Below are 115,343 nucleotides of genomic sequence, written 5' to 3'. Positions count from 1 at the left end.
CAATATTATCTTCAGATATTTCTGGTTCTGTCATTTTGTCACAAAATAGGAGATGGTACAGATATTGAGAAATTGAGAATGTAAATTAAAATATAAAAATTAGAAAAAATATAAATATTATGAGTAAAATAATTGGAATTGACTTAGGAACAACCAACTCTTGTGTTGCTGTAATGGAGGGAAAAGACCCTGTTGTTATCCCTAACGCTGAAGGTAAAAGAACGACTCCGTCTATCGTAGCATTTACTGAAGATGGTGAGAGAAAAGTAGGGGATCCTGCAAAAAGACAGGCTGTAACGAATCCAAAGAAAACTGTATACTCTATCAAGAGATTTATCGGTACTCATTTTAAGGAAGATGCTAAAGAAATTTCAAGAGTACCTTATGAAGTAGTAGCAGGACCTAATGATACTGTAAAAGTAAAAATCGACGACAGAGAATATACACCACAAGAAATTTCTGCAATGACACTTCAGAAAATGAAGAAAACTGCTGAAGATTATCTTGGTCAGGAAGTAACAAGAGCAGTAATCACTGTTCCGGCTTATTTCAACGATGCACAGAGACAGGCTACTAAAGAAGCTGGAGAAATTGCAGGTCTTAAAGTAGAAAGAATTATCAACGAGCCTACCGCTGCTGCATTAGCTTACGGTTTGGATAAGAGCCACAAAGATCAGAAGATCGCTGTATATGACCTTGGAGGGGGTACTTTCGATATCTCTATCCTTGATTTAGGAGACGGTGTATTCGAAGTATTGTCTACAAACGGTGATACCCACTTAGGAGGTGATGACTTTGATGATGTGATCATCAACTGGATGGCAGACGAATTCAAAGCTGAAGAAGGGGTAGAATTAAAAACTGACGCTATCGCTCTTCAAAGACTAAAAGAAGCTGCTGAAAAAGCAAAAATCGAGTTGTCTTCTTCTGCACAGACTGAGATCAACTTACCATATATCACGGCTACAGCTACAGGTCCTAAACACTTAGTGAAGACTTTAACTAAAGCTAAATTCGAGCAATTAGCTTCTGATCTTGTAAGAAGATCTATGGAGCCGGTAGCAAAAGCGTTGAAAGATGCAGGTTTATCAACTTCTGATATCGATGAAGTACTATTGGTAGGAGGTTCTACAAGAATCCCGATCATTCAGGAAGAAGTAGAAAAATTCTTCGGTAAAAAACCTTCAAAAGGAGTTAATCCGGATGAGGTAGTTGCTGTTGGAGCTGCTATTCAGGGAGGAGTATTGACAGGAGACGTTACAGATGTATTGCTTCTTGACGTTACACCGCTTTCTCTAGGTATCGAAACAATGGGTTCTGTATTCACTAAATTAATTGATGCGAACACAACGATCCCAACTAAGAAATCGGAAGTATTCTCTACAGCTTCTGACAACCAGCCGGCTGTAAGCATCAGAGTAGGACAGGGAGAAAGAGCCATGTTCAACGATAACAAAGAGATCGGAAGATTTGATCTTTCTGATATTCCACCTGCACCAAGAGGAGTTCCTCAAATTGAAGTAACTTTCGATATTGATGCGAATGGTATCCTGAACGTTTCTGCTAAAGATAAAGGAACAGGAAAAGAGCAAACGATCAAAATCCAGGCTTCTTCAGGCCTTTCTGACGAAGAAATCGAAAGAATGAAGAAAGAAGCTCAGGAAAACTCTGCAGCAGATGCTAAGAAAAAAGAAGAAGTTGAAATCTTCAACAAAGCTGACGGATTGATCTTCCAGACTGAAAAGCAGCTGAAAGAATTCGGTGACAAGCTTTCTGCTGACAAAAAAGCAGCAGTAGAAGCAGCTCACACAGAATTGAAAGCAGCTTTCGAAACTAAAAATGTTGACGATGTAAAAGCTAAAACAGAAGCTTTAGATGCAGCATGGATGGCCGCTTCAGAAGAAATGTATGCAGCTGGACAGCAAGCTCAGGGTGGAGACGCCGGAGCAGGTGCTCAAAACGCCGGAGCTAATGCAGGAGGTGCAGATGATGTACAAGATGCAGACTTCGAAGAAGTAAAATAAATAAGTGTAAGTAACTCTTACCTTTAATATACAACCGCAGTAGACCTAGTTTATTGCGGTTTTTTCTTGTAAATTATATGAGTCATTTAAGATGGATATATATGATGGAATGGAGTGATACTTTGATTATTGTTAAGAAATAGTCATGATAATTTAAGAATGAATAAATTATAATTTAGTTTTAATATGTATCTTTGTTTTTATTTAGAATAATTAAATATTAATATATAAAAATGAATTGATCTCCTGCAAATTGTTATCGTATAATCTCAATCAATTAATCCACGATACGTTTTGCAGCCTTATTAAAACTAAAAAAACTATGGAAAAGCTAAGCAAAAGAATTGCAGCACTGGATTTAATCAAAGGGATGAGTGTCATCGGCATGATCATCATCCACACCTTACTTATTTACGCGAATGTGAAGTCGCAGTCGGAGACGGTTATCGGGAGTTTTATTGTGTTTCTCGGCAGGGGAACTTCTATTTTTCTGATCTGTATGGGGATCACCTTTATGACGTCCAGTCATCAGAGTCTTAAAAGCTCTATAAAACGGGGCGGTTTACTTTTATTTGCTGCTTTTTTCATGAACTTTATGAAGTTTATTGTTCCGGCAGTTTTAGGTTTTGCTCCTGATAATTTTATTCAGAAATACGGATGGCACGGCCCGATAGAGCAACAGTATATGTATCTGGTCATGTTGGGAGATATCTTACAATTGGCAGGGATTTCTTTACTGTTTGTCGGCTTTATCCGCGAATATGTAAAAAATAAATATGGTATTCTGGCAATAGGATTGCTGATCGCGCTGGTATCCAGAGAGGTTAGCGGAACTATTATTGATTATCCGGTGATCAATTATATCACAGATCTTTTTTTCAGCAACGATTATCCTGCTTATATCTATTTTCCGGTATTTCCGTGGATGTCTTTTATTATCATCGGAATGTTTTTTGGAAAATGGTTTCTGGAGCTGAACCATGACAGCAAGAAGTTATTCAGGAATATGCTGTATGTAGGATTGGTGTTCGTTGCTATTGGAGCTCCTTTGGTTTTCGGATTTGATACCTATAACTATAATGGTTTTTATCACATGGGACCCGGAGGTGTTATTTATTTTGCCGGATGGACTTTGATTTTCCTATGGATTATTTTCAGGATCACCGCAAAAATGAAAGATAACAAGTTCACCAGTCTTTTAAAATACTGCAGCAGGAACCTGACCTCAATGTATATGATCCAGTGGATTTTAATTTCCTGGGGTAAAGGAATTTTTGGATACAGACAACACAGCATTGGATCCGTATTACTGTTAATTATACTTTATATGATTCTGACATTTTCAGTTCAGAAATTACTGGATCTCCTAAAAAAGAAAAAACCGGTGATTGTTCTTGAGCAGCCTATTTCAGTGGATGAAACCGTTCTGAAGTAATCATTTAAAGAAAGCAGGGACGGAAAAAAACGGTGATTGTCGTTCTTCAATTGAATTAAATTATTTTCATATCATACAGGTTTGGCTTGTTTTATGTTATATTGATCAAACTAACTTAAAAAAAAGACAATATGAAAAAGAATGTATTGACCTTATTAGCGTTCGGTTTATTTGCAACAGCTGTTCATGCCCAGGAAACGGTAAAACAGGAAGCGAAAAATGTAGGCACTGCCATTGAAAAAGGGGCAAAAGCCACAGAAAAAGGAGTTAAAGATGGCGCTGACTGGGTTGGAGACAAAGCTAAGAAAGGAGCTACAGCTACAAAAAAGGGGGTTAAAAAAAGCACGAAATGGGTAGGTAAAACAGCCACCAAAGGTGCGAAAAGCGTTAAAAAGACCGCTGTAAAAGGTGCAGATGCAGTAGCAGATGGTTATAAAGATGTAAAAGCAGATTTGAAAAAATAATTTTTCAGAAAAATATAATAAACGACTTCAATAATAGAGGTCGTTTTTTTTATGTAAAGTCTCAAAGTATTGATATTAAAAACTTTGTATTGTGGTAGTAGGTATACATTAATTAATCAGATGCTCCCAAACGTATCCTGTTTTCTTTTGGTACTGAACTTTTACCCAACTGCCTTTTTTATTATCTATCGTATCAATTTGTGCTTTACGCTGAATGATTTCTATTTCCGAATGTAGAGGTGCAATGATTAGGACCTTTCCATTTTTGGAAGGGCTCTCTCTAATTGAAGCTCCACTTTTAGCTATTATTTTTGCCCGTACAGATAGGTTGTCCTTCGGCAGATTACTGCCAAAAAAACGAAATGCTACTATCAATAGAACAAACGTAAGACCTGTAATCACCCAGTTCAATATTTTTAAATGAGTTCTGAGTGGTTTTAAACTTTCCCAATCTGCCATTTTACTTTAAGAAAAAATAAATTAAACCAACTAGAAACAGGATGATCATATATTTTTTTGAAATCCTGTTTTTAAGCGCTGTCTTTTCCATCTCCAATGCACAGTCATTGCAAAGGAATCTTGGACCTGTATAGGTAACATCTGTATACCTGGATGACGAGTGGCCGGTGACGACATTTCTACGGTGATAAGCTCCTGAACAACCACAATGATAACAATATGCCATTGAATTTATTTTTATTCAACAAATGATGAGTTAATTTCAAATATACATTTTTCTTCATCAATTAAGGATAAAATGACATGAGATTTATATCTTTTGGAAGTAAGACATTGCAGCATAGGTAAAAGATATCACAGGAAAAATTTCTAACTTCGCACAAGTAAACCTAAAACAAAATTTAAATGAAATTTTTTAAAGTAATCCTTGTTGCCTCTTTATTCCTGTTTCAGCTGAATGCTGCACAGGAAAAGGCTGATATAGAATTGAATAAAGCACTTACAGAAGCTCAAGCTCAGAAGAAAAACGTTCTGTTAGTATTCCATGCTTCATGGTGTGGATGGTGTAAGCTCATGGAGAAAAATATGAACCTTCCTGAAACCAAACCCATTTTTGATAAGAAATTTGTAACCACCTACATCGATGTTCAGGAAAGAGGAGAAAAGAAAAAACTTGAAAATCCCGGCGGACAGGAGCTGATGAACAAGTACAAAGGAGAAAATGCCGGACTTCCTTTCTGGCTGATCCTGAATCCAAAAGGAGAGGTGCTTGCCGATTCTTTCGACAGTAAAGGAGACAATTTAGGATCTCCCGCAACCCCTGATGAAGTGGCCACATTTATGGCTAAGCTGGAAAAAAGCTCAAAAATGAATAAAGAAGAACTTCTGACCATTCAGAAAGTATTTGTGAAAAAAGATAAGTAAAAAGAAACTCCCCGGATGTATTGTGCGGGGAGTTTTTTGTTTAGATGAAAAGATCTGTAATCTGATCATACATCTGTAAAGTATCTTACTAATCGATTACAAGATAATTGTACTTGTCACTTGGTGCGATGCTGTATTCCACATCTTCTGTGTAGATGGGTACCACTTCACACCCGAATCTTCCCCTTGGTACACAAGGTCCGTTCTCACGGGACAGCACCTGATTGGGAATACTCATATTAATATTCATTCCGGCATTTTGAAGAATGATAGGCTCATTGGTGGTGGTGTAGGTCCATGGTCCATTCATTCCGCCATTTTTCCTCCCTACTTTTGATATTTTGTTGATCACAAAGCGGATGCTCGGATGGGCAATCGTGTTGGTCTGGCTCTTACTGGAATAGAAATACAGTTTTAAGTCCACATTTCTGTTACGGCCGCTGGTAACATTTTCTTTCACCAATTTTACATAAACCGGGGGATTTTTAATGTCAAATTTAAAGGTGGTTTTCACTGGGGAATTATCCTTTAAATAAGAATAGGTACAGAAAATTGGAACACCCGGCTGGCTTTTTGAAAATGTTCCCTTAGAAATATGGTTCACAAAAGCTTCATATCCTTTGAAAGACTGTGCCGCGGTAACACCGCTTCCGCCTATCAGATAAAGATTGAAATCTGCTCCGTTCAGGAAGTTTTTTTCCTCCTGAGTCAGATAACTTTCGCCTTTTACAAACAGCTTGCTGAATGATTCATTGATCGTCGTTCTTGCCGTTTCCGCCAGTTCATTGGTTTCAATCGTTAAAACACCCATTCTTCCGTAAGAAATAGAATTCACATACACCGGTTCTACACCGCCGCTGTCAAAATTGTTATCATTAACAAGCGATCCTGCAGGAATATCCATATCCAGTGTGAAAGATGTCTGGTAGAATTTCACATAGAATCCCGTTCTTTTAGCGATCATCCCTTCTTCAATATTCGTAGATGAAGAGTTTTTACCGAATAAAGACCTTGTATTCACATTTGATCCGAAGGCAACTTTCAGTTCATCATAAGAAGTAAACTGCTCCACACTGTAGCTCAGCGTTCCGTTCTGTGTAAAATCAGCAGACTGGATATAATCCTGTACCAACTGTCTTGTTTTGGATAAAGAAGGCTGATCTATAGTGAATGCTGTCTTTTTATTCAAAGCCGGAATAGACATAGAAACGGTAACAGGCTTTACCGAAGCCGTAATGGGCTTAAAATTCATATCCTGTATGGAATTGCCTTTCAGAAGAGATCCCGGGAAAATATACATCTGAAGATGTGGCAGCACGATAGATTCTGAAGATTCAAATTCTTTTGTCTCTGTGAATTCTTCCGCATTGCCCCCTTTAGCAAGCATACTTGTGTTCTTACCGGATAATGCAGATGGATACGTCCCGAATGAAGTCACATTCACCACCTGTTGTGGTGCGCGAACCATTTCCTGAGCTTCTGCAGATCTTTCAAGCTCGTTCGTACAACTTTCTAAGGCAGCTATAGAAATAGCTGCCATTAGGAATATTAATTTTTTCATGTTTATTTATCTACAGTAAACGTAGTGTAGTATACTGAATTGTCACCAGCATGAGCTGCCGTAAAGTTGATTGGAACTCCCGGAGCATTAGCCGTAAACTGGCCTCCGTTCACAATAAAGTTGATAAATCCTGTGTAACCCTGTACCACCTGTACTGCATCAGATCCGATACCTCCCAAAATGTATACTTTCAGGTCAGACTCTTCAAGAATTTTTTTACTCTGAACATCAATGCTGATAGATCCGTTCACCATTTTAGCATTTAAAGCTGCTTTCAAAGCAAATGCGGTTTCGTTATAAGAATAATCAGATTCCAGAGAGATGATTCCCAGTCTTCCGTAAGTAATGGAGTTGATGTAAACCGGATTTTTAGAAGCTGCCAGGTTCAGGTCAGATTCATTTTTGAAGATATTTCCGTTATCAGGAAGATCCATATCGATGGTGAAGTTCTTCTGGGTAAACTTAGCAAAGATTCCTGTATTTCTTTTCACCTTATTGTTGCTTCCGCTGATGTCGATGCTGAAAATACTTCCGATATTAACGTTAGCTCCGAATGCAATCTTAAGTTCACTGTAATAAGAGAACTGCTTGATGTTGTAATCAAAAGCAAGAGACTGCTGACCGCTAAAGTTGGCACTCTGCATCGCTTTGAAGATAGAAGATCTCATGCTTGAAAGGGTTGGTTTTTCAATCGTGTCTACAATAAAATCAGACGGGAATGAATAAGAAACCGTGATCGGCTTTACAGGATAAGAGATCGGGGTATACGAAAGATTGTCCAGCGTAGTAGAATTGTAAACACCTCCGATAAACGTTTTGTTAGGAGAGGTTACTACCATCTGATCACTGTTTAGTGTTACTGTAGTGGTTTTAGAAGCTACTTCTTTTCCGCCTACAGAAACCTCGTCATAATTTAAATACTTGGAAGGTAAGCTTACCACAGGATTAATTCCTTTGGAAGCCCTGGCTCCTTCTACAACAGTTTGCGCTTCCTCATTCATATCCTGACGACAAGAAATTGAAGAAATACCGGTTAAAACCAGTAATGTAATGGGTAAAATGATTCTTTTCATAAATTTAATTTGAGATTCCAAAAGTATTCTTTTTACACGTAGTAGTGAAATATATATTGATTAAATCTTTGTTAACCATTATTAATAAAAGATTAATTATAGTTAACTGATTGGTTTTAATTTACATAGTTCTCTTGTTAGTGATAAAAATCATGTGGTTTTGAATGGAAAATAATAAAAACTCCCCCAACAATTCGTCAGGGGAGGCTGTTTTCAGATCAAATAAATGTATGAAAGGATATTTCTAGGATCTGATTACACATCGTGAAAATTTGTTATAAGTTTTTGTAGTAATAATCCATATTCGCCCAGAGAATATCATCTCCGGTGGCATCCATTGATGATGGGTTGTCGAAAGCACTTTTCCCGAAAATATCCTGATAAGCTGTCATTCCAAAAACAGTTTTCTGGGAAATGGTTAGAGCACTCACATTTTCCCTTGGCATCTTTTTCACGTATCTGAACGATCTCTTAAGCGTAAATGAAGCTTCATTTTTATTAAAAATACCTACCAGGCTCTTTCCGCTGTTTTCATTAATGAATACCGAATCCTTCTCAATATTCACAGCATATTTAATATCCGCCGAATTTCCTGAAATCAGCTGCAGGGAATTATTTTTCAGATCAAGGCTGATTTTTTTCCAGGCCGGTTCCTGATACGTACTCCAGTAGCTGTTCAGATAAGATTCCGAAACATCCGTTTTTTGGCCGGAAGGACCTTTGTACACTGTAATATTCTGTACTGTGTAATTTTTGTACTGAAATTGATACACGTCCTTTTCTACAGGCTTAGGATTTTCAATAATTTGATCATCATTACCGCTGCATGACATTGCAAGCAGGGAAGTAAGAATGATGTAGAATGATTTTTTCATAATTTAATTGATTACGATATAACTGTTGCCTGGATCAGGCAGAATGGTATAGGTGTATTTTGCACTCTGACTCATATTCCGGCCGTTCACGAAATTTCTCAGTTCGTTATCCAGAACAATGTTCAGCGGGTTTACACAGTAAGTGGGATTATTGGGATTGGCTATGTCAAAAATGCATGATGTAGAGTAAAACCCTGAAACATTGGTGAAAGTATCACCGCCGGCATTTTGGAGGGTAATTTCCCTTGGATAGCTATATTGATCAATGAAAGGACTCTTCATGCCCAGAATATTATCTCCTGTTGCCGTTCGGTCTGCTTTAATCTTAAACTTTACATAAGGAGGAGCAATCATTTTGGTTCTGGAACGGCTGTCATAATAATGAAGTGTCAGTTTTCCCATCTTACCAAACTGTGTAGGTCCAAATGTAGTTCTGAAATTTTCTATATTTTCTATTTTCAGCTCTACGTAAACGGGTTTCTTTTTAATATCGAATTTGAAAGTTGTCTTCACCGGAGAATTATCATTCAGGTAAGAATAAGAACAGAAGATAGGAACTCCCGGCTGGCTTTTTGAGAACGTTCCCTTAGAAATATGGTTCACGAAAGCTGCATATCCCTGAAAAGACTGTGCTGCTGTAACGCCGCTTCCGCCAATCAGGTATAAATTGAAATCAGCACCATTCAGGAAGTTTTTTTCCTCCTGCGTCAGAGAACTTTCTCCCTTTACAAACAGCTTGCTGAAGGTTTCATTAATCGTCTTTTTTGCTGTTTCTGCCTGCTCATTCGTTTCAATAGAGAGAACACCCATTCTTCCGTAAGAAATAGAACTTACATAAACAGGTTCCACACCGCCACTGTCAAAATTATTGTCATTAACAAGCGATCCTGCCGGAATATCCATATCCAGCGTGAAAGAAGTCTGGTAAAACTTCACATAAAATCCGCTTCTTTTTGAGATCATTCCCTCTTCAATATTGGTAGAGGAAGAATTTTTCCCGAATAATGATCTGGTGTTCACATTTGATCCGAAGGCTACCTTCAGCTCATCATAAGACGTAAACTGTTCAACACTGTAACTTAAAGTACCATTCTGCGTAAAATCTGCAGTTTGGATATAATCCTGTACCATTTGTCTGGTCTTGGACAATGAAGGCTGATCTATCGTAAATGCTGTTTTTTTGTTCAAAGCCGGAATAGACATAGAAACGGTAACAGGTTTTACCGAAGCCGAAATAGGTTTAAAATCCATATTCTGGATAGAATTCCCTTTCAGAAGAGATCCCGGGAAAATATATGCCTGTAAATGAGGCAATACGATCGATTCTGAAGACTGAAATTCACGGGTTTCCGTAAAATCATCAGGATCTGTTGCTCCCTTCGCTGAAGTTTTAAACTTTGAAAGTGATGAAGGATAACTTCCATATGAAGTAATGTTAATAACCTGTTCAGGCGTACGTGCCATCTGATTATCATCCAATTTTGCCGCCTCATTAGTACAGCTCCCCAAGACTGCTAAAGAAAAAGCAGCCATAACATATATAAATTTTCTCATAGTCTGTTTTTACTCCGGATATTGTCTTCTGAAATAGAAAAGAACAAAATCCGGTGCGGTTGAAATTTCAGTACACCAGTAATTCCTTGTATAGTGAAATTTATGGGTGTAAAGATAATATTTTGCACCATACCGTGAAATATAATTCATGAAATTTATTGAAAACGTAATGAAACAGGCTGTTTTGGGTAATAATCCGTTGATATTAAGTTAAATATTTTAGGGTGAAAAGTATAATTTTTGGAAAACAAAAAACTCCCCAGACAAAAATGCCTGAGGAGCCCTATTTACAAATTAAATTATTTCTTACTTACCGAAAAAGATCTCGTCCTGTTTCTGCTGCTCATTATAAATCAGTTGAAAATTATCAGGCATATTCTGATAAAGAAGCTTCCACTGCTGGATTTTTGAATGTTTTTTAAAGCTTTCCAGCGATCTTACAAACAGGTTTTCGATCACGGTTCTCACATAAGAATCACCGTTTCTGTAGATCCAGTCCATCAGTTTGATATGATGGGCTACGATGTAGATTTTCGATTCCTGCAGCATATCCTTCAAATAGTTAATGGTGGCCTGAATCACACCGGCAAAGTTTTCCTGCACAGATAACTGAGTGATTTCACTTCGAAGTGGTGGATAGAAAAATTTTAAGTATTCAACGGCTATTTTTTTATTAATAGCCTGCATTTGTACTTTCATCATAATTAATATTCTTCAGTATTTATCTTGCAGCGAAATGTGTACCAAAATTTACAGCATGGCAGCAAAAATAAAAACTCCTATAATCACAGCGATGTGAGTAACCAATAGCTCTGTATTGTGCCTGTTGGTCGTGGTTTTCCAGGTTTTCCAGTCGGATATCCTTCTGATTTTTGTTTTCATAATCTATTGAATTTGAGTGGTTTTGATTTTAAAGCAAAATCTGCTTTTGTAATGAAACAGACGAAAAATGTAACGAAAATTTTAAATTCCGTGATTATAAATCTGTCTCGAATACGTTTGTTGCAGCTCTTTTGACATATGACTGAAGATCACTTTACGGTATTCTCCGCTACAGAACGCTGTAAAATTGTCCAGAGAATAAATAAAAACGCCCTCGACTGCATTTTTTAAAGCAAGATCTCCGTTTGTGTAAATTTTGTCCATTTTCTGAATGCTCTTGAATAAAACATTTCTGTCATTCTGGCGGACCATATTTTTGATACGTTCCGTGAACGTGCGGATGACGCTGTACGAGTTCTGAGGCATCGTTTTCGTAAGTTCGTTTTCAAAGTCAGGAATAACTTCTGTAATTTCCCGGACGGCTTCTGAATAGTTCATATGATTAATGATTTTGTTCTAAAAGTTTGATGATGGCTCCAAGGACGAAAACGGTCATAAAAGCCATGAGAAGCAGATGGTAAGGTTTCAGCCACTTCGGGGTTTCCGGTCCTCTGCTTTTTAATCTTCTTAACTTGTCAATGCGGTTTAAAGTCTTTAAGTCCATATTGTATGTTTTGAAGATGATGAAGCGAATGGCGTTCCTTTGAATGTTAGTTTTATTTAATGTATTTAAAATCAATCTTTTATGTATTTTTATTGATGTGCCATGATCAAAAAAATCCTGTCAAAATGATAAGGTTTTTATCAGAATGAAATGAAGAGGACCAATTTTTTAATTTTAAATCAATACGTTTCTAAGAATATAAAGAAACGCTGCTTTGCAATCTGGTCTCCTTAAAAAAATCATCTGATTTTATCTTAACGTTCCTTATCTCCTTCATTAATCTTAATGGTTTAAATCTACATTTGAAAGAAAATCTGCATGATCTGCCAAATACGCGAGAGATAAAAAACACCAGCCATTTATTTTCTCCCAAACATCAGCCGACTTATTTTATTTGTATGATAGAAAGAATAGAATGAATATCTTTGCACTCCAAATTATTCAGGACATGTTTTCAAAAATTATAGTACACAGAGTAGGAAATAAAATCAACGGAGAATCTTTAACGCTGTCTCAGGAAGAGCTGAAGCTGGAAGAAGGAATGGCAGAGTTGCTTGAAGATTACTTTTTAGGTTCTTTTAAGTCGGAAGAGACCTTCAATTTTTACAGTGACACGTATTTGGTCAATAATCCGGTATACAGTTCCGTATCCGAAATCTTTGAAGACAAAGCGAAATTCCTTTGGGAGTCTGAGAATATTGCAAAACACCTTTTTGAAGCGGCTGAAAACCCTAGAGTTCAGGGTGGAGAACTGTTTATCGTACTTTTTGAAGAAGAAAGTGACCGTCCGGATAAAGTAGATAAAATCGGGATCTTTAAAACGGAAAAGAGAGAATCTTTCCTTAAAATTTCTCCTCAGGAAGAAACTTTTGACATTGAAAAAGACCAGGGAATCGGTTTGTCTAAAATCGATAAGGCTGCTTTAATTTACAACAATAATAAAGAAACGGGTTACGTACTTTCTGTGGTTGACAACAACAAAAACGGAGATATGTACTACTGGTTCGAAGATTTCCTGAAAGTAAAACAGCGTGACGACGAATATTTCCACACACAGGAAGCTTTAATGGTGTACAAAGATTATATCACCAAACAGCTTCCACAGGAATTTGAAGTTTCAAAAGCAGACCAGGCCGATTTCTTAAATAAATCCATCAATTTCTTCAAAGAAAAAGAAGAATTTAAGCTGGACGAATTTGCAACCGAAGTATTGGGAGATGAACATGTCATCGAAAGTTTTGTAAACTTCAAAACCGATTACGAGCAGGATATGCAGGTGAATATTGCCGAAGAATTCCCAATAAGTGAAGCGGCTGTAAAGAAAACACAGCGTCACTTCAAAAGTATCATTAAACTTGATAAAAACTTCCACATCTACATCCACGGCGACAGACAGAAGCTGGAAATGGGCGAGGACGACAAAGGAAAATACTACAGACTTTACTTCGAAAAAGAAGTATAACCAAACGAAAATAACCTGAGTTAGGGTTTGAGCGTGAGAGAGTGAGAGAGTGAGAGAGTCGGAGAGTTATAGAGTGATAGGGTTTGAGAGTTTTGGACTGGTGGTCAGCTGCTGGTTGCTGGTTCGTGGTGGTTAAGTTAATAGGATTATTGTCTGATATCTGGAGTCTGATATCTGAAATCTTGATTCCAGCATTCACCATCCACTTGCGAAGCAAAATTCATCATTGACATTCTAAATATAAAGAATCAAAGAGGGCTAATTTTTAAATTGGTCCTCTTTTCTTATTGGGTATTTCGCCCCTTTTTCCTTCCTTTGTGAGATGAAAACAACCATTATCGATCTGTCCAAACCGATTCAGTACAATGCCGGAGACCCTTGGTTTATGAGGGTTAAGATCAAGCATAAGGCTCACCAAAAATCACACTGGCTGATCCGTCTGGCATTGAATCTTCCGTTCAGACTTTTTCCAAAAAACTGGACAGGATGGGCAGATGATTCTATTAAAAATATGGGACTTCATGCGACAACGCATATTGATGCACCATGGCATTACGGTCCGGTGGTTGAAGGAAAACCTGCCAAGACGATTGACCAGATTCCTTTGGAGTGGTGTTATGGAGACGGTATTGTCATCGACTGTACCCATAAAGAAGATTTTGTAGCCATTACCATTGATGACCTGAAAAAAGATCTCAATAAAAACGGAATCACGATTCAGGAAGGAAATATAGTCCTGATCCGAACCGACCGTGATAAAATGATGGGAACCTCGGATTTTGTAGAAAAAGGAACGGGAATGAGCAAGGAAGCCACCGAATGGCTGATCGACCAGGGCGTAAAAGTAATGGGAATCGATCAGTGGGGCTGGGATCTTCCGTTAAAATTTATGGCTAAAAAAGCAAAAGAACTCAATGATCCGGAATATTTTTGGGAAGGTCATCGTGTCGGCATTGAAAAAGAATATTTACACATTGAGCAGCTTACCAATCTCGCAGCACTGCCTCCTTCAGGATTTAAAATCAGTGTATTTCCATTGAAAATTGTAGGTGGATCTGCGGCACCGGCCAGGGTAGTGGCGATTATCAATCCTTAGGCTGGAAGTTACCCTTGTCAAGGTTCTGAACCTTGACAAGGGTACTCTTCACAACTATTTTTTCCTGAAGAACAGCGCTCTTCCGTATTCATAGTTCATTCTCGCAATATTCAGCACAGAAATTCCCTGAGGACATTCCACTTCACAGGCTTCCGTATTGGAGCAATGCCCGAAAAGCTCATGATCCATCTGGCTGACCATATTCAGGACACGCCCGCTTCTTTCCTCTTTACCCTGGGGAAGAAGAACCATATGAGTGATTTTTGCAGAAGTGAATAAGGCGGCACTTCCGTTTTTACAGGTAGCCACACACGCCCCACATCCGATACAGGCGGCAGAGTCAAAAGCTTCCTCAGCAGTTTGGTGAGTCACTGCAATTGCTGTAGCATCAGGAGCCTGACCCGTATTCACCGATACAAACCCACCTGAAGAAATAATTCTGTCAAAAGCAGACCGGTCTACTTTAAGGTCTTTCTTTACCGGAAAAGCTTCTGCCCGGAAAGGCTCGATTAAAATCGTTTCACCATTTTTAAAAGACCGTAAGTGAAGCTGGCAGGTAGTTGTATTTTTTAAAGGTCCGTGGGCAATTCCGTTGATCATCATACCGCACTGTCCGCAAATTCCTTCACGGCAATCGTGATCGAATTCTACAGGTTCGTCGCCTTCCGTAATGAGTTTTTCATTTAAAGTATCCAGCATTTCCAGGAAAGACATGTGCGGATTCAGTTCTTTCAGATCATAACTGACCAGTTTCCCTTCGCTCTTTCTGTCTTTCTGTCTCCATATCTTAAGGTGTAAATCCATAATGTTTGTTTTTTATTTGTAGCTTCTTACCGTTGGCTGTATCTCTTCAAATATCAGCGGTTCCCTAATCAGCTCAGGTTCACTGTTTTCACCAGCCCATGCCCATGCGGAGATAAACTGATATTCGGTATCATTCCTTAAAGCTTCTCCGTCCGGGGTTTGATATTCTTCCCGGAAATGAGCTCCGCAGGATTCATTTCGGGTTAAAGCATCGTAGCACATCAGTTCACCGATCTCGAAATAATCGGCGACGCGGCCGGCTTTTTCAAGTTCCGTATTCATGGTGTCACCCTGTCCTGAAACCCGTACATCTCTATAAAATTCCTGTTTTAATTTCCTGATTTCTCCGATGGCATATTTCAAACCTTCTTCATTTCTGGCCAACCCACAGTAATCGTATAAAAGTTTTCCTAAGGTTTTGTGGAAATAATCAACGGTTTTTGTTCCTTTGATATTGATGAAACCCTGTATTTGTTTTTTTACAGCATTTTCGGCGGCTTCAAACTCAGGGCTATCAGGTGAAATTTTTCCGGTATGAATTTCATCAGCCAGATAATTGGCAATGGTATAAGGCGCGATAAAATAACCGTCTACGGAAGCCTGAAGCAGAGAATTGGCTCCCAATCTATTCGCTCCGTGATCTGCAAAATTAGCTTCACCCAAAGCAAAAAGTCCCGGAATGGTAGTCATCAGTTCATAATCTACCCAAAGTCCGCCCATTGAGAAGTGAGCAGAAGGAGATATCATCATCGGTTCATCATAAGCATTGTATCCTGTGATTTTAAGATACATGTCAAATAAATTTCCATATTTCTCCTGAATCTTTTCCTTTCCCTGTTCTCTTATCGCTTTGGAAAAATCAAGATAAACAGCATTTTTCAAAGGCCCGATTCCAAAACCGGCATCAATTCTTTCTTTAGCAGCACGGGAAGAAATATCTCTTGGAGCCAGGTTTCCAAAAGCAGGATATCTACGTTCCAGATAATAGTCTCTTTCATTTTCCGGAATATCATTAGGCAATCTGGTCTCATCGGCCATTGAGGGAACCCAGATTCTTCCGTCATTACGCAAAGATTCAGACATCAGCGTTAATTTAGACTGATAATCTCCCGATTGCGGAAGAGAAGTCGGATGTACCTGAATCCAGCTCGGGGAAGCCATCAAAGCTCCTTTTTTGTGAGCCCGCCAGATCGCAGAACCATTACAGCCCATAGCTAAGGTTGAGAGATAATAAATTTTGCCATAGCCTCCAGTTGCCAGAACGACTGCATGGGCAGCATGTCTTTCAATTTCTCCGGTATCTAAATTTCTGACGATAATGCCTCGTGCTTTACCATCAATCATGACCAAATCGAGCATTTCATGTCGGGAATACAGCTGTACGGTTCCTTTTCCAACCTGTCTCATCAGGGCCTGATAGGCTCCAAGAAGGAGTTGTTGTCCGGTTTGTCCCCTTGCATAAAAGGTCCGGCTCACCTGAACACCACCGAAGGAACGGTTGTTGAGGTAGCCACCATATTCACGTCCGAACGGAACGCCCTGCGCTACGGCCTGATCGATGAGGTTTAAAGAACATTCAGCCATCCGGTAGACATTAGCTTCACGGGCTCTGAAATCTCCGCCTTTCAATGTGTCTACGAACATTCTGTAAACACTGTCTCCGTCATTTTTATAATTTTTAGCGGCATTCACACCACCTTGCGCGGCTACGGAGTGGGCTCTCCTCGGGCTGTCCTGGAAACAGAATGATTTGACATTGTAACCCATTTCACCCAGTGAAGCAGCAACAGAGCTTCCTGCCAATCCGGTTCCGACGACAATAACGTCCAGCTTTTTACGGTTGGCAGGATTAACGAGCTTGGCCTTCTTTTTATAGTTGTCCCATTTTTGTTCCAATGGGCCTTGAGGTATTTTTGAATTTAAAATCATAACTTTTCTGTTTAATGGGCAGTAAAGAATACGTAAACGGGCATCAGCGCAAAACCTATACTGATAATGACTGAATAGACAATTCCGGCGGTTTTGAACCATTTTACAAACTTGGGGTGAAATAATCCCAGCGTTCTGGCCGCACTGTGAATTCCATGGATCAGATGATAGCATAAAGCGGCCATTGATAGTACGTAAATAATGACATACCACCATTCCTTGAAAACCGTTACGACAAGGATGTACAGATCCTTATTCCCGTTGGCGTCCAGCGGTGGATTTCCGAATTTGTAGACATACCAGAAATTCTGAAAGTGAATCACTAGGAAGATCAGGATCAGCGTACCGAGAATTCCCATATTGCGGGAATACCATTTACTGGCTCTTCCGCGGTTTTCCGACTGATAATGACCTCCCGATTTTTTATTTTTCAGGGTAATAAGCAGTCCATCCACAGCATGCAGAATAATACTTGCATACAGAACGTAGGAAACCATTTTGATCAGAATATTTCCGGACAGAAAATGCGAATAGGCATTAAACTGCAGGTGCGCCTGCTCCGGCGGAAGAAACAGCTGGAGATTTCCCAAGAAATGGATCAACAGAAAGAAGCTCAGGAATAATCCTGTAAGGCACATCAGCATTTTTCTTGACAAGGTTGACAGCATATTTTTGATTTAATGATTAATAATATCCTAAAACTTTCATCCATAGTCCTCCTACGACCATATAGATGATGAGTAAAACAATTCCGATTTCAAGACCTCTCAGCCACCAGGCTTTCAGCTCGACATAGCCACTTCCGTAGAATACCGGAGCAGGGCCATGACCGTAATGGGTAAGTACTCCATAAATTGAACCTAAGAAACCAAGCATCATAGCCAATAGCATCGGAGGAATTCCTAAAGAAACACCAACACCCAATAATGCTGCATACATCGCAGCCACGTGAGCCGTTGCACTCGCGAAAATATAGTGGCTGAAAAAGTACACGACAATAATCACCGGAAAGGCAACCTGCCAGCTTAATCCACCTATTTTTACTTTGATCAGATCACTGAACCAGCCTATGAAGCCGAGCTCGTTTAAAGAACTGGCCATCATCACCAGAACCGCAAACCACACGATGGTATCCCAGGCACCTTTTTCCCCTTTGATATCTTCCCACGTCAGAACTGAAGTAAGAAGTAACATGGTAAGTCCTATGAAAGCTGTTGTGGTAGCATCAATAGACAGTGCTCCTCCAAATATCCAAAGGGCTAAAAGGATAAAGAAAGCCAGTAACATCAACCATTCGTTTCTGGAAATAGGTCCCATTTCTTTTAATTTCTGAGCGGCCATTTTCGGGGCATCGCCAGTTTTTTTCAACTCAGGCGGATATAATTTGTACAAAACCAACGGGACCACGAAGAATGCGACTAAGCCCGGAACGAAACCGGCTGCAGCCCATGACATCCAAGTAATATTGATTCCTAAATTCGCCGCAAATTTCTGACACATCGGGTTACTCGCAGTCCCGGTAAGGAACATGGATGAAGCGATAAGGTTCATATAATAACTGTTCAGAGTAAGGAAAGATCCTAGTTTTCTGTGGGTTTCCGGTTTTTCAGGAACAGAATCGAAACTGATGGCCATAGATTTCATGATCGGGTAAATGATTCCACCACCTCTTGCCGTATTACTCGGAATCGCTGGAGCCAGACATACATCGGCAAGTCCAAGTCCGTAAGCCAGCCCCAATGAGCTTTTACCGAAAATTCGGATGAATAAAAAGGCAATCCTGTTTCCCAATCCTGTTTTGATAAATCCTCTGGCGATAAAGAATGAGATCCCGATCAGCCAGATCACTTTATCCCCAAATCCGGACAGTGCTTTTGTAATTGATTTTCCGGCATCTCCCGGTGCAACTACCTGAGTAAGCGCTGTAAATGCAATGGCCATCATACACATGGTGCCCATAGGGGCTGCTTTAAGGATGATTCCTAAGATGGTGGCCGCAAAAATAGCGAACAGATGCCAGGCGTTTTCAGCGACACCTTCCGGAGCAGGAATAAACCATATGATCAGCGCAACGGCAAACGTTATCGCGATATTTCTGATATTAATTTCTTTCATGATCTATAAATATTTAAGCGGTTAAAATCTACTTTGCACCTGAACAATGAATAGATTGTTGTTGTATTGTGATGTGTTTTCTACCTGATGTTTGTACCGGTCAAACTGCATACCCAGCTGGATTCTTGCTCCATAGTTTTTGAGGAATTCCAGTCCGAACATCGGCGTTATGGTCTGTCTTGGATTGGAGTTCAGCCTGAAATTGGTATCCAGATATTCGTATCGACAAGAGAGTTCGAAGGCGCTGAGGTTTTTATGATTGATCTCGTACCGTACATTCGGAAGGAAATAAGCGCCACGGATCAGGTATTGATCAGGATTGGAAGGTCTCAACTCCGGATCCATCGTGTTGTAGAGAACATGATTGGTCGCCTGTTTCGCTTCCAGTTGCATATCCAGACTCCATTTCGGGTCAAACTGGATCAGTGAGCTAAGATCAATTCCTACGGCGTAAACTTTTTTGCTTAACACTTCACCGACACCGCCATTCAGGCCGACGTTGAAGTTATATTTTTTTGAAAGACCGAAAACCAATCTCGTGGAATACTGCTTCCCGTCGTCATTGTCATTGATCTGATTTTTCCCGTTTCCATTGACGACTGACACCGCATACTGGAAAGGAATTTGGCCCAACTGAAGCTGCCCCGTTGCAGAAAGCCCGATCTGGAAGCTTGTCCAGCCCAGTTTTCCAAATTCCGTATACTGATTGGACCAATCCAGAGATTTGATGATGTCAATAGGATAGGTTTCTTCAATTCCGAACCAGGGTCTGAATTGTCCGACTGTAAAGGCGAGCTTAGGATTGAAGGTGTATTTCAGGTAAGCATTTTCAAGGACCCTGCTTTTGGGATCGTTTTTAAAGTCAGCGAGGTTGGCAAGTGCTACGACTTCCGTTCTTTTGCTGATCTGTGCGCGTACCTGAACCCTCATGTACTTGAGCATGAAATTGTTGCTGGTTCCAGACCCGTCCGCATGATGCAAACCGTTTACATCTACATCTTTAGTCATGCCTACGAGATAACGTGCCTGGAAAAGGCCTTTGATCTGAAGCACCGGATATTTCACATTGTCTTCCTCCTGCTTGTTCTGCTGCAGAGAATCCTGGATCTGTGCGCTGGCGGAAAAACTTGCCAACAGGGCACAAAAGATCAGACTTCTCTTTTTTGGTGAAAAAAGGGTCATAGTATTTGTGTTTAAAAAATTATTATTTAGTCGCCTGGAAATTGGAAATGGACTTGCTCCAATTCATGGAACTTATTGTAGTCATCAGCTTTTCCGAATATTTGTAGGCTTTTCCACTACAGTCTTCGCAATGAATTCCGATTCCTGATATGGGGATAGGGGTGAGGATAATTAAAGGGAACTTTTTCATAGTCTGATTATTTGAATTTAAATGAGAGTTTAATTGAAAATAATGCAAAAAAATTCAATAATTTCTAAACGTATTCATTATTTGGTGATATAAATTTAATAAATTTTGTTTAATTAACACAATTATTTTAGGAGTTAATGTAAAATTCATGTGATGAATCATGATGGGAAAATTAAACTTGACCGGCTCTTAAATTTTTAGTATATTATAAATGAAATGCCATTATCAGTATTGAAAAAGCAAGCGTATCAGGGCTGAAAATCAGACGGATTCATGTCACGGATTGCAGGGATGACGGTGTTTTAAGGACTTCCGTGATTTCGTACCACAAAGTAATATGTCGTTAAAAAAATCGTTATATTTGGTAGATCAAAGAAAGATATGAATTTTGTAGAGTGTCATGAGGAGCCCATCCATATTCCTGGGTATATACAAAGTTTTGGATACCTGATTGGCATTGATGCAGAATCGCACTCCATCACTTTTTTCAGCAGGAATATTTCGGATATATTCAGAATCGAAAATGCGGAAGAGCTTTTTGGGAGAAGTCTTATGGATTTTCCTGAAATTTTCCGTTCTGTGATGGATTCTGATTTGTACGCTTCTCTGAAAGACTTTACAAAAAGAGAAAACGAAACGCATTTTGATAAGGTGTTTATCAGTGGAAAGGAATATCATTTTTCCATTTTCAGAAGCGGAAAACATATTTTCCTTGAATTCGAGGCGGTATTGGAAAACCCGAATAAGCGTATTTCCAATAAATATGACAATTTCTATGTCATCGACAATGAAAAGGAGCTTTGGGAACAGTTGCTGAGTACCCTTTCCAAGATTGTAAATTATGACCGGATGATGGTGTATAAATTTATGATGGACGGTTCCGGAAAAGTGATTGCAGAAAGGAGGGATGAAGATATGGAAAGCTATCTGGGTCTTCATTATCCGGAATCCGATATCCCGAGACAAGCCCGAGAACTTTATTTAAAGAAAAGAAAAAGAATTTTCAGTAATGTTCATGCGGATACGGTTCCACTGATCAGCAGAACGGATGAGGCTATTGATCTTACTTTTGCAGCTTCGCGGGGAATGTCGCCTGTTCATGGGCAATACATTAAAAATTCCGGGGCTTCTTCCAGCTTCAGTGTGTCCATTATCATTGAGGATCATCTTTGGGGCCTGGTAACGTGTCAGAATTCGGAGGCTAAGCATATTGACCTTGAAGACAGGGTGCAGGCCGGTATTTTTACGGCTTTGGCTTCTAATGCCTATTCTTCATTTAAATCTAAAAACGAATTAAATTACCGTCTGGAACTGAACGAAAAATCGTCACAGCTGAAAGCGGAGTTTTTAAAACATAATAACCTGTTCGACTCTTTGGCGGACAATAAAGCCAAAATAAGAAAACTACCTGAGGCAGATGGCTTAGTGATCATTGCTGAAGGTGATATAGTGACTGTAGGAACGGTTCCTGAACGAGGAATCATTGAAGTTATTGCCCATTGGGCCCTTGAAAATACAACGGAGAGTATTTTTGTCAGCAGAAGTTTCCTTAAAGATTACGGCGAGGAACTTGGGCTGGATGAAAGTGCAGCCGGAATTATTATCTATTTTATCGAAAGAAGTAAAAAAGAAATGCTGATCTGGTTCCGTAAAGAATTTGATGAGCATATCAGCTGGGCGGGAAATCCGGAGAAGAAAATCGGGGTGGTGGTTCAGGATGGACAGGAAAAACATATTGTTTCGCCAAGAACATCTTTTAACATATTTACAGAAAATATTAAAGGAAACTCCAGAAGATGGAATTCCAGAGATATCAGTTCTGTGCAGACTGTCCGGGATGTGATCCTTGAAACGTCGCATAAACAGTACAACGCCATCAAAGCCCTGAACAATGAGCTGAGAAAGGTCAATGAGGAGCTTGACAGTTTTTCTTATACCATTTCGCATGATCTGGGAACGCCTCTGACCGTGATGAAGCTGAATGCGCAAATGCTGCTTGCCAATTTTGAAAAGACAGAAAAAAATAAAAATAAACTGACGTCTATTGTTGAGGAAATCGACAATATGGCGGAAATGATGCATGATGTTCTCCAGCTCAGCCGTGCAAAACACAGTGAGATAGAATTGGAGCGTTTACAGCCGGCTAATACCATTCTTAAGATCTCAGAAAACGCAAAAATCACTTTCGAAAGTCCGAAAAGTGAGGTCATTATCAAGGAATGTCCGGATGTCTTAGCAGATAAAACGATGCTTCATCAGGTGTTTTTAAATATTATCAATAATGCCGTGAAATATTCCTCTCATAAAGATGAACCTAAAGTGGAAATCTGGGGAGCGGAAGAGGACGGACATATTGTGTACAGGATCTCAGACAATGGAATCGGGATTCCACAGGAGGAAAAGCATAAGATGTTTAAAATCTTCAACCGGATGGATAATGCGAAAAAATTTAAGGGGAATGGAGTAGGGCTGTCCATTGTGCACAGAATCATGAAAAGGATTGGTGGAAATGTGGATTATGATAACAATAAAGAGGGTACTTGTTTCATTTTAACGTTCAAAAAACCGTAAATTTGGGAAACTTTAAAAACCTTATTTATGGTATCAGAGTATCTTAAGCAAAATACAGCGGAATATCACGATGCTGCAGAGAAACTTTTCAATTCTGAAAAAATTTTTAATAAGACTTTCACCCTGGAAGATTACAAAAAGATCATTCATACGAATTATCTGATGCTTCTTCACAGTGAAGATAAAATATTCGGAAGCCTTTCTGATAAATATTCAGAGAAGCTTCAACTTAACAACAGAAAGAAACTTTCCCTTATCGAAAAGGATCTTGAAAGCCTTTCTCTGGAAAACCAAACTGTTTCCCATGATCTTGAATTTGAGAATGAGCATGAAGCTTTAGGAGCTATGTACGTGATCGAAGGTTCTACTTTGGGTGGAAACGTGATCGCCAAACAGCTTTCTAAAACAGAAGGTTTTGACCATGTGACTTTCAATTTCTTCGGATGCTACCAGGAAAACACTGGCCCGATGTGGAAAAACTTCAAAGAAGTCCTGGATACTGAAGTGGCTGAAGACAACTACAATGAAGTCCTTTCAGGAGCAAAAAAACTATATACGTTTTTACTGAACGTCAATTAATTTCATTGAACCCTAATTTAATTCCTGAAAAATTGCCCACATTTTCAGGAATTGTTAAATTTGGGCGTTTCAATTTTTAGACTAAACTAAAAAATAATTTAAAAAAAGTATACAATATGAAAGTAACTGTAGTAGGTGCAGGCGCTGTAGGAGCAAGCTGTGCAGAATACATCGCAATGAAAAACTTCTGTTCAGAAGTAGTTTTAGTAGACATTAAAGAAGGATTTGCGGAAGGTAAAGCAATGGATTTGATGCAGACTGCATCGTTGAACGGATTCGATACAAAAATTACCGGAACAACAGGAGATTACAGCAAAACTGCAGGTTCTCATGTAGCAGTAATTACTTCAGGTATTCCAAGAAAACCTGGAATGACAAGAGAAGAGCTTATCGGTATCAATGCTGGTATCGTGAAAGAAGTTACTCAAAACCTGGTAAAGAATTCTCCGGAAGTGATCATCATTGTGGTTTCCAACCCAATGGATACTATGGCTTATTTAGTACACAAAACTTCAGGTCTTCCTAAGCACAAAATCATCGGAATGGGTGGTGCATTAGACTCTGCAAGATTCAAATACAGATTGGCTGAAGCTTTGGAAAGCCCAATCTCTGATGTAGACGGTATGGTAATCGCTGCACACAGTGATACAGGAATGCTTCCATTATTGAGCAAAGCGACAAGAAACGGTGTTCCTGTAACTGAATTCTTAGATGACGAGCAACAAAAATACGTTATCGAAGAAACTAAAGTAGGAGGAGCTACATTAACTAAATTATTAGGAACTTCAGCTTGGTATGCACCAGGTGCAGCAGTTTCTGTAATGGTTCAGGCGATTGCTTGCGACCAGAAAAAAATGATCCCTTGTTCTCTAATGCTTGAAGGTGAATACGGACAAAATGATATCTGCTTAGGTGTTCCGGCTATTATCGGAGCAAACGGAGTAGAGAAGATTGTTAACGTAACGCTTACTGCAGATGAGCAGTTGAAGTTTGCTGAAGCAGCTAATGCTGTGAGAGAAGTGAACGGAGATCTTAAGTTTTAATTGATTTAAGCTTTATATAATAGCTCAGCGCGGCCGGAGGCCGCGCTGAGTTTTTTTATCTGAATTCTTTAGAGGATTTTGTGGGTTTTGGCGCGGCCGCAGGCCGCGCCAAAACCCACAAAATAAACCTCACAGCTTATAAAAAAAGAAAACGCACTCATGGTGCGTTTTTATATTGATTATTTTCAGGGGATTATTTTTTGAGTACTTCTTTCCATTGATAAATAGGTTTAACGACGTTGTAAGAATAATATTTTCTTGCTATGCCAATATCGAATCCTGAACCGATCACTATGTTTAGTATGCTTTGATCTGTTTTATAAACATTGCTAGTGATAAATGTTTCAACGGTTTCTTTGACAACCGGGTCGTTCTCCATCTTGCCGTTGAACTCCTGTTTTTGATCTGTTCTTATGGATATAGTATAGACAGGCTTTTGATTTTCAGGCGGAAAGTAATTCATTGAAACGGTAGTTCTTAAAACATGGTCCTGCTGTGAAATTTTTTCATAAACAGGAATCAATTCTTTTATTTCGCTGTTGCTGTTAAAATTATAAACGGATGTGATGATGATAAGGGAAAGAAGTCCACCTGTGATATAAAACGGTAATTTCTTCAGTGGAGGCATCATTGTAACGGAAGTATTTCTGTGGTCCCGAACAACATAGGTTTTCATTAAGATATCATGCAGAGACTGTCTTGTTTCTTTGTTGAAGACGTAAAAAATGATGATTCCTATACCTGATGTAAAAATAATGATCGACTGGATAATGTTAATCACAGAGAATGCATCTGATCCCGGAATTTTAAATCCGTTCAGAAAAAATGGAGTAGTGAGGATTAAAGTTCTGATGAATGAAGTTTTTAAATCAATCGTTTTTCCTTCAATATCAGTCACCTGAATCTTCATGAATTTTTTACCAAGGGTCTGACCATTGTTGATCTTAGAATTTAAAATTGAAAAATAAGTCAGAGAAATAATCCAGCCAATGAATTTGGCGCTTTCTCCCATCGAAATAAAGATGTTTTCAAAGGTGAAACCTAATATAAACCCTAATATTCCAAGGATCAACGAATCAATGAGTAAGGCCCATATTCTGGTCCAGAAACCGGATAAAAACAAATTATTTTTCATTTTGGTATTATTTTTTAGAGCCCCGAAATTAATGAAATTTCTACTGTTGGCCTAAAATAAAAGAGTCATATCAACCTGTTTATCGGTATTCCAGCTGTATTTGATGGATTAAAATGAGTTACTTTTTATGTTTTCGCACAAAACTCAGGACTGCATTTGTAAACTCCTTGTTTTTCTCATAGTACAAAAGGTGCCCGCCATCAATAGATGCCACTTTTTGATCAGGGAACTGAAATGTTTTGTAATGCTGTGTTCCTACAGCTTTATCGTTTTTCCCGGTGATAATTAAAACAGGAACATGAATATCTTTGGTGAATGGTGCATGATCCATGTAATATTCAGGATAATCTTTTGGTTTCGAAATTACGGCCATCCCGAAATCTATGATTCTTGGGTGAAGGGAATCTATTTTATCGGTCTGCTTAATGGTTTCAATATCTTCGGTAAGAAATTTATACCCGATTCTTTTCTTCCTTAGTGCTGCACTTATTTTTGATAGCTCAGCAGAAAGACTGTCTTCAGGAACGGTTTTATTGGGTTGTTGCAACAGGCTGTTTCCATATTCAATCTGTTCTTTTAAAGATTCATTGTTGAGAAAATGAAGTGTAATATTAGCCAGAATCAATCCTTTCGTATGTTGAGGATATTTTTTAGCGTAATGAGTTGCGATAATTCCTCCAAAAGAATGAGCAAGCAGAAAAACCTGATCAAGCTTCAGGTGCTGTCTGAGCTCTTCTATATCCTGAACCATGGCCTCCAGATGATAATTGTCTGATGTCCCCGATTGTCCTGAACCCCGCTGGTCCATATAAATCATTTTCATATTTTTTTCAAGACTGCTTCCGCCCAAAAGTTCAAATGACGGATATCCCTGCCCCGGACCTCCCGGAACATAGATGCATGCTTCTCCTTTTCCGGAAACTTTATAATTGATCCTGACATGGTCGGAGGTTTCAAAAGACCTTTCCATATTGCCTTTCTGCGCTGAAACAACAGTAACGGCAAAAAATAAAAACAGAAGTAAGCAGATATTTTTCATAATGTAATAACAGTTGAAAGACTTGGTTTATTACTTTAAGATAGCGTATTTTTTTGTAAAAAGGTTAATAAAAAAACAGGCTCAATCATTGAGCCTGCTGTAATCTTTATTGGATAAAATTATATTAGTTGATAAATACAACCACGTTGTTTCCTAAATAGTTCCACGTTGCAGTGATTCCGCTGGCTGTTGAACCATTGAAGGCTCCATGATGACTGTTTACGTATCCGCAGTCTCTACCAAGTTGTATATGTTCTCCATTAGCAAAATTAAGGTCTATAGACTGCCAGGATGTAATGGATGTAATCGCTGTTCCGATAGCTATGCCTCCGGAAACATTGTAAGTCTGGCCGGGAATTCCTATAGCTTCCGAAATTACGGCCCATTGATTGATAGGCGGTGTTGACAGATAGCTAGTATTGTATTGAGGATAAGCTACCATTGCTGCTGGAGCTAATGAAAAGGCAGGAGAGCCTTCAACGATTGGCTGGCAGTCTATTGGCTGGCTATTGTCATTGGTTCCTACAAGTCTGTAAGTAACGCTCTGGGTTGAGAAATTATAAATAGTCATGCTTCCCATCTGGGCATATGCGAAAGTTCCGATTAGTAATAAAAGGAATGCTGAAATATTTTTCATATGGATTTAATAATTAAAGCTTTAAGGTTACAAAGAAGAATTGGTGTAGTTGTCCTGGAAGATTTCCATTGCCCACAAGATAATTTTAGTTTTATCACCGTGAGTATTTTTTTCAATCTGTTCGTCTTTTACTCCGGTTGATTTGATAAGAGACTTGGCTGCTGGAAGAAGGATATCTTTCCTTTTTTCGCTTAACTGAGGAAACTGATACTCGGGATTTTGTTTTTCTTCGCTCTGAGGAAGATCTTTAGAAGTGTTCACGGCAGTAATAGCACGTTTGAAATTCTGAACAGCTTCTGTTTTCTGGTTTTCTTGAGCTGTAGTAGCCATACTTTCGTTGTTGCATGAAGCCAGGAAGCAGAAACCTGCAATAGCAAACAGGAATGTTTTTTTCATAGTAATTAATATTGTTTTTAGCGCGTGATAAATGTATAAAAAATAAACAGTATTTCAATTATTGGTGATAAAAATATTGTGATTTTTATTTATTGATTGAATTAAGCAATCAATATTGTTTATTTTGTGTTTAAAATTTAATTGAATGTATATAGGAATAAGGACAATAAAAAAGCCTTATAAAAATATAAGACTTATTACGACTATTTTTTTACCGTAATTTCAACGGAGACAATTCAGTTTAAATTTCTTCTCTCCTTTTCTTTTTTAAACCCTCTCCAGTTAATAATATTGATGATGAGCAGCGGGAGAATACAGATCGGGACGATCATGATTGCTGTGAAACCTTTGATGACCGTCAGTACGATGGTGGCAGAAAATAGCAGTATTATGGAGGCTCCCAGTATAACGGTTAGAATTTTGAGCTTCTTTTCATTATTTATCAGTTCTTCATCAGTGTATTCGGTTATTAGTTTGTTTCTCATATTAGTTTTTATTGATAACTTCCAGGTGGCCAATACTCCCGACAGGAGCTATTTTAATCTGTTTTTCGCCCTTTTTGACATAAAAGTAATAAATACTGTTGATGTCAATAAGGTAGATCTGGGCTGTTTCTCCCGAACTGTTGGTAAGGGTGTAATTTTGTTTTAAAGTCTGGGTATCCAGCCTCTTTTTAATTTTCACCCCTTGTCCAATTCCCAATCCTACAAACAGAGCCAAAAGCTCAAATCCTACCAGTATCACAAATACAGGAATCAAAGCTTTTCGAAGTTGACGCTTATCCAGATCCTGATTCATTCTGTAGCTTTTCAGTATTTTCTGAACCAGATTCGTATGGCTGTATTTAATAAATAAAACCTGAATTAAAAAGAAAAGGAGCACTACCGAAAGCACCATTAGGATCAGTATAGGATTGGAGATCATATCTGAAACAGGGCTGATCAGAATATCTGTAAGAGAAGAATACTTCAAAATATTGATTCCTAAAGGATAAAAAAGGATAGTTTCCTTTAATAGTCCAAGTATAATTAAATATATATATCCTAATGGAAGAAATGCTTGAATTTTTTCTAAATATCTCATTCTGCTAATATATTATTTTTCCACTATCAAAAATAGAAGCAAAATAAAAAAGAGCAGTACAAAGACCGCCCTCAAGATTTATCTAACAAAATTTTTTTTAAAAATAAACACATCCGCATCCGGTTTCCCAGGGCTGGCATAAGTGCTTAGGCTCGGTACAGCTTCCTCCGGGATCGCCTCCTCCCTCTGAAGATCTGTAGCACATACCACCACTGCAATAATATGATCCGATAGTGGGCGGACAATTACCATCAGCATCACACATAGCATAAGCAGTATCTCCTCCGCTAATAAATTCTAGCTGCTTTCTCGTTAATTTCTTTAGATTTTTCATAGCAGTTAATTCTTTTAATTTGATGATTACTAATATAAGAAATTTTAATACACAATAATGTGATTTAAGCAATATTATTTAAAATTTAAAGATTTAATCATGGATATAATTTAAAAAAATTGATGACAAAGGAGATTATTAGGAAGGTTTACTCATAAAACTGCGGAAAAGAATCATTTCTCCTCCGCAGTTAAGACCGGATATATGGAACCAGCTATTTGTTCATTACACTGAAAGCACCTTCAGAGCCTGTAAAAAAGTTGCTGTACAGGACTTCTGTATTCCCGACACGGATCTCGTAAGTGTCTTCAAGCAGGCCTTTTACAAAACTGTCAGCCACTTCTGAAGGGGGAATACCATTCTCTTTGCCTCCGATTTCTGCTGAAAAATCTGTATTGACAAGTGGTGGCATCAGTTCAAAAACTTTCACAGAAGTGTCTTTAGCCAGCTCGTGTCTGAGCAATTGTGTATAAGAATGCAGAGCGGCTTTAGAATCAGAATAGGTAGGAACGTGTGAACCCGGAGCGAACGCAACAATGGAAGAAACATTAACTACTGCTGAATTTTCTTCCTGTTTCAATAAGGGAAGCAGTTTTTCAGTCAGACGTATTGGGGCAAAATAATTGGTTTCAAATTCTGCTGAAGCTTTGGTATAGGTATCTGAAGCATCAGAAAGTGTGTATGCATAAGCATGTCCGGCATTATTGATCAGGATATTCAAACCTCCGAAATTGAGTTTAATTTCTTCCACCAATCGGTTTACATCCTTTTCATTGGTGATGTCAGCCTGTAGGGTAAAGACATTTTCAAGACCTTCTGCCGCAGCGTCCAGCTTTTCTTTGTTTCTTCCAGCAATAATAATTTTGTTGGATGCATTCAGTGATTTTGCAATTTCCAGTCCGATTCCTGAGCCTCCGCCAGTGATTAGAATAGTGTTGTTGGTAATGTTCATGACATTTTGGGTATTAAATTAATAAGTATTCTTAAATTGTACTAATTGGTACAAAATTGATTAAATTTTTTTAATCCAGTATTTTAAGATTCATTTTAAGAATGCTTCTCAAAATTTCCGGTGAGCTTTCCATTCTTCTTGTGACATGAATTCCGTTCCATAAATTACTCAGATGCCAGCCGATCACTTCCGGATCTTCGGTACTGGCGATCTGTCCGTTTTTCTGTGCATTTCTGATGGTTTCTGCAAACAGGGTTTGTAGCTTTTTCAGCAATTGAGCGGTGATCTTTTTTATGTCATGATCCTTTTCAGAAAGCTGTACCAGGGCATTTCCCAGATAACATCCGCGTTCTTTATCGCAATCCGAAGCATCGGCCAAACTCAGAAAAAACTCTTTAATGAATTGAACTTGATCATCTGACGCAGTCAAACTTCCAGAGAACTTTTGATAGAAACTGTCTGAAAACTGTCTGATCGATCGGATATAAAGTTCCTGTTTTCCGCCTTTAAAAGCAAGATAAAAACTACCTTTCCCGATTCCCATAGCGCAAAGCAGTTCATCGGCAGAAGCTGTGTCATAGCCTTTGTCTTTGAAAACTTCAGTTGCTTTTGCAACGGCTTCTTGTTCATCGAATATTTTAGGTCTTCCTGCCATCGGGATTATTTCTGGGACAAAGGTATGTAATTGTACTATTCGGTACAAAATAAAAAACTCAATATGTTTTATAGTTTCTGTCGATCAAAAAAAATTAAGAGATAGAGTAAAAATGCTTCATTCTATAAATCTAAAGTCATAAAAACAGCAGTTTCCTCCGGATTTTCATACAGTCTTGTATTGATTCCTGTAATGCTGAACCCCATTCTCCTGTAGAACTGTATCGCCTGATAATTGGTATTCTGCGTTTCAAGTTCAATAATTCTGCAGTTTAAATGTCTGGCTTCACGAACAGCATTTTTGATCAGCTGGGCTCCGGCTCCGTTTCTTCTGAATTTTTCACTGATCAGAATATTCTCAATGTAAAAGCTGTTATTCCATGTTCGGGGCTCACAAATGATCCAACCCATTAGCTCTCCATCTTCAAAAACACCAAAAGAATGTCCTTTTTCAATGATTTCATTAAGCTCTTCAAGGTCATTGGAATCAGTGTCCCAAACCTTAGAGTAGGGTATGTTTTTTTCTTTTAAAACAAATTCAAAAGAACCGCCGTATTCAACAAAAGAAACGGAGAGGATTTTGTCTGTATTGTATCCGTTAAGTCCCCAATTAAGTGTGGGATTTTCAGTCAGTTTTTCTAATTTTTTTATTTCCATGGAAATGCGGAATATGATTGATTGTTATTGAATTTCAGTACAAATTTCTACTAAATAATGATCCGGATCTTTGACATACGCAACCTTTTGTCCCCAAGGCTTTACAGCAATATCCTCATAGAGAACAGCTCCGTTTTGAACCGCTTTTTCTACCAGTTTCTCAACATTGTCTGTGGTAAATCCCAATTCGATTCCGAAAGGTTTTTCTTCAGATTTGGAAGATAGAAATCCCTTCTTTACATTGGAACTGGCTAAACTTATGGAGGCAAAAGAAAGACTGGTTTCTCCGGTAAGCAGTTCTCCGTAATCTTTTTCAGGCGTGATGAATTTAATGGGTAAGTCAAAAGTATGATGGTAAAAGTTCATTGACTTCTCCACATCTTCAACGTATAAAATAACATACTTGAATTTAATCATAACAATAGTTTTATTGGGTGTTTAAAATATAGTCTTTGTCTGTGATCAGCTCTATATTTGGACCATTCCGGGGATAATATTCCATCCCTCCGAAAATGCCGAAATGAAGCGGATACTTCTGTTCCAGCTGACGCACCTTGCTTCCGAAAGCATTGATGTCAACATTTTGAACTGCATTTTCCATCTGTCTTCCGTTGGAGAAGAAAAGTATCAGATTGGAATGTTCTTTAAAATCGCAATCATGGTAGTAGAATACATGAATATTCTCTTCAGTACAGATACGAATTAGATCATTGATTAAGTTTTCTTTGTGTATGGTCGGCAGATTGCAGTCGATCCTTACTGAAATATTTTCAGCATTGTTTTTCCTGAAATCTGAGCCGGTGATCTGCATAAACCGATATTCTATAGTTTCATATGTTACATTTTCCGGGCTTAAATTTCTGCTTGATTTTACTTCGAAAGGAGTGTCGATCATATGAGCATTGGCAAGAATCAGCAGTTTTTCTATTTCTGAAACGAACTGGAAATGCTCATCAAAAAGGGTATAATCGCCTGTTGAGATCAATAATTTATTTTCATTGATCTTTATACTCAAATACATCCTTTTAAAATGGGGATGTAATTCTTCCAGTTTCCTGATGAGGTTTTCGGGATGATCTACTGAAACTCGGGCTTCCAGCTCGGCAAGATTGTTAGCATGGCCTCCAACTCCTTTGAAAAACTTAAAAAATTGGAAATGGTATAGATTTTCCGGGAATTTAAAATACCAGTATACTCCTAAAATCATAGTAATAGGTCAATTAATTAGCTATGATTACGAATCAGTTTTTTAAACATAATTCATTGAAAAGTTTTGTTCCTTCAACCTGTTCGAAATCTTTGAGTTTTTTCAAAGCGGTACAGGCTGTAGGCATATCTTTTTTATCCAGACTTATAGAAGCTGCATTGTACAGTGCATCTACATTGGTGTTATTCAAGTCAAATGCTTTGTTGAATAATTCTATAGCCCTGTCTAATTTCTTTTTGTCAAGTGCCTCCATAGCTTTATTGTAAGCTTCCGCGGCTAGCTTTTTATTTTCAATTATTACAATAGCTCTATTCTGGTATTTATCCAAATCTTTACGATCATTTTTAAAAAAATTAAAACTCATTGAGGAACTTTTAGAGCCATCATTATTCCTGATTTGAGTTTCTATGTGATAGGGAAGTATTATCTGATCATATTTTTCGAAACCTGTCAAATTCCAAAACTGATAGCTCTTTTCAACGATTGATTTTAAAAAATCTATATTTTCTGAATTTTTTTTAGACTGATCATTACTTTCAAATTGAAAATTGATCTTCTGTTTCTTTGGATAGATTATAATATTTCCTTTTACAGACAGATTACGATCATTATTTGTCACAGACCGTTCTAAAACATCAAAGAAAATATCCTTTTTGAGGGTGGGTGTAAAATAAGCGCTGGCTACTACAGCGGTATCATTCTTTAGTGTACTGAGATACTCATTTTGCAACTTTGATGTTCTTACAAACCACTTCTTTTTTATTTTATCATTGCCTGTGATGCCGTCTAATCTTTCAATGATAATTAAAGTGTCATTGGTTAGCTTTTCAATTTCATAGAATGTTTTTGGGGAAGTTCTAATACTTTTATTTTCTATTTTAATATCATAGCATGTTTTCCTTTCCTCAAAAATTGGATTTACATACTCACAGATTTTATTATCAGAAAGTTTCCATATTGAAAAATGTCCAGAATCTTGAGAGAGGTCTCTGCTTCCGTCCAAAGTACTGTATTTTACTATTGCCCAATTATCAATTAATTGCTGTTTGTTAATTTGAGCACTGGTTTTGATGATCATGAAAATAAGAAGAAAGGAGATGTATTTAGACATAAATTAAAGTTATTAATTTTTAGATGTAAAAGTAAGTAAATTTATAATGTACTACTTTGTTATTAGAAGGTTGGCTTTTCAGTCAGTAAAAAAGGACTTTTCTGCATTGGAAAAATTATGAAAACATAAAGCGTACTGATTGAGTTAAATTTAATAAAATTTCACACGCCAAAACTTTCAAAACCCTTAAATTTGTTGTCAACAAAAATTTACTAGATGCTTAGGAAAATTTCAATTGCGGCAGCGGCTTTATTGTCCGTAATTACAATCAATGCTCAGAAGAACAAAAATTCTCAATTAGAAAGACCCAAATTAGTCGTAGGATTAGTCGTAGACCAGATGAGGTGGGACTATCTGTACCGCTTTTACAACAAATACGGAAACGATGGTTTTAAAAGGCTTCTGAATACAGGATATTCTTTAAATAATGTCCACATCCCTTACGTACCTACCATTACCGCTTTGGGACATACTTGCATCTATACAGGTTCTGTACCTGCGATCCATGGGATTGCCGGAAACGACTGGATAGATAAAGAAACCGGAAAAAATGTATACTGTACAGCGGACGACAGCGTGCAGCCGGTAGGAACAGCCAATACAAAAACAGGAAGTCATTCTCCGAAAAACCTTTGGTCTACCACCGTAACCGACGAATTGAGACTGGCTACCAACTTCCAGGGGAAAGTGATTGGGGTTTCATTAAAAGACCGAGCTTCCATACTTCCTGCAGGCCATACACCGAACGGAGCCTTTTGGTTTGATGACAGCACCGGAAATTTCATTACGAGTTCATGGTATATGAATGACCTGCCTCAGTGGATGAAGTCTTTCAATGCGCAGAATCTGCCTGAAAAATTAGTAGCAAACGGTTGGAATACTTTACTTCCAATTAACCAATACACAGAAAGTTCTCCGGATAATTCTTCATGGGAAGGACTGTTGGGAAGTGCAAAAACACCTGTGTTCCCTTACAGCAATTTAGCTCAGGATTATCAGACGAAAAAAGACAATATCCGCTATACACCTTTCGGAAATACGCTGACGCTGAAACTGGCTGAAGCTTCGGTAGAAGGTGAAAAATTAGGAGGTGATAACATTACTGACTTTTTAGCAATCAACCTGGCGTCTACGGATTATGCAGGACATAAATTCGGACCGAATTCTATTGAAGTGGAAGATGTGTATTTGAGACTTGATCAGGATCTGGCTCAGTTCTTCAACTATCTGGATTCAAAAGTAGGAAAAGGGGAGTACACCGTTTTCCTTTCTGCTGACCACGGTGGAGCACATTCCGTAGGATTCCTGAAAGAACATAAGATCACGACAGGATTCTTCGGAGAAGGAATGGAAAAAGATATCAATCAGAAACTGAAGGATAAATTCGGAGTTGATAAACTGATCAATGCAGTAGACAACTACCAGATCTATTTCGACAGAAAGCTGATGCAGGATAACAAAATTGAACTGGATGATCTTAGAGATTTCACCATTAAAGAATTGCAGAAAGATCCAACGGTTTTATATGCAGTATCTGTGGATGAAGTTCAGGAAGCTACCATTCCGGAACCGATCAAGCAGAGAATCATCAACGGAATCAACAGACAGAGAAGTGGTGATATCCAGCTAATCTCCCACGACTCTATGCTTCCTCCATATTCGAAAACAGGAACCACACACAGCGTATGGAATTCTTATGACTCTCACATTCCATTGATTTTTATGGGTTGGGGAATTCAGAAGGGAGAAAGTAATAAAGCCTATAACATGAGCGATATTGCGCCTACCGTTTCATCACTGCTGAAAATTCAGTTCCCGAGTGGAAATGTAGGAAATCCAATCACGGAGGTTATTGGAAGATAACTTAATTCTTATATAATACAAAACATTCCTTTCGGGGAATGTTTTTTTTGATGTATACTTTTCTGCTTATTAAAATTAAAGTGAAAGTTTTAATTGGATATAATATTAATTTCTTATTTAATTCTAATTTTAGGGATATATTGTTATATTTGGAAAACTAATTAAATATGTAAGCATGAAAAAATTATCAAGAGAAAATCTAAAAATGATCAAGGGTAGTGGAGGTTTAGCATGTTCAGTTGACAATAGATGTCCGACAAAGCATGTCTGCTGCAATCGGGTTTGCCTGAAAACTACCGAAATAGAACACTTGCCTAATTGCGAAGAAATATAATGATAGCCTGGCTTGGTATCTGATCTACTTTACGACTTCAGGTCCCGGGAGGAAATATAAGTGCTAAAATATCGGGGGATATTTTTTCTACATTAAAATCAAAGAGATGCAGAGGTTGCATCTCTTTTTTTGTGTTAATTTCAATGAACTATAAAGATATTATTTCGAAGGCGTCGCCCTTATATTAATGGCATCACGGTTCCCTGAACCAAATGTTATCCTTAAAGCCGTTCCGCTCGCTCCGGCACCGTTTACTGTAATCGTATAATTTCCGGCGGGTAAAGTTAAAGTAGATCGGGGCACAAGATAAAAATTACCAGTCGTAATGAAAGTGGTAAAGCTATTAATATAGGATATTGAAGATATTCCGAATGCATTATTGATAGGAATCCCGGCAGGCGCAGCCGTAAAAGAATAATAAACATTACAAAATTTCACTGCATTATCTGTAATTCCTGCTCCGGTAGCGCCAGGGGCAATACCTGAGTTGGTGAAAATAGCAGAAATGTTGGAATTAAACTCTACTAAAGAAGGCTTGCTTAAAGTAAACGATATAGTGGCCAGCGTAGTGGCGGTGATAGATCCCCCGGTTGTAGCTGCCGGAACATCCAACGTTGTTGTGGTTAGTGCATCTCCACCTATGGTACCTCCTGAAAGCATTGTTTTTTCTGACAAAGCGGATTTTCTCTGCCATTGGGTTCCGTCATTATAATATTCTCCCGGATACACCGGATTTGCTGCTACAGAGGTGTTGGTTGCGGTGTTATATACAGTCATTCCCGCAACATGTGCTGAAAGTGGTGACGGATTATTGGTCGCTGTAAGGGCTAGTCTGGGAAGCAATATCCCTTTATTTGTACTGCTCACCTCCAGCATTGCATTAGTGTTTGGCGAAGCAAGGCCTATTCCCACCTGGGCTGTCATTGGGGATGAAATACCTGGAAAAGCAAGGATTGTAAGAAATATTTTTTTCATGATATGTTCTACTTAGTTTGTTGAAAGTATCTGAGTCTAGATTTAGTTGCTAGTTGCTAGTTGTGCTAGTTTGTTGGTTGCTTATTAGTAGTAATTAAATTAATGAGTTATCATCTGATGTCTGATGTCTGATGTCTGATGTCTGAAATCTTGGCTCTAAAATCTGCCATTCACCGTTCACTTGCGAAGCAAAATTGACCATTGACATTTCTCAACAACCTTACCCTAAAATCTATTTTGTAGGCGTCGCCTTAATCTGCGCCATATCACGGACGCCGGAACCATACATAATTCTAAAAGCATTGCCGCCGGATGCGACTCCGTTTAAATTAACTGCATAATTTCCCGCTGGTAACTGGAGGATGGCATGAGGTGCAGTGTATAGATTGCCCGTAATGGTCGTTATATTAGCCGTGATCACATTCATGTAAGTGACTGTGCTGTCTCCAAATGGAGCATTAACCGTTATTCCAGCTGGTGCGGTAGTAAATACAAAATTCACGGTCGCCAACTTTACTGACGAATCTCCTAATGGCGTATTACTGTCACCACTCACTGTAAAAGAAGTGGAAATATTACCCCCGAATTCCACGCTGGACGGTCTGTCCAATGTAAAGGAAAAAGTAGTTAAGGTAGTCGTGGCAGGAGTACCTGCTGCAACATCTACGGTAATAGGGGTAAGTAAATCAGCGATCGTACCTCCCGCGATCATTCTTACATCATTCAAAGCGGATTTTCTCTGCCACTGAGTCCCATCGTTATAATATTCACCGGGGTATACAGGATTGGCTGCGACAGAAGTATTGGTAGCTGTATTGTATACCGTCATTCCGGCTACGTGAGCATTTAATGGCGATGGATTATTGGTAGCTGTTAATGCCAACCTAGGCAGTAAAAAACCTTTGTTGGTACTGGTAATATCTAATTGAGCATTGGCATTTGGACTTGATAATCCTACGCCAACCTGAGCCTGTGTCAATAAAAAGCAAACCAGAAAGAACGGGAGAGTATATTTAAATTTTTTCATTTTTAGTATTTTAATGATGTTAAAAAGGCAGTTTCCATTACAGTAAAGGAGTAGCTTTGATCTGGATCATATCTCGCGTACCTCCGCCAAATCCTATTCTGAAGGCCGTTCCGCTTAAAACCGTGCCCCTTACAATAAGGACATAGTTTCCTGCCGGCAAATTGGCTACACTATACGGATTCAGATAAACATCTCCGGTTGCAGTTCCGGCAGCAGAAAGTGAATTGGTATACGCGGTGGAATGATCACCAAAAAAAGCGGTCGTAGAAACTCCGGTAGGTGCTGTAGTAAACTGAAAATTGACTGTACACAATTTTATGGCTCCGTCTGATAAAGGAGTTGTATTGCTTCCGGAAGCAGTATATTTTGTAGAAATATTAGCACTGAATTCTACAGTAGATGGCCTGTCTAAAGTAAAGGAAACTGTACTCAATGTTGTATTTGATGCTGTTTCGGCAGCGGCATCTGCTGTGATCAGGGCAATAGGATCGGTTATACTTCCTCCGGTAATCATTCTGGCATCATTCCAGGAAGATTTCCTTAACCATTGGGTACCGTCATTATAATATTCTCCCGGATAAACAGGGTTGGCGGGCACAGAAGTATTGGTAGCTGTATTGTAGACGGTCATTCCGGCAACATGGGCTGAAAGGGGAGAAGCACTATTGGTAGAAACAAGGGCAAGTCTTGGAAGGAGTACCCCTTTATTCGTACTGGTTACTTCCAATCTCGCATTGGTGTTAGGTAAAGCTACTCCAATTCCTACCTGTGCTTTCATAAAGATAAAGCCCACAAATAATAAGGGAATAATAAAGTTGATCGTTTTCATCGCTGTTTAATTTATTTAGGTTTCATCAAAAAATATCAGAAGACTAATTTTATGCTTAATCTGTGCTGTTCTATCCAATAGAAATTGATTACATATTTTATGGTGTTCATTAGTTTTTGTCCAAACTAAGTTGGGTGCTCCTAAACATACATACGAGATAAATGATTATTTGGTTTTTGTTTTTTCAAAAAAAAATTTAAAAAATATCATTTTATTTATATTTTATTATGTAAGTGATTGGTAATTAATTGATTGAAAAGTAGTCAATAAGGTGTTATTTTCGAAAAAAAATAAAAAAGTAAAAATGGAGAGAGGAGAAAAAGTATTGATAGCTAATTTTCAGATGTTCCAAATGATAAGATAATCCCTTATTCAAGATTGTATCAGGTCATGGATTTTTTGTTTGTATTGGAGATTTCTTTTTCTGATCTTAATAATGAGAGAAACGAGTAGAATAATGATAAGACTCCCAATACCAGCGATAATTCCTGTAAAAAACTGATACCGGGTTTTCATTTCAGTACTTTTTTTCAGCGTTTCCTTATTGTGCTCATTAATGGAATGATTGATAGAACTCAATTCGTTCTGCTCCCTCTGAAAGCGCATTTCAAAATACTTCTTGCTGTAATTCTGGTACAGATTAGGTTTCCCCATGGCCAGATAATTTTCAGACATTTCCTTGTATATTCCTTCATTAAGGATCAGGTCGCCGGTATTTTTGCTGAGATCTTCGGCTTTGATAAGCAGTTGTAGCGCTATTTCGTTTTCCTTTTTCTGTTTGTACATTTCAGCTATTCCTTTTAATGCAAAGGCTTCCAGACTTTTTGCTTTGTTTTTACGGGCATATTCTGCAGATTGGATAAATGCCTGATGCGCCTTTTCAAGCTGGTTGAGATTAAGATAACAATAGCCGATATTATAGTAGACCACACTCATATTGGAATAAGTCGTCTGTTTATGTTCTATTTTTTCAAAATTTTGAATGGAAATCAGAAATTTTTCAAGAGCAATTTCGGGATTCGACTGGCTTTTATAAATCATTCCACGGATCGCGTAGCTTCTTGCCGTTTCAATATGTTTTTCAGGGACATCATCCGGAAATTTAGCCAGATACTGATCTGCTTCGTTCAGCGTTTCAAGGCTTTTGCTGAAAAGTTCCATCTGCTGGTATTGGATGGCAGCTGAGATCAGAACGCTGGTACGGACTTTCAGGTCATTCGTTTTTTCCGCGGTTTCTTTAGCTTTTAATAAATACTGAAGCGATTGGTCAAAATCTCTTTTAGCAATATTGGCGGTAGAAAGCAGCTGATAAATGCTTATTTGTCTATGAATGTTTTTTTCTTTTATGATGAGGTTTTTCCCAATCCTGATCGCATTATCCGGACTGTCATAAATCTCAAGACGGGCTTTTTTCATCAGGGAATCAAAGGAAGTTTTTTGCCCGGAAACTGAAAGGCAGAAGCACAGAAAAAGGGCTGCAATGATTTTTAATGTCAATTTCATAATGTTCTGCTTTTACTTATTTCCTGGATATATGCATTGGGAGACATTCCCGTCACAGATTTAAAAACGGTGGTAAATGCACTGTGCGACGAGAACCCTGAATATTCTGCCAGATAACTGACCTTGTAGTTGAGATAAACAGGATCTGTTCTCAGCAGACGTGCAATATGATTGATCCTTAATTCATTAATGTAAGCGTTGAAATTTTTCCCTTTACTGCTGTTGATTACCTCGGAAAGATATTTCGTATTCATACCCATTTGAGAAGACAGTGCGGAAAGCGTCATGCTTTTGTCCAGATATCGTTGCTGTTTTTCCCAGTCTTCCAGTTTTTGAAGGATTTCATCTTCCTTTTCCTTTGAAATTTTATGAGGGTCTTTTTCTGTTGTTTTATCAGCAGCTGAGGTTTCCCTGGAAATATTCTGAACTGCCAATTCCTGATTTTTCTGTTTTTCAAAGAAATCTGACTGTTTTTTAAGATCCTTATGGCTGTTTTTCAGAATTAAAAAATAAATCAGAAGACCGATAATGATGATGAGAAAACCCCCGGAGATCAGACTTATCTTTTTCAACTGTTTCTGCTTCTGAAACTCGAGATTAGTATTCTGGTTGGTTTCCACCAGCTTGACGATATAACGGATGCCTTCTTTGGTACTGGAATCCAGTTTTGTCCGGAGTTCAGTATAAAGTTTATTGTACTGGTGGTATTTTTCATCGCGATGAAGGGCGAAATAATTTTTGGATAAAGATTCGTAAATCTTTGCTTTCAGGCTGTTGTAAGGGAGATTTTCTATTCTGGAAAGCCCTTTTTCAAGAATTTCAACGGCAGTACCATAGTTTTCCTTTAAAAAATAATAACGGGAAAGGTTTTCATAAGCCAATGCCTGGATAAAATAATAATCTGTACTCTTTTCAGCTAAAACAAGTGTGGTTTCAAGAAGATACTTCGCTTCCTCCAGTTTATTCTGTCTCATTAAAAAAGAAGCCCTGAACACTTTATTTTCCATTTCAAGAATCCTGTTTTCCTGGTTGTTGAAACCGAGATACTGATCACTTTTGCTGAGGTTTTCCAGCGCCTGGTTATAGCTTCTGTTGATCCCGAAGTTAAGTGCCTGAAGCTGATAAAGCTTAGCCGTAATGACATTCATCCGGGGATTGTCGCCTTTTAATAATTTATGATCAGCCAATAGACCGGAAATGATCCGTTGCGACTGGCTGTAAAGATCCAGATTCTGATACTGATCTGCAAGATTGTAATCTCCGGCGATCTGCAGGAAATAAGAGAGGCTTTCTTTTTCCCTTGAATCTTCCTTTTGGCTGTAAATATTAACAGACTGGATGTAATCTCCCTTCATAGCATAGGCCTGGGAAATGATATTCTGCAGGACGATCCTGTGTTCCGGATTCTGGTCGCTGATCAGAAGGCTCTGGGAATAATTGATGCATTCATCCGGATTTTGATATAATTTCTGAAAAGCTTTATCCGCCAAAATACTGAAGTCGGGACCGGATTGTCCTTTGATCCAGACTGAGCAGAGAATGACCAGCAGAATTGGAACGGTTTGAGCCAGAATGGTATGGCATAAAAATGATTTTTTTTCGGTTTTTCTTACAGCTTCCTGATGATCTGTCCTCAAAATAGATTTTTGTTATATGGTTGTATTTTAATGATTTATATATAGTGTTCTTTTAAATTTCACGAATTATGTAAGTCAAATTCTTTTGAAAAGGCAAATATAATATTAATATTGTTTCTGCCAATTCAAAATATAAAACTTAAGTAATTATGAAAAAGATTTACAAAATTTCAATGAAAGCTTTATATGCTTGCTTTCTGTTTGGATTTACATCTGCGGGTGCTCAACTAACTGTGATGGCGGTTGGAAATTACACCGTAGGCGGTATTTCTGATGGTGGAGTCGTAAGTATGCATACCAGTGCAGGACAGATCTTAAAATGGGATGAGATCAATGGTCTTGTTCAGATTGGCTCGATTTCCAACGGATATCCTGCTGCCGGAAGAACCCTCATCAATGCTGCCGGGACGAAAATAGCTTCTTCCACAACCAATTCCGGAACCGGATTCAATGAAATATCTACGTATGATACAGCCTCAACTTCCTGGAGTAATCACGGAGGTTTGGTTCCTACAGGCTGGGACGGCCATGTAAGTTCTACCTGGGGAATGACTTCAGACGGAAATACCATCGTAGGTCTGGGATGGGTAACTGCCGGAAGCGCACATGCCGTAAAATGGGATGCCACAAATGGCGTTACAGATCTCGGAAGTATAGTTCCCAACAGAAGTTCCAGAGCCAATGCTATCAATGCCGACGGATCTGTCATTGTCGGATGGCAGGATCAGGATAATGGAACCCGAAGCGGTGCGCAATGGGTGAATGGAGTAGAAAGCTTTATCACAGACAGTAATGGCGATTATGTAGGCGAAGCAGGGGATGTTTCTGCCGACGGAACTACGATCATAGGAGCTGCGATGCCCAATCCATACGTATGGAACAGCGTAAGCGGCGTGACATATATTACCCATCCAAATTCCTCAGCCTTCTTCAGAGGGGGAGCAACCGGAATCTCTGCCGACGGTAAAAAAGTAGTCGGATTCTTCAGACCTTTCGCGGCACCTCCAATGTCCGGAGAAGGCTTTATATGGACTGCCGCAGGTGGCCGTGTGAACCTGAACGATTATGCTGTAGGCTTGGGCATCAATACCCAGGGTGTGAATATGTCACTTCCTCTGGCTATTTCCCAGGATGGAAGAAGGGTAGCCGGGATAGGAACCAATGCATCCAATCAGATCGTTGCGTTTTATCTGGATCTTTCGAAAATACAGCTTTCTACCAGTGAAAGCACTAAGCATAACAACAACATAGCCATTTATCCGAATCCGGTAAAAGATGTTCTTTATTTCAAAGGAATCACAAAAATTGATAAAGTGGAAATATACAATATGGTTGGTCAAAAAGTAAAAACAGACAATGCTTTGGAAAGCAGAATAGATGTTTCTTCCTTGTCAAAAGGAAATTACATCCTGCAGATTTTCGTGAAAGGGGAGACTTCACAGAGTTTTAAATTTATCAAACAGTAAAGTAAAAATTAGGCGTACTTTAAAAAGACTCAACCAAAAAAAACTCGCAGGAATTTTCTGCGAGTTTTGTATGTGATGTGGGGGATGAGTTTAAGGCTAAGATTGAGACAATGTCAATGGTGAATTTGCTTCGCAAGTGAATGGTGAATTTTAGAAAGAGAAGAATCAAGATATTAGATTTCAGACATCAGACACAAGACGATAACTCATTAACTTAATTACTATGAACCAGCAACCAGCAACTGACAACCTGTTCGAAACTTTCCCAACCCCGTTTTAGTTGATATAAGAAGCATTAAAAGACATTGAAATAGGTCTGCATGGCATATTAACACCGGATGTTGTTCCGTTATTCACTGCTCTGGTCATTCTAACATCTACAGTATGATTTCCTGCGGTAAGGAATTTTACGGTATTGATGGTAAATTGGGTATTGGCTCCGGCAGAAGCTTCCTGGGTACGAAGGTAGCAGTCTGTAGCCACTCCATCGATGTAAAGTCTCGCTTCATAAGTAGCCTGTCCTCCTCCGGCGGGGCTGCCTAAATAATCGATTCCAAGCATGAAATTGATGAATAAAGTCTTACCACCTGCAGGAATTGTAATCGATTGAGAAGTTCCGGTCACGATAGTTGCACCAAGGTCATTCACATTATAATCAGTGCCGGTAGTACTGTTTACCGTAGCGGTGTTGATACTGGCCGGAGTAGGGTTGGCTACCGTAATGATATTTCCTGTTGCATCTACACCTATAGACTGTCCTGTTCCGATGGGTGAAGCAGAAGTAAGATTGGTGAATTTTACCCCTGAAACATTGGCAGTACCGGAAGCTATTTCAAGCCTTGTATTGGGAGTGGGAGTACCTATCCCTACATTTCCGTTATTCAGTACGGTGATTTTTTCTGTTCCGTTGGCTTTTAGGCCAAGAGTTCCTGCATTGTTAGTTCCCAGGCTTAATTGGGTTGAACTTCCGGATGAATTAATCTGGGTCTGATTGGCATCATCCGTGTAAATATCAAGGTTAGCCGTTCCACCGGTTAAGGTTACAGATCCTCTTGTGGAGGCGGTTGTGGCGACTGCTCCTAAACCTGCGCTCGTGACAATTCCTACAGTGGTCCCTCCGTTTACAAAAAGTAATGGACTTCCATTGGTGGTTACCGTTCTTTGGCCCGGCAACGCTCCGTTTGAGTTATAAATATTCACAGGAGCATCTACTTTTGCCCATGCAGTTCCGTTAAAATAATAAAATCCGGCAGCATCTATATTGGCGGCTGTACCTGCTAATGTTCCCGTTGCTATGCTGTTGACATAGATCAGTGTTGAAATCGGAACTGAAGACATGCTTTGCGCTCTCTGTCTGTCTACTCTTGGGATCAGTAGACCGTCTACATTGTTGGTGGTTCCGGTTGCATTCTTTGCCGTAATATCCAGCGTTGACAAAGGAGTATTGTTATTAATTCCCGTCTGTGCCACGACAATTGAAATGCCTGCTAATAAAAATATAATTGAAAGTTGAAATCTTTTCATGACGTAAGTTTAAGATAATGATTAATTTTTGCAATGCTTAGATTGTACTACCTTATTGTGCTTAAGCTTAATTTAAATAAGAGGCATTAAACGACATCGATATCGGGGCACAGGTCATACCCGCTCCCGAAGTCGTACCATTGTTGAATGTTCTCTGCATTCTGACATCAATTGTATGATTTCCGGCTGCCAGAAACTTAATCGTGCTGATGGTAAAAGAGGCATTGGTACTTATTCCCACTTCCTGAGTGCGCATATAGCAGTCTGTGGCCACTCCGTCTATGTATAATCTGGCTTCGTAATAAGCCGTCCCGCTACCAGCAGGATTATTGACGTAATCTACCCCAAGCATGAAATTGATAAATAAAGCTTTTCCGCCTGTTGGGACAGCAATCGTCTGCGAAGTTCCGGATACGATAGTTGCAGTCAGATCGGTTACATTAAAGTTTGCCGCTGCTGTACTGTTTACCGAAGAAGTGCTTACATTCGTGGGGCTGGGATTGGCGACGGTTACCAGATTTCCACTGGCATCCACACCCAGGGCCTGGCCCGTACTTATTGGCGACGCAGAAGTAAGATTGGTGAATCTTAATCCGGATGTATTTGCCGTTCCTGATGCTAATTCAAATGCTGATGAAGGTACTGTAGTTCCGATACCCACATTTCCGTTACTTAAAAGAGTCAGCTTATCGGTGCCGTTTGTTTTAAGGGCAAGAGGTGTTGCAGTGGTCGTTCCGATACTTAATTTTGTGGCAGTTCCGGAAGTATTGATCTGTGCTGCATTGGCGTTGTCTACATAAGCATCCACTATATTCGTCCCGGAGGATAAAGTCAGGGTGCCTCTTGTGGAGCCATTAGCAGAAAATCGTCCTTCTGTTGCTGTAGTGATAATTCCTACATTGCTGGTTCCGTTGACAAAACTCACGGTATTTCCGTTAGTCGTAACTGTTCTCATTCCGCCTAAAGTGCCGTCTGAGGTGTAGATATTGTTAATAGGATTGAGTTTAATCCAGGAAGTTCCGTTATAATAGTAATATCCCGGTGCATCTATATTGGCAGCAGTGCCGGTTTGGGTTCCTGTAGCATTACTGTTTACATAAATCATGGTGGAAACCGGAACACTGCTCATGCTCTGCGCCCTTTGTCTGTCCACTCGGGGTACTAAAATTCCATCCACATCCGTGGAAGTGCCTGTCGTATTTTTAGCCGTAATATCTAATGTGGCAAGTGGAGCATTATTATTGACTCCCATCTGTGCAAAGATGAGTGAAGACCCGAAAATAGAGAGTATGATGGAGAATTGTATTCTTTTCATGGGAAATTTTTTAAGATGAAAATTCATTTTTTACAGTAGAAACTGTGCTGATGTTATCTAAATTAATTCAAATAAGTAGCATTAAATGACATAGAGATCGGAGAACAGACCATATTTGCTCCTGAAGCCACCCCATTATTAAAGGTTCTTGTCATTCTTACATCTATCGTATGATTTCCCGCTGCGAGAAATTTCACCGTATTAAAGCTAAACTGGGCACTGAATCCGCCGGCACCATATTCCTGAGTACGCATATAGCAGTCTGTAGCTACTCCGTCTATATACAATCTTGCTTCATAATAGGATGCACCACTTCCAGCAGGATTGCTCCCGTAATCAATTCCCAGCATAAAATTGATGAACAAAGCTTTTCCGCCAGTGGGAATGGTGACTGGTTGTGAGGTTCCCGGCACCATAGTGACTGTGGTATCATTCACATTGAAACTGGCTCCTGTGGTACTGTTAACTGATGCAGTTGTCACACTGGCAGCAGTCGGGTTGGCCACTGTTATTACATTTCCAAGGTTATCAACGCCTAAGGTTTGACCTGTACTGATAGGAGATGCCGAATTGAGATTAGTTAAGGTTGTACCAGAAACATTAGCTGTCCCCGAAGAAACTTCCAGTTTTGTATTGGGTGATGTAGTTCCGATCCCTACATTTCCACCGCTTAAAACGGTAAGTCTTTCAATATTGTTTGTTTTGAGTCCAAGAGGAGTTGCATTCGTAGAACCTACGCTGAGTTTAGTCGAATTTCCGGAAGCATTGAACTGGGCGATGCCGTTGTTTTCTACATAGTAATCAATATTCGCAGAGCCTCCCACCAGATTTAAAAAACCTCTTGAAGAACCGTTGGCAGACAGGGCACCTTCAGTGGCAGAGGTCGTTATTTTGACATTGTTGCCTCCGTTTACAAAGGTTAAAAGATTTCCGTTAGTGGTGACTGTTCGCGGGCCGTTTAAGGTTCCATCAGAATTATAGATATTCAGTGAAGTAGCGAGCTTTGTCCAGGCGGTTCCGTTAAAATAATAATATCCTACAGAATTTATATTTGCTGCTGTTCCGGCCAGAGTTCCTGTAGTGATACTGTTTACATAAATCAATGTAGATACTGGAACGGCAGACATACTTTGCGCCCTCTGCCTGTCTACACGGGGTACTAGCAATCCATCTGTATTAGCAGAAGTTCCTGTGGCATTCTTTGCAGTGATGTCCAGTGTGGAAGCGGGAGACGGATTGCTTATACCTACTTGCGCATTGATGAAGGCAAAGTTCACCAATAAGAATATCATAGAAAATTGTACTCTTTTCATAGTTTGGTTTTACAAGGAGATTAAAGATTGCTATGTTGCAAATATTAATCTTTTATTTTGAAAATCCGCTAAAAAAGAGAATAATATTGAGTTAAACTATTTGAGTTGAGAGAATGGTTATTTTTCCTCTTCCTGCTCATCCTCATCGTCATTTTCATCATCTTCGTATTGTTCCAGATAATAAGTGAAGGTGAAATCCTCTCTTTCATCTTCCGCATCTTCCAGAGTGGTCAGCAGATCTTCAAAGATCTCCAGTTGGTCTACTGTCATATTAACGAATTCAAGGTGAAGCGGCATTTCCAGTTCTCCTGTAATCACATCAGACAGTGCATCCAGATTGTCCCCGAAATAGTCAGGAAGCGTTATTTTTTCCTTTAATTGAGCATAAAAATCTTCGTAGTCGCCGATGTCTGTAAAATCGATATATATTGTCTTCATATAGAATTAAATTTCCAGTTTTTACTGATTAAAAAAGTTTTGCATTTTGGGCAGAAATCGGTTTCCTCATCCGTGGGATTTCCGCCTTCTGCATCCCTCATGAAACATGTTTTTTCCGGGCAGTGTTTCAGGCCCTGAGTATGTCCGAGTTCGTGGATGGCTATTTTAAAGAACTGCTCATCCGCATTCTTTTTGTCCAGCCTGTATTTTGAAGCTACACAGGCTTTTCCGGGTCTGTAACCCAGTCCCATGATTCCGTAGTCTTTTATTTTTCCTTTGGTGACGCTGATGTCTTTTGAAGTCAGGCCAATGGTGACAAAACCGTCTTTTGTCCGCCCGTCCAGAAACTTAATGATAGAATCTGCCCGATAACGGTTTCTTTCCTTATAATAGGCATTGTCCGGAAAATCAATAGCCCCCAGTATTTCTATATTGGGATAGATTCTCCTGATTCCTTCAGCTGTCTTCCTTACCTTTTCAGCACTGAAATCTTTGAAAGGCTGAATCAGTATGGTCATCGGCTTAGTGCTTTTTACAGGCTGCTGTTGCTGCTGTTTCTCCGAGCATGAAAATGCCAGAAATACCATTGCCACCAGACCATAAAGACTATTGTTTCTCAAAGCTCTTGTAATGGTTTTTAGTCAGATAAACGTCACCATTTCCGGTAAAAATGATTCGGTCTGAATTTCGGTTTCCACAGGTGTAGTTGACATCTGCTTCAAAATATTTTTCACCCTGTGGAAGTCTTTTTTCACGGTTGCTGAAGTGGTCGCCACCAATAGCTTTTCCTGGTAGCACTTCGCAGAGATTACCTTTTGAAGGATTCCAGCCGAGCTTTCTTGCCTCATTTTTAGTGATATAATAATCCGGAAGCCTGTGATTCTGCTTTAGATAATTAATGACTGTTTTTTCCTCTGTCAGCTGGTCAATAGCCTGAGACGAAGAATTTCTGCCGGTGCTTTGAGAATCAGTAGCAATGTTTCCGTTGCTCGAAGCTTCTGTTTTTGTGATCTCCGTATTTCCCTTTTTGTCTGCAATAAAATTATTGTAGATATACATCACAGACATCCCGAAGAGAAGTCCCAGACAAATAAAAAATACCGATCTTATTTTACCGTTCATATCAACACTTATAACTTATCATTAATAACTCATAACTCATAACTCAGCATTAGCCTTCTCTCCACTCCTCAGGAATATCACAAACCGGGATAGGATTGATTTTATGTTGAGCTGCTTTGTGCATTCTGTCGAAAATTAAAAAGACTTCTTTATCACGGCCTTCATAATCATCGGCAGTTTTAGTTCCGTATTCCTTCTGAATTTTTTCTAGTTCAGGATAGGTAGCTCCAATTTGTTGTTCATCCGTTCTGTCCACATCCCAAAGTCCGTCTGTAGGAATCGCTTCCTGAATGTTTTTAACCAGATTTAATGATCTTGCCAGCGTGTAAACTTCCGTTTTGTAAAGATCTGCAATAGGAGAGACATCTACACCACCATCACCGTATTTTGTATAAAACCCGATGCCGAAATCTTCCACTTTATTTCCTGTTCCACACACAAGCAGACCATTGATCTGTCCGTAATAATACAGGGTAAGCATTCTCAAACGTGATCTGGTATTGGCAAAAGCCAGCTTCTCATTAGGGTACAGATCATCTTTTACATCAAATGCTTTATAAAGTTCTTCAAAAGCAGGAGTAAGGTTAACAGACATCGCTTCCACATTAGGAAACCTGGATTTAAGATCATTCATATGCTCCCAGGCACGGTCTATCTGATCCGGTTTCTGGCGTATCGGCATTTCAATCAGAAGGGTTTTTAAGCCTGTCATGGCAGCAAGAGTAGAAACCACACCGGAATCTACACCTCCGGAAACTCCGATGACATATCCGTTTACTTTAGCTTTTACCGCATAATCTTTTAACCACTGTACAATATGATCTGTTACTTTTTGAGTCTGCATTGTTTATTTTTTAGTGTGTTTATATTTACTGGTTTTCAACATGAAAATATTCTTCTTAATTCGTCATGTTGAAAGAATTCTTAACGTTATTTTTTTCAAACATTAAGGCATTTAGAATCCTAACTTTAAAGATTGATTAAGCATATCTTCGATATTTTAAGCAATGTGCTTCATTTTGCCATCGGCAAATTCTTAAACAATCTTTCTTTAGCTACATCAAAAACATCTTAACTTCTTCATGTTTATAAAAAATATAATTTTAAAAGTTCTCTTAGCTACTATTCTATTCCAAATTCTTTAGGGTATTTTACTACGCCTTTTACATTTTTTAATCCGTCTTTCGTCAGTTCAACCGCCATGCCATTGATCTCAGGAATTTCAAACGGAAAAGAGATTCCAAAATTACTGGTTTTTTCGTAACCAAACTTAGGATAATAATTTTCGTGCCCGATCAGGATGACCGAGTGGTAGCCCAGTTCCTTAGCAATGGAATGTCCGCGAAGAATCAGATGTCCTCCGATTCCCTGATTCTGAAATTCAGGACGTACGGAAACAGGGGCCAGCGCCAGTGATTCGAATGTTTCGTCACCATTCACTATTTTAAGTTTTGTGAATAAAATATGACCTGCGATTTCACCCTCTTTAGTTTCAGCAACCAGAGATAGTTCCGGAATGAAAGCATCAGATTTCCTTAATTTTTCCACAAGAAAATGTTCCTGATGGTCACTTTCCTCCATATTTCTGAAAGCTTCTTCCGTAAGCCCGAATACTTTTTGATAGTCTTTTTCCTCTTCTTGTCTTATCGTCAGCATATTATGGCAGATAGTTATTGCGTTTGAGTTCGTACCAGTTACAGATTCCGTCCGGTTCCTTGAATTCTCCGGTTTTTTCAAAGCCTAATTTTGTTAAAATATGATTGGAACCTTTATTTTCACAATGGGCATGAGCATAAATTACATCCGCTTTCATATCAATAAATCCAAGATCAAGAGAGGCTTTTGCGGCTTCCATTGCATAACCTTTTCCCCATGATTCTGGCAGATAACGGTAGCCGAGATCTAATACGTTTTTATATCCGTTGATTTCCTCAGTAAGCAGTTTCAGTCCGCTCCAGCCGATAAATAATCCGGTTTCTTTTTCAATCACGGCGAGTCTTCCTGTACCGTTGTCCTCATATTGTTTTTGGATCATTCGGATTACATTTAATGATTCATTGGGTTCTGTAAGTACCGGAACACCGATGTATTTCATCACTTCCGGATCAGAGTCCAGAAGAAACATTCTTTCAACATCCGTTTCTTCAAGTTTTCGTAAAATCAGTCTTTTTGTTTCTATTTTCATAGTTATAATTTAGGGCTCAGTTCCAAAAATAGTTACGTCGGTCTTCGTTCCCATCTTAATATCTGTTTCCTTCATTTTATTTCCGCCTACGTTCAATGTCTGAAGAGTAGGATTTCCGGAGATATCAAGTTTTTGGATCTTATTGTGTTCAACGTTCAGTTTTCTCAGGTTTTTGAGCGAGGTGATATCGATGGTTTTTAATTGATTTAAAGATAATGTTAATTGATCAATTCTTGGCATTTCCTTCAGTGAAATATTCTCCAGAAGATTATTGTCAAGATACAGTGAAGCTAAGCTTTTGAGACCTTGTCCCTTAAATGAAGACATCTTGCATCCCGTGCAGGAAAAAAGTTCGAGGCGGGGGAGATTGGCCACAGAAACACCGGAAATAGTATTGTCATCCAGCATGATCATTTTTGCATTGGGGAAAAGCTTGATGTCGTCGGCTGATTGTATACCCTTCTGAACCAGAAACAGATTGGTAACCATGTCGGCTTCCAGCTGTTCCATTGAGCCGTTTTTATTATGGTCAAAATTTTCAATTACAGCTTTTTCAAAGTTTTTATCTTTAAAATTGAGTTTTTGGGCACTGAAAGGATAAAATCCTGAAATAATCAGGCCGAGGCTTGCAAATATTTTAATTTTCATCACCGATTGTGTTTTTAATCCTTATTTTTGTGTCCTTAAATTTCATGTAAAAATAATGAAGATTTTTAGAATTATTGCCGTTTCGTCTATTTTAGTTCTTGCTTTGGATTCTTGTAAAAAGGAGCCCGAAAACCAATGGAAAGTAGAAGTAAAAGAACCTGCGGAAAAATTGGAGGTAACTGATATTTCCAAAGAATTTTATAACCAGGATATTCCTCTGGATCAGTTTAAAGCTAAGTTTCCATGGTTTCAGGGAACGGTTTCTGATGCCGATTTCAGCAAAAGAAGAGCAGATGCGGAAGAGATCAAAATCTATAAAGAAGCCGTCGGAAAAATAGATGAAGCAAAGATTCAGAAAGGACTTCAGGATCTGTTTGCTCACATGAAGTATTATTTCCCACAGTTCAAAAGCCCTAAGGTTTACCTGTTTTCATCAGCGTTGCAAATGGCTCAGGATCCTATTTTCTATGATTCAAAAGGAAATCTTCTGTTCATAGATATTACCGGGTTTATGGGTGATGGCAATGCCCATTACAAAGGATTGGAGCTTTATTTTCAGAAATCAATGAATCCTCAGAATATTGTTCCGAAAGTTTCACAGATCTTTGCTGAAAATATTGTGACGGAATCTCCGGATCACCAGAAATTCATAGATAAAGTGATTCTGAACGGAAAAATCATGATGCTGCAGGATGCTTTCCTTCCTGATACACCGGATTATCTGAAAATGAATTACACCAAGAAGCAATACGAATGGGCGGTAGCCAATGAATCCAATATCTGGAATTATTTTGTGGAAAGCAACCTGATCTTCGGAGATGATCCAAGACTGGTAGAGCGTTTCATTTCTCCCGGACCTTTCTCAAAGTTTTATACGGAAATTGATAATGAGTCTTCTCCTATGATCGGAATTTTTACCGGATGGCAGATCTGTAAAGCTTATTTCAGACAGAAACCGGAAACGAAACTACAGGAATTTTTAAAACTCGATGCTACCAAAATCTTTAATGAAGCGGTGTATAAGCCTAAAAAGCCTTAATCATTACCATAAATAACAGCCTTCAATTCAGTTTGGAGGCTTTTTTTTTGAAATAATTTTTAAAAACATACTACTTTGTATTGCATATTACTGTTTAATTTGTATTTTTGCTTCCAACGAAATACACATTTATGGGAAATATAATCCAGATTCAAAACTTAAATTTTGAATTTTCCAGAAATAAGCCTGTCCTTAAAAATATAAATCTCTCCGTTCCGAAAGGAAGTATTTTCGGATTTCTGGGTGCCAATGGGGCCGGAAAATCTACGACAATGAAAATGCTGATCGGCAGTATTCCTGACGAATCCGGGGCTATTAAAATATTTGATAAAAATCTGGCAGAGCTTTATCCTGACGGATTCCATAAGATAGGCAGTCTTATAGATACTGCTGCATTCTATGACCATCTTTCCGGATGGGAGAACCTTCTGATTATTTCCAGACTCAGAAACCTGCCGGAACCGGAATGTGAAAGGGTGCTTCATCTTGTAGACCTTTGGGAAAGCAGACACATGAAGATGAAAAGATATTCTCTGGGAATGAAACAGCGCCTTTCCATCGCGATGACTCTTTTGGGGAAACCTGAGCTGCTGATCCTTGATGAACCGGTGAACGGCCTTGACCCAAACGGAATGCTGGAAATGCGTGAACTGCTGATCAAGCTTAACAGGGATGAAGGTGTCACTATATTTATTTCGAGTCACCTGCTTCAGGAAATTGAAAAAATGATCACCCATCTTGCCATTATTTCTCATGGTGAAATCCGTTTTGCAGGAAGCATCAAAGATCTGAACGAACTTTACCGATATGACCACATCAGAATTGGACTGAACAACGCACCACAATTTATAGTACAGATTCCGGAAAGCTACTCCCCTAAAATAATTGACTCATCCACCATTGAAATTACAGCTGAGTCTAAAGAGAATATTGCGTCTCTGATCAAAAAACTGGTCCTGAATGATGCTGAAATTTTCGAAATTAAAAACAGTGCGGGTCTGGAAGACTGGTTCATGGAAATCACTAAAAACTAAAACACAGATGAAAAAATTATTCACCGCCATCAATGTAGAATGGCTGAAAACTAAAGGTCTGGGACTGACTTATATCGCTATCGTTTTAGGAGCCCTGATTCCTCTGATAAGTTATGTACCCGGTTTTTTCCAATCCCGGATGGTAAAGGAAGGGGATCTTCCGTATTCCATTTTTGAAGATGCGATAGGAGGAGATGCCATTAAATCTTTCGTCTTTTTTATTCTGCTTCTGTTTGTCATCATTGCCGCCAACAGAATAGCACAGACTGATCATAAAAATAATGGCTGGCAACTGATGGAGACGCAGCCGGTAAGCAGATTTGATTTCTATTTTTCGAAATATATTGTTTTACTGTTACTGAGTTTTATCTGTGTGATTTCCTACTTCGGGTTTAATATTGTTTTAGCACTTGCAGATTATTATATCCATCCGGATCCTGCTAAACTATTGACTTTCGATGCGGTTTGGATGATTCAGACTTTTGTAAGGGTTGGTGTGACCATTTTGGGGATTGCCGCTTTACAGCTTTGTGTTTCCGTGGTATTCCAGGGCTTTATCTGGTCATTCCTGATCGGTATGCTTGGGCTGGCTTCCAATATTACGTCTGTGGTACAGAGACAGTCTTATTTCTTCAATCCTTACAGTTCATTATATGCTTTCTGGAAAGCGCCGGAAGTGAGAAATCTGAACCATTTTATCTCCTATTCAGAATACATGAGTCTTTTCTGGATGGTTGTTTTTCTTGCATTAGGCTATTTCTGGTACAGCAAAAAAGGATTTAAGAATGCGTTCTTAAAAAGTAAAAAGCAGATTATATTTTCGGTAGCTTCACTAATCATTGCTGGAGGATTTCTTTATATGTTTAAAAAACCAAAATCCTATCAGAGTGACGGAGCCGGTGTTGTGATTAAAGGAAAACTGGAAACGGATCTTAAAATCGATTCCGTAAGGATTTATTCCAAGGATTTCCACAAAAAGATCGGAGCTGCGGCAGTTAAAAACAATACATTCAATTGGATGACTACAAAGTCGGTTCCGCTGGATGAATATGTTCTGGAAGTCGGGAATAAAAAACTGGATGTTTTCATGGGCAGTGGTGACTGGTTTGATTTTCAAATTCAATTCAACGGAGCGAATATGGTATCTTATGTCAAATCTAACCGAAAGGCTGACCAGGTATATAGAAATACGGAAAATTCTTTTGGTAACGAATTCAGTTATGCTCTTGAGAGACAAAATTACAATAATGATCCACAAAAATTTTATGAACTGGCAGAATCTGACTGGAAGGACAACAAAAGGATTTTAAATGTTTTTGCCGATCCGGAAAATAATGCCCTTTCAGAAGATTATAAAGCATACAGAAGACAGCTGATGGCCATCGAATACCTGAATGAGATCAATAATTACAGGAAAATGACCTCATGGAACGATCCGAAATTTGCGGCTCCTGCGGCTTTTATGAAAGAACTTAATGAAAATATTCAGAAGCCGGGACCTCTTTTAAGTAAGGATGACAGCTTTCTTCAGTATAAATTGGATCAATTGCTTTCAGATAAAGATCAGGCCTCAAATCCGGACAGCATTCTGTTTGTAAAGATTAATCAGATGCCTAAAGGAATTTCCAAAGACCAACTGATGGCTAAACACCTTGCGAAAGCTATTGAGTTGCAAACAGACAGCCTGGCGAGAAACAAACTTTTTGCTGCTGAAATTGGAAAAGTAAGTGATAAGGATTATAAAGGAATGCTGTATTCCAAGATTGATCAGATCAACAGGTCACAGAAAGGTTCTGTATTTCCGGATCTTATGCTGCTGAATGATCAGGACAAAAAGATTCAACTTTCAAAATATAAAGGAAAATATGTAGTGATCGATTTCTGGGCGACATGGTGTGGGCCTTGTAAGCAGATCCGCCCTGTATTTGAGACCAGAAGTTATCAGAACAGATATTATGATAATATTCAGTTTATTTCAATAAGTCTGGATCAGGATAAATCCAAATGGCAGAATTATCTGAAGACCAAAAAATCCAATGTTCCCCAGTTCTGGCTTACCAATGCAGAGCAGTTTATGAACAAATACAGGATACAGTCTATTCCAAGATTTATCATTATAGATCCGGAAGGGAAGATTTTTAATTTTAATACGCCATTTCCTGATGAAGATAATTTCGTAGAAATTTTAGATAAGCTTAAGAAGTAGTAACTTTGCGGAAAAATTTTAGATTGATATGAGAAAAACTCAGATTACAATAGATGTAGAGTTGGATGAGAACCACATTCCTGAAAGCATAACATGGAACGCTCAGGATGGCGGTGTGGAGAAAGAGGAAACGAAAGCGACGATGATCTCTGTTTGGGATGATAAAACAATGGAAGCTTTAAGAATCGATCTTTGGACCAAAGAAATGCCGGTAGATCAGATGAAGATGTTTATTCACCAGATTTTGGTATCTTTAGGGAATACGTACCAGAGAGCTACCGGAGAAGAGGATGTAGCAGAATGGCTTGAGCAGATAGCAGATGAATTCGCTATTAAATCAGCCATCAGATCGGTATAGCAAAACTCCACACCAATCACAAAATTATATGAAAAAAGCACTTTTACTCATCAGTACAGCGGTATTGTTGGCCGCATGCAGTAAAAAAACTGAACTTAAAGAAACCCAAACACCGGATTCTGCTGCAACAGCGGAAAAACTTCCGGCTTCTGAAAATACTGAAGTTTCCGGAACGGAGAAAGTCTCTGAAAACAGGGCTATGGACATCGCTTTATTCAAAGAAAAGGAGATTCCTGCTGCGATGTTGAAGGGAAGCCTTCATCCCCACGATATGGAAGGTGAATCTATTATGGAGCTTGTTCCCACAATGGATGATTTCATTAAAGGAAACGGCTCGGATATTGCTTATATAGATGATTCCCTGAAAAAAATAATTCTCAAAATCAACGGAAAATTTGAGGAATTGAAAGAAACAGGTAAGGATCAATATGAAAACAGTGAATATCTGGCTTCTTTTACCACAACTGTTCCTGATAAAGTTCCCGAAGATATAGAAGTTCTGGCTTATGCCTTTAACGGAAAGCTGGAAGTGAAAAGAAAATCCGATAACGTGTCAAAGAGCCTTGATTTTTTCATGGGAGGCTTATAAAAAATAAAAATATTATGAATTTTAATACAAAAGTAATTCACGGAGGGCAGCATCATGAGTCTGCAACAGGTTCTGTAAATGTTCCTGTATTTTTAACTTCTACATTCGCACAGAAAAGCCCGGGAGTGCATTCCGGATATGAATATTCAAGAGCTGCCAACCCTACAAGACAGGCATTGGAAGACTCTTTGGCAAGCATTGAGAACGGAGCAAGAGGTCTTGCTTTCGGTTCAGGACTGGCTGCCATCGACTGTGTTTTGAAATTACTGAATCCAGGTGATGAGGTAGTAGCGGTGGATGACCTTTATGGAGGAACTTACAGAATGTTTACAAGACTTTTCGAAAAATATCAGCTTAAATTTACGTTCGTGAATTTCGATGATGTTTCGAAGATTGCTGATGTAATTACAGACAAAACAAAACTGATCTGGGTAGAAACCCCTACCAATCCTCTGATGAAACTGGTAGACATCAAAGCGGTAGTGGAAATGGCAAAAGGAAAAGATATCCTGGTTGCTGTAGACAATACGTTCGCAACACCATACATCCAGAGACCTATTGATCTGGGAGCAGACATCGTAATGCACTCAGCTACAAAATATCTAGGCGGACATTCAGATGTTATCGCCGGAGCATTGATCGCAAAAGATGCTGAACTGGGAGAAAAACTTCACTTTATTCAGTTTGCGAGCGGAGGTATTTTAGGACCTCACGATTCTTATCTTGTTTTAAGAGGAATCAAAACATTGGCATTAAGAATGCAGCGTCACTCAGATAACGGACTAGCTGTAGCCAAATATCTTGAAACGCATCCTGCAGTGGATAAAGTAATTTACCCTGGATTGGAATCTCACCCTCAGTACGAGCTGGCTAAAACCCAAATGAAAGAATCAGGAGGAATGGTTTCCTTCACGTTCAAATCCGGTAAAAAAGAAGATGCTGTAAAATTCCTTGAGAAAGTTAGAGTCTTCACTCTTGCTGAATCTTTAGGAGGCGTAGAATCTTTAGCCAATCACCCTGCATTAATGACACACGCTTCCATTCCTGCCGATAAACGTGAGGAACTTGGGATTACAGACGACTTAGTTCGTTTAAGCGTGGGTATCGAAGATGCAGAAGATCTGATCGCAGATCTTGAGAAAGCTTTTTCTTAACACCTTAAAATAAAATATAATGAGAAAGATTCAATTTTTTTTGATCTTAAGTTTTGTTAGTCAGATTGTATACTCGCAGGTAAAAACTACCGATGAACTGTATAAAACAGCCAAAAAGCTGGACAGTTTGATATTTGATATAGGATTTAATAAATGTGATCTTTCTCATTATAAATCTATAGTCAGCAAAGACCTGGAGTTTTATCATGATAAAGGAGGAATTACTTCCGGTGAGCCTGCTTTTACCGCTTCCATTAAAAATAATATCTGTGGTAACCGAAACAAAGTAAAGCGTGACCTTGTGCCCAACAGCATGAAAGTTTATCCTTTATACAACAATAATGTTCTGTACGCTTTCATAGAAGAAGGAGAACATGATTTCTTCGAATTTTCAGATGGAAAATGGAATCAGGGAAGCCGGGCGAAATTTACGATTCTTTGGATTCAGGAAGATAAGCAGTGGAAGATGAAAAGGGTATTGAGCTACGATCATCATTTATAATCAGTCCATATGAAAAGCACCAGAAAAGCAACCATTGACGATATCATTCAGTTGGCGGAATTATTCGATCAATACAGGATTTTTTATCACAAAGAATCTGATATTCCCGCAGCTGAACATTTTCTAAGGGAAAGAATAAATCACAAAGATTCTGAAATTTTTGTGGTAGAGGAAGAAGGTAAGTTGACTGGATTTGTCCAGTTGTATCCGATATTTTCATCCACAAGAATGCAGCGCTATTGGTTATTGAACGATCTCTATGTCAATGAAAATTATAGAGGAAAAGGGTATTCAAAAGAACTGATCGAAGAAGCCAAAGAGTTGTGCAGATCATCCAATGCCTGTGGTGTTCTTCTGGAAACAGGGAAAACCAACGACGTCGGAAACCAATTATATCCCGCCTGCGGCTTCGAACTCTACGACTCTGTGAATTTCTATGAATGGACGAACAGGAAGAATTAAAAAGGTCAATGGTCAATTGTCAATTGTGAATTTCATTGGAAATATTACTTATCACTCATCACTTATAACTAAAAACCCATGTCTGATTTTCAAAAATACGTACAAAGATATCTGGATCAGATCCCTTCAGAGAACTGGATCGGAGAATTAAAAATATCAGGAGATAAAACCGTAGAAATATATGCTGCTCTTACAGAAGGACAATCTCTTTTTGCGTATGCAGACGGAAAATGGACGCTGAAAGAACTTTTGCTCCATATATCTGATACCGAAAGAATATTCCAATACAGAATTCTGGCCTTTGCAAGAGGAGATAAAGCCCAATTGCCGGGCTTTGATGAAGAAGAATATGCTGCGGCTTCTTTTGCCAATAACAGATCATTAGAATCCTTGTTGGAAGAATATAAACTTGTGAGAAAATCTTCACAAATCCTCATTGAAACCCTTGAACCCGGTGTTTTGAATAATACAGGTATAGCCAACGGCAATCAACTGGCTGTGGAAACAATCGGGAAACTGATTGTGGGACACAATTATCATCATTTAAGCATTATTAAAGAGAGGTATTTGCCGGGTGTGAAATAGAGGTGTAGAGCCAAGATTTAAGAGCCAAGAAACAAGAACCAAGAAACAAGACGGTGGATATAGAAAATGTCTGTGCTTTAATAAATCGTAACGAAAGAAAAAATATTCAATAGGAACGGGCTTTAGCCCGTTTTTTTATGGAAATCACACCAACACGGCTTTAGCCAAAACCTAAAAAAATCACCCAAACCAAACATTTAGCCCATATTTTTTGGCTGAACCTTTCCGTTTTTTTACCTTTATCCACGGGTTTTAATACCTTTTAAATTATGGAAAATATTGTTGAAATACTCAAATCCGGCGGAACGATTCTTTACCCTACAGATACGATCTGGGGAATAGGTTGTGATGCTACCAATATAGAAGCGGTCAATAAAATTTTTGACATCAAAAAAAGGGAAAAAAACAAATCCATGATCATTCTGGTAGAATCTGAAAAGAGGCTTCAGGATTTGGTGGATGTTCCGGAAATGGCATGGGAAATCATTGACCTTAGCGAAAAACCGGTTACTATTGTTTATGAAAATCCCCGCGGACTTCCGAAAGAATTACTTGCTGAAGACGGAAGCATTGGTATCAGGCTGATAAAAACAGATTTTTGTAAAAAACTGATCACCAAACTAAACAGACCTTTGGTTTCTACTTCGGCCAATTTCAGTGGTGATAAAAGCCCATTGAAGTTTTCGGATATTTCTCCGGAAATGATTAAGCTGGTAGATTATGCAGTGGAAGAAGACAGAGAGAAAGTTTCAAAATATTCAGGATCTTCCGTGATCAAGATATGGAGTGATAATAGAATCAAGGTTCTTCGTGAGTAAAATTCTATAATAATTCCTTCATTTTAAAATCTTGTCAATCTATATCGGCAGGATTTCTTTTTTTTAATTTCTATCTTTGCATTCTTAAACTGGATAATGGATAAACATGATGTGAAAGTCCTGTTTCTTTGATGATGAAAGAAAAATTAATACAATGTACGCCCATTATGATTAATGGAAAAGATACATGGGCGGAAAAAAGACGATCTATTTATTAACGATGAAAATTAATCTTACCCAAAATAAAAACTTAAAACTATTCAAAATCATTGCTGATGCTGCGGAAAAAAACAACCAGTCCGTCTACATTGTCGGTGGTTATGTCCGTGATCTTTTGATGAAGAGAACGGCCTCTACGGATATTGATTTTGTGACAGAACAGAGCGGTATTGAGCTTGCCCAAACTGTAGCGAATGATATTGACCCTAAATTGAAAGTTTCTGTTTTCAAAACCTACGGAACGGCTATGATCAAATATAAAGATCTTGAGCTGGAATTTGTAGGCGCCAGAAAAGAAAGTTATACCGAGAACAGCCGCAAGCCTGAAGTAGAAGGCGGAACACTGGAAGATGATCAGAAGAGAAGAGACTTTACCATTAATGCAATGGCAATTTCTTTAAATAAGACTAACTTCGGTGAGCTTATAGACCCTTTCAACGGGGTTGAAGATCTTGAAAAAGGTATTTTGAGAACACCTTTGGAACCGGCCCAAACCTATTCTGATGATCCGTTAAGGATGATGAGAGCGGTTCGTTTTGCATCTACCTTGAATTTTGTGATTGAAGAGAAATCTCTGAACGCCATTAAACAGGAAGCAGAAAGGATTAAGATCGTTTCTATGGAAAGAATCATGGTGGAATTCAACAAGATCATGATGTCCAAAAAACCATCTGTAGGCCTAGGATTAATGGAAGCAACGGGTCTTCTAAAACTGATCATTCCCGAGTTGATCGAGCTGAAAGGAGTGGAAGAAGTAGAAGGGCAGACTCACAAAGATAATTTCTACCACACGTTGGAGGTCGTAGACAATATTTCTGAAAATACAGACAACCTTTGGCTGCGTTGGTCGGCATTACTGCATGATGTGGGTAAAGCGCCAACCAAAAAATTCGTGGAAGGAACGGGATGGACTTTCCATGGTCATGAGTTTTTAGGCTCAAAAATGGTGAAAACCCTTTTCCACAGACTGAAACAGCCGCTGGGAAGTGACATGAAATATGTTCAGAAAATGGTCAAACTTTCCTCACGACCAATTGCCCTGATCACGGATGATGCTTCAGATTCCGCATTGAGAAGGCTTTTATTCGATGCCGGTGAAAACCTTGAAGATCTCTTTACGTTGTGTAAGGCAGATATTACCACCAAAAATTCCAAAAAGCAGGAACGATTCAAAAAGAATTTCGAATATGTTGCGGTGAAGATCAAGGAAGTGGAAGAGAAGGATCAGGTACGTAATTTCCAGCCACCCATTACCGGAGAAGAGATTATGCAGATGTTTAATCTTAAACCCGGAAAAGAAATCGGAATCCTGAAAGAGAAAGTGAAGGAAGCGATTCTGGAAGGTGAGATCCTTAATGATAAGGAAGAAGCTGAAAAGTTTGTGATCGCTGAGGCAGAAAAACTGGGATTGAAATACAATTAAATTAAACTAAATAATTAAGCTTCGGCGGGACTTTGTCCCGCCGAAGCTTTTTATATATGCTACAAAACAAAATCAGGCCACTTCTTCGAAGCGGCCTGATAAAAAACACAAATGATGAAAAAAAATAAAAATTTATAGATAATACCGAAGTATTAATATCTTAGTTTGCGTAAACTGAGTTTGAACCTATACCTGCAGTAAATGTTCTTATAACAGATCCTGTAGTGGAATAAACCACAATTTTGCTGGCCTGGGTAAATCCATTGGAATCCGAAGTGAAAATTTTGTCATTGATCACACTGAATCCATACAGAGCAGAGAAATTATCTACACTGTTTGCTACTGTAAATAGAGGAGATGTAGGTGCTGTAGTAGCAGTCATATCCATGGTATACACATTTTTTCCTGAAGAGAAATAAAATTTACCATTCGAAATCTCAAGGTTGGTTCCATTGGCAATACCAGTTAAAGTAGTAGTTTTTGTAATACTACCTGTGCTTGAGATCTGATAGATGTAAGAATCTGTAGTTCCACCGGCAATAGCATACACATTTTGATTGTTGGAAATAATTTTATTGATGTTTCCGTTTGGTAATGTGATGGTAGACTGTATATCGTTGGTAGAAGTATTAATATAAGTGATTTTGTTCCCAAAACCGAATGAAGCATTCTGTACAAAGATATTGTTTCCTGCTTCCACTACTCTCTCAACAGCATCTGTGAAAGAAATCTTTTTAATGAAAGAAAAATCTGAAGCTTTATAAATACTTACAAACTTATCCCCTTGATATTTATCATTCGTTACATAAAGATTGTTGTTGGCAAAAGCCATATAACGGGGAGAATTAAGTTCAGCTTTAATTTCACCTGCGCCTTTAAAGTTATAACGGTTTACGATCTGGATTCTGTTGGAGTTATTCAATAGTAGATAAGCGTTTTCACCTTTGAAAGCAATCATCTGTAAAACATCGCCTAATTTAGCCGCTCCGTTGTTAAGTGCAAAAACATTATCCTGTTTAAGATTTAAGTCTGCACTTACAAAAGTTACGTCCCCTTCAGGTTTTCCGTAAGTACCTTCATTAGCGATTAAAAAACCGTTGCCATAGAATACCTCCTGTTCATCATTATCGTTGCTACAGGATACAATGCCTGCAAGAAGTATAAAAGCAAAAAGAAAATGTAGAAGTTTGTTCAGTTTCATAATATTTTAAGTTTAAAAATTGATTGTTGCATAAACACTGTAGTTTCTCTTCGGCATCGGATAGAGGGATACCGTCTGATAAACCTCGTTGGTAAGGTTGTTCACCTTAAACCCTACAGTGTATTTTTTGAAGACTGTTGCTGAAATTCCTGTATTTAAAGTAAAATAAGGATCAATAGCTGTAGACCTTCGTTCATCGGTACTGGTATAGGTAAGCCCGTTGAATAATCCCTGAGCATACAGTTTAAGGAAAGAATATCCATATTCTATATTTCCGACAGCCTTATGAGTCGGAACATACATCATCTGCATCTGAGTCTCTTTATTAATAGATTTTGTGTAGGTATAACCTGCGTCCAGCTTCAAAGTGTGCTTTCCGAATGTTTTATTCCAGGTGGCTTGCGATTCCAGACCGTAAGATTGAACTCTGTACGTATTTACTGGTGCCCAGTATCCAAAAGATGTCGGAAGCCAGCTAATGAGATTTTTGATGTCCATATAGTAAGGACTTAATGTAATTTTAAAATCTCCCAGCCTGAACTCATGGTTCATATCAATATTGGTGGACGTTTCGGGAAGTAAATTCAGATTCCCTCCCGGTTGCCAGTAAAGATCATTAAATGAAGGGAATCTGAAGTTTCTGGAAAAATTGATTCCGGCATGATACCACGGTGTAGCATCCCATTTTCCTGAAAAAGAATACAGAAGGGGAGAAGAGATATCTTCTACGAAATCCTTCTTAATCCCTGCTTCAAAACGAAGATCTTTAGTCGCGAAATATCTGATCAATCCAGCTAAGGAACCTACATTTCTGCTGATGCTTCCGATTCCGGATTGATAGCCTTCACCTTTATTCACCTGAAATTCTCCGATAGCATTGATATTGATCTTTGGCGTGATGAAATAATTAAAATCATTTTTAAAAATATAATTCTTTCCTTCTGCACCACTTGCTTTAGGCTGATTAATATCTGAAAAATACTGGAAATTATCTTCCGTGTATGCTACTTTTAAGCTGTTGGAAAGATTGCTTTTTTGGATATCCCATGCAATCAGACTTCTCAGAGTCTGTGCATTATATTTTGTTCTATTGCCATTATCCTCAAAAATAGGATAGTGCTGTGAAGCATCAAAGATCTGATTTTGCCACGAAATAGTCTGATGGTCAGCAATTTTATAAGAAACCCCAAAGTTGACTGAAGTATTGTAATACCTTCCGTTGATATTATCAAACGGGGTACTTCCTACCACAAATTCAGGGACTTTATAGTCATTTTTACTCGTTAAATAACTTCCGGAAACCTTTACACTTAACTTTTCATTGCTGAACGAAGCCTGTGCAAAATTATTATAGGTATCAAAAGAAGCCACTTCCGTGAAAACAGAACCTTTAAAACCTCTGTTAAAATCTAAAACATTGTTTAAATGAATACTTCCACCTATAGCTCCGCTTCCATAAACAACACTTCCTCCGCCAGCTTTGACGTCGATCTGATCATATCCGAACAGTGGAATATTATTGACATCTCCCTGTCCTAAAAAACTGGAATTGATGTTGATTCCGTTCCATACAAAAGCGGTCTGCTGTGCAGTGGTTCCACGGAAAGAGGGCGAAGAAACAGCACCACGGCCATTTTCTTTGATATAAATAGAAGATTGATAACGTAAAAGTTCAGAAAGACTGGTTGAGTTTTTCTCGATGTCTTTTTGAGTGATGGTACGAACCGGATGAAAAAGTTTCACCTTGCTCATCTGGCTGTCAAAAATATAAATAGTGTCAAGGGCCTTCTCCTGTGCGAAAAGAAAGCTGCCGTAAGACGAACAAAGCAGTAATAAAGATCTTTTTATATCCATACTATTTTACTTTTCCTCCGAAAGTAATATGTTTTTTAGTTAGTATTTTGGCAGGTCTCCTGACTTTCGCTTCCTGCACCTTCCCGTATGAACAGTGGTTTTTTGCAGAAACTCTTATCGCGATTTACAGTTGCGGGGACAGCTTGGGCGTTTCACCCAATTCCCTATTATTTCCAATACGCTGGAAACCAAAATTTTTGCAAAGATAACTTTTTAAATCTATTGCACAAAAAGGCAGAAAAGTGAATGTTGAATAGTGAATTTGGCTTCACAAAGAAATTTATTAAGAGTATAAATGATCACCAACGAAGATGATACTGCAAAATTGGAAAAAAACTAAAAGTGAACGGTGAATTGTCAATTTTGTTTCGCAAGTGAATCGTCAATGATATCCATAACTATACAGTCTTAAAATTCACTATTGACTTGCGAAGCAAAATTCACCATTGACAAAAATCTAGGCTTTCATATTTAAAATCTAGATTCTTGTCTCTTGGTTCTTGGTTCTTGACTCTTGATTCTCCCTACAAAAACGTAGAATCAAAATAAAACGGCAGCAGATCCTTGATAGAATGCACCTTCACCACTTCATCATTCATGCTTGAAAAATAAAGGTCGATGTCTTCATGCTGTTTGGTTTCGTATTCTATTAAGCTTTGTCGGCAAGCTCCGCAAGGTGGAATCGGAGGATTTTTCTCATGAAATTCCTTGGGACCGCCTACTACGAATATCTTCTTCACTTTCATATCCGGAAAGTTCGCAGCTACCCAGAAAAGAGTCGTTCTTTCTGCGCACAATCCCGATGGATAGGCTGCATTTTCCTGGTTGTTTCCGGAATAGATTTCACCGTTTTCAAGTAAAACGGCACATCCTACCAGGAAGTTGGAATAAGGGGCATAGGCATTTTCACGGGCCTGGATAGCTCTTTCAAAAAGAGTCTTTTCTATGTCGTTCAGTTCACTGCTATTTTTAAAGTGCTCGTAACTGATCTGTATGTCTTTTTTCATATATTAGTCAGACTAAAAAGGGGGGCTAAATTTACTTCTTTTTCATCAGCTGGACAATGTTTTTTTTATCCATCATTAAATTGAAATTCGAAAAATAAAATGCTATATACACCAATACAATTCAGAAATATAGAACTAAAAAACAGATGGGTGATGTCTCCTATGTGTATGTATTCATGCGAAAACGGCCTGGCCAATGATTTCCATTTTGTGCACTACGGAAGCAGATCTCAGGGAGGAACAGGATTAATTATGGTTGAAGCCACCGGAGTAGAGCCGCGCGGAAGAATTACCAATCACTGTATGGGAATCTGGAATGATCAGCAGGCAGAAGAACTCGAAAAAATCGTTGATTTTGTTCATACGCGGTCAGAAAGTAAGATAGGAATCCAGCTGGCCCACGCCGGAAGAAAAGGTTCCACTTGGAACAATCTGCAGATCCCGCTTGAAGAAGGCTGGGAAACCGTTGCACCGAGTGCTATTCCATACCATCCTTCCGAAAGAATTCCACACATTCTTACCGTCGAAGAAATCAAAGAGCAGGTCGATAATTTTAAGAAAGCAGCCAAAAGAGCGGTAAAAGCAGGTTTTGATCTCATAGAAATTCACGGGGCTCACGGGTATCTGGTTCATCAGTTTCTATCGCCACTTTCCAACATCAGGACAGATGAATATGGAGGGAGTTTTGAAAACAGAATCCGTTTTCTTTTGGAAATTGTGGATGCAGTCAATGAAGAACTGAACGAGAATATCGCTCTTTTTGTAAGGATTTCCGGTACCGAATACGCTGAAAATGGTTGGAATATTAATGATAGTGTGGAGTTGGCTAAGATTTTAAAAGAACATTCCGTAGACCTTGTAGATGTTTCAAGCGGTGGAAATATTCACGGAGCTAAAATATCTGTTTTTGATGGGTATCAGGTTCCTTTTTCATCCCAGGTAAGAAACGAAGCCGGAGTAAAAACCGGAGCCGTAGGATTGATCACCAAAGTAGAACAGGCCGAAGAAATCCTTCAGAAAGGAGAGGCAGATCTGATCTTTGTGGCAAGAGAAATTCTTAGAAACCCCTACATGGCTGTACAGGGATCATTTGAGACGCAAGAAGATTGTTTCTTTCCCCATCAGTATACCAGAGCCAAAATTTCATCATAACGTTTCGGATGAAAATTGAAGACTTTATGCTGACCTGTCCCAGTAAGAAATTTCTGGGAATTGAATGTTTGGGATGCGGTGCCCAGAGAGCCATTGTGCTCGTTTTTGAAGGGAAGTTTTCAGAAGCTTTTCATCTGTACCCGGCCGTTTATACATTACTGTTGTTTCTGTTTACATTAGGCCTGAGTTTTGTAGATAAAAAAAGGAAGTATGGAAATATTCTGATGATCATGGTTGGTATCAATCTGGTCATCATGATCGTATCGTACTATTATAAACATTTTTATCTGCATGCCCATTGATAAATGAAAGATCAAAATGGGACAATATTTTTTGACAAGCAATTGAGAGGTCTGAAAAAAAAGTCGTAGAATTACTACAAAATATAAATCTCTTAGATAAAAACTTTTTAAATTAGAGCATGAACTCTATCTTTGTTAGACTAGTTTTATGAATAGTATACTCATAAATGATTAAAATATAAGAATATGGCAGGAAATTCAAGAGGAATCTTAAAATTCAATGGAGGTGAAGGACAAAAGTTGTTAAAGCTTAATTACAGCGTATCAAGATCTACTGATGTTTCAGGACGTGTAGCGTCTGACCCGTCAAACGCTTTGATCAAAGTAACCGTAGAAGCAACTGAAAAATCTGATATTCTGGAAAGCTTACTGAATGGTAAATACAAGCCTACAAGCGGTGAGATTACGTTAAATAAATCTCATGAAGAAGGAACACTCATTGCCCTGAAGTGGGAAAACGGATACGTGATCCAGCATGAAATGGATTTTGATGCGATCGATACCAACAGTATGCTGATTAGCTTTGTTATAAGTGCAGAAACTATTTCATACGGAAATTCACTTTACGAAGGATTCTGGCCATTAAGCTAGGTCCCGAGTAGTAAAAAATATAAAGAGACTGTCCCTGAAGACGGTCTTTTTTTACCTGTTGTGAACGCTATTTTCTGGCCAGGAATCTTTGTTTATTTTCAAAAATTCCCGTTTAGATGAATAATATACACATTTTAACACAAATCACTTTATAAAATATGTCTACTACACCAGAACAACCAAAGGGTGCAGCTTTTCGCCCGGCACAGAATGCAGATGGGGTATCCGAGAATCATCATACGGGCATCAACCGTCTGGTAAAGCTTTCCTTAGTCATAGAAGGAAAAATTATCAAATTTTATAAGCATTTTAAATTGAAGCAGAGTACCCAGCGTCACCACGAATTCACGCTGACTCTGGCCCACGATACTTTGGGAGACCGCCAGACCCATTCATTGGAAGATGCCAATAAATTTCTGGGAAAACGTCTTACCGCAGTTATTTCTTATAAAGATATAGACAACAGCCCGGAACGAACCTTTGTAGGAATCATCACCGGAGTGGCATTCAGCCAGGAAAAAATGAGTCTTGGAAACATTGTGCTTACCGGATGCAGTCCTACGATACTATTAGACGGAGCTTCCCATATCCAGAGTTTTGGAGGAAACCAGCCGGTCAATATGGGCATTATTGCAGAAGAAGTGATCAAACAGGGAATCGACAGAGGCCGTTTCGATATTAGAATCGATGCCAATAATTTTTCCCAGATCATCTACAGCAGTCAATACGACGAAACCCACTACAACTATCTGGCAAGAATGGCCGAAGCATATGGCGAACAGTTCTTTTATGATGGCGAAGTCCTGCATTTCGGGAAACTTCCGCCTCAGAATAAACCCATTACCCTGACCTACGGAAGCAGTGCCAATGATATTAAGGTGGAACTGAAAGCTGTACACACCAAACCCCAGTACTACGGGTACAACAGCAACAAACATGAAAAACTTACTTCAGGTTCTACACCAATCCAGCATGTAAGTGATATTGCAAAAACAGCGTACGATCATAACAACAGCATCTACAAAACCCCTGCGCTTCAGATAGCGCCTATCAAAGCCTCCACTCATCTTGATGTGGAATATTCACAGAAAAGCGCTTCAGGAAGTGAGGCGGTCAATGTTTTTTCTATTTCAGGAAATACCACAGTACCATTCCTTCATCCAGGATGTGTGGCCGATGTTCAGATGCGTAAACAGGATTCTAATGAGACATCGTACTTTACAAGAATTATGATCACGGAAGCTGAACATGAAATTGATACTATCGGGCATTATAAGGGAAGTTTTGCCGGAATAGCGGCCGATACAGGATTTCTTCCGAGACCGGAATACAAAATTCCTAAAGCTGAACCACAGACGGCCATCGTTATCTCCAATACAGATCCGGAAGGACAGGGAAGAATACAGGTGCAGTTCGACTGGCAAACCAGCGATACCACCCATTTTATCAGAATGATGAGCCCTGATGCAGGAGGTACAGATCAGATCACACAGAACAGAGGCTATGTAGCCATTCCCGAAGTGGGAGATCAGGTGATGGTGAATTTCGTTCACAGCCATCCCGACAGACCTTTCGTCATGGGAGGAATGTTTCATGGAGGAATCGCTTTAGGCGGCGGGATCAATAATCATCTGAAATCTATCCAAACCCGAAGCGGAATCAGAATTTTAATGAATGACGAAGAAGGAAGCGTAAAGATCATGGATCCCAGCGGAAACATTTATTTTATGGATGGTGCAGGAAATATCAGCATGAAAGCTCCTAAAAACTTTACGTTGAATGCCGGAGATAATATCAACATCACCGCAGGAAAAGAAATTTCGATCAGTGCGGGAGAAGGCATCAACAGCTCAGCCAATAACAGCATTATTTCCACTGCCGGAAAAGATATTGTACAAACTGCTACAGGCGATATCCGTGAATCTTCGGACACCAGAACTGAGATGGTAGAAAAGGAATTTAAAAGACAGTCTGAGACGTCCAATGAAATAGCCGGAGAAATATCTATGTTCAGCGAGCTGGAAAACATGACGATGCAAAGCGGCAAGATTGTAGAATTCAACAGTGCTGAAAAATCAAAACTTTTCTGATATGGCGATCATCAAAACAGCTAAAAATATACAGATCAAGGTCAATGACACTTACCATCTGAATGTAGGCAAAAAGGTTGAAAAAATTGCGCAGAAGATCAATGTGGAAGCACAGAAGAACAATCTTGTTTTGGCAAGCAATAAGAAAATAATGTCTCATGGGAACAAGTAAATTAAGAATTCTGATTCTTTTTATTGCAGGTAGTTTCTCACTCATCAATTGTCAAAATAAAAAAATGGAACAAAAATACAGCTGGCTAGGCACCGTTTCGGCACCCATGGAATATCCTATGGAAGTTTACAAAGGAGGCATCATTGCAGATGATTTCACCTACAGCTTCGATGCCATCTGGGGAACCCAAAATACAGGCTGGGGAAATGAAGGCGGAACCATGAGCGTAGAAACCCGTCAGATGGATATTCCCAATAAGCTGGAATTTACGTGGTATTCTTTGGTGGAAAATACATTTTACACCGGAAAATGGGACCTGGATAAAGAAAAAATAAAAGGACTTTTTGAAAAAGGGTTTATCGATCAGGATAACGGTAAAAAAACCACTTACACCAATTTTATTGTTGGACTTGCTCCAAAAGGAAAGGTTGTTCTTTGGATCAACGGGCCGGGAAACCAGAAAGAAGTGGGTGTTTTTCAGGCTCATGATACCATCATTACTCAGGAAAAAGCATACGATAATGCCAAATATATGTTGAAAGAAGGTTTTGCAGAAAGAATGCTTAAAGACCCTTCCTATGAAACATTCAAGCCGGAAACCAGAGTTAAAATAGAAAAAGAAGGCTATCCCGCTCCGGATATCTATGAGGCTTACAGAGAAAAATTTAACTGGAAACCCACGGTAATCCTGCCGGAAGGAAGTGAATGGATCGATTTCGGGCTTAATAACTATAACGGTGAGCAGGAAAATCTTTTCGGAGAAACCCTGACTGGTGATACTTATAAAAGTCGTGCAGTTCCGAAATTCTGCGGTTTTTACTGGAGAGATAAAAATAAAAACAGATACGCAGTATGGGTAGATGCTTTTGACGAGAAAGAAATCTTTGAACGCTTCCATCAACTTGGAAAAGAAAAGAATATAGATCTTATCATTAAAGTGAATGCAGATAATACCGGCGCAAGTTTATCATTAAAGAACGAAAAGGAAGAACTGCCGATCAAAAATTCAAAGGTCAGATTTTCCCGTAAAATAGAGTAAGAAGCAACAGTGAAAAGAATTTCTGTATCTGTTAAAATCTGTCAATAAAAATTAAAATAAAACCATGCACAATAATAAATTTGGAGATTATACACCGGAAATATCCAAAGAGGAAGTGTTAGATATTACTCTTGGGGTGTTTTTTGACGGAACTTTGAACAACAAGACCAATACTATCGAAAGAAGAGAAAAAACGGCCGATTACAAGAAAAACGGAGGAAAGCCGGGTGACAACAACAGTTATAATAATGACTGGAGTAATGTAGCGCGTTTATGGGATAATTACGATAAAAATTTTGGCATTTATATAGAAGGAATCGGAACGGAAGATAAGGAGGAAGATTCTATGCTTGGGTATGCTTTCGGAACAGGAGATACCGGGATCCGCGGAAAAGTCCGAAAAGGCTGTGAAGAGATCGTGAAAAAAGTAAAGAATATTAAAAGTTCGAAAAAAGCGGATAAGATTGCTGTCCTTACTTTTGATGTTTTCGGTTTCAGCCGTGGTGCCGCCGCAGCAAGAAATTTCGTTCATGAAATAGGAAAATCAAAATATAAAGCTAAAACCACTACGGTTTCATATGAAGGTACGACCATTACTTCCCATTCGGACAGTGATGGAACCGGCGTAGAAGACGAGGATCTTCCAAAATGGGGGCATCTGGGTCTGAAGCTGCAGGAAGCCGGAATTGAAGTAGGTATACTGAAGGTGAGATTTTTGGGCATTTACGACACGGTTTCATCCTACTCCAAAAACTTATCTCCAAAACCAAACTTTCACAATGATGTGGAAGAACTGGGACTGGATGATATCGGAAGGGCACAAACCATTATCCATTTTGTTGCTGAAAATGAGCACAGAGAAAACTTTGACCTAACCAATGTAAGTATAGGAACAGAAAAAATATTTCCCGGTGTACACTGTGATGTGGGCGGAGCTTATGAAGAAGGACCTGAAATCTGGGAAGAAGTGGAAACCTCATGGACGACCAGTACAAAATTAAAAACATTAAGACAGCAGCTGATCAATGATGCATGGTATAAGGAAGATGAGCTGACGATTATGCCCGGATTTTATCTGTCATTAAGGGGGGAACGTAAACTTTTGAAAAAGACCTATAGCTATATTCCCTTGCATTTTATGGCAGAGTACGGCGTTGAAAAAACAGTTCCACTCAAAATAAAAAAACTTACCGATGAAACCTATTCCATTTCAGGGGATCAGTTGCTGTTAAGAGTGAAAGACCGTTTGAGACCCTATGCCATGGCAGATGGAAAACAATATGTCTTTAAAAGATATAAAGAAGTTGAAACCGCTTACGGCGGAGCCTCCATACCGGAACAGAAATACGCTGACTACCAGAAAGAAATGAAAGAGCAGGACGATCTGAGAATACTCAGAAATAAATACCTGCACTGGTCTGCAAGAAGAGAGGGTATAGGAATGGATCCTACCTCAGACAGAGAAAGGGTAATCCATAAAGCGTAATTGCATGAATAAACATCTGGCGTTAAGGGTAGGAATTTTATTACTGGGATTTATCCTGATCTATGTCTATGACCAGTGGGACTCATGGTTCCATCCGGTGCAGTCCATAGGAGGAAACAGCGGGATGTCCATTCCGATGCACCTGGTCTTAAATGTTTGCTGGATCGCTTTATGGTGTTTATTTCTTTTGATGGAGATTGTAGTGAGCTTTTTTACTAAAAATAATAAGAACAGGAGTACAAATTTAATATTGATCGGGTCGGGCATCGTGCTGCTGATCATGTACATAATGAGTATTAAGTAGGAAATACTGACAGAGAACAGGGATGCCGGATCATTTTTATGCAGAAATTTAATATACATACCGTCCAGACAGAGGAGAGCCTGAAAAGTATAGCCTCGCTGTACCATCTAGATGCTGGTGCTTTAAAGTTATTTCACAATAACCACTGCGATGTCAAGGATATGATCCTGATTGAGCTAACAGGCCAGAAGGAACTTTTTCTTCCAAGAACAGCAGTGACGGATAAAACCCGGCTGGTGCCGTTTGGAAGAGGAAACAGCCTTGTTTTTCAACCTGAAAATTCATTCTGCAGATATGGCGTTTCTATCAATATGGAAAGCAACGACCGCAAGAATGAACTGAAATATGAAACCTCAGTACGTTGGCTTAAAAAGGAGACTAAGCTGCATTTTTTTGAAATAGACAGAACCTCCAATCTTTTTCTGAACGAAGAGGAAGTCAATGAAATAGCAGATCTCCTGGCCTATAAAACATCCAAAGTTTTGTATCCCTTACAGATCAGTGTGGATGAGCAGGGGAAATTCAATTCGGTGGAAAATATTTCGGTGTTTAAAGAAAGATGGGCCGCTGTAAAAGAGGAAGTGTATAAAGAATTTGAAGGAGAAACGGTAGACAGCTACTGTGAAAAGATAGAAAAAATAATAGATGAGCCGGAGGTGATCAGTCTTTATCTTAAGAATGATTATTTCATCAGAACATTGTTTTTTGGGGCTTATCAGAGTTTCGGACAGGATTATGAAACAGAATTAACAGAAAGTTTTCCTGTGGTAGATAATCCGGTAGAACCGAAATATGAAATAAAACTGGAAATTGATCCGCTGAAAGGAGAATCCGGTCTGGTTAATATAGAAGGTGAAGGAAAATTAAATGATGAAAGAAGTACCTATGATTTCATCAACAAAGCCCCTTTTTCAATGATCATTGAGGATAACCCGGTGATGAATCAGGAAGGGAATTTCAGGATCGTTTATTATCTGAACGGGCAGAATTTACTGGTGAAATCAATGTATTTGGAATGCGACCTGCAACTCGAGAAGAAAAAGAAAATATCAGTAGTCATTGCGATGCTGACTGAATAATTGAAAAAAAAAACTAACAAAATGAAAATTAAACCAAATCATAAATTATCCATCCTTGTTTTTATATTGAGCTTTAGCCTGCATTTCGGGCAAAAATTGGAGTTTAACGTCCCGAAAGATATCGAGACCTTACAGAATTCTATTTTTGATTTTAAAAATGATTTCACCCAGGACGAACCGAAAGCCGCTGCGGCATCAGATACCGATTTTACAACCACTGTTGACCTTTATCATTTGAAATATGAAGGCGACCAGAAAAATCCTTATCTGACTTTGGCTTTAAAAAATGGCGCTAAATCCAAACAATTTATCCAGCAGGCGGTATGGAATGTCAATATGAAAAAGGTCTCTGCGAAAAGCACAAAAGTGACTGTTTTTCTTGAGAAAGTAATTCCGGACAGCTGGTCGAAAAAAGAAGTAGATACCAAACTGACCAAATCTACTGGAAAAGTAGAAAAAGAGATCAAAGAATTTCTTTTAACCTACAAACGCCCGGAACCTTCAAATGATGATGATGCCTCACTAACTGACAGCGCAGCCACTACCTATAGTACCGCTGTCATGACAACGGATATGATTGCAGAAAATCCGAAGCAGAAAAAAGTTTCAAAAAAGCTGCAGAGCCTGTTCGGGAAGAAACAGTTTATAGCGTTACCGGCCTCGTCCGATACCTTTACAAAACTTTTACAGGTACAGCCTACCCAACCGGAATGCAAAGACTGCAAAGGCGGAAAATACTCCAATTGGGATTTCGACGATTTCAATATGATCTACGCCAGTATGAGCACAGGTCTGGAATATTATGCTATCCAGTATTACGGACAGGATATGGTGTCTGGATTACCGCATGGGTTGGTATTTAATGACAGCTCACCATCAGAATGTAAACAAAAATTTGCAAGATATAACGCACAGCTTTATCAGACCGTAGGAGAAACGGAAGAAAATTCAGAAAAAGCCCTTACCGTTGTGACGTTTAAGATGAATTCCTCTTTCGTCCGTCTTGAATTTGGAAATGAATATTTAACCCGACTAGTAATTTCAAATAAAGAATTTTAACCATGGCAGAAAAACATATTGTAGTACAGGGTGCTATGTGCAAATGCCAGTTCGGACAGCTTCCGGACAAACTCAAAGTGCTCTCACACCAGAAAGAATACGCGAATGATAAAAACGCCTCCAAAAAACTCATCGTCACCACGAAAGAAATTGGAGCGGCCACATTCGAGAAAAATACATTCGGAAACTGCATCAAAATGGGAGTTCCGCCACCGCCATGCAAAATCATGGTCACGGAGTGGAAAGATTTCTATGAAAAAGTACAGCTTAATAACGGCGGCTATATTATCGTTGAAACCAGCAAGGCCATCTGTGCCATTGCCGGAACACCGTGTATTGAAATTATAGACCACGGACAGAGAACGGAAGGCAGCCCGCAGAATTTTAAAAATGCGGATAAAGATGTACAGCAGCAGATCAATCCATTGGTGGATTCAGAAGAAATGTATAATGAACAGCCTGCCTATGGTGGGGAAGATGGTGTAATCTAAACGACAGACAAATGGCTAAAGGAGTAAAAAAAATACAGGTTACAAAAGGACTTTACTATCCCGATATGTCGGTGAAAGGCCAGAGAGTAACGCTAAAACCTGATCAGTGGGTTTATTTTGGCGTTGAAGAATGGCTGCCCGGAACGACTGCCGAAGATAAAAAGAAAGAAATTATCTGGATGAGGCAGACCAATAACCGGAAAATCATCATCAATCAGGCACCCTCAAAAGGAGGCTACAAATTCCTGATCTCCAAACAGTTTTGCGGAAGCTATCATTACTATATTGAAGCAAGTCTGTCCGGAAAAAGAGATCCGAAAAACAATACAGGACTCTATGTAAAAGGCTGGTGTGATCCTAAAATTGTTACCAGCAAATGGACAACTCAAAGAGGAAGTAAAACGAGTATTAAAAACCAGAATAAGGGAAATTTCATTTCTTATGGCCACGTGGTTTATCTTAATCTGATGACGGAAGGTCTTAATGGAAATACCGTAACGATCGAACTCTGGAATCAGCAGACTGCAAAAAAAGATAAGCTGGTTCATGTCTACAATAATGTTCAGGTTATAGACGGAGAGGTCAATTTAAAAATAGAAAATACCTACTCGTGGATGGCTCATGTAGATAACATCCAAAATGTAGAAGAATTTTATATCAAAGTAAAAGATACTGCTTCCAAACAGTACATCAAAGATAATCTGGGTGATGATCTTCACGCGATCTATCTGAACGTAAAAAATAAAGTGGTCACTACCAATGCCAATGTCAGCAAAAATCAGACGCCTACAAAAGTATACAAGCCGGATGTAAATTCCGTCCGTCAGGAACCTTGCCGCTTTGAAATGATCAAGATCACCGAAAGTGAAGTGAAAGACGGAAAAGCCAGTAATACGACGGTAACTGTTTTTGATAATGGTAAGGGAATTAAAAAAATACAGTCGGCTGCCCTGCAGGAACGTATCGAGAGAACAATCTATTATAAATTTGACTCTACGGTCATCGATAAAGACGGAGTAGCCATCCTCAATAATGTACTCAAGTTTCTTCTGGAACACAGAGACTCAACCATGAATCTGAGCGGTTATGCCTGCGTGATTGGAAAACAGAATTACAATAAAGGACTGTCCCAGAGAAGAGCCGATGTCGTAAAGAAATTTTTTGCAGACGGAGGCCTTGATCCAAGCAGAATCATTTCCGTTGGGAAAGGAGAAGTAGATCCTACAGACGATAAAATGGGGAAGGATAATATCCGGTTCAAAAATGAAAAGGACTACGAGAGTAACAGAAGAGTAGATATCTCTTTTGTATTCAATGCTCATGATGCCCAGACCATTAATTATGAAGTCGTAGCTCCGACGGAGTCAACGAAAAAAGACCTTACGATTGATATCTCCGGATTTGATACCAATGAATGCTACCATGGCAGTAAAAACAAGCATAAAAAGCAGATCCTGATGATCGACGTGGGTCAGGCGGTAGATAAAGGAGATACCAAACAGACCTTTGCCCCATCGTCTTTTAATTATAAAGTCTACTCGAATATGTCGAGGTTCAATGCTGCTCCCATAAACTATATCTGGCCTATAGCAACCAATCCGAATCAGTTCCATATGAACATTCACAGTTGCAGATATTTCAGTAACGATAAAAGAACAACGGTTTTAATTAAAGCCTATCCGGATATTAAATGGGAACTTGCACTGGAATTTCAGGTGAATGTTTCCAACTATAAAGCATCCAATATGCCGGCGGGGAATATCTACGCCAAGCATCAGGAAAAATCCAGACAGGCAGGGTACAAAAGAATGCAGCTGAATAAAGACGGAAAAGTTCCGATCAATGTAGGTGTAGGATTGTCCGCAGAATGGGATGCCGGCCGGGAAAAAAGAAGCTTTACCAACGAGTTTGCAGATAAAATAGAGGTGGTCGCCAGAATGATAGCCACCGCTGTAAATATTGTTCAGAATGCCATCAACTATGCTCAGAGTGCTGCAAAAGAAACCGCTATTCCCGTTGGTTTCAATCTCAGATATCCTAAATTTACCGTTGTAGGAAAATGGTATCTGGAGAGAGTCAATGAGAGAGCTGCTTTGAGCGTTATCGGAGAAGTAGGTTTTGGTTTCAAACCCCTGATAGGCGCAGAAGTCGTTATTGATATCATCGGTGCAGCCATTGCCGTAGCTTCTTATGGAGCCACCGGGAACCCTGCCGCAGCGAAAATTATCAATAAATTCAGAGGCGGACTGGAAAAACTGGGCGCTTCTGTTACCTTTACCGCAACATTCTATGGTGAATTGGAAATCATGGTGGATGCCCTGAAAATTGACAGTATTAACGGGATCAATATGCAGGGGAAAACAACGATCGGAGGGAAAATGGGCGCTACCATAGAACTCAGTATCAGTATTGAAGTAGGGACGGTAAAAGGAACCAAAGCAAAACCCATTGTTACGTTTAAAGCGGCAGCCAAAGCTGATTCCTATTTTGGAGGTGATATTGTGCTGGATTCTGACACGACAGGATTATTTATCCAGCCTGTTCTGAAATTTTCAGGAGTTGTTCTTTCTGTAGAGATTGAAGGTGAAGTAGGCTGGTGGAAAAGTAATTTCAAAGTAGAAGAAAAGGTGATGAAAGAAGAAACTTACTATATGGATAAAAAATATTTAACTTAAATTCAGGTATGCATAATTTTAAAAAACCATTATATTCCGTTTATCCCAGAATGTATTGTTCTGGAACCATTTATGTAAATGATGTTCCCGTCATAGACTGGTACGGAGATGAGACCAAAGAAGGCGGATTCGGAGGAGACACCATGATCAACCAGGCGCTGCTTCAGAGCGGGAAATATCAGGTAGTCGGAAAAATGTATCCTCGTTTGGGAAAAAATGTTTTGGATGAAGATGATACCTTATCGGTAGATTTCTTTTGTGCAGATTTTGATAACTGGAAGGCATCCCGTGCTGAATTTCGCCCTAAAATGGAATCTCCATGGGACGGACTCACTGAGAATGTTCAGCATCCCACGTTTAATGTGGCCAGCGAAATAGAAGTGGAACTTCCTTTTGTATTGGACGGTTGGCAGCATTCGGTAGATTTTAAAGATGTGAAAAAAGAAGACCTCTTCAGCGATGTTTTCAAATATTATAAACAGATACGCGCCGTATTGGTTGAGCACAATGCCGGAAAATACCTGGAAATGTCTCATGATAAGATGCAGCTTCAGGAACAGGCTTTATATTATTCCGAAGACCGGAAAAAAAGGTTTTTAGACAGTGCCGGTCAGTTGTTTGGCCAGAATTTAGCTGTTGAGGAACTTAATGAGGCTGATTTGCACCTTGAAATCATGGGCTATGGTAAATTGGTAAGACTCATGAGAAAAGACGGATCTCAGCCGCTTCAGTTCATAAGTCCGGATCTTGAAAAGCAGGGCAATATTGAAATGGAAATCAAGCTTCACATGAGAACGAAGGAAAAAGGATTTAGTATTATTTAAAATATCGGGTTAATGACTTTTTTTGGAGGGTTTGTAGCTGTGGTTGTTCTGTTTTCTATATTTTTAGGATACAGGATTTTTTCAAAAATTTCGGATAAAAAACAGAATTCCGGAAAAACAGGAGATTTTCTTGAGAAGGCATTTCTCTTGTTTTTTGTTTCGTTAATAATGGTTTCCATTAATGGATTAACGTTCATTTTATCCTACTCATTTTTTTGGGAGAAAGCCTACAGAACTTTCGATGAACCCCAATATACCGCAACCGTGGTGGGTTATAAAAAGGAAATCACAAAAGGTAAAAACTTTTCAAATTCCTCATACAGCGACAGAGTCATCTTCTTTCCAAGAGTGGAATACACCGATGCCAATGGTAAGAAAATGGTAAAAACACTGGACATTACGAGTAATGATCCACCCGCTTTGGGTGAAAAAGTAAAAATTACAGATGCTGAAAATCAGGAGAATACCAATGCTGTGGAACTGGATTGGGTAATGCTGGCCGCTGGAGGTATCTTTACTGGGGTTGCTGCATTTTTAGCGGCACTGCTTGCTACTTACGGTGCATCGGATAGCATGAAAAAAAGACTGAGATGGTCTTTGAGAGCAGGACTGGTACTCATTTTGATCAACGTACTCTGTATCGTATTTATCTATTTAAAACAATAAAAATACTTAACCTGTTTTCGCAAAGGAAGAAAAGGAGAATGACATTAATAAATCAAAATATAAACTATTATGAAAAAAGGAAAATTCCTGATATTGATTTTCGTGGTATTGATTAATATCTGCTGCGGAAATAAATCATTTGATCTTTCATCCGTCTCTCTGGGCGAAGAAGCAACGAAGTATGATTTTGAAAATAAAGATGTATTTCTGAAAGACAAAGGCAGTAAACCGGATGTTGTTCAATATTATGCAGATGAAAATAAAGGTTTGACGTATGCTGGAATTCCTTTAGACAATACAATGGGAACAAGAATTACCGTATACAAAGGGAAAGTAGGCGCAGTTGACACCAATGCCGCTGAAAAAAGCTCCCTGGAATTTGTTGAAAAAATTGCGGGAAAACATGGAAAACCTACTGCTACTGTGACCGATAAAGCCACTGTAGATGCTAAAATAGTAAAGCAGATTTTTGAAAAGCTTAAGAAAGTAGCACCGGATAAAGTGTCATGGAACCAGGGTGAGAAAAACTCTTTTACCTATCCTACTTCTTTTTTCTGGGACGATGGGAAAAACTATTCCATCCTGAGTATTTCTATCGAAGACGATGGAAGAATCAGAAATAAATATGTCACCGTGACCAAAGATGCGTACAGAAACGATGCGGTCTTCGGATTAAAATATCCTACTCCACAGGGATCTCCGTGGTATCAGTACATGAAATAATCCTTGTAAAGAAAATTTTACTTAAAATGAAATATAAAATTAGACATATTTTAGTGATGTTGGGATGCCTTATAGCACTTAGCTGTAATTCTCAAAAGAAGGAGGATGTAAGACTTATAGGTAAATGGCAGGGAGGTCTTAAAGATTCTAAGACAGGAGGTTTAATAGAACACATTGTTTTGGAATTTACCAACGATGGGAAATTTCTTCAGCATGTAGGGGAAGGGCAAATGAAAAACACAGTAGAATCAGCCTATGAATTACGGGATGATAAAATAATCACCATTGAGAAAGATACGAAGGAAAAGGCGGAAAGTAAATACACCATTAAAAATGACACATTGATCATTCTATATGAAGGGATGGAAAATAAGTACATTAAACTTAAGCAGTAAATGTATTTAAATACTTTTAAGATTAAATTTTACAACAAAATAAAAGGGCCGGTTCAAAACATTGAACCGGCCTTATTATTTTTAGTCAACAGATTATTTCACAATAAACTTCAAAGTAGACTGATCAAGCTTTAAAATATAAATTCCCTGCTCAAGATTTTTAATCTTAATAGAATTTCCATTTTTAAAAGGACTGTTAATCGTCTGAAGTGTTTTCCCCTGAAGATTATAGATTTCTGCTTTTTTGATGTCCTTTGTATCTCCCTTTACAAAGATTTCCTGCCCTGAGATCGGGTTAGGGTAAACCTGAAGCTCCTGAACCGCAGTTTCGTCAGCGGCTACTTTTTGAGCCTGTTTTGCCGTTCCCGAATAGCAGGTCCATTTAAGATCATCAATCGCTACTCTGTTGCTGGATGAGCTGTTCACAAGACTTACCGTCACATTTCCTGAAGTATTGATATTATTGATGGTCGTAGTGGTTGCAGTAGTGCTGTAAGGTACCGTTCCTACGGTTGTTCCGTTTACTTTTACATCAAAAGTTCCGTTACTTCCGGAAAATTTAAGCTGAGTAGTTACCGTCAGTGATCCGATACCGTTCGCAGAACTTCCCGAAGTTAAAGATCCTGACCTTATCGTAATGGCTTTGCTGTTGATAGTCTGGTCTGTTCTGGCATCAGTTGCAGTCCATGAAATACCACTTCCTGTCCACGTTCTTGTCGTGTAAGAAGCATTGGCAGCCGGAATTGCTTCAAAAGTTTCGTTCACACAGCCTGTCCCCGGATTAGGTGTTCCCGGATCTGTAGGCCCCGGATTGGAAGAACCCCAGATTTGATTTACATAATTAGGATTGTCGATGAATGGGTTTCTGTTCCCCTGATAAGTATAAGACGCATTATTTCTTCCAATTTCAGCTGCCGAAACAGGATCCTGATTGTGCCATGCCAGAAGAACATTCAGTTCCCAGGTCTGTAGTCCCGGAAATGTTGAGCTTCCTAACATATTACCCGAAGAAAAAGTAGAAAGTTTGCTCTGATAACGGGTTACAAAATAGAAAATCATTCGGGCTACATCTCCTTTAAACTCGTCGATCGGCTCAAATACCGTTCCTGCATATCCTGAAGAAGAAGAACTTCCCAGCTTGGATCCGTTTTTAGAAGTAAATGTTGCCGAACCTACCTTTCCGAAAGGATAATTGCTTCTCATTCCATTCACCTTTCCGTCTGTAGCTCTGATAAAGTGAATATCCGAAACCATCGGCGAAGATTCATTGAATAAACTTTGAGGAACAATATGTTCTCTGTTGTAGCAGTTTCCTTCTACAGAATACGTTCCACACTGATTGGTTCCCGGAGTATATTTGTAAGGATCAGCTCCTGAAGGTTTTTCTGAATAAATATCCATGATCGAACCGTCATTCTCGTAGTTTTTGTCAATGTCAGTCGTTTTATAACCTGTCCATAATCCACCATATCCTTTGTCCTGATGTCCGTTTGTAATGATAGAACTTAATGCCGTTTTCAGCGCGGCACCGCTTAATCCATTCGCTGAATTGTAATACCCTGCAGGAGCCTGGGCATTGGCAAACCCCGCTATTACAGTACATAAGATCAATTTTTTCATATCAATAAAATTTCTGTAAGAATACTATATTTTCACGAATAAGAAATTACATAATTGTTAATTTTAAAATGTACCGCATGCAGTTTATCAGGATTACAGATAAAATATTTAACTGAATTTATAGCATGATATAGTAACCTGTTTTTCAGTTTCCATAATGATGGTGGAGTACAATTTTATCGGAGATAAAATCTTTGCGCCTTAAAACAATATGAAGATAAAAAATCTTTTGCGCCTTTTGCGTTTGAACTAACATTTTACATTCAATACAAAAAAATCCGGCACAGAAAAACGGCACCGGATTGTATATAAAATTGGTTTAAAGATCTTACTTTCTCTGAGGAGGATAATTTTTCATGATCTCAGCCATAATCTCAGGAATCTGTCTCTGCTTAGACTTTGGTGAATCCACAGAAATTCCGCTTCCTATTCCCTGCCAAACCAGTTTGTTGGATTTAGAATCAATCAGATCAACGATGATTGCACCTTCATTATAGTTGCTCGTCCATGTTCTGCTCATGCCAACACCCCATCCGAAAGGACCGCCCCATCCCCACATTCCGTAAGGAGAAGCATTGTTGGTGATGTCTGTTACTTTTTTATGATTCGCTTTTACATTAACGATCAGATCAGGATTCTCGCCGGACTGAAGCCCTTTGGCCTGAAGCTGTCTCGATAGCTCGTTTAAAACTCTGTCTTTATCAATATCATTCAGTTTCAGATCGTCAATTCTGATCTTATAGGTTTTATAAGTCGTAAAATTGGCCGTTTCCGCATAATCTGAACGCACCTGGAAAGGACTGCACGATGTAAGGCCTAATGCAGCCGTGGCTAACAAAATAAAAATATATTTTTTCATTTTATTTATTTTTTTTATCGTTTTTAATGAATGTATCCGTCTTTTTATCGTACCCGTAAGGACAGTGTCTGCAGCCGCTTTTACAGCAATATCCCCTTTTCAGATGGAATTTTTCTGTAAAAACCTTGTACCCCTGTTCATTGTAGTAGAAGTCTTCACCTTCTTTGATGTCATATTGGGCCATAAGTTAAATCTCTAAGTCAAAAAACTTTATATTTGTTAGTATGATAATTATATGCCAAAAGCCCTTAAAAAAATTAAAAATTAACGGCATTGCTCTCTTTCCCTTTATCTTCATTAGGAAACCCGAAGATAAGGAAAATAATGTACTTATCAATCACGAAAAAATCCATCTGAGACAGCAGCTGGAAATGCTTATTATTTTCTTTTACATTGTTTACGTCATCGAATATTACTACTGGTTTTTCAAACTCAAAGATGGTTTCCTTGCCTATAAAAGGATCTCATTTGAACGGGAAGCCTACGCAAACGAAAAGGATCTGGATTATCTGAAGAAAAGGAGATTCTGGAATTTCAGGAAGTATTTGTAATGAATGTAAAATGTAAAATGTAAAATGTTTACCTTAAAATTCAATAGGGGTGGGCTTTAGCCCGCCTTCCAAAAATAAATTCACATTCATGGGGCTTTAGCCAAAACCTAAAATTTAAACACAAATTGCACAAATATTCCCACAAATAATCACAAATGCATTTAACATCATCATCTGTGAAAATCTGTGTCATCCGAGGTTAAAAAAATAATTGTTCATAATTTTTTGTATTTCCCATCATAAAAATAAAAAGCAACCTTAAAATTCAATAGGGGTGGGCTTTAGCCCGCCTTCCAAAAATAAATTCACATTCATGGGGCTTTAGCCAAAACCTAAAATTTAAACACAAATTGCACAAATATTCCCACAAATAATCACAAATGCATTTAACATCATCATCTGTGAAAATCTGTGTCATCCGAGGTTAAAAAAATAATTGTTCATAATTTTTTGTATTTCCCATCATAAAAATAAAAAGCAATCTTAAAATTCAATAGGGGTGGGCTTTAGCCCGCCTTCAGGAAATAAGCCGCCTCTATCCGGCTTTAGCCAAAACCTAAAACACAAATTGCACAAATATTCCCACAAATAATCACAAATGCATTTAACATCATGATCTGTGAAAATCTGTGCCATCCGTGGTTAAAAAATAACCTTACATTTTTCTGTGTTCTTTAATGTAAAAAAACAAAATGATTTACGGCGTTATATAAACTCACAGAAACACAAATCTTTTACTAATTTTGCAGATAATAGTTAAACAACAAAAATGCTATTAAAAGCCCCGGCAGAACCCATTCCCATTCAGGAAATACCTATTGAGAACAACATAAAACTCTTCATCAAAAGAGAAGACCTTATTCATCCCCAAATCTCAGGAAACAAATACTGGAAACTCTTTTACAATATCAACAGCTATCTGGAAAAAAATCCGGAAAACCCTTATGTCATTACCTTCGGAGGAGCTTATTCTAATCACATTGCTGCGGTTTCTGCTGCAGGAAGCTTGTCGGGCATTCAGACATTGGGAATCATAAGAGGTGAAGAGCTCGAACATAAATGGCGTGATAATCCTACACTGCTTTTTGCGAAAAGAAACGGGATGAATCTGAAATTTGTCACCCGTGAAGAATACCGCCACAAAGAAAAACTGACGGAATTTTTACAGAACGAATTCCCAAATGCCCTGATCATCCCTGAAGGAGGCACCAATGAAGAGGCTGTAGCAGGCGTGAAAATGATGCTGAATGACCAAACAAAAGATTTTGATTATCTTTGCACCGCAGTCGGAACCGGAGGAACGGTTGCCGGAATAGCAAAATTTTGTGAAGAAAATCAGAAAGTTATAGGATTTAAGGTCGTTGACGATGCTTCACTTGAGAATAAAATTTTAGAATTAACTTCAGGAAAGAATTTTAATCTAATAGATTCATGTTTTGGAGGTTATGGTAAAATAAAAGATGAAAACATCCGTTTTATCAATGATTTTAAAGAGAAATACGGTATTCCTTTGGAGCCGGTGTATACGGGAAAAATGATGCAGAAAGTTTTCGAACTGATAGATGAAGGATATTTTCCTGAGAATAGCAGGGTTTTGTGCTTTCATACCGGCGGATTGCAGGGTATTGAAGGAGCCAATCTGCTTTTGGAAAAACAGAATAGAAATTTAATTATATAAGTAAAAATTGAAAAACATGAAAAGACTTTTCTTACTCGTAAGCCTTTTAGTTTTATCAAAATTCTCAGCTCAATCTTGGGCTACTGAAGACCAGTACATTCAGAAATTCGCTAAATATGCGGTAGAGGAAATGGAAAAGTATAAAATTCCCGCTTCTATTACATTGGCTCAGGGACTCTTAGAGACCGGGGGAGGGCAAAGCAGACTGGCTCAGGAAGGCAAAAATCACTTCGGAATAAAATGTAAAGAAGACTGGACAGGAAAAACCATGAAGCATACGGATGACGCTCCCAATGAATGCTTCCGTGTTTATGACGATCCGAGACAGTCCTACGAAGATCATTCGGTATTTTTATCGACAAGAAAATATTACGCAAACCTTTTCAATCTGAATATGAAAGATTACAAAGCGTGGGCACATGGTCTTAAAAAAGCAGGGTACGCAACGAATCCCCGTTATGCTTCCATCCTGATCACTAAAATTGAAAAATACAGACTTTATGAGTTCGACGATACCAGCTCAAGAGAAGTTCTGTATGCTGTTCTTAAAATGTATCCGGATCTGAAAGATGACCGAACATTTATGGCTCAGCTGGAACCTTCAAAAATGGTTACCAAGAAAGCGAAAGATCAGGTTACCGTAGAAGTTCCTTATAAGCAAACTTCTTATGCTCAGCAGCAAAAAAGAGTGGAAAGAATTAAAACAAAAGCTGAAGTTCTTAATTCAATTCTTATCAAAACCCATCCTAACGAAGGTTTAAGATATATTGTCATTCCTGAAGATACTACCGTTAAATTCATTGCAGATAAATTCAGAGTAAGCGAGAGCAGACTTGTTAAATGGAATGAACTGGAAAGCGATGTATTAAAGAAAAACGATATTGTATTCCTTGAATCTAAAAATTCTGCAGGAAATACAGCCGTCTACAAAGCTGAATCCGGTGAAGATATGCACGATATCGCTCAGAAATTCGGAATCAAATTACATAAATTATACGCAAAAAACAGAATGGACGAAGGACAAAAACCGTCTGCAGGCCAGCTGATTTATTTGATTGATAAAAAACCCAGAAATTAATTTTTTGTTGTAAGTTTCTGGTGGACAGTTGCTCATTAATTGTAAAACTATAAGCTTTCAACGTTCAACTAAAATATGAAATACCAAAGAAGTTCGGCTTTATTTGATGAAGCCTACAAATACATTCCGGGAGGAGTTAATTCTCCGGTTAGAGCATTCAAATCAGTAGGAGGAGTTCCTGTATTCATGAAATCGGCAAAAGGAGCTTACCTTACCGATGCAGATGACAATACCTATATCGACTATATCAATTCATGGGGACCGGCTATTTTAGGTCACACCCATCCTGAAGTACTGGAAGAACTGAAAATACAGGCTGAAAAAGGCTTTTCTTTCGGAGCCCCTACAGAACTGGAAACAGAAATTGCAAAATTCATCGTAGAAAATGTCCCGAATATAGACCAGATCAGAATGGTTTCTTCAGGTACGGAAGCATGTATGAGTGCTGTAAGACTGGCCAGAGGCTTTACAAAAAGAGACAAGATCGTTAAATTTGAAGGCTGTTATCATGGACACTCAGATTCATTCCTGATCAAGGCGGGAAGTGGTGCAGCTACTTTCGGAAACCCGAATTCTCCGGGTGTAACGGAAGGAACAGCTAAAGACACTCTTTTGGCCCGTTATAACGATTTTGAGCAGGTAGAAGATTTGTTCCGTCACAACCAGGGACAAATTGCAGCCGTAATCATTGAGCCTGTTGCCGGAAACATGGGTTGTGTACTTCCTGAAAACAATTTCCTTCAAAACTTAAGAAAGATCTGTGATGAAAACGGAGCTCTATTGATTTTTGATGAGGTAATGACCGGTTTCAGACTGGCTTTCGGAGGCGCACAGGAATTGTATAATGTGAAAGCTGACCTTGTTACTTACGGAAAAGTGATCGGTGGAGGACTTCCGGTAGGCGCATTTGCAGGAAGAAACGAAATTATGGATCACCTGGCACCTAAAGGAGGCGTTTATCAGGCCGGAACCTTAAGTGGAAATCCATTGGCGATGAGAGCCGGATTGAAAACATTACAGCTGATCAAAAATGATCCTGAATTCTTTAACAGAATCAACAAAACAGCAGAAACACTGGATTTTGGAATCGGAAAAATTCTGAATGAAAAAGGAATTGCCCATAAAATCAACAGAAAAGGATCGATGATGTCTGTATTTTTCCACATCAACAGCGTTTCTAATTTTGATGAAGCTGCGGCTTCCAATCATTCACTGTTTAATAATTTCTTTCACCAGATGCTTCAGAATGGAATATATCTTCCGCCAAGTGGCTATGAAACGTATTTCATTAGTGATGCGATCAAGGACAAAGAAATTGACAGGACGCTTGAAGCAGTAAGAAATTTTGATTTTTCTTAAAATTAAACAAATACATTATAATAGAACCGGGTTTTATAATCCGGTTCTTTTTTTACTATAAAGTTTCTGGGCTAATGTCATATAAAATAATCTGATCACACAGATTGATGTCTGAAATTTTTTTTGAACCATTAAGGTGAATGAAGGAGATAAGTTTAGTTAACGTGAGCTCGGGATAAGGTGTTTTTTTAACAGTGATTTCAGGATGTTTATTTTGACGCAAAGAAATTGATTATTTTACTCAAAAAGGGGAGCAAAGGTGGAATTAATTTCATTGATTCGATGAAGTGGATGTTGTATACAGATCGCTTCACCAGTGACGCAGTCATAGTCTTTGCCTTCCTCAAAACTAAAACGTTAACAAGATCAATCTTTGCGTCAAAAAAACTTCCAAATATTTTACAGGTAACCCTATATACTTGCAAATCGCAAACCCGCATCCAGAAACCCGGAGCCTTTCAATCTTAATTTTCTTATCCCAAACTTAGGTTAGTTAAGAAAAAATCATTTGATTTTTTTAGACGTGTATCTTATGGCGAAGCTCAAACTTAATATTCTTAAAAGCTTATTAAATCATAATGGGTTAATATTTTCAAGGCAAAACAAATCAAGCCATTCAATAAATCATACAGAGATTGTAATAAACCGTACACCTTCATCCTTTCCGTTCTTTCTATTTTTGTATGAAATAGTTTGGAAATGAAGACCTCTGACAATACGATATCCCGTAAAGATTTTATAAGAAATTCAGCACTGGCCGCAGCCGGACTTAGCCTAATGCCCAATATCATGGGAGCATCTCCTTTTCGTGGAGAACAAAACGTTTCGGCAAAAGGAAAATTAAGTCTTAAGAATGTTCGTTTGGAAACCGGTTTTGAATATGAAGAAGGAGAAGTCATTTCCACCAAAACCAATCTTTTTTATATTGAAATTGAAAACGGAAAAATCAAAAGTATTGCTCCGAATCAACCCAATACAAAAGCTATTGATGCGAAAGGAATGCTGATGCTTCCTGCATTTAAAGATATGCATATTCATCTGGATAAAACGTTTTACGGTGATCAATGGCAGGCGGTCAGAAAAAGAACGGGTGGCGTAAAAGGAATGATTGCGCTTGAACAGAAAATGCTTCCCGAAATGCTGAAAAACTCAACGTTCAAAGCAGAAAAGATGATTGAATTGCTGCAATCAAAGGGAACATCGTTTGCAAGAAGTCATGTCAATATTGAACCCACCTCAAAACTGGATTCATTAAAGAACCTTCAGAAGGCTTTAGACCATAAAAAGAAAGGTTTCGGAGCTGAACTGGTTGCTTTTCCTCAACACGGCGTGTTTTATACAGATTCAGTCCCGTATTTGAAAGAAGCGGCTCAGATGGATATTGATTTTATTGGTGGAGTAGATCCGTTTAACATTGACGGAAATATTGAAAAAACGATTGATTTTACGGTGCAACTGGCTTTAGATCACAAAAAAGGAATTGATATCCATCTTCATGAAACCGGCGAATCAGGGTTGAGTACCGTGGAATATCTCATCAGAAAAGTCAATGAAAATCCTTCCCTGAAAGGAAAAACATACCTGAGTCACTGTTTTATTTTAGCCAAATTAGACAAAACAAAACAGGAAGAAATAGCTGAAAAACTGGCTGAATCTCAGATCGGAATTGTTTCTACGATCCCTTTCGGAAACCTCATCATGCCGATTCCTGCGCTGTACAAACATAATGTAACGGTTCTGACCGGGAATGACAGTATCATAGATCACTGGAATACTTTCGGGACAGGAAGTGTACTTCAGAAAGCGAATCAGATGGCGCAACTGTATGGATATTCTACAGAGTTTTTATTATCAAGAAGTCTGAAACTGGCGACGGCGAATGTTCTTCCATTGGATGATAAAGGAAACCAACAATGGCCAAAGGCTGGAGATCAGGCTGAATTTGTGCTGATGAATGCTAGCTGTTCGGCAGAAGCAGTATCAAGAATTTCAAATGTGGAATCTTTAGTTCATCAGGGAAATGTGGTTTATTAAAAATAATAGAATGAAAGATCACTTAATACTTTCAACTTAAAATAGCTTAAGTGTTTAAAAATTTTTGTGGATAAGAAATAATTTCGCGCAGATTGATCAGATTGTACAGATCTTTTTCTGAAAATACTGAACCATTAAGATTGATTCAGGTTTTAAGAATATTAAGTAGAGCTTCGCTTTTTAAGAAACACAGCTTAAAAAAAATCAACTGATTTTTTTCTTAATTTTCCTTACCTCCTTCATTCCTCTTAATGTTTCAAAAAGTATTTCTTTAATCGGTGCATTTTGTGGTTAAGAAACAATCAATCCGGTTTAAAAATGAAAATATCTCCATCCGTTCAGATTTCTCGCATAAATTTTACTAATTTTAAGAGAAAATCAGATCAAGTGGGTCATCATACAGATCATTTTCCCGTTTTAGGCATTCAGGAGTTCAGCGAAAACCAGCATCAGGGCTGCCATCTGCTGTTTAATGAACTGTACGGGGAACGTTCCATTGATGAGCCCCACAAACATGATTTCTTTATCATCAATCTTTTTGAACACGGAAAAGGCAGTCACACCATTGATTTCACGGAATATGAGGTGGGAAACAGCCAGATTCATCTTGTTTTTCCGGATCAGGTGCATCAGTGGGTGATTGAAAAGGAAACGGTAGGGTATCAGCTGATGATCAGCAGAGACTGGTTTGAGAGTTTTCTTCCTTCGCTGAGGTTTTCAGCTTCTTACTATCAAAGTCATCCGGTGATTAATCTTTCCAAAGAAACTTTTGGGACTTTCCTGTATGAATTTCAGGCCATCCAGAAAGAGGTGAGTGAGGAGCATGTATTTTGGGAAGTCATTCAAAAACGCAGCGAGCTGATCGGTTTGCTGGTCAGTAAATCGGTGGAAGGGGCTTTTAAAGATTTTGAAATGTACCATTCCAATCCTATTATTTCTAAATTTTTACAGCTGATTGATGAACATTTCAGAACAGAAAGGTCGGTGTCTTTCTATGCGGAGAAGCTTAATATTTCTGCCAATTATTTAAACATTGTCTGTAAAAAAAATCTGAATGCTTCGGCTTCTTCTTTGATCCAGGACAGGATTTTACTGGAGGCAAAGCGTCTTTTAAAAGTATCCGAAATGTCAGTCAAGGATATTGTCTATGATCTTGGTTTCTATGATCATGCGAGCTTTTCCAAGTTTTTCAAAGCACAGACGGGAATGACTCCGTCGCAGTTCAAATAATAATCCATACAAAACAAAGCATAATTGATACACCGGCTCTGAAGCAAAGCCGGCGTAACTTTGTCCTGTTAAAAGATAAGTCATGCAGTTTCCGTATCAATTGGTTGCAAAAGGAACATATTCGCTCAAAAATGTCCGTCTCGAAACGGGATTTGAATATGATGAAGGAGAAGTGATCAGAACAAAAACTGATCTTTTCAGTGTGGATATAGAAGAAGGGAAAATCAAAGCTGTAAAGCCGAATAATCCTGCTTCTGATGCCTTGGATGCCAAAGGTTTTCTGATGCTTCCTGCTTTCAGAGATATGCACATCCATCTTGATAAAACATGGTACGGACTTCCGTGGCAGGCACTTTCGCCGAAGCGGAGAACGGTAAAGGATATGATCGCTTATGAGCAGGAAATTATCCCTGAACTTTTAAAAACCTCCGTGGAAAGGGCAGAGCAGCTGATCAGTCTGTTACAGCATTACGGAACTCATTTTGCGAGAACTCATTTTAATATTGATCCTACCTCAGGTTTAAAATCTTTGGAACATCTGGAACAAGCTTTAGAGCACAAAAAAGATTCTTTTAAAGCTGAACTTGTAGCATTTCCACAGCATGGTTTGTATTATACCGATACAATTCCTTTGATGAAAGAAGCGGCGCAACTGAAAAGTGTAGGTTTTATCGGAGGTCTTGATCCTTTGAGTATTGATGGGAACATCGAAAAGGTGCTTGACTTTACGGTACAGCTGGCTTTAGATCATCAAAAAGGAATTGACATCCATTTGCATGAAGCAGGAGAATCCGGGATGAAGACCATTAATTATCTGATCGATAAAGCGATTGAAAACCCGCAGTTGCAGGGAAAAACATTTGTAAGCCACGCTTTTGCTTTAGGACATCTTTCAACAAAAGAAACGGAAAAAATAGCAGAAAGACTGGCAGAAGGAAAAGTGGGAATTGCCTCTTCTGTACCTTTTAGAGGAACGATAATGCCGATTCCTGTCTTAAAAAAGTATGGAGTGAATGTTCTGATCGGAAATGATAATGTTCAGGATTACTGGAGTACTTTCGGTTCAGGAAATATGCTGCAGAAAGCGAATCTTATTGCTGAGCTTTACGGATATGAAACTGAATTTGATCTGTCCAGAACACTTCAGTTTGCTACTCAAAGTATTCTTCCTTTGGATGATAAAGGAAAACAGCAATGGCCAAAGCCGGGCGACGAAGCTTCCATTGTACTGGCCGATGCTTCATGTTCTGCTGAAGCCGTTTCCAGAATATCTAAAACAGAAGCCCTAATGAACGAAGGAAATCTGTTCTGGAGACCTTAATTGAAATATATATTTTTTAATATACTTGTTTTTTGTGAATAAAGCCATTGGATTTTTCTGATGGCTTTTTCGGTGTATTGTAGGTGTGATTATTTGTTTATATTTTGCAGATGAGAAACTAAAAACTCATATCAATAGAAAGATGCCTCAATATATAGATTCATATTATTTGGTTAATAAGAGAGATTCCGGTCTTGTTTACAAGTTTTTGGATGAATTTTTGCCCCAAAACAAAGAGTTATCTGAAGATTATCCGATACCTCAATATGGAAATAAAGTGGAGGGAACTTTTGATAATGTAAAAGACCTGCTGACTTACCTTGATCAAAACCCAGGCGTTGATTATATTATTTATTGGCAAAACCTCGCTGAGACTTCTGAACTAAAACAGTTTACATTACGATATACAGATGACAGGAAAATGATTTTTGGAGCTTCTATTTATGGAAACAAAGTAGATTCAAGAGAGAGCTTGCTGATGTACTACAGAATAAAAAGATATCTGAATCCGGATTATGCCTGCATCACCGGAGAAGAGCCACCTCCCGGAAATTCTGAAGAGTTTATCAGGTTTTGCGAAAATAGGTATGTGCCAGTAATAAGTGTATAAAATGATATAGAATTTTAAATTGTAAACAGCAATGTATAAAGAATTTGGACTGTGGAAAGAATATGGGGTGAAGTATCAAAATTTCCCATCAATAAACCTTTACATTAATGAAGAAGTGAATGCATTATATGATAAGGACAAGTTAATCAATTATCTGAATTTAGGAGGAATTGTTGCAGCAACCAGCGCTATGAATTTTCCGCACTTATTTACAAAAGAAATAAGATCAGGAGCTTTTTTGATATTGACAGATGGAATTTGGTCCTGGCCTGATGATTTACCAGAATATGTATTGAATTACAATGTCATCATTCCCAACGACTGGTATGATTACATTATAAAAAACGAATATCAAATATCAGAAGAGATAAAAAACCTACATAAAGATGTCGATTGGGGAAGCTAATTAATAAAAAACCAACAGAAAAATCCTAATGGCTTTTAAGTGTGAATTCATTTGAAAAATGGGTCTAATCAAAAAAAATAAATGTTTGGTTTGATATATTCATAAAAAGATTATTTTTAGTATTCAAAATAAAATACCAAATCAGAATTCATACGATGATGAAAAAACTAATACTCCTATTTGCTTTAAGCATGGCTTATGATTTGAGTTCACAGCTTAAAGCTGAAGAAGCTCTGAATACATTTAAAGAAAAATATCCACAGGAAAAAATACATTTGCTTTTTGACAAGAACAGCTATCTGGCTGGGGAAAATTTGTGGTTTAAGTCCTTTGTATTTGAAGGCTATAATCCTTCTGCAATTTCTACCAACCTTTTTGTAGAACTCTATGACCAGAACAAAAGCCAGATCACTAAAACAATTGTTCCCCTGCTGAATGGAAAAGGAAGCGGGAGCATGGCTATTCCGGAAAATTTAAAAGAAAATGTCTATTATATACGGGCTTATACAACCTGGATGACCAACTTCAGTGAGGATTTTCAACTGATACGGCCTATTGAAATTTATAACCCATCTTCGTCGGAAAAGCTTGTAAAAGACTCTCTCTCGGCTTGGAATGCCGCAGTATATCCGGAAAGCGGAACTTTTATAGACGGAATTCGAACAAAATTTGCAGTAAGGCTTCGTTCCAAAGGATTTACACCTTCAAAATGGAGTGGCTATGTCATAGATGCTGAAAAACCAGATACTAAAATTGTAAGCCTCAGTGGTTTTGATGAAAATGTAGGGGCTTTTGAATTGACACCGCAAAATGGAAAGAATTATAAGCTGATTGTTTCTGATGCCGCCGGAGCTAAGCATAGCGTTGATCTTCCGAACGTAGCATCATCAGGGATTCATTTGCAGTTGAAAAGTGATTCGAAGGCTGTTACTTTTACTTTAAACGGCAAAAATCTGCCGGTATCCAAAGGGTATAAGATTATAGGAACGATGAACAATCAGATGGTTTACAAAGCTGTGGCAGGCAAAATATCAGGTCAGGAACTATCTATTCCGGCTGATAAACTGGTGAACGGCGTCTTACAGATCAGTGTTTTTGATGATCAGGAGAATATAGTCGCTCAGAGACTTTGTTTTGTACAGCCAGAATTATTAAAAATCAAAAAGCCGGGCCTTCAGTCTTTATCGTTGAATGAAAATCCGCGTGCTATCAATTCATTCAGTGTTCCAAAGGATGACAGTGAATCTGACTATTCCGTACTCATTATGGACGGAAACAGTAAAAGTTCAGAAGATGACAACAGTCTTCTAAGTACTTTATGGCTCACAGGTGATATTGATTCTAAAATTAATGCTCCGGCCCGATACTTTACTAAAAACAGTAATTCTGAAGCACTAGATGCTTTACTGATTTCTGAAAAATGGAAAAGGTTCGACTGGAAAATGCTGATGCTGGGAAATTATCCCATCATTAAAAATAAACCTGAAAATTATCTGTCATACAAGGGAAAAGTTTCAGTGCAGGAAAAGCCGGCTCCCAATATGATCCTTAATCTTGTTTTTTCAAATTCTTCCAATCAGCCGAGTGGTTTTCATCAGATAAAAACGGATGATAAAGGCTTTTTTAGCTTAAACGGATTGGTGTTTGAAGATGTTTTAAAAGTTTCCTATCAGCTGAATCCTGAACAGAAAATTCCAAAAGAACAGGTTCAGGTGATTTTTCAACCTAATTTCGAATTTACATCCTATAAAGGGAGTCTGCCGGAAAGTCGGTATATGCTGGTAAAACGTGATGCTAATGAAAAACTGCCGGATGAAATCGCAAAATTTGTAGTCAATAAAAACAGTCAGAAAACAATCAGTGAAAATGTGACAGACATTGCGGAGGTTAAATTAAAAGGAGAGAAGAAAAATTTAACAAAGAATCTGAATAATCAATTGAGCAGTTCTTTATTTAAAAGTGGGAATGAGGTTGTTTTTGATTTTGTTAATGATAATAACAACAGTGCCAACACAAATATTTTGCAGTGGCTGCAGGGTAGGGTTGCAGGCCTGGAAATACAGTCGAAGGGAGGTACTTATGTTCCAATGTTGAGAGGATCAAGCGTAGGAATCTACCTTGATGAAATGCCCGTGAATACAGATTATATTTCCTCTATTCCCATTTCGGATATTGCGATGGTAAAAGTCATCAAAGGATATTTTGCCGGTGGTTTTGGCGGCGGAAACGGGGCTATAGCGATATATACGCGCAGAGGTGGCAGTGCAGGTTCCGCGAACTCTACAAAACCCAGTATGCTAAAACAGATTTCATTAAAAGGATATCAAAAAGAGCCTCCTTTTATCAGCCCGGATTACAGCAGCGAGGAGATGAGAAAAATTTCACAAGATGTACGTTCCGTTCTTTACTGGAATCCTTATCTGGAGGTTCAGAAAGAAGCTGCCAAAGTACAGTTCTACAATAATGACGAGGCTAAAAGCTATAAAGTCATCATGATGGGTTATGATAAAAATAATTATATCCCGGTTTACTATAATGAAACGCTAAAGTAATATCAGACCGGAAACTTCACACAATAGGCATTCTAAATCCGGTTTATGTTCTGTATAAAGTAAAAAGCCATCAGGATTTTTTCCTGATGGCTTTTAAAATTAGATATGAAGAAACTAGTTACTTATTGTAATCCTGCTAAAAGGTTTACTCCGTCTACTGTAGCCCAAGCTCCAGGAGTTAGAGATACTTTGGTAACAGTAGTAGCATTGGTGAACGTTTTAGCACCGTTTGGAGAGTATGCATATCCCCAAACTCCTGCATTGTCAGAGTTTAAGTAAGTAAGAGGAGCTACAACCACTTTTCCGGTATTTACCTGGCTTGTTTCTGTAGCTGCATCCTGGATCAGTACGCTATAAGCTTTCTGAGTTCCGATATTTTTATAACCGCTGATATAAACATTTGTGAAAATTCCTGTTCCGTGTTTTTTGAACTGGATTGCAGAGATTTCAGGAGAGTTAGCAGATTCAGGGTTGGTATTCGTATCTCTGATTAAAGTAATGTTAGATACTTTTGGTGCTACGTTGTCAGCATTACCGGAAGCTTCGATTTCCATACCGAAGTTACCTGTTCCTGTCTGGAAAGCATACCAGTTGGTATTGTTCTGTCCGCTCCATGCATCCTGCCAGTCGAATGAGTCATCGAAGTTACCGTAAGAAACGATGTTTTTAGCACTTACAGTTCCACCGAAGAATTCATATCCGTCGTCAGTTCCTTTATAAGTTACAAGGTTCTCTAAAGTAGTTCCTGCTCCTACGGCATAGAATGTCATAGAGTTGGTTTCAGAAGTACCGTCACCGATCTTTTTACCAGCGTATTCTACTCTTACAAACTTCATGGTTCCAGAGTTTGAATTGGCATCAGTTCCTCCGTAGTAAACGTTATTTCCATCTTCAGAAAGAGCTTGTGTATTTCCGTTCACCGCTTTGATAGGCGCGCTTCCGTAGATGGTAATTCCACCCCAGTCTCCAGGAGTTTTAGTAGCAGTAGTGAATACAATCGGCTCAGCAGCTGTACCTACGGCGTTGATCTTTCCGTCCTGAAGAATCACTAAACCACTTGTTTTAGAAGTTACTACATTGAAAGTAGCTCCTGCTTCGATAGTGATGGTCGCGTTATTTGTAATTTTTACGATTCCGTCTAATGTATAACTTCCTTTTTTGATAAGGATATCTTTTGAAATAGTTCCTGATAATGTTCCGCTTCCGCTTAATACACTTTCAGTAGTTCCCGGAGTAGTAACTGTAGTACCGTCTCCTAAGCCATCATTTACCTCGATAGTACATGAATTTAAGGCTAATGTTAACACGGCTGTTAACGATAATAATGATAAAACTCTTCTTTTCATTTTTATACTTTATTTTTATTTTTTATTAATTTATTTAGAATGTATACCCTACGGTAAAGTTGAATGTGATACCTCTGTAATAGTTGACCAACGTATTATTTCCTTCCTCTAAATTAAGCGGGAGATAATTTTTGTCACCCAATAAGATTTTATATTTGCTGTCTAAGATATTCTGTACTCCCAGTTTTACATTCCAGTTTTTGGATAGTTGCCCCTGGTATACAAAATCGATCTGGCTAAATGGCTTTTCGTAGTAGTTATCTGTACCTGCACCTCCTGTTGCATATATTTTGCTTCCTGATACGTTATATACAAGAGAGAAAGTATGGGCTAAGTTGTTACGGTTTTTAAGTTCGTACTTTAAATCAGCATTAATGGTATAAGGAGCAGCTCCCTGAAGACCTCTTTTACGTAATGTTTCCCCAGTTGTTTTGAACCACTCTGGCTCTTCCATTTTCAGCTGATCTGCACTTCTTTCAACATCAGAGTACATGATGGTGGCATTAGCTCCCAAAGTGAAATTATGAAGAGATTCTGATATTCTGCTTAAACTGAAAATCCCTTCCAATTCTACCCCAAATAAATCCGCTTTTTTAGCATTGAAGAATGTGATCGTAGAACCTGTTGCATTTCCTGAAGCTACTAATGAACGTTCAATGGCATTGTCGATTCTTTTAGCGAATAGGTTAACAGCAAACATTTCCTTGTTGGTAGGGAAATATTCCCATTTCAAATCGAAATTGTAGTTTTCACTGTTTTTAATTTCAGGGTTACCTACGATGTTTACGTTATCCGGGTTAATATAAGTAATTGGCATAGTCTCGATCAGGATAGGACGAGTAACCGTTTTACTGAAAGAGAATCTTAAATTATTTTTACTGTTAATTGCTTTTTTAATGGATAATGAAGGCAGGAAGAAATCTTTATTTTTCTCTAAATTCTGCTTATTATCGTCACTTTGTTTTGAATAACGGATCAAAGTCATATCATTTTCATACCTCGCTCCCAATAAGATATCCCATGAATCGCTCGGTTTAAGGTTAATATTAGCATAACCTCCATTAATGATCTGATAAAAACTGGAATAGAACTGAGAAGTATCAGAACCTTCCTGATAAAATAGGCTTCCATCATTTATTGAAGCATTAAAGACATCCTGTGGACTGTCAATATTAACTACATGAGCCTGATTTGATGATCCTGATGTACGTCCGAAGATAAATCGGTAAGAAGTTTTTCTGAAATCAGAGAAACCGTTGTAACCTACAGCAATCTGAATAGGGTAGTCTTTTTTATCTCCTTTTTCACCCAATGATAACTGATATTCTGCGAACGCTGAACCATAGAATCTTGAATCTACATCCAGATACTGACGAATCAGGTTATTTCCTCCGTAACGCATCTGAACATACCCGTCAGGAAGCATTTGATTCGTTACAGGATCAATACGGTTAGCTTCTATAATCTTTCTGTCAGGCTGCTGATAATTATTCATTACATAACTCGCTCCGGCCTTTACCTGATGTCTGTCCGCAATTTTCTGAGACGCTGTTAACTGCAAGTCTAAAAATCTTGAAACATCTAACTGATTGGTTCTGAAAAATCCGCTGTCCTTATTACGGACCTGGCCGTCTTTATATCCGAAGTTATCTTCTATGATATTATTTGTATTCTGTAAATAAATAGCATTTAAGTTAACATTTGTCCCTTTGTTCTTATAGCCTAAACCTAATAAAACGGAAGATTCTGTTTCATAAGTGTATTGCTTACGGTTAAGAAAATTCATATTGTCAATGAATGCACCTTTACCTAGCGATCTGAACTGATTGTTGTCTCCGTTCTTATATTCAAACTTACTTCCCTGGTTTAGAGAGAATAAAACGCCTAAATTCCCTGATCCCATTTTTACTTTCTGTGCAGTAGTAAATCCAATGCTTGTATTAGGCATTGTTTTTACATTGTCTACATTCCATGAGTCTTTGAATGAATTTGTTGATTCGTTTGGTGTAAATCTGTAGTTGCTTGGTCTTGAATTTCTGATCTCGTCCGGAAGTCTTCTGTCTTTAGAGTTTAATCCTAAATATCCGTTCATTCCGTCTGCGCCTTCAGCCACTTTGAAATTGTTTCTGAATGTACTCAAAGTATTCACTCCCACACTGAATTCCACTTTTGTAAAAGGCTTATCAATCGTAAGGGTTTCGATATCAAAAGTAGCGCCTGCAAAATCTCCGTAAAGGTTGGAGTTGAAAGTTTTATAAATGTTTAATTTTCCTACCACATCCGTTGGGAACTGCTTCAGCGCAATGATCTTCTGGAATGGGTTATTGGAAGGAGATCCAAGACCGTTGATCAATAAATAATTGTATCGTTCTTCAAGACCTCTTACGAAAAGTCCTCTTCCTTCTACCGTAGTGATTCCCGTTACTTTCGTAAGTCCCTGTTCTACGTTAGAGATTCCTTTTCTGGATATCTCTTCAGCACTTACAGCCTGTTTTTGAATAACCGCTTTTTTTTGTTCTCCTAATACCGCAGTTTCAGTTTTCTTGTTACTGCTTCCCTGGATTACTACGCCATCAATTTTTTTCTCCTTTATAATCGTGTCCTGCTTCGTTTCCTGAGCGTAAAACATTGATCCGGATAAAAATACGACTGCAATGCTAAGTTTATTAATTTTCATTATTTTACTTACTTTATTTACTAGATTCTTTCGGTGCAAAGGAATAAAAGATTAATGGGGTAAATGGTTTAGGGTGTTTTAATTTTTTTTTAACTAAACATTAATAAAAGGGAGTTATTGTTAACTTTATGTGAACGATAATAGATTTGTTCATCTGTGCTTTAAAATTTATTAACTTTGACTCTGTAAAAATTTAAAATGAACCAAAAGAAAATACTCTTAATAGACGACGAACTGGATATTTTAGAGATTCTGTCTTACAACTTAGAAAAAGAAGGCTACGACATCTATACAGCCACAAACGGTAACGAAGGTATAGACAAAGCCAAAGAGATCATCCCGGACCTTATCCTATTAGATGTTATGATGCCAGAAAAAGACGGTATCGAAACATGTCAGGAACTCCGCAAAGTAAAAGAACTTCAGAAAACACTCATCGTTTTCCTTTCCGCTAGAAGCGAAGAGTTCTCACAGCTTGCAGGATTCCAGGCCGGAGCCAATGATTATATTGTAAAACTGATCAAACCGAAAATTCTGATCTCTAAAGTAAACGCTTTACTACAGTTGACTTCTCAGGTGTCTGATAATGCAAAACTGATCGAAATCGGTGACCTGATTATCGACAAAGACAATTTCAGAGTTTCCAAAAGCGGGCAGCAGTTCCTTCTTCCTAAGAAAGAATTCGACTTGTTGTATCTTCTGGCTTCAAACACTGAAAAAGTATTTAAGAGAGAAGAAATTCTTGAAAAAGTATGGGGAAATGACGTGATCGTAGGAGAAAGAACCATCGACGTCCACATCAGAAGATTAAGAGAAAAACTGGGAATTAATACCATCCAGACATTAAAGGGAATCGGTTATAAGCTTATCGTTTAATAACTTAAATTCCTACCTTTACATAACCTATAAAAACAACTTGTAAAATTGAAATTTTACAGACTTACACTCGTCGCCTCGTGTCTTCTGACACTGGTGATGTTTCTTTTAGTGATCATCTTTGATTCGCTGAAGGATATCTATTACCGGACGCCTTTCTTTAAAATAGGCCTTTTTATCTGTCTGGTCCTCATTTTTATCATCAATTACGTTGTTCTGGAGCTTCTCTTCAACTACTACGGAAAAAAGCAGGTTCGTGGACTTTCACAGATGCTTCCGATGGAAATTGTTCATGACAATAACGAAAACATTACCATTAAAGAACTGGGCGAAAGGTTTTCGGATCTCAACCAGCAGCAGGTAACGGAGATCGATATGATGAAAGAAATGGAAAGCTACCGTAAAGAATACATCGGAAACGTTTCTCATGAGCTTAAAACCCCTTTGTTTTCCATTCAGGGATACGTAGAAACCCTTAGAGATGGCGGGGTGGACAATCTTACCATTCGCGATAAATACCTGGAAAGAATCGATAAATCAGTGGAAAGACTGATTGCTATTGTTACCGATCTGGATATGATCAACCGTCTGGAAGCAGGAGAGATCAGCATTACCAATTCAAAATTTGATGTCAATCTTTTAATTAAGGAAATTTTTGAACTTCTCGAATTTGAAGCGGAAAAACACAATACGACGCTGCAGATTCAGACCCTTCATCCGCAAATCTTTGTAGATGCCGACAAACAGAAGATTTCGCAGGTTTTCATTAATCTAATTTCCAATGCCATTCATTATGCCAACAGGCAGGAAGCAAAAGTCGTAGTCAAAACCAGCGTTCTTAAAAATAAAGTGCTTATTGAAGTTATCGACAACGGAATGGGAATTAAAGCCGAAATTCTTCCAAGGATTTTCGAAAGATTCTATCGCGTGGAAACCAGCAGAAGCAGAAGGGAAGGGGGCTCAGGACTAGGCCTTGCAATTGTAAAGCACATCCTGGAAGCCCATAACGAAAATATAACCGTAGAAAGTGTTTATCTTGAAGGAACTAAATTCAGTTTTATGCTCGAAAAAAGTAAATAATTCTGGTAAAATGTAAGAAAAAAAAATATTTTAAAAAATCCTGAAATATTTTTTTGTCACATGTCATTTATTATATATTTGCAACAGAGATTTATCATAATAATTAAGGCAAAAAAGTAATTTAAGAAACTGATATGGTTTACAAGATCCGCGTAATATTAGATGCGAAAGAGGATATTTTCCGTGATATTGAAGTAAAAGGAAAACAATCACTATGGAACTTACATTTGGGAATTAAAAGTGCGTTCAGTCTGCAGGGAGACGAACTTTCTACTTTTAATATGTTGGAAGATGACGGAACAATTGTTAAAAGTGTTCCCCTGGAAGATATGAGTGACGATGGTGATGGCGAAATTATGTCAGATGTGTACATTGATGAGGCTTTTGAAAGTGTGGGCGACAAAGCTCAGTTTCAGTACGGGCTTCTTGATCTTTGGGAATTCTTCTGCGAGCTTGTAGAAGTAATCGACGAGACAAAAGGGGTGATTTACCCAATCACGGTATACAGATTCGGAAACGTTCCGTTAAAAGCACCAAGCAAAAGCGGTTCCGGAGGATCCAAAAAGAGATCAGCCATGCCTTTGATGGATGATGATTTCAGCTTTGAAGATGACTTTGGTGGAAGCACCAGTTTTGAAGACGAAGATGACGACAACTTCGATGACGAGGAAGAAGAAAACTACAACGATGATGTTTTCGAAGATGAAGAAGACAACGACGATGAAAGATAACATCTGAATACAATATAAGGCCCTGGATTTTTTGTCCGGGGCTTTTTTCATGTAAGATTTAAGATTGACAGATATCAGACATCAGATTTCAAACAGGCACGCGCCCAATAACGAATCTTAAGACAGCATATTGATTAATTGACCATTGACGATTCACTTGCGAAGCAAAATTCACGCTTCATGACTCACAATTCACCTTCACACACTTCATTTTTCCTTACTTTTGTTAAAAATTGATGAATGAAGAAATTAATTCTACTAGCAGTAATTGGTCTGGGAATTGTTTCCTGTACCACTCAAAATACAACACACACTATGGATTCTCCAAAAGAATGGAAGCACACCACCAATATATATGAAGTAAATATCAGACAATATACACCCGAAGGAACGTTCAGGGCATTTGAAAAAGAAATGCCACGCCTGAAAAAAATGGGGGTCAGAACACTTTGGTTCATGCCGATAACTCCCATTGCCCAGCAGAACAAAAAAGGAAGCCTGGGAAGCCCTTACGCTGCCTCTGATTATACTTCCATTAACCCGGAGTTCGGGACCATGAATGACTTCAAGCATATGGTGAATGAGGCTCACAGACTTGGATTCAAAGTGATCATAGACTGGGTGGCCAATCATACGGGCTGGGACCACATCTGGACAAAAACTCATCCTGAATTCTACCTGAAAGATGACGATGGAAAATTCCACATTGCTTCAGGAATGGATGATATCATTGAACTGGATTACAAAAATCAGGAGATGAGGCTAGCCATGATTGATGCAATGAAATTCTGGGTAAAAGAAACAGGAATTGATGGTTTCAGATGCGACCTGGCTTCATGGGTAGAAGTGGATTTCTGGCAGCAGGCCCGTCTGGAAGTGGAAAAAATAAAACCGCTTTTCTGGTTAGGTGAATTTGATGAACTGGAAAGTCCTGAGTACGGAAAAGTATTTGATGCCAGCTATTCATGGAAGTGGATGCATAAATCGGCCGATTATTACAAGAAAAATGAGCCGCTTCAGGAACTTAAAGACCTGTTGCAGCAATATTCCAATATTGGAGATGCTTCCATGAGAGCATGGTTTACGTCCAATCATGATGAAAATTCCTGGAACGGAACAGAATATGAAAAATACGGAGTAATCACCAAACCGATAGCTATTTTCTCAGCAACATGGAACGGTGTTCCCTTGTTATATTCAGGACAGGAACTTCCCAATATGAAAAGACTCGAATTCTTTGAGAAAGACGCCATCAAATGGACCAATACCTACCAGATGGCAGAATTTTACAGAACTCTGCTGGAATTGAAATCTTCCAATCCTGCCTTAAGAGGCGGAGATACGAATGTGTCAACCTACCTGCTGAACACAACAGCCAACGATAAAATTCTGGCTTACGTGAGAAAAAACGGAGAAGATGAAGTACTGGTTGTCCTGAATATGTCTAAAGAACCCGTACACTTTACCATCGAAGATCAAAACCTTTCAGGAACGTTCCGTAATATTTTCGACAGAACGAAAAGAGATTTTGACACTGGAAAAGATTTCGCTTTCAAAGTTTCAGATTACGCAGTTTTTGAAAAATAAAGAGCTTATCCGGAATAGTATATTCAATAGAGGCGGGCTTTAGCCCGCTTATTTTATGCATATTTGCAGACGGCTTTAGCCAAAATGCATATTTTTGCAAGCCATCATTCTCTTGGAAGATGAATTAAGACCTTTCCACCAGAAAACTTTCACGACATGAACAAACAGGAATTATTAAACATCATAAGAACAAAACTCGCCGGCAAAATTCAGAATTTTGAAGACCTCATTGCAGAAACCCGTGCTTCAAACAATGATACGAAAAGTTCAATGGGAGATAAATACGAAACCGGCCGCGAAATGCTCCAGCAGGAAATCAATAATCTTCAGCGACAGCTTAACGAGTCTTTGAACCAGCTCGCGGTTATCCAGAAAATATCAACCGAACCTTGCGATAAAGTGCAGAATGGATCTCTAGTGAAAACAGATAAAGGCATTTTTTATGTCACCGTATCCGTGGGAGAAATTATCTCCGAAAACCAGAAGATAATGACCGTTTCTGCTGAATCTCCATTGGCAAAAGCGATGTCCGGGAAAAAAACAGGAGATACATTTGCTGTTAATAATATCTCTCAAACCATTTTGGAGATTAGGTAAGTAGGTCTATTCTTTCAGGTTTAAACCCTTTATGAATCATCAATGCCGGAAAGTTTTTATGAATCATCCTCTATTTTAGAAATTTGTCTATGTGATATTTATAAATAGATGAAAAAAATCACATTTTACAGTGAATTTTATGTTTAAAATATTTAATTAATTTAAATAGTTGTGATAATTTATTTATAGAATTGCCATAATTAGGTTAATTTATTATGTTAAATATTTGATTTTGATTATTTATCATATATTTAATTATTTAACCATAATTATGATTATTTTGCTATAAATTCAAGTTTATATTGTTTTTATGTGAATTTTATTATTAAATTTGGTAACACACCAAAAATAATATAACAATTTACTTATGAAAAACAAATCAATTCTTGCGATTTTAATTCCGCTTCTGGTAAGCGGGGTTTCTCTACAGGCCCAAAGATATGTTGGGCAAAGAATCAACAGTGAAGATGGTAGATCCTCACTGATTATTTTTAATCCCGGATCCGCTGCGAAAGATGTAGCGCTATCTGATAGTGGAAAATTATTTTCCGAAGTTTTAAATCTTCCTGCAGGATCTAAAATGGTAAAGGTGAATTCTGCAAAACTCTTCAGTGATTTTTCTGATGAAAAATACCAGCTCTATCACGATGGCATTAAGGTTGAATTTGCCAATTATATGCTACACTATATAAAGGGCAACCTGGTAAGCATGAATGGTGAAATATATGACACCAACGACCTGAATACCCAGCCTGATGTCTCGGAATCTGCTGCATTGAGCACTGCCACGAAATACATAGGTGCCAAAGTTTTAATGACCAACACGGAATACGGTAGAGAGATTAATTATCAGCCAAAAGGAGAACTTGTATTATTACCGGTTGAAGCTGCAAATGGTAAATACAGACTTTTATTGTCTTACAAATTTGATATCTTTTCCGCCGAACCCTTTTTAAGATCTCACGTGTATGTAGATGCCAAATCAGGAGCCGTATTGCTTAACGACCAGATTATGAAGCATACGGGAGAGCATTCTCACGGAAAAGGAATGACGGGTATTTCTCCTGCAGGGCCGGAAAACCAATCAAAACAGGATTTTACATCAATTTTTGTTGCCGGAAGCGCCCAGACAAAATACAGTGGGACAAAATCAATTGAAACCACGCTTGTCAGTGGAAAATATGCATTAAAAGACAACACACGAGGAGGAGGAGTCAATACCTACAATAACAATAATGCAAATTATACCAGTCTTACAAAGAATAATATTACAGATACGGATAACAACTGGACAACGGCAGAACATTCTTCCACAGGAAATGATGTAGCGCTGGATGTTCATTGGGGAGTAGAAAAAACATACGATTATTTCAAAGATACATTCAATAGAAACAGTTATGACAATCAGGGGGCTGTTCTTGACAGTTATGTTCATGTAAGAAACTCATGGGAAAATGCAGCCTGGACAGGAAGCGCAATGGTGTACGGCGACGGGGCCACCAACTTTAAACCTCTTGGAGCATTTGATGTAACTGCTCACGAATTAGGACATGCCGTATGTCAGGAAACCGCTAATCTGGTGTATCAAAGAGAATCAGGAGCGTTGAATGAAGGGCTTTCCGATATCTGGGGAACCGTCATTGAAAATGCTTACGCACCGGAGAAACAAAACTTTTTAATCGGTGAGGATATTACTAAAGTAGCACCGAATTATTTAAGATCTATGAGCAATCCCAATTCAGGATTGTCTAAACAACCGGATACCTACAAAGGAACTTATTGGAAAGATGCCACTAATTCCTGTATTCCGAATCCTGATACCAACGATAACTGCGGGGTTCACTACAATAGCGGTGTGCTGAATTATTGGTTCTATCTTCTGGTTATGGGAGGTTCCGGAACCAATGATATCGGAAACAGCTTCAATGTTACGGGAGTAGGATTTGAAAAAGCTGCGAAAATAGTCTACAGATTAGAAACGTCTTATCTTACAGGAAATTCCAATTACACCAATGCTATGAACTATGGAATTCAATCCGCAAAAGATCTTTACGGTGCAGATTCAGCAGAGCATCAGGCTACTCAGAATGCATTTTATGCGGTAGGATTAGGAACGGCTTATTCCGGCGGAACCACAACAGATACTCAGGCACCTACTGCGCCTCAATTGGTGGCTTCAGGTACTACACAAACCTCTGCCACACTTTCCTGGAGCGGATCTACTGATAATGTTGCAGTGACAGGTTATGATGTGTACAGAGGAACAAGTCTTCTGGGATCTACCTCTGCTACCACTTATTCTGTAACAGGATTGACCCCGGCCACTACTTATAGCTTCACCGTTAAAGCAAAAGACGCAGCAGGCAATATTTCAGCAGCAAGTAATGCAGTGAGTGTTACCACGCAAGCTGGTGGAGGTACCGTTACTTATTGCTCATCTTCTGGTAATTCCACGGCTGACGAACGTATCAGCAATGTGAAATTCGCGGATATCAATCAAACATCAACGGGTACGGCAGGATATGAAAACTTTACTTCCGTTATTGGAAATGTGACGAAAGGAACTTCTTATACCGTTTCCATTACACCATTATGGACTTCGACAAGATACAGTGAAGGATATGCAGTTTATATCGATTATAACGGCGATGGCGACTTTACAGACAGCGGAGAATTAGCCTGGTCTAAAACGGCAAGCACAACATCTCCTGTGTCCGGAAGTATAACTATTCCAGCGACCGCTCTTACTGGAAATACAAGAATGAGAGTGATTATGAGATACAATGCAGTGCCTTCATCATCATGTGGTACCTTTAACTACGGACAGGTGGAAGATTATACATTAAGAATCAACTCTGCAGGAGCTATCTCTTCATTGATTGCTGAAACTTCAGGTGAGAACAGTACAATCAGCGTTTATCCAAATCCGGTAAAAGATGTGATTAAGATTAAATCTCAATCCGGTTCAGAATTCAGATATCAGCTTGTGGATGCCCGTGGAAGCGTAGTTCAGTCTGGCGAAACCAAATCCCAGTCTATCAACGTGGAAGCATTGCTTCAGGGAGTTTATATTCTTTCATTGGATAACGGTAAAGAGAAAATTACTCAGAAGATTATTAAAAATTAATCCCTGATTATTTACGGATCCTCCGGGGTTCAGCAAGTAAAAAATAATAGTAAACAGTTGTGGAAATAATTTTCACAGCTGTTTTTTTATGATCTATGATAACTCAAAATCGGTTAGTTTTTTCTAAATTTGAACCATCAAAACCCGCTTTCAAAAATGCAGAACTACCTAGACCTTTTACAGCATATTTTAGACAATGGAACAGACAAGACCGACAGAACCGGAACCGGAACCAGAAGTGTTTTCGGGTACCAGCTGAGGTATGATCTGTCAAAAGGTTTTCCTATGGTGACCACTAAAAAAGTACACCTGAAATCCATTATCTATGAACTGCTTTGGTTTTTGAAAGGTGATACCAATGTCAAATATCTGAATGACAACGGCGTGAGCATTTGGGACGAATGGGCAGATGAAAACGGCGACTTAGGTCCTGTTTACGGCGCACAGTGGAGAAGCTGGCAGGGAGCGGATGGAAAAATCGTAGATCAGATCACTGAGGTGATTGATCAGATTAAAAAAAATCCGGATTCCAGAAGGCTGATTGTTTCCGCATGGAACGCTGCCGAAATTCCCAATATGGCGCTGGCACCCTGTCACGCTTTATTTCAGTTTTATGTAGCAGATGGAAAACTGTCGCTGCAGCTGTACCAGAGAAGTGCTGATGTCTTTTTAGGAGTACCTTTCAATATTGCGAGCTATGCATTATTGCTGATGATGGTGGCGCAGGTATGTGATCTGGAAGTTGGAGATTATGTCCACAGCTTCGGGGATGTACATATTTACAACAATCATTTTGAGCAGGTGAATAAGCAGCTTTCCAGAGATCCGAGACCACTTCCTGTGATGAAACTGAATCCTGAGATCAAAGATATTTTCGGTTTTACGTTTGAAGATTTTACCCTTGAAAATTATGATCCGCATCCGGGAATTAAAGCACCTGTAGCGGTATAATGAAAGTCTCGGGAATTTTCGCTGTTATTCTTACCATTACGCTCTTCAGCTGTCATCAAAAAGAAGAGAAAAAACCGGTCATTACAGATCTGTTGACCGACGATTTCGATTATACAAAAGATGCTGTCTTTGATTCTTTAAATGTTCCTCAGCATTTAAGAAAAATAGTTAAAGATATTTCGTCTTTAAACATCTATGAAACAGAACAGGGAGGAAAAGGGGCCACAGACACGCCTGCTAATTTCAGGAATTTCAAAAAATTGTATAAAGCAGCTTCAGAACAGGAATTGCTGGCGCTGACAGATAATAAAAATAGTGTGCTAGCGGTGTATGCTTCCATCGGACTTTCAGAAAAAGACAATCAATATACCATTCCTGTTTTTCAGAAAATGCTCAATAGAAGAGGGACGGTGCATATTCAAAATGGATGTATTCTTAGTAATGACCATCCTGCGGAACCGGTTTACTGGGCACAGTATTACAAACTGAAACCGGAAGAACTCAACTCAGATCAGGATTTGAAACAGCTCGACAGCATGATCCTTTTCATGCCGGAATCTTCAGAACTTATCCTTACAACAGCATTGAGAAACAGAATCTTTTCTGATGGTCTGAAAAAACAGATCGCAAAACAGGCCTTTGAAAATCATAGGCAGCCGGCCTTGAAATACCTTAACTCCTGGCACAAAAAGGAATACGCTGACCTGTTGCAGAAGGAATTGGCAAATCTCTATTAATATAGCACATAAAAGAGATTATGTAGCCATGCTTCTTTCCTTTAATAATCCCGGAAATAAAAAAACGGTCCTGAATTATCTCAAAAAAGACAGCCTGTGGAAAGAGGACCATGAGATTATGTCCCGGCTGGAAAATAGCGGTATTTTCTCCGAAGATTACGATTGATATTCCGAATTCTGTTGTAACAGAATCCTTAATTTTACTACTGATTGAAAAATTAATAATATGATTCTGAAAAAACTGTTTTTTGTAGCGACAGCAAGTATTTCGTGTATGGCATTTTCTCAAAGTGCAAACAAACAGAAATTAATGGATTATCTCGATTCACTTTCTGTTCACCATAAAGTAATGGGAAGTTTTGCGATTGCAGAGAACGGTCAGCCTACTTTTCTGAAGACAACCGGATTCTCCGACGCTGCAAAACAGCAGAAAACCAATATCAATACCCAATACCGCATAGGTTCCATTTCCAAAACATTCACCGCAGTCCTTGTGATGAAAGCTGTTGAAGAGAAAAAGCTTTCCCTTGACACTAAACTTTCCACCTGGTATCCGGAAATAGAAAATGCAGATAAAATAACCCTAGAAAACCTTTTACAGCACAGAAGCGGAATTCATAATCTCACGGATGAACAGGAGTATTGGACCTATAACACAAAACCACAGACAGAACAATCCCTGATCTCAATCATCAAAAAATATAAAAGCGACTTCGCTCCGGGAACGAAATATGAATACAGCAATTCCAACTATATTCTGCTGACCTTTATACTGGAAAAAGTATATAAAAAGACCTACGCACAACTGCTGAAGACTAAAATTACTAACCCTTTGAAGTTGACCCTGACCGAAGTGGGCGGAAAGATTGATCCTTCAAAAAACCAGGCGCTTTCCTATACCTATTCCAACGGGAGTTATCAGCCATGGCAGGAAACAGATATGAGCGTTCCGCTGGGGGCAGGAGATATCATTTCCACGCCAACTGAACTTTTGAAGTTTATTATTGCTCTGGAAAATGGAAAACTGATCAGTAAAGCCAGCCTTTCCGGAATGAAAAATTTTATCGACAATTATGGATACGGAATAGCAAAGGTGCCTTTTCAAACATATTCGGGGTATGGGCATAACGGTGGAATTGATCAGTTCCGTTCGGTCTTGTATTATTTTCCTGAACTGAAAGTAGGCGTGAGTGCCATTACCAATCAATCAGATTACGATAATAATGATATTTCCATTAAAATGATGGAAACATCTATTGGTAAAGATTTTAAAATGCCTAATTTTAGAGGAGTTTCTGTAGCAGCCGAAACTTTGAAAAAATATGAAGGACTTTACAAGACCGAAGGCTTTCCACTGGATATAAAAATCTTCCAGGAAGATGGGAAACTGAAGGGACAGGCTACAGGACAAGGCGCGTTTCCACTGGAAGCCGTCTCTGAAACCGAATTTAAGTTTGAAATGGCAGGCATCAAAATGAAGTTCAATGCGGAAAGAGGAACCATGGACTTCTCGCAGGGTGCCAATAATTTTACCTTTAAGAAACAATAAAATGAAATATTTAAAAATCAATACAGAAGACAATGCAGATCTTGCGGCACTTCAAAATGCAGTTCTGCAATTGAAAGGAGTCGCCTCGGTAGAGATCATTGATGATGAAAACCCGGAAAGCGAACTGAAAAAAGCTTTTGCTAAAACCAAAGAACAGCTGAAAACAGGCGACTACGAAACCCTGGTTAATGATATTTTTGATATAATAACAAAAAATAATTCTAAAAAATAATAAAGTAACAGATGAAAAAGGCGATTTTGTCCATTGCTATACTCGGAATTTTCTTTTCCGCCAACGTATCAGCACAGACCGAAACTTCAGGAAGAGAAAAGGCGTACAGAGCCACCCATACCAAAGTAACGGAACTTAAACATACCAAGCTTAAAGTCAATTTCGATTATCAGAAAGAGCAGATGGGCGGAGAAGAATGGTTAACGGCCACTCCGTATTTCTATCCTACCAACGAACTGACGCTTGATGCAAAAGGAATGCTGATTCATGAAGTAGCTCTTGACAGCAACGGAAAAAAATCACCTCTGAAATATGAATATAAGGACGAGATCCTGAAGATCAGTCTGGATAAAACCTATCAGAAAAACCAGGAATATACAGTATATATCAAGTATACGGCACGTCCGAATGAGGTAAAACAGAAAGGAAGTATGGCCATCAATGATGCCAAAGGTCTTTATTTTATCAATGCACAGGGACAGGATCCGGATATGCCGACTCAGATCTGGACGCAGGGTGAGACAGAATCTTCTTCCGCATGGTTCCCAACCATCGATAAACCGAATCAGAAGACTACTCAGGAGATCTATATGACCGTTCCTGATAAATATGTCACCCTTTCTAATGGAATTCTGAAAGATTCACAGAAAGAAGGAAGCTTAAGAACAGACCATTGGGTCATGGATAAAAGACATTCTACCTACCTGTTCTTTATGGGCGTGGGTGAATATGCTATCGTGAAAGACAAATGGAAAAATATTCCGGTAGACTATTATATCGAAAAAGAATACGAACCTTATGCAAAACAGATCTACGGAAACACGCCGGAAATGATGGAGTTTTTCTCCAAAAAGATGGGTTATGATTATCCGTGGGCGAAATATGCGCAGATCTCAGGAAGAGACTATGTGAGCGGTGCTATGGAGAATACAACGGCGACTCTTCACGGAAGCGATATTCTTCAAAAGCCGGGACAGCTGATCGATGAAAACAAATGGGAAGATACGATCGCCCATGAATTATTCCACCACTGGTTTGGAGATCTTGTGACAGCAGAAAGCTGGAGCAACCTTACCGTGAACGAATCATTCGCTAACTATTCCGAATACCTGTGGAACGAATATAAATACGGAAAAGACCAGGCAGATTATCACCAGATGACCGATGTGAATATGTACATCCACAATCCGGCTGATTTCAAGAAAGACCTCGTGAGATTCAACTATGATTCCCGTGAAGATGTTTTTGACCTTGTGACGTATCAGAAAGGTGGCGGTATCCTTCACATGCTGAGAAATTATCTGGGCGACGATGCGTTCTTTGCCGGAATGAACGATTATCTGAAAACCAATGAATACCAAAACGGAGAAGCTCACCAATTGAGGCTTTCTTTTGAAAAAGTTTCAGGAAAAGATCTGAACTGGTTCTTCAATCAATGGTATTTCGGAAGCGGAAATCCAAAGCTGAATTATTCGTTTACTTTTGAACCGGTGAAAAAGCAGGTAGCCGTAACGATTAACCAAACGCAGGATCAGCCATTTGAATTCCCTCTTGCCATCGATGTGTATGACAACGGAAAGCCGAAAAGATATAATGTATGGGTTAATGCTGAAGCGAAAAACACATTCAATTTTGATGTGTCTAAAACTCCGGATCTGATCAATATCAACGCAGACGGAATTTTAGTTTCAGAAATTACCGAGACCAAGACTCCGGAACAGAACCTGATGCAGTTCACCAATTCTAAGGAATTTAAGAGCAGATACAAAGCTCTAGCTGCGATAAAAGATCAGGTGGGTAAAAACCCGGCTGCTACGAAATTACTGGCTGCAGCATTAAAAGATCCTTATTTCAGAACAAGAATCAAGGCGCTTCAGTTGATGGACCTTTCAAATGCTGAGCAGATGAAAGCTCTTGGCGCTGATGTAGAGAAACTGGCTTCCAATGACCCGAAAACTCTGGTTCAGGCTGCTGCGATCACGGCTTTGGCTAAAACTAAAGATAAAAAATACCTTCCTGTTTTTGAAAAAGGAGTGAATGCGGTGTCCAATGCTGTAAAAGCAACTTCATTAAGTGCTGTTTTAACGATAGATCCGTCAAAAGCGAATGCACTGGCAGATAAAATCGATCTTGAAGGCGCTTCAGACGAATTGATGGGACAACTTCTTCCGGTAATTGTAAAGAATAAGGTAACTTCTCAGATGTCCAATATCACGCCTCTTGTGGCATTTTATCCTTTCATTAAATTCCAGAACCCGGAACTGGGTAAATCTGCAGAAGAAGGATACAATTGGATCATGAGCTCGGATAATCTGAAAGCTACTGAAAACATTACAAAAATCATCAGCCATGCAAAAGGTGAAATGGGAGATAATCCTCAGGTTAAAATGATGATTTCCCAGATGCTGAAAGATGGTTTAAGTAAGAAAATGGAGTTGCTGAGACAGAATCCTCAGAATGCAGCGAGCATCAACAAACAGATCGATGCGATCAATAAAGCCATTGAAGATTTTAAGTAAAAAGATCCTTAGAATTATTTAGAATATAAAACTGCTGTGAAAAACAGCAGTTTTTTTATGATTTTTATTTTAAAAAAGGAAATTTGGGTAATAAATGGGAGGCATATTCAAACATCATTTTATAAATTCGTATAAAAATTTAGAATAGGATGACTTTTGGAATTGAGGCTGCGGGCTATTATGTGCCGTCTTTGTACTTAGAGATCAAAGACCTGGCGGAGAAAAGGGGAATTGAACCCGCAAAACTGGAAAAAGGACTGGGATTGCATAAAATGGGTTTCCCGGATGTTCATGAAGATGCAGCTACATTTGCGGCAGAGGCTTTAT

Annotated in this window: 113 protein-coding genes and 1 riboswitch (1 of these 114 only partly in view); of the genes, 60 read left to right on the top strand and 53 right to left on the bottom strand. The window is 38.6% G+C overall.

Annotated elements, in window-relative coordinates:
- Positions 1-119 precede the first annotated feature (119 nt).
- The 3 genes from dnaK (at position 120) to BM143_RS05155 (ending at position 3,923) form a co-directional block, all read left to right on the top strand.
- Positions 120-2,024 (top strand): molecular chaperone DnaK, encoded by a 1,905-nt coding sequence (dnaK, locus tag BM143_RS05165; protein WP_034730421.1) that lies wholly within the window; start codon positions 120-122, stop codon positions 2,022-2,024.
- Between the two features lie 322 nt (positions 2,025-2,346).
- Positions 2,347-3,459, top strand: coding sequence for a heparan-alpha-glucosaminide N-acetyltransferase domain-containing protein (locus BM143_RS05160; RefSeq protein WP_090023536.1), 1,113 nt, complete (start codon positions 2,347-2,349; stop codon positions 3,457-3,459).
- A gap of 131 nt (positions 3,460-3,590) precedes the next feature.
- Positions 3,591-3,923 (top strand): hypothetical protein, encoded by a 333-nt coding sequence (locus BM143_RS05155; RefSeq protein WP_047449594.1) that lies wholly within the window; start codon positions 3,591-3,593, stop codon positions 3,921-3,923.
- 108 nt (positions 3,924-4,031) lie between these two features.
- Here BM143_RS05155 and BM143_RS05150 read toward each other — a convergent pair whose 3' ends face one another.
- Positions 4,032-4,382 (bottom strand): SH3 domain-containing protein, encoded by a 351-nt coding sequence (locus tag BM143_RS05150; RefSeq protein WP_090023535.1) that lies wholly within the window; start codon positions 4,380-4,382, stop codon positions 4,032-4,034.
- Position 4,383: 1 nt separating this feature from the next.
- The gene (locus BM143_RS23715; protein WP_139221992.1) at positions 4,384-4,608 is read right to left on the bottom strand and encodes a hypothetical protein; all 225 of its coding nucleotides are present in this window, start codon (positions 4,606-4,608) and stop codon (positions 4,384-4,386) included.
- Between the two features lie 179 nt (positions 4,609-4,787).
- On the opposite strand from BM143_RS23715, the gene BM143_RS05145 reads away from it, so the two are divergent.
- A complete protein-coding gene (locus BM143_RS05145) occupies positions 4,788-5,306 on the top strand; it encodes a thioredoxin family protein (protein ID WP_090023534.1) in 519 nt (172 codons plus the stop codon).
- 88 nt (positions 5,307-5,394) lie between these two features.
- On the opposite strand, the gene BM143_RS05140 is transcribed toward BM143_RS05145, so the two are convergent.
- From BM143_RS05140 to BM143_RS05110, 9 genes are all read right to left on the bottom strand, one after another.
- Entirely contained in the window at positions 5,395-6,867 is a 1,473-nt protein-coding gene (locus tag BM143_RS05140; protein ID WP_090023533.1) for a thiol-activated cytolysin family protein, read from the bottom strand.
- A gap of 2 nt (positions 6,868-6,869) precedes the next feature.
- Positions 6,870-7,940, bottom strand: a complete 1,071-nt coding sequence (locus BM143_RS05135; protein ID WP_090023532.1) for a thiol-activated cytolysin family protein — start codon at positions 7,938-7,940, stop codon at positions 6,870-6,872.
- A 275-nt stretch (positions 7,941-8,215) separates the two neighbouring features.
- A complete protein-coding gene (locus BM143_RS05130; protein ID WP_090023531.1) occupies positions 8,216-8,815 on the bottom strand; it encodes a hypothetical protein in 600 nt (199 codons plus the stop codon).
- A 3-nt stretch (positions 8,816-8,818) separates the two neighbouring features.
- Positions 8,819-10,369, bottom strand: a complete 1,551-nt coding sequence (locus BM143_RS05125; protein ID WP_090023530.1) for a thiol-activated cytolysin family protein — start codon at positions 10,367-10,369, stop codon at positions 8,819-8,821.
- A 9-nt stretch (positions 10,370-10,378) separates the two neighbouring features.
- Positions 10,379-10,519, bottom strand: coding sequence for a hypothetical protein (locus BM143_RS23910; protein WP_167375241.1), 141 nt, complete (start codon positions 10,517-10,519; stop codon positions 10,379-10,381).
- A gap of 156 nt (positions 10,520-10,675) precedes the next feature.
- Positions 10,676-11,071 (bottom strand): DUF7674 family protein, encoded by a 396-nt coding sequence (locus BM143_RS05120; RefSeq protein WP_047449580.1) that lies wholly within the window; start codon positions 11,069-11,071, stop codon positions 10,676-10,678.
- A 48-nt stretch (positions 11,072-11,119) separates the two neighbouring features.
- The gene (locus BM143_RS24230; protein ID WP_262483641.1) at positions 11,120-11,251 is read right to left on the bottom strand and encodes a hypothetical protein; all 132 of its coding nucleotides are present in this window, start codon (positions 11,249-11,251) and stop codon (positions 11,120-11,122) included.
- Between the two features lie 81 nt (positions 11,252-11,332).
- Entirely contained in the window at positions 11,333-11,689 is a 357-nt protein-coding gene (locus BM143_RS05115) for a DUF7674 family protein (protein ID WP_034730433.1), read from the bottom strand.
- A gap of 4 nt (positions 11,690-11,693) precedes the next feature.
- On the bottom strand, positions 11,694-11,855 hold the full coding sequence (locus BM143_RS05110) for a hypothetical protein (RefSeq protein WP_228384080.1): 162 nt from the start codon (positions 11,853-11,855) through the stop codon (positions 11,694-11,696).
- 448 nt (positions 11,856-12,303) lie between these two features.
- Between BM143_RS05110 and BM143_RS05105 the strand changes: the two genes are divergently transcribed.
- Positions 12,304-13,317: a nucleoid-associated protein gene (locus tag BM143_RS05105; RefSeq protein WP_034730550.1), complete on the top strand. Its 1,014-nt coding sequence runs from the start codon at positions 12,304-12,306 to the stop codon at positions 13,315-13,317.
- Between the two features lie 322 nt (positions 13,318-13,639).
- Positions 13,640-14,413, top strand: a complete 774-nt coding sequence (locus tag BM143_RS05100; RefSeq protein WP_090023528.1) for a cyclase family protein — start codon at positions 13,640-13,642, stop codon at positions 14,411-14,413.
- Between the two features lie 54 nt (positions 14,414-14,467).
- Here the strand turns inward: BM143_RS05100 and BM143_RS05095 are convergent, their stop codons facing one another.
- The 6 genes from BM143_RS05095 to BM143_RS23905 are packed head-to-tail and all read right to left on the bottom strand — an operon-like array spanning position 14,468 to position 20,633.
- Positions 14,468-15,217 carry a succinate dehydrogenase/fumarate reductase iron-sulfur subunit gene (locus tag BM143_RS05095; protein WP_047449562.1) on the bottom strand — a complete coding sequence of 250 codons (750 nt, stop codon included), beginning with the start codon at positions 15,215-15,217 and terminating at the stop codon, positions 14,468-14,470.
- A 12-nt stretch (positions 15,218-15,229) separates the two neighbouring features.
- A complete protein-coding gene (locus tag BM143_RS05090; RefSeq protein WP_090023527.1) occupies positions 15,230-17,146 on the bottom strand; it encodes a fumarate reductase/succinate dehydrogenase flavoprotein subunit in 1,917 nt (638 codons plus the stop codon).
- Positions 17,147-17,157: 11 nt separating this feature from the next.
- On the bottom strand, positions 17,158-17,814 hold the full coding sequence (locus BM143_RS05085; protein WP_090023526.1) for a succinate dehydrogenase cytochrome b subunit: 657 nt from the start codon (positions 17,812-17,814) through the stop codon (positions 17,158-17,160).
- A 16-nt stretch (positions 17,815-17,830) separates the two neighbouring features.
- Complete coding sequence (locus BM143_RS05080) at positions 17,831-19,261, bottom strand: anion permease (protein ID WP_047449555.1); 1,431 nt, start codon at positions 19,259-19,261, stop codon at positions 17,831-17,833.
- A 21-nt stretch (positions 19,262-19,282) separates the two neighbouring features.
- Positions 19,283-20,443 carry a porin gene (locus BM143_RS05075; RefSeq protein ID WP_090023525.1) on the bottom strand — a complete coding sequence of 387 codons (1,161 nt, stop codon included), beginning with the start codon at positions 20,441-20,443 and terminating at the stop codon, positions 19,283-19,285.
- A 22-nt stretch (positions 20,444-20,465) separates the two neighbouring features.
- Entirely contained in the window at positions 20,466-20,633 is a 168-nt protein-coding gene (locus BM143_RS23905) for a hypothetical protein (RefSeq protein ID WP_167375240.1), read from the bottom strand.
- A gap of 381 nt (positions 20,634-21,014) precedes the next feature.
- Between BM143_RS23905 and BM143_RS05070 the strand changes: the two genes are divergently transcribed.
- The 3 genes from BM143_RS05070 (at position 21,015) to BM143_RS05060 (ending at position 24,826) form a co-directional block, all read left to right on the top strand.
- Positions 21,015-23,204, top strand: a complete 2,190-nt coding sequence (locus BM143_RS05070; RefSeq protein WP_090023524.1) for an ATP-binding protein — start codon at positions 21,015-21,017, stop codon at positions 23,202-23,204.
- Between the two features lie 27 nt (positions 23,205-23,231).
- A complete protein-coding gene (locus BM143_RS05065) occupies positions 23,232-23,783 on the top strand; it encodes a biliverdin-producing heme oxygenase (protein WP_090023523.1) in 552 nt (183 codons plus the stop codon).
- Positions 23,784-23,899: 116 nt separating this feature from the next.
- Positions 23,900-24,826, top strand: coding sequence for a malate dehydrogenase (locus BM143_RS05060; RefSeq protein WP_090023522.1), 927 nt, complete (start codon positions 23,900-23,902; stop codon positions 24,824-24,826).
- A gap of 193 nt (positions 24,827-25,019) precedes the next feature.
- Here the strand turns inward: BM143_RS05060 and BM143_RS05055 are convergent, their stop codons facing one another.
- From BM143_RS05055 to BM143_RS04995, 13 genes are all read right to left on the bottom strand, one after another.
- Entirely contained in the window at positions 25,020-25,961 is a 942-nt protein-coding gene (locus tag BM143_RS05055; RefSeq protein ID WP_090023521.1) for an RDD family protein, read from the bottom strand.
- Between the two features lie 118 nt (positions 25,962-26,079).
- Entirely contained in the window at positions 26,080-27,000 is a 921-nt protein-coding gene (locus tag BM143_RS05050) for an alpha/beta fold hydrolase (RefSeq protein ID WP_090023520.1), read from the bottom strand.
- Between the two features lie 124 nt (positions 27,001-27,124).
- A complete protein-coding gene (locus tag BM143_RS05045; RefSeq protein ID WP_090023519.1) occupies positions 27,125-27,637 on the bottom strand; it encodes a hypothetical protein in 513 nt (170 codons plus the stop codon).
- A 27-nt stretch (positions 27,638-27,664) separates the two neighbouring features.
- Positions 27,665-28,033 carry a hypothetical protein gene (locus tag BM143_RS05040; RefSeq protein ID WP_090023518.1) on the bottom strand — a complete coding sequence of 123 codons (369 nt, stop codon included), beginning with the start codon at positions 28,031-28,033 and terminating at the stop codon, positions 27,665-27,667.
- Positions 28,034-28,269: 236 nt separating this feature from the next.
- Positions 28,270-28,518 carry a hypothetical protein gene (locus BM143_RS05035; RefSeq protein ID WP_090023517.1) on the bottom strand — a complete coding sequence of 83 codons (249 nt, stop codon included), beginning with the start codon at positions 28,516-28,518 and terminating at the stop codon, positions 28,270-28,272.
- 1 nt (position 28,519) lies between these two features.
- Positions 28,520-29,116: a hypothetical protein gene (locus BM143_RS05030; RefSeq protein ID WP_090023516.1), complete on the bottom strand. Its 597-nt coding sequence runs from the start codon at positions 29,114-29,116 to the stop codon at positions 28,520-28,522.
- A gap of 97 nt (positions 29,117-29,213) precedes the next feature.
- Positions 29,214-29,450 carry a bacteriocin-like protein gene (locus BM143_RS05025; RefSeq protein WP_090023515.1) on the bottom strand — a complete coding sequence of 79 codons (237 nt, stop codon included), beginning with the start codon at positions 29,448-29,450 and terminating at the stop codon, positions 29,214-29,216.
- A gap of 214 nt (positions 29,451-29,664) precedes the next feature.
- Positions 29,665-30,402, bottom strand: coding sequence for an SDR family oxidoreductase (locus BM143_RS05020; RefSeq protein ID WP_090023514.1), 738 nt, complete (start codon positions 30,400-30,402; stop codon positions 29,665-29,667).
- Between the two features lie 70 nt (positions 30,403-30,472).
- The gene (locus BM143_RS05015) at positions 30,473-31,057 is read right to left on the bottom strand and encodes a TetR/AcrR family transcriptional regulator (protein WP_228430694.1); all 585 of its coding nucleotides are present in this window, start codon (positions 31,055-31,057) and stop codon (positions 30,473-30,475) included.
- A gap of 122 nt (positions 31,058-31,179) precedes the next feature.
- Complete coding sequence (locus BM143_RS05010; protein ID WP_090023512.1) at positions 31,180-31,713, bottom strand: GNAT family N-acetyltransferase; 534 nt, start codon at positions 31,711-31,713, stop codon at positions 31,180-31,182.
- Positions 31,714-31,737: 24 nt separating this feature from the next.
- Positions 31,738-32,130 carry a VOC family protein gene (locus BM143_RS05005; protein WP_090023510.1) on the bottom strand — a complete coding sequence of 131 codons (393 nt, stop codon included), beginning with the start codon at positions 32,128-32,130 and terminating at the stop codon, positions 31,738-31,740.
- Between the two features lie 10 nt (positions 32,131-32,140).
- Positions 32,141-32,920: a hypothetical protein gene (locus BM143_RS05000; RefSeq protein ID WP_090023508.1), complete on the bottom strand. Its 780-nt coding sequence runs from the start codon at positions 32,918-32,920 to the stop codon at positions 32,141-32,143.
- Positions 32,921-32,954: 34 nt separating this feature from the next.
- On the bottom strand, positions 32,955-33,998 hold the full coding sequence (locus BM143_RS04995; protein WP_139221991.1) for a tetratricopeptide repeat protein: 1,044 nt from the start codon (positions 33,996-33,998) through the stop codon (positions 32,955-32,957).
- Positions 33,999-34,247: 249 nt separating this feature from the next.
- Between BM143_RS04995 and pafA the strand changes: the two genes are divergently transcribed.
- Positions 34,248-35,894 carry an alkaline phosphatase PafA gene (gene pafA, locus BM143_RS04990; RefSeq protein WP_090023504.1) on the top strand — a complete coding sequence of 549 codons (1,647 nt, stop codon included), beginning with the start codon at positions 34,248-34,250 and terminating at the stop codon, positions 35,892-35,894.
- 493 nt (positions 35,895-36,387) lie between these two features.
- On the opposite strand, the gene BM143_RS04985 is transcribed toward pafA, so the two are convergent.
- The 5 genes from BM143_RS04985 to BM143_RS04965 all read right to left on the bottom strand — a co-directional run bounded on the left by BM143_RS04985 (position 36,388) and on the right by BM143_RS04965 (position 42,199).
- A complete protein-coding gene (locus BM143_RS04985) occupies positions 36,388-37,203 on the bottom strand; it encodes a hypothetical protein (RefSeq protein WP_139221990.1) in 816 nt (271 codons plus the stop codon).
- 232 nt (positions 37,204-37,435) lie between these two features.
- Complete coding sequence (locus BM143_RS04980) at positions 37,436-38,230, bottom strand: hypothetical protein (RefSeq protein WP_090023500.1); 795 nt, start codon at positions 38,228-38,230, stop codon at positions 37,436-37,438.
- A 37-nt stretch (positions 38,231-38,267) separates the two neighbouring features.
- Entirely contained in the window at positions 38,268-39,059 is a 792-nt protein-coding gene (locus BM143_RS04975; protein ID WP_090023498.1) for a hypothetical protein, read from the bottom strand.
- Between the two features lie 372 nt (positions 39,060-39,431).
- Positions 39,432-40,562 carry a tetratricopeptide repeat protein gene (locus tag BM143_RS04970; protein ID WP_090023496.1) on the bottom strand — a complete coding sequence of 377 codons (1,131 nt, stop codon included), beginning with the start codon at positions 40,560-40,562 and terminating at the stop codon, positions 39,432-39,434.
- Positions 40,559-42,199, bottom strand: a complete 1,641-nt coding sequence (locus BM143_RS04965; protein WP_090023494.1) for a helix-turn-helix domain-containing protein — start codon at positions 42,197-42,199, stop codon at positions 40,559-40,561. The genes BM143_RS04970 and BM143_RS04965 overlap by 4 nt, the downstream gene beginning before the upstream one ends.
- Before the next feature lie 149 nt (positions 42,200-42,348).
- Here BM143_RS04965 and BM143_RS04960 point away from each other — a divergent pair, with 149 nt between their 5' ends.
- Positions 42,349-43,665 (top strand): T9SS type A sorting domain-containing protein, encoded by a 1,317-nt coding sequence (locus tag BM143_RS04960; protein WP_090023491.1) that lies wholly within the window; start codon positions 42,349-42,351, stop codon positions 43,663-43,665.
- A 276-nt stretch (positions 43,666-43,941) separates the two neighbouring features.
- Here BM143_RS04960 and BM143_RS04955 read toward each other — a convergent pair whose 3' ends face one another.
- The 10 genes from BM143_RS04955 to BM143_RS04910 form a co-directional block, all read right to left on the bottom strand.
- Positions 43,942-45,189, bottom strand: a complete 1,248-nt coding sequence (locus tag BM143_RS04955) for a hypothetical protein (protein WP_090023488.1) — start codon at positions 45,187-45,189, stop codon at positions 43,942-43,944.
- 67 nt (positions 45,190-45,256) lie between these two features.
- The gene (locus BM143_RS04950; RefSeq protein WP_139221989.1) at positions 45,257-46,504 is read right to left on the bottom strand and encodes a hypothetical protein; all 1,248 of its coding nucleotides are present in this window, start codon (positions 46,502-46,504) and stop codon (positions 45,257-45,259) included.
- 62 nt (positions 46,505-46,566) lie between these two features.
- Positions 46,567-47,817 carry a hypothetical protein gene (locus BM143_RS04945; RefSeq protein WP_090023484.1) on the bottom strand — a complete coding sequence of 417 codons (1,251 nt, stop codon included), beginning with the start codon at positions 47,815-47,817 and terminating at the stop codon, positions 46,567-46,569.
- A 117-nt stretch (positions 47,818-47,934) separates the two neighbouring features.
- Complete coding sequence (locus BM143_RS04940) at positions 47,935-48,255, bottom strand: barstar family protein (protein WP_090023482.1); 321 nt, start codon at positions 48,253-48,255, stop codon at positions 47,935-47,937.
- Positions 48,252-48,875, bottom strand: coding sequence for a matrixin family metalloprotease (locus tag BM143_RS04935; RefSeq protein WP_228430692.1), 624 nt, complete (start codon positions 48,873-48,875; stop codon positions 48,252-48,254). Before BM143_RS04935 ends, BM143_RS04940 begins: the two co-directional genes overlap by 4 nt.
- Complete coding sequence (locus BM143_RS04930) at positions 48,862-49,377, bottom strand: ribonuclease domain-containing protein (protein ID WP_090023478.1); 516 nt, start codon at positions 49,375-49,377, stop codon at positions 48,862-48,864. Before BM143_RS04930 ends, BM143_RS04935 begins: the two co-directional genes overlap by 14 nt.
- Positions 49,378-49,426: 49 nt before the next feature.
- Positions 49,427-50,221, bottom strand: a complete 795-nt coding sequence (nadE, locus tag BM143_RS04925; RefSeq protein ID WP_090023476.1) for an NAD(+) synthase — start codon at positions 50,219-50,221, stop codon at positions 49,427-49,429.
- A gap of 278 nt (positions 50,222-50,499) precedes the next feature.
- On the bottom strand, positions 50,500-51,033 hold the full coding sequence (locus BM143_RS04920) for a GNAT family N-acetyltransferase (protein WP_185116530.1): 534 nt from the start codon (positions 51,031-51,033) through the stop codon (positions 50,500-50,502).
- Between the two features lies 1 nt (position 51,034).
- Entirely contained in the window at positions 51,035-51,562 is a 528-nt protein-coding gene (locus BM143_RS04915) for a GNAT family N-acetyltransferase (RefSeq protein WP_090023474.1), read from the bottom strand.
- A gap of 9 nt (positions 51,563-51,571) precedes the next feature.
- Positions 51,572-52,210 (bottom strand): leucine-rich repeat domain-containing protein, encoded by a 639-nt coding sequence (locus BM143_RS04910; RefSeq protein WP_228430690.1) that lies wholly within the window; start codon positions 52,208-52,210, stop codon positions 51,572-51,574.
- A gap of 55 nt (positions 52,211-52,265) precedes the next feature.
- On the opposite strand from BM143_RS04910, the gene gldB reads away from it, so the two are divergent.
- From gldB to BM143_RS04855, 11 genes are all read left to right on the top strand, one after another.
- The gene (gene gldB, locus BM143_RS04905; protein ID WP_090023470.1) at positions 52,266-53,249 is read left to right on the top strand and encodes a gliding motility lipoprotein GldB; all 984 of its coding nucleotides are present in this window, start codon (positions 52,266-52,268) and stop codon (positions 53,247-53,249) included.
- A 131-nt stretch (positions 53,250-53,380) separates the two neighbouring features.
- Positions 53,381-54,283, top strand: a complete 903-nt coding sequence (locus tag BM143_RS04900) for an ABC transporter ATP-binding protein (RefSeq protein ID WP_090023468.1) — start codon at positions 53,381-53,383, stop codon at positions 54,281-54,283.
- Positions 54,284-54,290: 7 nt separating this feature from the next.
- Complete coding sequence (locus BM143_RS04895; protein WP_090023888.1) at positions 54,291-56,489, top strand: thioredoxin-like domain-containing protein; 2,199 nt, start codon at positions 54,291-54,293, stop codon at positions 56,487-56,489.
- Positions 56,490-56,517: 28 nt separating this feature from the next.
- Positions 56,518-56,847 (top strand): gliding motility protein GldC, encoded by a 330-nt coding sequence (gldC, locus tag BM143_RS04890; protein ID WP_034730514.1) that lies wholly within the window; start codon positions 56,518-56,520, stop codon positions 56,845-56,847.
- Between the two features lie 28 nt (positions 56,848-56,875).
- Positions 56,876-57,436, top strand: coding sequence for a hypothetical protein (locus BM143_RS04885; protein ID WP_090023466.1), 561 nt, complete (start codon positions 56,876-56,878; stop codon positions 57,434-57,436).
- An 11-nt stretch (positions 57,437-57,447) separates the two neighbouring features.
- Positions 57,448-58,590, top strand: a complete 1,143-nt coding sequence (locus BM143_RS04880) for a cystathionine gamma-synthase (protein ID WP_259838675.1) — start codon at positions 57,448-57,450, stop codon at positions 58,588-58,590.
- Positions 58,591-58,609: 19 nt separating this feature from the next.
- Positions 58,610-59,092: a nuclear transport factor 2 family protein gene (locus BM143_RS04875; protein ID WP_034730520.1), complete on the top strand. Its 483-nt coding sequence runs from the start codon at positions 58,610-58,612 to the stop codon at positions 59,090-59,092.
- Positions 59,093-59,101: 9 nt separating this feature from the next.
- Complete coding sequence (locus BM143_RS04870; protein ID WP_090023464.1) at positions 59,102-59,554, top strand: GNAT family N-acetyltransferase; 453 nt, start codon at positions 59,102-59,104, stop codon at positions 59,552-59,554.
- Positions 59,555-59,632: 78 nt separating this feature from the next.
- The gene (locus BM143_RS04865) at positions 59,633-60,139 is read left to right on the top strand and encodes a DinB family protein (protein WP_090023462.1); all 507 of its coding nucleotides are present in this window, start codon (positions 59,633-59,635) and stop codon (positions 60,137-60,139) included.
- A gap of 269 nt (positions 60,140-60,408) precedes the next feature.
- Positions 60,409-60,957: an L-threonylcarbamoyladenylate synthase gene (locus tag BM143_RS04860; protein ID WP_034730528.1), complete on the top strand. Its 549-nt coding sequence runs from the start codon at positions 60,409-60,411 to the stop codon at positions 60,955-60,957.
- A 220-nt stretch (positions 60,958-61,177) separates the two neighbouring features.
- Positions 61,178-62,599 (top strand): CCA tRNA nucleotidyltransferase, encoded by a 1,422-nt coding sequence (locus BM143_RS04855; protein WP_090023887.1) that lies wholly within the window; start codon positions 61,178-61,180, stop codon positions 62,597-62,599.
- Positions 62,600-62,759: 160 nt separating this feature from the next.
- On the opposite strand, the gene BM143_RS04850 is transcribed toward BM143_RS04855, so the two are convergent.
- From BM143_RS04850 to BM143_RS04840, 3 genes are all read right to left on the bottom strand, one after another.
- A complete protein-coding gene (locus BM143_RS04850) occupies positions 62,760-63,800 on the bottom strand; it encodes a hypothetical protein (RefSeq protein ID WP_090023460.1) in 1,041 nt (346 codons plus the stop codon).
- Positions 63,801-63,812: 12 nt separating this feature from the next.
- Positions 63,813-65,654, bottom strand: a complete 1,842-nt coding sequence (locus tag BM143_RS04845) for a TonB-dependent receptor plug domain-containing protein (RefSeq protein WP_090023458.1) — start codon at positions 65,652-65,654, stop codon at positions 63,813-63,815.
- A gap of 32 nt (positions 65,655-65,686) precedes the next feature.
- Positions 65,687-65,862, bottom strand: a riboswitch (cobalamin riboswitch).
- A 316-nt stretch (positions 65,863-66,178) separates the two neighbouring features.
- A complete protein-coding gene (locus tag BM143_RS04840) occupies positions 66,179-66,661 on the bottom strand; it encodes a cytidine deaminase (protein ID WP_090023456.1) in 483 nt (160 codons plus the stop codon).
- A gap of 99 nt (positions 66,662-66,760) precedes the next feature.
- On the opposite strand from BM143_RS04840, the gene namA reads away from it, so the two are divergent.
- The 16 genes from namA (at position 66,761) to BM143_RS04765 (ending at position 81,709) form a co-directional block, all read left to right on the top strand.
- The gene (gene namA / locus BM143_RS04835) at positions 66,761-67,813 is read left to right on the top strand and encodes an NADPH dehydrogenase NamA (RefSeq protein WP_090023454.1); all 1,053 of its coding nucleotides are present in this window, start codon (positions 66,761-66,763) and stop codon (positions 67,811-67,813) included.
- A gap of 8 nt (positions 67,814-67,821) precedes the next feature.
- Positions 67,822-68,115: a DUF2752 domain-containing protein gene (locus BM143_RS04830; RefSeq protein WP_090023452.1), complete on the top strand. Its 294-nt coding sequence runs from the start codon at positions 67,822-67,824 to the stop codon at positions 68,113-68,115.
- A gap of 186 nt (positions 68,116-68,301) precedes the next feature.
- Positions 68,302-68,706 (top strand): type VI secretion system tube protein TssD, encoded by a 405-nt coding sequence (gene tssD / locus BM143_RS04825; RefSeq protein WP_090023450.1) that lies wholly within the window; start codon positions 68,302-68,304, stop codon positions 68,704-68,706.
- A 158-nt stretch (positions 68,707-68,864) separates the two neighbouring features.
- Entirely contained in the window at positions 68,865-70,796 is a 1,932-nt protein-coding gene (locus BM143_RS04820; RefSeq protein ID WP_090023448.1) for a type VI secretion system Vgr family protein, read from the top strand.
- Between the two features lies 1 nt (position 70,797).
- A complete protein-coding gene (locus BM143_RS23900; RefSeq protein ID WP_156122705.1) occupies positions 70,798-70,968 on the top strand; it encodes a hypothetical protein in 171 nt (56 codons plus the stop codon).
- Positions 70,969-71,032: 64 nt separating this feature from the next.
- On the top strand, positions 71,033-72,007 hold the full coding sequence (locus tag BM143_RS04815; protein WP_262484246.1) for a DUF2931 family protein: 975 nt from the start codon (positions 71,033-71,035) through the stop codon (positions 72,005-72,007).
- 64 nt (positions 72,008-72,071) lie between these two features.
- Positions 72,072-73,493 carry a T6SS phospholipase effector Tle1-like catalytic domain-containing protein gene (locus tag BM143_RS04810; RefSeq protein WP_090023445.1) on the top strand — a complete coding sequence of 474 codons (1,422 nt, stop codon included), beginning with the start codon at positions 72,072-72,074 and terminating at the stop codon, positions 73,491-73,493.
- Between the two features lie 4 nt (positions 73,494-73,497).
- Positions 73,498-73,797, top strand: coding sequence for a hypothetical protein (locus tag BM143_RS23710; protein WP_139221988.1), 300 nt, complete (start codon positions 73,498-73,500; stop codon positions 73,795-73,797).
- A gap of 38 nt (positions 73,798-73,835) precedes the next feature.
- Positions 73,836-74,876: a hypothetical protein gene (locus BM143_RS04800; protein ID WP_090023441.1), complete on the top strand. Its 1,041-nt coding sequence runs from the start codon at positions 73,836-73,838 to the stop codon at positions 74,874-74,876.
- Positions 74,877-74,897: 21 nt separating this feature from the next.
- Positions 74,898-75,935: a hypothetical protein gene (locus tag BM143_RS04795; protein ID WP_139221987.1), complete on the top strand. Its 1,038-nt coding sequence runs from the start codon at positions 74,898-74,900 to the stop codon at positions 75,933-75,935.
- A gap of 2 nt (positions 75,936-75,937) precedes the next feature.
- Positions 75,938-76,426 (top strand): DUF4280 domain-containing protein, encoded by a 489-nt coding sequence (locus BM143_RS04790; RefSeq protein WP_047449413.1) that lies wholly within the window; start codon positions 75,938-75,940, stop codon positions 76,424-76,426.
- 11 nt (positions 76,427-76,437) lie between these two features.
- Entirely contained in the window at positions 76,438-79,101 is a 2,664-nt protein-coding gene (locus BM143_RS04785; RefSeq protein ID WP_090023437.1) for an OmpA family protein, read from the top strand.
- Between the two features lie 8 nt (positions 79,102-79,109).
- On the top strand, positions 79,110-79,925 hold the full coding sequence (locus BM143_RS04780) for a hypothetical protein (RefSeq protein ID WP_228407837.1): 816 nt from the start codon (positions 79,110-79,112) through the stop codon (positions 79,923-79,925).
- Between the two features lie 12 nt (positions 79,926-79,937).
- Entirely contained in the window at positions 79,938-80,591 is a 654-nt protein-coding gene (locus tag BM143_RS04775; protein ID WP_090023435.1) for a hypothetical protein, read from the top strand.
- A 69-nt stretch (positions 80,592-80,660) separates the two neighbouring features.
- On the top strand, positions 80,661-81,314 hold the full coding sequence (locus BM143_RS04770) for a hypothetical protein (protein WP_090023433.1): 654 nt from the start codon (positions 80,661-80,663) through the stop codon (positions 81,312-81,314).
- A 26-nt stretch (positions 81,315-81,340) separates the two neighbouring features.
- Entirely contained in the window at positions 81,341-81,709 is a 369-nt protein-coding gene (locus tag BM143_RS04765; RefSeq protein WP_090023431.1) for a hypothetical protein, read from the top strand.
- Between the two features lie 93 nt (positions 81,710-81,802).
- Here BM143_RS04765 and BM143_RS04760 read toward each other — a convergent pair whose 3' ends face one another.
- From BM143_RS04760 to BM143_RS04750, 3 genes are all read right to left on the bottom strand, one after another.
- Positions 81,803-83,329, bottom strand: coding sequence for an endonuclease (locus BM143_RS04760; RefSeq protein ID WP_090023429.1), 1,527 nt, complete (start codon positions 83,327-83,329; stop codon positions 81,803-81,805).
- A 328-nt stretch (positions 83,330-83,657) separates the two neighbouring features.
- Positions 83,658-84,188, bottom strand: a complete 531-nt coding sequence (locus tag BM143_RS04755) for a DUF4136 domain-containing protein (RefSeq protein ID WP_090023427.1) — start codon at positions 84,186-84,188, stop codon at positions 83,658-83,660.
- Between the two features lies 1 nt (position 84,189).
- Positions 84,190-84,372 carry a DUF5522 domain-containing protein gene (locus BM143_RS04750; protein WP_048502239.1) on the bottom strand — a complete coding sequence of 61 codons (183 nt, stop codon included), beginning with the start codon at positions 84,370-84,372 and terminating at the stop codon, positions 84,190-84,192.
- Positions 84,373-84,412: 40 nt separating this feature from the next.
- Here BM143_RS04750 and BM143_RS04745 point away from each other — a divergent pair, with 40 nt between their 5' ends.
- The 10 genes from BM143_RS04745 (at position 84,413) to BM143_RS04700 (ending at position 97,007) form a co-directional block, all read left to right on the top strand.
- Positions 84,413-84,739 (top strand): hypothetical protein, encoded by a 327-nt coding sequence (locus BM143_RS04745; protein WP_090023425.1) that lies wholly within the window; start codon positions 84,413-84,415, stop codon positions 84,737-84,739.
- Positions 84,740-85,508: 769 nt separating this feature from the next.
- On the top strand, positions 85,509-86,417 hold the full coding sequence (locus BM143_RS04740) for a 1-aminocyclopropane-1-carboxylate deaminase/D-cysteine desulfhydrase (protein ID WP_090023423.1): 909 nt from the start codon (positions 85,509-85,511) through the stop codon (positions 86,415-86,417).
- A gap of 16 nt (positions 86,418-86,433) precedes the next feature.
- Complete coding sequence (locus tag BM143_RS04735) at positions 86,434-87,495, top strand: glucosaminidase domain-containing protein (protein WP_090023420.1); 1,062 nt, start codon at positions 86,434-86,436, stop codon at positions 87,493-87,495.
- A 75-nt stretch (positions 87,496-87,570) separates the two neighbouring features.
- On the top strand, positions 87,571-88,854 hold the full coding sequence (gene hemL, locus BM143_RS04730; protein WP_090023418.1) for a glutamate-1-semialdehyde 2,1-aminomutase: 1,284 nt from the start codon (positions 87,571-87,573) through the stop codon (positions 88,852-88,854).
- Positions 88,855-89,553: 699 nt separating this feature from the next.
- A complete protein-coding gene (locus BM143_RS04725; RefSeq protein WP_090023416.1) occupies positions 89,554-90,888 on the top strand; it encodes an amidohydrolase in 1,335 nt (444 codons plus the stop codon).
- Positions 90,889-91,275: 387 nt separating this feature from the next.
- Complete coding sequence (locus tag BM143_RS04720; RefSeq protein WP_090023886.1) at positions 91,276-92,118, top strand: AraC family transcriptional regulator; 843 nt, start codon at positions 91,276-91,278, stop codon at positions 92,116-92,118.
- Positions 92,119-92,200: 82 nt separating this feature from the next.
- The gene (locus BM143_RS04715; protein ID WP_090023413.1) at positions 92,201-93,439 is read left to right on the top strand and encodes an amidohydrolase; all 1,239 of its coding nucleotides are present in this window, start codon (positions 92,201-92,203) and stop codon (positions 93,437-93,439) included.
- Between the two features lie 142 nt (positions 93,440-93,581).
- Positions 93,582-94,049, top strand: coding sequence for a hypothetical protein (locus BM143_RS04710; protein WP_090023411.1), 468 nt, complete (start codon positions 93,582-93,584; stop codon positions 94,047-94,049).
- Positions 94,050-94,080: 31 nt separating this feature from the next.
- The gene (locus tag BM143_RS04705; RefSeq protein WP_090023409.1) at positions 94,081-94,455 is read left to right on the top strand and encodes a hypothetical protein; all 375 of its coding nucleotides are present in this window, start codon (positions 94,081-94,083) and stop codon (positions 94,453-94,455) included.
- A gap of 155 nt (positions 94,456-94,610) precedes the next feature.
- On the top strand, positions 94,611-97,007 hold the full coding sequence (locus tag BM143_RS04700; RefSeq protein WP_139221986.1) for a TonB-dependent receptor plug domain-containing protein: 2,397 nt from the start codon (positions 94,611-94,613) through the stop codon (positions 97,005-97,007).
- A gap of 122 nt (positions 97,008-97,129) precedes the next feature.
- Here the strand turns inward: BM143_RS04700 and BM143_RS04695 are convergent, their stop codons facing one another.
- Both BM143_RS04695 and BM143_RS04690 read right to left on the bottom strand, forming a co-directional pair.
- Positions 97,130-98,353 carry a hypothetical protein gene (locus BM143_RS04695; protein WP_090023405.1) on the bottom strand — a complete coding sequence of 408 codons (1,224 nt, stop codon included), beginning with the start codon at positions 98,351-98,353 and terminating at the stop codon, positions 97,130-97,132.
- Between the two features lie 34 nt (positions 98,354-98,387).
- Positions 98,388-101,030: a TonB-dependent receptor plug domain-containing protein gene (locus BM143_RS04690; protein WP_090023403.1), complete on the bottom strand. Its 2,643-nt coding sequence runs from the start codon at positions 101,028-101,030 to the stop codon at positions 98,388-98,390.
- A 198-nt stretch (positions 101,031-101,228) separates the two neighbouring features.
- On the opposite strand from BM143_RS04690, the gene BM143_RS04685 reads away from it, so the two are divergent.
- The 12 genes from BM143_RS04685 to BM143_RS04630 form a co-directional block, all read left to right on the top strand.
- Positions 101,229-101,906: a response regulator gene (locus BM143_RS04685; RefSeq protein ID WP_034728755.1), complete on the top strand. Its 678-nt coding sequence runs from the start codon at positions 101,229-101,231 to the stop codon at positions 101,904-101,906.
- Between the two features lie 48 nt (positions 101,907-101,954).
- Complete coding sequence (locus BM143_RS04680) at positions 101,955-102,986, top strand: sensor histidine kinase (protein ID WP_090023401.1); 1,032 nt, start codon at positions 101,955-101,957, stop codon at positions 102,984-102,986.
- Between the two features lie 134 nt (positions 102,987-103,120).
- Positions 103,121-103,717, top strand: coding sequence for an IS1096 element passenger TnpR family protein (locus BM143_RS04675; RefSeq protein ID WP_090023399.1), 597 nt, complete (start codon positions 103,121-103,123; stop codon positions 103,715-103,717).
- 240 nt (positions 103,718-103,957) lie between these two features.
- Positions 103,958-105,304 carry an alpha-amylase family glycosyl hydrolase gene (locus tag BM143_RS04670; RefSeq protein WP_090023397.1) on the top strand — a complete coding sequence of 449 codons (1,347 nt, stop codon included), beginning with the start codon at positions 103,958-103,960 and terminating at the stop codon, positions 105,302-105,304.
- A 156-nt stretch (positions 105,305-105,460) separates the two neighbouring features.
- Entirely contained in the window at positions 105,461-105,901 is a 441-nt protein-coding gene (locus tag BM143_RS04665; protein WP_090023395.1) for a GreA/GreB family elongation factor, read from the top strand.
- Positions 105,902-106,268: 367 nt separating this feature from the next.
- Positions 106,269-109,028 carry a M4 family metallopeptidase gene (locus BM143_RS04660; RefSeq protein WP_090023393.1) on the top strand — a complete coding sequence of 920 codons (2,760 nt, stop codon included), beginning with the start codon at positions 106,269-106,271 and terminating at the stop codon, positions 109,026-109,028.
- Between the two features lie 156 nt (positions 109,029-109,184).
- Positions 109,185-109,979 carry a thymidylate synthase gene (locus BM143_RS04655; RefSeq protein WP_034728766.1) on the top strand — a complete coding sequence of 265 codons (795 nt, stop codon included), beginning with the start codon at positions 109,185-109,187 and terminating at the stop codon, positions 109,977-109,979.
- Positions 109,979-110,716: a hypothetical protein gene (locus BM143_RS04650; protein WP_090023391.1), complete on the top strand. Its 738-nt coding sequence runs from the start codon at positions 109,979-109,981 to the stop codon at positions 110,714-110,716. The genes BM143_RS04655 and BM143_RS04650 overlap by 1 nt, the downstream gene beginning before the upstream one ends.
- Before the next feature lie 226 nt (positions 110,717-110,942).
- Positions 110,943-112,265, top strand: coding sequence for a serine hydrolase domain-containing protein (locus BM143_RS04645; RefSeq protein WP_228430688.1), 1,323 nt, complete (start codon positions 110,943-110,945; stop codon positions 112,263-112,265).
- 1 nt (position 112,266) lies between these two features.
- On the top strand, positions 112,267-112,497 hold the full coding sequence (locus tag BM143_RS04640; RefSeq protein ID WP_034728770.1) for a hypothetical protein: 231 nt from the start codon (positions 112,267-112,269) through the stop codon (positions 112,495-112,497).
- 11 nt (positions 112,498-112,508) lie between these two features.
- Positions 112,509-115,016 carry a M1 family metallopeptidase gene (locus tag BM143_RS04635; RefSeq protein WP_090023389.1) on the top strand — a complete coding sequence of 836 codons (2,508 nt, stop codon included), beginning with the start codon at positions 112,509-112,511 and terminating at the stop codon, positions 115,014-115,016.
- A 149-nt stretch (positions 115,017-115,165) separates the two neighbouring features.
- Positions 115,166-115,343 carry the 5' end (the start) of a hydroxymethylglutaryl-CoA synthase family protein gene (locus BM143_RS04630; RefSeq protein WP_090023387.1) on the top strand. It continues 1,151 nt past the right edge of the window, so 178 of the gene's 1,329 nt are visible here — the first part of the coding sequence; it begins with the start codon at positions 115,166-115,168; the stop codon falls past the right edge of the window.

It is taken from the genome of Chryseobacterium oleae (assembly GCF_900115055.1).
Classification (GTDB): domain Bacteria; phylum Bacteroidota; class Bacteroidia; order Flavobacteriales; family Weeksellaceae; genus Chryseobacterium; species Chryseobacterium oleae.
This window is presented reverse-complemented; position numbering and strand designations above follow the sequence as displayed.

Coding starts and splice junctions, on each gene's coding strand:
- BM143_RS04930 (WP_090023478.1), bottom strand. CDS start 49,377: ATGAACGGTAAAATAAGATCGGTATTTTTTATTTGTCTGGGACTTCTC.
- BM143_RS05000 (WP_090023508.1), bottom strand. CDS start 32,920: ATGATTTTAGGAGTATACTGGTATTTTAAATTCCCGGAAAATCTATAC.
- BM143_RS05150 (WP_090023535.1), bottom strand. CDS start 4,382: ATGGCAGATTGGGAAAGTTTAAAACCACTCAGAACTCATTTAAAAATA.
- BM143_RS04915 (WP_090023474.1), bottom strand. CDS start 51,562: ATGAAAATAGAAACAAAAAGACTGATTTTACGAAAACTTGAAGAAACG.
- BM143_RS23710 (WP_139221988.1), top strand. CDS start 73,498: ATGAATAAACATCTGGCGTTAAGGGTAGGAATTTTATTACTGGGATTT.
- BM143_RS04830 (WP_090023452.1), top strand. CDS start 67,822: ATGAAAATTGAAGACTTTATGCTGACCTGTCCCAGTAAGAAATTTCTG.
- BM143_RS04765 (WP_090023431.1), top strand. CDS start 81,341: ATGAAATATAAAATTAGACATATTTTAGTGATGTTGGGATGCCTTATA.
- BM143_RS04710 (WP_090023411.1), top strand. CDS start 93,582: ATGCCTCAATATATAGATTCATATTATTTGGTTAATAAGAGAGATTCC.
- BM143_RS04770 (WP_090023433.1), top strand. CDS start 80,661: ATGAAAAAAGGAAAATTCCTGATATTGATTTTCGTGGTATTGATTAAT.
- BM143_RS05055 (WP_090023521.1), bottom strand. CDS start 25,961: ATGAAAAATAATTTGTTTTTATCCGGTTTCTGGACCAGAATATGGGCC.
- BM143_RS04975 (WP_090023498.1), bottom strand. CDS start 39,059: ATGAAAACGATCAACTTTATTATTCCCTTATTATTTGTGGGCTTTATC.
- BM143_RS05080 (WP_047449555.1), bottom strand. CDS start 19,261: ATGAAAGAAATTAATATCAGAAATATCGCGATAACGTTTGCCGTTGCG.
- BM143_RS04800 (WP_090023441.1), top strand. CDS start 73,836: ATGCAGAAATTTAATATACATACCGTCCAGACAGAGGAGAGCCTGAAA.
- dnaK (WP_034730421.1), top strand. CDS start 120: ATGAGTAAAATAATTGGAATTGACTTAGGAACAACCAACTCTTGTGTT.
- BM143_RS04910 (WP_228430690.1), bottom strand. CDS start 52,210: ATGAAAATTAAAATATTTGCAAGCCTCGGCCTGATTATTTCAGGATTT.
- BM143_RS04665 (WP_090023395.1), top strand. CDS start 105,461: ATGAACAAACAGGAATTATTAAACATCATAAGAACAAAACTCGCCGGC.
- BM143_RS05160 (WP_090023536.1), top strand. CDS start 2,347: ATGGAAAAGCTAAGCAAAAGAATTGCAGCACTGGATTTAATCAAAGGG.
- pafA (WP_090023504.1), top strand. CDS start 34,248: ATGCTTAGGAAAATTTCAATTGCGGCAGCGGCTTTATTGTCCGTAATT.
- BM143_RS04960 (WP_090023491.1), top strand. CDS start 42,349: ATGAAAAAGATTTACAAAATTTCAATGAAAGCTTTATATGCTTGCTTT.
- BM143_RS23905 (WP_167375240.1), bottom strand. CDS start 20,633: ATGAAAAAGTTCCCTTTAATTATCCTCACCCCTATCCCCATATCAGGA.
- BM143_RS04745 (WP_090023425.1), top strand. CDS start 84,413: ATGATAATTATATGCCAAAAGCCCTTAAAAAAATTAAAAATTAACGGC.
- BM143_RS04650 (WP_090023391.1), top strand. CDS start 109,979: ATGAAAGTCTCGGGAATTTTCGCTGTTATTCTTACCATTACGCTCTTC.
- BM143_RS23910 (WP_167375241.1), bottom strand. CDS start 10,519: ATGAATTATATTTCACGGTATGGTGCAAAATATTATCTTTACACCCAT.
- gldC (WP_034730514.1), top strand. CDS start 56,518: ATGAGAAAAACTCAGATTACAATAGATGTAGAGTTGGATGAGAACCAC.
- BM143_RS04945 (WP_090023484.1), bottom strand. CDS start 47,817: ATGAAAAGAGTACAATTTTCTATGATATTCTTATTGGTGAACTTTGCC.
- BM143_RS04780 (WP_228407837.1), top strand. CDS start 79,110: ATGCATAATTTTAAAAAACCATTATATTCCGTTTATCCCAGAATGTAT.
- BM143_RS04760 (WP_090023429.1), bottom strand. CDS start 83,329: ATGAAAAAATTGATCTTATGTACTGTAATAGCGGGGTTTGCCAATGCC.
- BM143_RS05045 (WP_090023519.1), bottom strand. CDS start 27,637: ATGAAAAATATTTCAGCATTCCTTTTATTACTAATCGGAACTTTCGCA.
- BM143_RS04740 (WP_090023423.1), top strand. CDS start 85,509: ATGCTATTAAAAGCCCCGGCAGAACCCATTCCCATTCAGGAAATACCT.
- BM143_RS04690 (WP_090023403.1), bottom strand. CDS start 101,030: ATGAAAATTAATAAACTTAGCATTGCAGTCGTATTTTTATCCGGATCA.
- BM143_RS04795 (WP_139221987.1), top strand. CDS start 74,898: ATGAAAATTAAACCAAATCATAAATTATCCATCCTTGTTTTTATATTG.
- BM143_RS04885 (WP_090023466.1), top strand. CDS start 56,876: ATGAAAAAAGCACTTTTACTCATCAGTACAGCGGTATTGTTGGCCGCA.
- BM143_RS04940 (WP_090023482.1), bottom strand. CDS start 48,255: ATGAAGACAATATATATCGATTTTACAGACATCGGCGACTACGAAGAT.
- BM143_RS04865 (WP_090023462.1), top strand. CDS start 59,633: ATGTCTGATTTTCAAAAATACGTACAAAGATATCTGGATCAGATCCCT.
- BM143_RS04845 (WP_090023458.1), bottom strand. CDS start 65,654: ATGGATATAAAAAGATCTTTATTACTGCTTTGTTCGTCTTACGGCAGC.
- BM143_RS04950 (WP_139221989.1), bottom strand. CDS start 46,504: ATGAAAAGAATACAATTCTCCATCATACTCTCTATTTTCGGGTCTTCA.
- tssD (WP_090023450.1), top strand. CDS start 68,302: ATGGCAGGAAATTCAAGAGGAATCTTAAAATTCAATGGAGGTGAAGGA.
- BM143_RS04640 (WP_034728770.1), top strand. CDS start 112,267: ATGAAATATTTAAAAATCAATACAGAAGACAATGCAGATCTTGCGGCA.
- BM143_RS05040 (WP_090023518.1), bottom strand. CDS start 28,033: ATGAAAAAAACATTCCTGTTTGCTATTGCAGGTTTCTGCTTCCTGGCT.
- BM143_RS04675 (WP_090023399.1), top strand. CDS start 103,121: ATGGTTTACAAGATCCGCGTAATATTAGATGCGAAAGAGGATATTTTC.
- BM143_RS05015 (WP_228430694.1), bottom strand. CDS start 31,057: ATGGCAGGAAGACCTAAAATATTCGATGAACAAGAAGCCGTTGCAAAA.
- BM143_RS05130 (WP_090023531.1), bottom strand. CDS start 8,815: ATGAAAAAATCATTCTACATCATTCTTACTTCCCTGCTTGCAATGTCA.
- BM143_RS05005 (WP_090023510.1), bottom strand. CDS start 32,130: ATGATTAAATTCAAGTATGTTATTTTATACGTTGAAGATGTGGAGAAG.
- BM143_RS04645 (WP_228430688.1), top strand. CDS start 110,943: ATGATTCTGAAAAAACTGTTTTTTGTAGCGACAGCAAGTATTTCGTGT.
- BM143_RS04775 (WP_090023435.1), top strand. CDS start 79,938: ATGACTTTTTTTGGAGGGTTTGTAGCTGTGGTTGTTCTGTTTTCTATA.
- BM143_RS05100 (WP_090023528.1), top strand. CDS start 13,640: ATGAAAACAACCATTATCGATCTGTCCAAACCGATTCAGTACAATGCC.
- BM143_RS05110 (WP_228384080.1), bottom strand. CDS start 11,855: ATGGACTTAAAGACTTTAAACCGCATTGACAAGTTAAGAAGATTAAAA.
- BM143_RS05065 (WP_090023523.1), top strand. CDS start 23,232: ATGGTATCAGAGTATCTTAAGCAAAATACAGCGGAATATCACGATGCT.
- BM143_RS05060 (WP_090023522.1), top strand. CDS start 23,900: ATGAAAGTAACTGTAGTAGGTGCAGGCGCTGTAGGAGCAAGCTGTGCA.
- BM143_RS05115 (WP_034730433.1), bottom strand. CDS start 11,689: ATGAACTATTCAGAAGCCGTCCGGGAAATTACAGAAGTTATTCCTGAC.
- BM143_RS04840 (WP_090023456.1), bottom strand. CDS start 66,661: ATGAAAAAAGACATACAGATCAGTTACGAGCACTTTAAAAATAGCAGT.
- BM143_RS04970 (WP_090023496.1), bottom strand. CDS start 40,562: ATGAAATTGACATTAAAAATCATTGCAGCCCTTTTTCTGTGCTTCTGC.
- BM143_RS05050 (WP_090023520.1), bottom strand. CDS start 27,000: ATGAAAAATATCTGCTTACTTCTGTTTTTATTTTTTGCCGTTACTGTT.
- BM143_RS04655 (WP_034728766.1), top strand. CDS start 109,185: ATGCAGAACTACCTAGACCTTTTACAGCATATTTTAGACAATGGAACA.
- BM143_RS04790 (WP_047449413.1), top strand. CDS start 75,938: ATGGCAGAAAAACATATTGTAGTACAGGGTGCTATGTGCAAATGCCAG.
- BM143_RS05070 (WP_090023524.1), top strand. CDS start 21,015: ATGAATTTTGTAGAGTGTCATGAGGAGCCCATCCATATTCCTGGGTAT.
- BM143_RS24230 (WP_262483641.1), bottom strand. CDS start 11,251: ATGAAAACAAAAATCAGAAGGATATCCGACTGGAAAACCTGGAAAACC.
- BM143_RS04695 (WP_090023405.1), bottom strand. CDS start 98,353: ATGAAAAGAAGAGTTTTATCATTATTATCGTTAACAGCCGTGTTAACA.
- BM143_RS04750 (WP_048502239.1), bottom strand. CDS start 84,372: ATGGCCCAATATGACATCAAAGAAGGTGAAGACTTCTACTACAATGAA.
- BM143_RS04875 (WP_034730520.1), top strand. CDS start 58,610: ATGAGAAAGATTCAATTTTTTTTGATCTTAAGTTTTGTTAGTCAGATT.
- BM143_RS05105 (WP_034730550.1), top strand. CDS start 12,304: ATGTTTTCAAAAATTATAGTACACAGAGTAGGAAATAAAATCAACGGA.
- BM143_RS04985 (WP_139221990.1), bottom strand. CDS start 37,203: ATGAAAAAAATATTTCTTACAATCCTTGCTTTTCCAGGTATTTCATCC.
- BM143_RS04980 (WP_090023500.1), bottom strand. CDS start 38,230: ATGAAAAAATTTAAATATACTCTCCCGTTCTTTCTGGTTTGCTTTTTA.
- BM143_RS04900 (WP_090023468.1), top strand. CDS start 53,381: ATGGGAAATATAATCCAGATTCAAAACTTAAATTTTGAATTTTCCAGA.
- BM143_RS04995 (WP_139221991.1), bottom strand. CDS start 33,998: ATGATCATCAAAACCAGTGCTCAAATTAACAAACAGCAATTAATTGAT.
- BM143_RS05035 (WP_090023517.1), bottom strand. CDS start 28,518: ATGAGAAACAAACTAATAACCGAATACACTGATGAAGAACTGATAAAT.
- BM143_RS05025 (WP_090023515.1), bottom strand. CDS start 29,450: ATGAAAAATCTAAAGAAATTAACGAGAAAGCAGCTAGAATTTATTAGC.
- BM143_RS04850 (WP_090023460.1), bottom strand. CDS start 63,800: ATGAAACTGAACAAACTTCTACATTTTCTTTTTGCTTTTATACTTCTT.
- BM143_RS04810 (WP_090023445.1), top strand. CDS start 72,072: ATGCACAATAATAAATTTGGAGATTATACACCGGAAATATCCAAAGAG.
- BM143_RS05120 (WP_047449580.1), bottom strand. CDS start 11,071: ATGATGAAAGTACAAATGCAGGCTATTAATAAAAAAATAGCCGTTGAA.
- BM143_RS05145 (WP_090023534.1), top strand. CDS start 4,788: ATGAAATTTTTTAAAGTAATCCTTGTTGCCTCTTTATTCCTGTTTCAG.
- BM143_RS05125 (WP_090023530.1), bottom strand. CDS start 10,369: ATGAGAAAATTTATATATGTTATGGCTGCTTTTTCTTTAGCAGTCTTG.
- BM143_RS04670 (WP_090023397.1), top strand. CDS start 103,958: ATGAAGAAATTAATTCTACTAGCAGTAATTGGTCTGGGAATTGTTTCC.
- BM143_RS04725 (WP_090023416.1), top strand. CDS start 89,554: ATGAAGACCTCTGACAATACGATATCCCGTAAAGATTTTATAAGAAAT.
- BM143_RS04700 (WP_139221986.1), top strand. CDS start 94,611: ATGATGAAAAAACTAATACTCCTATTTGCTTTAAGCATGGCTTATGAT.
- BM143_RS04755 (WP_090023427.1), bottom strand. CDS start 84,188: ATGAAAAAATATATTTTTATTTTGTTAGCCACGGCTGCATTAGGCCTT.
- BM143_RS04715 (WP_090023413.1), top strand. CDS start 92,201: ATGCAGTTTCCGTATCAATTGGTTGCAAAAGGAACATATTCGCTCAAA.
- BM143_RS05085 (WP_090023526.1), bottom strand. CDS start 17,814: ATGCTGTCAACCTTGTCAAGAAAAATGCTGATGTGCCTTACAGGATTA.
- BM143_RS04860 (WP_034730528.1), top strand. CDS start 60,409: ATGGAAAATATTGTTGAAATACTCAAATCCGGCGGAACGATTCTTTAC.
- BM143_RS05095 (WP_047449562.1), bottom strand. CDS start 15,217: ATGGATTTACACCTTAAGATATGGAGACAGAAAGACAGAAAGAGCGAA.
- BM143_RS04660 (WP_090023393.1), top strand. CDS start 106,269: ATGAAAAACAAATCAATTCTTGCGATTTTAATTCCGCTTCTGGTAAGC.
- BM143_RS04705 (WP_090023409.1), top strand. CDS start 94,081: ATGTATAAAGAATTTGGACTGTGGAAAGAATATGGGGTGAAGTATCAA.
- BM143_RS04815 (WP_262484246.1), top strand. CDS start 71,033: ATGGAACAAAAATACAGCTGGCTAGGCACCGTTTCGGCACCCATGGAA.
- BM143_RS23900 (WP_156122705.1), top strand. CDS start 70,798: ATGGCGATCATCAAAACAGCTAAAAATATACAGATCAAGGTCAATGAC.
- BM143_RS04685 (WP_034728755.1), top strand. CDS start 101,229: ATGAACCAAAAGAAAATACTCTTAATAGACGACGAACTGGATATTTTA.
- BM143_RS05030 (WP_090023516.1), bottom strand. CDS start 29,116: ATGAGATATTTAGAAAAAATTCAAGCATTTCTTCCATTAGGATATATA.
- BM143_RS04870 (WP_090023464.1), top strand. CDS start 59,102: ATGAAAAGCACCAGAAAAGCAACCATTGACGATATCATTCAGTTGGCG.
- BM143_RS05140 (WP_090023533.1), bottom strand. CDS start 6,867: ATGAAAAAATTAATATTCCTAATGGCAGCTATTTCTATAGCTGCCTTA.
- nadE (WP_090023476.1), bottom strand. CDS start 50,221: ATGCAGACTCAAAAAGTAACAGATCATATTGTACAGTGGTTAAAAGAT.
- BM143_RS04955 (WP_090023488.1), bottom strand. CDS start 45,189: ATGAAAAGATTTCAACTTTCAATTATATTTTTATTAGCAGGCATTTCA.
- BM143_RS04920 (WP_185116530.1), bottom strand. CDS start 51,033: ATGCTGACGATAAGACAAGAAGAGGAAAAAGACTATCAAAAAGTATTC.
- BM143_RS04820 (WP_090023448.1), top strand. CDS start 68,865: ATGTCTACTACACCAGAACAACCAAAGGGTGCAGCTTTTCGCCCGGCA.
- BM143_RS04785 (WP_090023437.1), top strand. CDS start 76,438: ATGGCTAAAGGAGTAAAAAAAATACAGGTTACAAAAGGACTTTACTAT.
- BM143_RS05020 (WP_090023514.1), bottom strand. CDS start 30,402: ATGAACATTACCAACAACACTATTCTAATCACTGGCGGAGGCTCAGGA.
- BM143_RS04635 (WP_090023389.1), top strand. CDS start 112,509: ATGAAAAAGGCGATTTTGTCCATTGCTATACTCGGAATTTTCTTTTCC.
- BM143_RS04895 (WP_090023888.1), top strand. CDS start 54,291: ATGAAAAAATTATTCACCGCCATCAATGTAGAATGGCTGAAAACTAAA.
- namA (WP_090023454.1), top strand. CDS start 66,761: ATGCTATATACACCAATACAATTCAGAAATATAGAACTAAAAAACAGA.
- BM143_RS05155 (WP_047449594.1), top strand. CDS start 3,591: ATGAAAAAGAATGTATTGACCTTATTAGCGTTCGGTTTATTTGCAACA.
- BM143_RS04855 (WP_090023887.1), top strand. CDS start 61,178: ATGAAAATTAATCTTACCCAAAATAAAAACTTAAAACTATTCAAAATC.
- gldB (WP_090023470.1), top strand. CDS start 52,266: ATGAAGATTTTTAGAATTATTGCCGTTTCGTCTATTTTAGTTCTTGCT.
- BM143_RS05075 (WP_090023525.1), bottom strand. CDS start 20,443: ATGACCCTTTTTTCACCAAAAAAGAGAAGTCTGATCTTTTGTGCCCTG.
- BM143_RS05090 (WP_090023527.1), bottom strand. CDS start 17,146: ATGATTTTAAATTCAAAAATACCTCAAGGCCCATTGGAACAAAAATGG.
- BM143_RS23715 (WP_139221992.1), bottom strand. CDS start 4,608: ATGGCATATTGTTATCATTGTGGTTGTTCAGGAGCTTATCACCGTAGA.
- BM143_RS04735 (WP_090023420.1), top strand. CDS start 86,434: ATGAAAAGACTTTTCTTACTCGTAAGCCTTTTAGTTTTATCAAAATTC.
- hemL (WP_090023418.1), top strand. CDS start 87,571: ATGAAATACCAAAGAAGTTCGGCTTTATTTGATGAAGCCTACAAATAC.
- BM143_RS05010 (WP_090023512.1), bottom strand. CDS start 31,713: ATGGAAATAAAAAAATTAGAAAAACTGACTGAAAATCCCACACTTAAT.
- BM143_RS05135 (WP_090023532.1), bottom strand. CDS start 7,940: ATGAAAAGAATCATTTTACCCATTACATTACTGGTTTTAACCGGTATT.